This is a genomic window from Natronoarchaeum rubrum (assembly GCF_024494695.1).
The window spans coordinates 55504-165962 of record NZ_JANHDP010000006.1; the positions used below are offsets into that span (position 1 = coordinate 55504).

The 110459-nt window shown below is 68.4% G+C and carries 113 protein-coding genes, 4 tRNA genes, 1 other RNA gene and 1 pseudogene (2 of these 119 only partly in view); 65 read left to right on the forward strand and 54 right to left on the reverse strand.

From position 1 onward, the window contains the following. The 3 genes from NO931_RS15490 to citZ form a co-directional block, all read left to right on the forward strand. Positions 1-1112 carry the 3' portion of an MFS transporter gene (locus NO931_RS15490; protein WP_256393263.1) on the forward strand. Its footprint begins 277 nt before the window's first position, so 1112 of the gene's 1389 nt are visible here — the last part of the coding sequence; its start codon lies beyond the left edge, outside the window; its stop codon occupies positions 1110-1112. Positions 1113-1211: 99 nt separating this feature from the next. After that, complete coding sequence (locus tag NO931_RS15495; protein WP_256393264.1) at positions 1212-1607, forward strand: DUF7536 family protein; 396 nt, start codon at positions 1212-1214, stop codon at positions 1605-1607. Between the two features lie 181 nt (positions 1608-1788). Beyond that, positions 1789-2928, forward strand: coding sequence for a citrate synthase (gene citZ, locus NO931_RS15500; RefSeq protein ID WP_256393265.1), 1140 nt, complete (start codon positions 1789-1791; stop codon positions 2926-2928). 276 nt (positions 2929-3204) lie between these two features. On the opposite strand, the gene NO931_RS15505 is transcribed toward citZ, so the two are convergent. Together NO931_RS15505 and NO931_RS15510 are read right to left on the reverse strand one after the other, a co-directional pair. Continuing rightward, positions 3205-3789 carry a DUF8121 family protein gene (locus NO931_RS15505; protein ID WP_256393266.1) on the reverse strand — a complete coding sequence of 195 codons (585 nt, stop codon included), beginning with the start codon at positions 3787-3789 and terminating at the stop codon, positions 3205-3207. A gap of 280 nt (positions 3790-4069) precedes the next feature. Continuing rightward, entirely contained in the window at positions 4070-5575 is a 1506-nt protein-coding gene (locus NO931_RS15510) for a stage II sporulation protein M (protein ID WP_256393267.1), read from the reverse strand. Between the two features lie 353 nt (positions 5576-5928). Here NO931_RS15510 and ilvA point away from each other — a divergent pair, with 353 nt between their 5' ends. Beyond that, positions 5929-7140 carry a threonine ammonia-lyase gene (ilvA, locus tag NO931_RS15515; RefSeq protein ID WP_256393268.1) on the forward strand — a complete coding sequence of 404 codons (1212 nt, stop codon included), beginning with the start codon at positions 5929-5931 and terminating at the stop codon, positions 7138-7140. Positions 7141-7157: 17 nt separating this feature from the next. Here the strand turns inward: ilvA and NO931_RS15520 are convergent, their stop codons facing one another. Next, complete coding sequence (locus tag NO931_RS15520) at positions 7158-7379, reverse strand: hypothetical protein (protein ID WP_256393269.1); 222 nt, start codon at positions 7377-7379, stop codon at positions 7158-7160. Between the two features lie 45 nt (positions 7380-7424). Beyond that, complete coding sequence (locus NO931_RS15525; protein ID WP_256393270.1) at positions 7425-7766, reverse strand: nucleoside triphosphate pyrophosphohydrolase; 342 nt, start codon at positions 7764-7766, stop codon at positions 7425-7427. A 97-nt stretch (positions 7767-7863) separates the two neighbouring features. Here NO931_RS15525 and NO931_RS15530 point away from each other — a divergent pair, with 97 nt between their 5' ends. The 3 genes from NO931_RS15530 (at position 7864) to NO931_RS15540 (ending at position 8553) form a co-directional block, all read left to right on the forward strand. Further along, positions 7864-8244, forward strand: a complete 381-nt coding sequence (locus tag NO931_RS15530; protein WP_256393271.1) for a Rid family detoxifying hydrolase — start codon at positions 7864-7866, stop codon at positions 8242-8244. Beyond that, positions 8241-8444, forward strand: a complete 204-nt coding sequence (locus NO931_RS15535; RefSeq protein WP_256393272.1) for a DUF7981 family protein — start codon at positions 8241-8243, stop codon at positions 8442-8444. The genes NO931_RS15530 and NO931_RS15535 overlap by 4 nt, the downstream gene beginning before the upstream one ends. 27 nt (positions 8445-8471) lie before the next feature. Beyond that, positions 8472-8553: transfer RNA gene (locus NO931_RS15540), tRNA-Ser, on the forward strand. A gap of 192 nt (positions 8554-8745) precedes the next feature. Here the strand turns inward: NO931_RS15540 and NO931_RS15545 are convergent. Continuing rightward, entirely contained in the window at positions 8746-10641 is a 1896-nt protein-coding gene (locus NO931_RS15545; protein ID WP_256393273.1) for a sensor histidine kinase, read from the reverse strand. A gap of 459 nt (positions 10642-11100) precedes the next feature. Here NO931_RS15545 and thsB point away from each other — a divergent pair, with 459 nt between their 5' ends. Continuing rightward, positions 11101-12756: a thermosome subunit beta gene (thsB, locus tag NO931_RS15550; protein WP_375142075.1), complete on the forward strand. Its 1656-nt coding sequence runs from the start codon at positions 11101-11103 to the stop codon at positions 12754-12756. Between the two features lie 258 nt (positions 12757-13014). Here thsB and NO931_RS15555 read toward each other — a convergent pair whose 3' ends face one another. Next, complete coding sequence (locus NO931_RS15555) at positions 13015-13323, reverse strand: hypothetical protein (protein WP_256393274.1); 309 nt, start codon at positions 13321-13323, stop codon at positions 13015-13017. 202 nt (positions 13324-13525) lie between these two features. Next, a complete protein-coding gene (lrp, locus tag NO931_RS15560; protein WP_256393275.1) occupies positions 13526-13984 on the reverse strand; it encodes an HTH-type transcriptional regulator Lrp in 459 nt (152 codons plus the stop codon). A 127-nt stretch (positions 13985-14111) separates the two neighbouring features. Here lrp and glnA point away from each other — a divergent pair, with 127 nt between their 5' ends. Both glnA and rnpB read left to right on the forward strand, forming a co-directional pair. After that, entirely contained in the window at positions 14112-15467 is a 1356-nt protein-coding gene (glnA, locus tag NO931_RS15565; RefSeq protein ID WP_256393276.1) for a type I glutamate--ammonia ligase, read from the forward strand. A gap of 143 nt (positions 15468-15610) precedes the next feature. Next, an RNA gene (rnpB, locus tag NO931_RS15570) (RNase P RNA component) lies at positions 15611-15965 on the forward strand. A 136-nt stretch (positions 15966-16101) separates the two neighbouring features. On the opposite strand, the gene NO931_RS15575 is transcribed toward rnpB, so the two are convergent. Then, positions 16102-16683, reverse strand: coding sequence for an LURP-one-related/scramblase family protein (locus NO931_RS15575; protein ID WP_256393277.1), 582 nt, complete (start codon positions 16681-16683; stop codon positions 16102-16104). A gap of 124 nt (positions 16684-16807) precedes the next feature. Between NO931_RS15575 and NO931_RS15580 the strand changes: the two genes are divergently transcribed. The 5 genes from NO931_RS15580 to NO931_RS15600 all read left to right on the forward strand — a co-directional run bounded on the left by NO931_RS15580 (position 16808) and on the right by NO931_RS15600 (position 23454). Beyond that, positions 16808-17044, forward strand: coding sequence for a DUF8593 domain-containing protein (locus NO931_RS15580; protein ID WP_256393278.1), 237 nt, complete (start codon positions 16808-16810; stop codon positions 17042-17044). A 122-nt stretch (positions 17045-17166) separates the two neighbouring features. Then, entirely contained in the window at positions 17167-20130 is a 2964-nt protein-coding gene (uvrA, locus tag NO931_RS15585; protein ID WP_256393279.1) for an excinuclease ABC subunit UvrA, read from the forward strand. A gap of 134 nt (positions 20131-20264) precedes the next feature. Then, positions 20265-20963, forward strand: a complete 699-nt coding sequence (locus tag NO931_RS15590) for a hypothetical protein (RefSeq protein WP_256393280.1) — start codon at positions 20265-20267, stop codon at positions 20961-20963. Between the two features lie 133 nt (positions 20964-21096). After that, the gene (locus tag NO931_RS15595; protein WP_256393281.1) at positions 21097-22095 is read left to right on the forward strand and encodes a WD40/YVTN/BNR-like repeat-containing protein; all 999 of its coding nucleotides are present in this window, start codon (positions 21097-21099) and stop codon (positions 22093-22095) included. A 204-nt stretch (positions 22096-22299) separates the two neighbouring features. Next, positions 22300-23454 (forward strand): geranylgeranyl reductase family protein, encoded by a 1155-nt coding sequence (locus NO931_RS15600; RefSeq protein ID WP_256393282.1) that lies wholly within the window; start codon positions 22300-22302, stop codon positions 23452-23454. 17 nt (positions 23455-23471) lie between these two features. Here the strand turns inward: NO931_RS15600 and ygfZ are convergent, their stop codons facing one another. Together ygfZ and NO931_RS15610 are read right to left on the reverse strand one after the other, a co-directional pair. Beyond that, on the reverse strand, positions 23472-24557 hold the full coding sequence (gene ygfZ, locus NO931_RS15605) for a CAF17-like 4Fe-4S cluster assembly/insertion protein YgfZ (protein ID WP_256393283.1): 1086 nt from the start codon (positions 24555-24557) through the stop codon (positions 23472-23474). A gap of 64 nt (positions 24558-24621) precedes the next feature. Then, the gene (locus tag NO931_RS15610; protein WP_256393284.1) at positions 24622-24918 is read right to left on the reverse strand and encodes a DUF6432 family protein; all 297 of its coding nucleotides are present in this window, start codon (positions 24916-24918) and stop codon (positions 24622-24624) included. Between the two features lie 165 nt (positions 24919-25083). On the opposite strand from NO931_RS15610, the gene NO931_RS15615 reads away from it, so the two are divergent. The 3 genes from NO931_RS15615 (at position 25084) to NO931_RS15625 (ending at position 27567) form a co-directional block, all read left to right on the forward strand. Further along, positions 25084-25992 carry a DUF7093 family protein gene (locus tag NO931_RS15615; protein WP_256393285.1) on the forward strand — a complete coding sequence of 303 codons (909 nt, stop codon included), beginning with the start codon at positions 25084-25086 and terminating at the stop codon, positions 25990-25992. 46 nt (positions 25993-26038) lie between these two features. Further along, on the forward strand, positions 26039-26431 hold the full coding sequence (locus NO931_RS15620; RefSeq protein WP_256393286.1) for a DUF5611 family protein: 393 nt from the start codon (positions 26039-26041) through the stop codon (positions 26429-26431). Between the two features lie 131 nt (positions 26432-26562). Further along, complete coding sequence (locus tag NO931_RS15625) at positions 26563-27567, forward strand: AI-2E family transporter (protein WP_256393287.1); 1005 nt, start codon at positions 26563-26565, stop codon at positions 27565-27567. Between the two features lie 20 nt (positions 27568-27587). On the opposite strand, the gene NO931_RS15630 is transcribed toward NO931_RS15625, so the two are convergent. The 3 genes from NO931_RS15630 to NO931_RS15640 form a co-directional block, all read right to left on the reverse strand. Beyond that, positions 27588-27878, reverse strand: coding sequence for a HalOD1 output domain-containing protein (locus NO931_RS15630; RefSeq protein WP_256393288.1), 291 nt, complete (start codon positions 27876-27878; stop codon positions 27588-27590). 128 nt (positions 27879-28006) lie between these two features. Continuing rightward, on the reverse strand, positions 28007-29479 hold the full coding sequence (locus NO931_RS15635; protein WP_256393289.1) for a ribonuclease FAU-1 family protein: 1473 nt from the start codon (positions 29477-29479) through the stop codon (positions 28007-28009). Next, entirely contained in the window at positions 29476-29853 is a 378-nt protein-coding gene (locus tag NO931_RS15640; RefSeq protein ID WP_256393291.1) for a DUF7532 family protein, read from the reverse strand. The genes NO931_RS15635 and NO931_RS15640 overlap by 4 nt, the downstream gene beginning before the upstream one ends. Before the next feature lie 205 nt (positions 29854-30058). Between NO931_RS15640 and NO931_RS15645 the strand changes: the two genes are divergently transcribed. The 3 genes from NO931_RS15645 to argS all read left to right on the forward strand — a co-directional run bounded on the left by NO931_RS15645 (position 30059) and on the right by argS (position 33343). Further along, positions 30059-30739: a MaoC family dehydratase gene (locus NO931_RS15645; RefSeq protein WP_375142072.1), complete on the forward strand. Its 681-nt coding sequence runs from the start codon at positions 30059-30061 to the stop codon at positions 30737-30739. Between the two features lie 126 nt (positions 30740-30865). Continuing rightward, complete coding sequence (locus NO931_RS15650) at positions 30866-31345, forward strand: HTH domain-containing protein (RefSeq protein ID WP_256393292.1); 480 nt, start codon at positions 30866-30868, stop codon at positions 31343-31345. A gap of 243 nt (positions 31346-31588) precedes the next feature. Continuing rightward, the gene (argS, locus tag NO931_RS15655) at positions 31589-33343 is read left to right on the forward strand and encodes an arginine--tRNA ligase (RefSeq protein WP_256393293.1); all 1755 of its coding nucleotides are present in this window, start codon (positions 31589-31591) and stop codon (positions 33341-33343) included. Here argS and NO931_RS15660 read toward each other — a convergent pair whose 3' ends face one another. Together NO931_RS15660 and minD are read right to left on the reverse strand one after the other, a co-directional pair. Then, positions 33344-33547, reverse strand: a complete 204-nt coding sequence (locus tag NO931_RS15660) for a hypothetical protein (RefSeq protein ID WP_256393294.1) — start codon at positions 33545-33547, stop codon at positions 33344-33346. A gap of 538 nt (positions 33548-34085) precedes the next feature. Further along, positions 34086-34967 (reverse strand): annotated as a pseudogene (gene minD / locus NO931_RS20890) (cell division ATPase MinD); the annotation flags it as partial. 250 nt (positions 34968-35217) lie between these two features. Here minD and prf1 point away from each other — a divergent pair. After that, on the forward strand, positions 35218-36471 hold the full coding sequence (gene prf1 / locus NO931_RS15670; protein WP_256393296.1) for a peptide chain release factor aRF-1: 1254 nt from the start codon (positions 35218-35220) through the stop codon (positions 36469-36471). 48 nt (positions 36472-36519) lie between these two features. On the opposite strand, the gene NO931_RS15675 is transcribed toward prf1, so the two are convergent. From NO931_RS15675 to NO931_RS15685, 3 genes are all read right to left on the reverse strand, one after another. Continuing rightward, the gene (locus NO931_RS15675; RefSeq protein WP_256393297.1) at positions 36520-37293 is read right to left on the reverse strand and encodes a hypothetical protein; all 774 of its coding nucleotides are present in this window, start codon (positions 37291-37293) and stop codon (positions 36520-36522) included. A 246-nt stretch (positions 37294-37539) separates the two neighbouring features. Beyond that, positions 37540-37887 (reverse strand): hypothetical protein, encoded by a 348-nt coding sequence (locus tag NO931_RS15680; protein WP_256393298.1) that lies wholly within the window; start codon positions 37885-37887, stop codon positions 37540-37542. Positions 37888-38005: 118 nt separating this feature from the next. Further along, a complete protein-coding gene (locus tag NO931_RS15685; protein ID WP_256393299.1) occupies positions 38006-39274 on the reverse strand; it encodes a PAS domain-containing response regulator in 1269 nt (422 codons plus the stop codon). A gap of 155 nt (positions 39275-39429) precedes the next feature. On the opposite strand from NO931_RS15685, the gene NO931_RS15690 reads away from it, so the two are divergent. The 4 genes from NO931_RS15690 (at position 39430) to NO931_RS15705 (ending at position 44343) form a co-directional block, all read left to right on the forward strand. Then, positions 39430-40536: a tRNA (guanine(26)-N(2))-dimethyltransferase gene (locus NO931_RS15690; protein WP_256393300.1), complete on the forward strand. Its 1107-nt coding sequence runs from the start codon at positions 39430-39432 to the stop codon at positions 40534-40536. Between the two features lie 149 nt (positions 40537-40685). Continuing rightward, on the forward strand, positions 40686-42260 hold the full coding sequence (locus NO931_RS15695; protein ID WP_256393301.1) for a YihY/virulence factor BrkB family protein: 1575 nt from the start codon (positions 40686-40688) through the stop codon (positions 42258-42260). Positions 42261-43185: 925 nt separating this feature from the next. Continuing rightward, a complete protein-coding gene (locus tag NO931_RS15700) occupies positions 43186-43590 on the forward strand; it encodes a CBS domain-containing protein (protein ID WP_256393302.1) in 405 nt (134 codons plus the stop codon). A gap of 99 nt (positions 43591-43689) precedes the next feature. Next, a complete protein-coding gene (locus NO931_RS15705) occupies positions 43690-44343 on the forward strand; it encodes a potassium channel family protein (RefSeq protein WP_256393303.1) in 654 nt (217 codons plus the stop codon). 80 nt (positions 44344-44423) lie between these two features. Here NO931_RS15705 and gfo6 read toward each other — a convergent pair whose 3' ends face one another. From gfo6 to NO931_RS15730, 5 genes are all read right to left on the reverse strand, one after another. Continuing rightward, complete coding sequence (gene gfo6, locus NO931_RS15710) at positions 44424-45524, reverse strand: D-xylose 1-dehydrogenase Gfo6 (protein ID WP_256393304.1); 1101 nt, start codon at positions 45522-45524, stop codon at positions 44424-44426. Between the two features lie 76 nt (positions 45525-45600). Further along, positions 45601-46413, reverse strand: coding sequence for an Nmad3 family putative nucleotide modification protein (locus NO931_RS15715; RefSeq protein WP_256393305.1), 813 nt, complete (start codon positions 46411-46413; stop codon positions 45601-45603). Positions 46414-46491: 78 nt separating this feature from the next. Continuing rightward, positions 46492-46815, reverse strand: coding sequence for a DUF7577 domain-containing protein (locus tag NO931_RS15720; RefSeq protein ID WP_256393306.1), 324 nt, complete (start codon positions 46813-46815; stop codon positions 46492-46494). 109 nt (positions 46816-46924) lie between these two features. Continuing rightward, positions 46925-47851, reverse strand: coding sequence for an acyltransferase (locus NO931_RS15725; RefSeq protein WP_256393307.1), 927 nt, complete (start codon positions 47849-47851; stop codon positions 46925-46927). Between the two features lie 111 nt (positions 47852-47962). Beyond that, positions 47963-48250, reverse strand: coding sequence for a hypothetical protein (locus tag NO931_RS15730; RefSeq protein ID WP_256393308.1), 288 nt, complete (start codon positions 48248-48250; stop codon positions 47963-47965). Positions 48251-48489: 239 nt separating this feature from the next. On the opposite strand from NO931_RS15730, the gene NO931_RS15735 reads away from it, so the two are divergent. Both NO931_RS15735 and NO931_RS15740 read left to right on the forward strand, forming a co-directional pair. Further along, on the forward strand, positions 48490-49509 hold the full coding sequence (locus tag NO931_RS15735; protein ID WP_256393309.1) for an NADP-dependent oxidoreductase: 1020 nt from the start codon (positions 48490-48492) through the stop codon (positions 49507-49509). Between the two features lie 93 nt (positions 49510-49602). Beyond that, complete coding sequence (locus tag NO931_RS15740) at positions 49603-50658, forward strand: aldo/keto reductase (protein ID WP_256393310.1); 1056 nt, start codon at positions 49603-49605, stop codon at positions 50656-50658. Positions 50659-50803: 145 nt separating this feature from the next. Here the strand turns inward: NO931_RS15740 and NO931_RS15745 are convergent, their stop codons facing one another. Continuing rightward, positions 50804-51082, reverse strand: a complete 279-nt coding sequence (locus NO931_RS15745) for a DUF7091 family protein (RefSeq protein ID WP_256393311.1) — start codon at positions 51080-51082, stop codon at positions 50804-50806. A gap of 296 nt (positions 51083-51378) precedes the next feature. Between NO931_RS15745 and NO931_RS15750 the strand changes: the two genes are divergently transcribed. The 3 genes from NO931_RS15750 (at position 51379) to NO931_RS15760 (ending at position 53888) form a co-directional block, all read left to right on the forward strand. After that, positions 51379-52317 carry a replication factor A gene (locus tag NO931_RS15750; RefSeq protein ID WP_256393312.1) on the forward strand — a complete coding sequence of 313 codons (939 nt, stop codon included), beginning with the start codon at positions 51379-51381 and terminating at the stop codon, positions 52315-52317. Position 52318: 1 nt separating this feature from the next. Continuing rightward, on the forward strand, positions 52319-52912 hold the full coding sequence (locus NO931_RS15755) for an RPA family protein (RefSeq protein ID WP_256393313.1): 594 nt from the start codon (positions 52319-52321) through the stop codon (positions 52910-52912). Between the two features lie 559 nt (positions 52913-53471). Next, on the forward strand, positions 53472-53888 hold the full coding sequence (locus NO931_RS15760; RefSeq protein ID WP_256393314.1) for a DUF8146 domain-containing protein: 417 nt from the start codon (positions 53472-53474) through the stop codon (positions 53886-53888). 34 nt (positions 53889-53922) lie between these two features. Here the strand turns inward: NO931_RS15760 and NO931_RS15765 are convergent, their stop codons facing one another. Further along, positions 53923-54378 (reverse strand): DUF5814 domain-containing protein, encoded by a 456-nt coding sequence (locus tag NO931_RS15765; RefSeq protein WP_256393315.1) that lies wholly within the window; start codon positions 54376-54378, stop codon positions 53923-53925. Positions 54379-54560: 182 nt separating this feature from the next. On the opposite strand from NO931_RS15765, the gene NO931_RS15770 reads away from it, so the two are divergent. The 3 genes from NO931_RS15770 (at position 54561) to NO931_RS15780 (ending at position 56624) form a co-directional block, all read left to right on the forward strand. Continuing rightward, positions 54561-54633: transfer RNA gene (locus NO931_RS15770), tRNA-His, on the forward strand. A gap of 279 nt (positions 54634-54912) precedes the next feature. Beyond that, entirely contained in the window at positions 54913-55215 is a 303-nt protein-coding gene (locus NO931_RS15775) for a hypothetical protein (protein ID WP_256393316.1), read from the forward strand. Positions 55216-55481: 266 nt separating this feature from the next. Next, the gene (locus NO931_RS15780; RefSeq protein ID WP_256393317.1) at positions 55482-56624 is read left to right on the forward strand and encodes a PAS domain-containing response regulator; all 1143 of its coding nucleotides are present in this window, start codon (positions 55482-55484) and stop codon (positions 56622-56624) included. Positions 56625-56660: 36 nt separating this feature from the next. Here NO931_RS15780 and NO931_RS15785 read toward each other — a convergent pair whose 3' ends face one another. After that, a complete protein-coding gene (locus NO931_RS15785; RefSeq protein ID WP_256393318.1) occupies positions 56661-57824 on the reverse strand; it encodes a site-2 protease family protein in 1164 nt (387 codons plus the stop codon). A 75-nt stretch (positions 57825-57899) separates the two neighbouring features. Between NO931_RS15785 and NO931_RS15790 the strand changes: the two genes are divergently transcribed. Beyond that, on the forward strand, positions 57900-59108 hold the full coding sequence (locus NO931_RS15790) for an NAD(P)/FAD-dependent oxidoreductase (RefSeq protein ID WP_256393319.1): 1209 nt from the start codon (positions 57900-57902) through the stop codon (positions 59106-59108). A 21-nt stretch (positions 59109-59129) separates the two neighbouring features. Here NO931_RS15790 and NO931_RS15795 read toward each other — a convergent pair whose 3' ends face one another. The 4 genes from NO931_RS15795 to NO931_RS15810 form a co-directional block, all read right to left on the reverse strand. Beyond that, on the reverse strand, positions 59130-59606 hold the full coding sequence (locus NO931_RS15795) for an Hsp20/alpha crystallin family protein (RefSeq protein WP_256393320.1): 477 nt from the start codon (positions 59604-59606) through the stop codon (positions 59130-59132). After that, positions 59603-59761, reverse strand: a complete 159-nt coding sequence (locus NO931_RS15800) for a DUF7559 family protein (protein ID WP_256393321.1) — start codon at positions 59759-59761, stop codon at positions 59603-59605. Before NO931_RS15800 ends, NO931_RS15795 begins: the two co-directional genes overlap by 4 nt. A gap of 73 nt (positions 59762-59834) precedes the next feature. After that, positions 59835-61292, reverse strand: a complete 1458-nt coding sequence (locus NO931_RS15805; protein ID WP_256393322.1) for a D-aminoacyl-tRNA deacylase — start codon at positions 61290-61292, stop codon at positions 59835-59837. Between the two features lie 86 nt (positions 61293-61378). Next, positions 61379-62683, reverse strand: coding sequence for a calcium:cation antiporter family protein (locus NO931_RS15810; RefSeq protein ID WP_256393323.1), 1305 nt, complete (start codon positions 62681-62683; stop codon positions 61379-61381). Between the two features lie 111 nt (positions 62684-62794). On the opposite strand from NO931_RS15810, the gene NO931_RS15815 reads away from it, so the two are divergent. The 7 genes from NO931_RS15815 (at position 62795) to psmB (ending at position 69236) form a co-directional block, all read left to right on the forward strand. Further along, positions 62795-63595 (forward strand): shikimate dehydrogenase, encoded by an 801-nt coding sequence (locus NO931_RS15815; RefSeq protein WP_256393324.1) that lies wholly within the window; start codon positions 62795-62797, stop codon positions 63593-63595. A 128-nt stretch (positions 63596-63723) separates the two neighbouring features. Next, positions 63724-64443 (forward strand): helix-hairpin-helix domain-containing protein, encoded by a 720-nt coding sequence (locus NO931_RS15820; RefSeq protein WP_256393325.1) that lies wholly within the window; start codon positions 63724-63726, stop codon positions 64441-64443. Positions 64444-64482: 39 nt separating this feature from the next. After that, positions 64483-66141: an aminodeoxychorismate synthase, component I gene (pabB, locus tag NO931_RS15825; protein WP_256393326.1), complete on the forward strand. Its 1659-nt coding sequence runs from the start codon at positions 64483-64485 to the stop codon at positions 66139-66141. Next, positions 66141-66791, forward strand: a complete 651-nt coding sequence (locus NO931_RS15830; RefSeq protein WP_375142076.1) for an anthranilate synthase component II — start codon at positions 66141-66143, stop codon at positions 66789-66791. The genes pabB and NO931_RS15830 overlap by 1 nt, the downstream gene beginning before the upstream one ends. Then, the gene (locus NO931_RS15835; protein WP_256393328.1) at positions 66788-67654 is read left to right on the forward strand and encodes an aminotransferase class IV; all 867 of its coding nucleotides are present in this window, start codon (positions 66788-66790) and stop codon (positions 67652-67654) included. Before NO931_RS15830 ends, NO931_RS15835 begins: the two co-directional genes overlap by 4 nt. Positions 67655-67788: 134 nt before the next feature. Then, positions 67789-68544: an archaeal proteasome endopeptidase complex subunit alpha gene (psmA, locus tag NO931_RS15840; RefSeq protein WP_256393329.1), complete on the forward strand. Its 756-nt coding sequence runs from the start codon at positions 67789-67791 to the stop codon at positions 68542-68544. Further along, a complete protein-coding gene (gene psmB, locus NO931_RS15845) occupies positions 68541-69236 on the forward strand; it encodes an archaeal proteasome endopeptidase complex subunit beta (RefSeq protein WP_256393330.1) in 696 nt (231 codons plus the stop codon). Before psmA ends, psmB begins: the two co-directional genes overlap by 4 nt. 30 nt (positions 69237-69266) lie before the next feature. On the opposite strand, the gene NO931_RS15850 is transcribed toward psmB, so the two are convergent. Beyond that, on the reverse strand, positions 69267-69908 hold the full coding sequence (locus NO931_RS15850; RefSeq protein ID WP_256393331.1) for an SdpI family protein: 642 nt from the start codon (positions 69906-69908) through the stop codon (positions 69267-69269). 53 nt (positions 69909-69961) lie between these two features. Between NO931_RS15850 and NO931_RS15855 the strand changes: the two genes are divergently transcribed. Continuing rightward, positions 69962-70378: a Rieske (2Fe-2S) protein gene (locus NO931_RS15855; RefSeq protein ID WP_375142077.1), complete on the forward strand. Its 417-nt coding sequence runs from the start codon at positions 69962-69964 to the stop codon at positions 70376-70378. A 51-nt stretch (positions 70379-70429) separates the two neighbouring features. Here the strand turns inward: NO931_RS15855 and NO931_RS15860 are convergent, their stop codons facing one another. Together NO931_RS15860 and NO931_RS15865 are read right to left on the reverse strand one after the other, a co-directional pair. Next, a complete protein-coding gene (locus NO931_RS15860; RefSeq protein ID WP_256393333.1) occupies positions 70430-70720 on the reverse strand; it encodes a transcriptional regulator in 291 nt (96 codons plus the stop codon). A gap of 69 nt (positions 70721-70789) precedes the next feature. Continuing rightward, positions 70790-71188, reverse strand: coding sequence for a DUF5802 family protein (locus tag NO931_RS15865; RefSeq protein ID WP_256393334.1), 399 nt, complete (start codon positions 71186-71188; stop codon positions 70790-70792). A 235-nt stretch (positions 71189-71423) separates the two neighbouring features. On the opposite strand from NO931_RS15865, the gene NO931_RS15870 reads away from it, so the two are divergent. The 4 genes from NO931_RS15870 (at position 71424) to NO931_RS15885 (ending at position 74520) form a co-directional block, all read left to right on the forward strand. Beyond that, positions 71424-72389 carry a DUF7096 domain-containing protein gene (locus NO931_RS15870; RefSeq protein ID WP_256393335.1) on the forward strand — a complete coding sequence of 322 codons (966 nt, stop codon included), beginning with the start codon at positions 71424-71426 and terminating at the stop codon, positions 72387-72389. Positions 72390-72469: 80 nt separating this feature from the next. Further along, on the forward strand, positions 72470-73126 hold the full coding sequence (locus NO931_RS15875; RefSeq protein WP_256393336.1) for an ArsR family transcriptional regulator: 657 nt from the start codon (positions 72470-72472) through the stop codon (positions 73124-73126). 109 nt (positions 73127-73235) lie between these two features. Beyond that, a complete protein-coding gene (locus tag NO931_RS15880; RefSeq protein ID WP_256393337.1) occupies positions 73236-73877 on the forward strand; it encodes a hypothetical protein in 642 nt (213 codons plus the stop codon). Between the two features lie 100 nt (positions 73878-73977). Beyond that, positions 73978-74520, forward strand: coding sequence for a GrpB family protein (locus NO931_RS15885; RefSeq protein ID WP_256393338.1), 543 nt, complete (start codon positions 73978-73980; stop codon positions 74518-74520). A 12-nt stretch (positions 74521-74532) separates the two neighbouring features. On the opposite strand, the gene NO931_RS15890 is transcribed toward NO931_RS15885, so the two are convergent. Beyond that, the gene (locus NO931_RS15890; RefSeq protein WP_256393339.1) at positions 74533-75099 is read right to left on the reverse strand and encodes a DUF8526 domain-containing protein; all 567 of its coding nucleotides are present in this window, start codon (positions 75097-75099) and stop codon (positions 74533-74535) included. Positions 75100-75229: 130 nt separating this feature from the next. On the opposite strand from NO931_RS15890, the gene gatD reads away from it, so the two are divergent. The 5 genes from gatD to NO931_RS15915 all read left to right on the forward strand — a co-directional run bounded on the left by gatD (position 75230) and on the right by NO931_RS15915 (position 79636). Then, on the forward strand, positions 75230-76471 hold the full coding sequence (gatD, locus tag NO931_RS15895; RefSeq protein WP_256393340.1) for a Glu-tRNA(Gln) amidotransferase subunit GatD: 1242 nt from the start codon (positions 75230-75232) through the stop codon (positions 76469-76471). A gap of 12 nt (positions 76472-76483) precedes the next feature. Further along, the gene (locus NO931_RS15900; protein ID WP_256393341.1) at positions 76484-77431 is read left to right on the forward strand and encodes a GNAT family N-acetyltransferase; all 948 of its coding nucleotides are present in this window, start codon (positions 76484-76486) and stop codon (positions 77429-77431) included. A 164-nt stretch (positions 77432-77595) separates the two neighbouring features. Then, entirely contained in the window at positions 77596-77964 is a 369-nt protein-coding gene (locus tag NO931_RS15905) for a hypothetical protein (protein ID WP_256393342.1), read from the forward strand. A gap of 1 nt (position 77965) precedes the next feature. Further along, a complete protein-coding gene (locus NO931_RS15910) occupies positions 77966-79141 on the forward strand; it encodes an inorganic phosphate transporter (RefSeq protein WP_256393343.1) in 1176 nt (391 codons plus the stop codon). A gap of 75 nt (positions 79142-79216) precedes the next feature. Continuing rightward, positions 79217-79636 carry a universal stress protein gene (locus tag NO931_RS15915; RefSeq protein WP_256393344.1) on the forward strand — a complete coding sequence of 140 codons (420 nt, stop codon included), beginning with the start codon at positions 79217-79219 and terminating at the stop codon, positions 79634-79636. 70 nt (positions 79637-79706) lie between these two features. On the opposite strand, the gene NO931_RS15920 is transcribed toward NO931_RS15915, so the two are convergent. Both NO931_RS15920 and NO931_RS15925 read right to left on the reverse strand, forming a co-directional pair. After that, positions 79707-80864 carry a DUF8167 domain-containing protein gene (locus NO931_RS15920; RefSeq protein ID WP_256393345.1) on the reverse strand — a complete coding sequence of 386 codons (1158 nt, stop codon included), beginning with the start codon at positions 80862-80864 and terminating at the stop codon, positions 79707-79709. 52 nt (positions 80865-80916) lie between these two features. Then, positions 80917-82230 carry a TrkA C-terminal domain-containing protein gene (locus NO931_RS15925; RefSeq protein WP_256393346.1) on the reverse strand — a complete coding sequence of 438 codons (1314 nt, stop codon included), beginning with the start codon at positions 82228-82230 and terminating at the stop codon, positions 80917-80919. Positions 82231-82336: 106 nt separating this feature from the next. On the opposite strand from NO931_RS15925, the gene NO931_RS15930 reads away from it, so the two are divergent. From NO931_RS15930 to NO931_RS15950, 5 genes are all read left to right on the forward strand, one after another. Continuing rightward, positions 82337-83491, forward strand: a complete 1155-nt coding sequence (locus NO931_RS15930; RefSeq protein ID WP_256393347.1) for an NAD-binding protein — start codon at positions 82337-82339, stop codon at positions 83489-83491. Between the two features lie 424 nt (positions 83492-83915). Further along, complete coding sequence (locus NO931_RS15935; protein ID WP_256393348.1) at positions 83916-84197, forward strand: HalOD1 output domain-containing protein; 282 nt, start codon at positions 83916-83918, stop codon at positions 84195-84197. Between the two features lie 76 nt (positions 84198-84273). Beyond that, on the forward strand, positions 84274-85200 hold the full coding sequence (locus tag NO931_RS15940) for a DUF7260 family protein (protein ID WP_256393349.1): 927 nt from the start codon (positions 84274-84276) through the stop codon (positions 85198-85200). A gap of 53 nt (positions 85201-85253) precedes the next feature. Beyond that, a complete protein-coding gene (locus tag NO931_RS15945; protein WP_256393350.1) occupies positions 85254-86411 on the forward strand; it encodes an MFS transporter in 1158 nt (385 codons plus the stop codon). A gap of 139 nt (positions 86412-86550) precedes the next feature. Further along, on the forward strand, positions 86551-86910 hold the full coding sequence (locus NO931_RS15950; protein WP_256393351.1) for a four-helix bundle copper-binding protein: 360 nt from the start codon (positions 86551-86553) through the stop codon (positions 86908-86910). Between the two features lie 26 nt (positions 86911-86936). Here NO931_RS15950 and NO931_RS15955 read toward each other — a convergent pair whose 3' ends face one another. The 4 genes from NO931_RS15955 to NO931_RS15970 form a co-directional block, all read right to left on the reverse strand. Then, a complete protein-coding gene (locus tag NO931_RS15955; RefSeq protein ID WP_256393352.1) occupies positions 86937-87917 on the reverse strand; it encodes a DUF7972 family membrane protein in 981 nt (326 codons plus the stop codon). 93 nt (positions 87918-88010) lie between these two features. Further along, a complete protein-coding gene (locus NO931_RS15960; protein WP_256393353.1) occupies positions 88011-88988 on the reverse strand; it encodes an aldo/keto reductase in 978 nt (325 codons plus the stop codon). 129 nt (positions 88989-89117) lie between these two features. Further along, on the reverse strand, positions 89118-90203 hold the full coding sequence (locus tag NO931_RS15965; protein ID WP_256393354.1) for a Gfo/Idh/MocA family protein: 1086 nt from the start codon (positions 90201-90203) through the stop codon (positions 89118-89120). A 247-nt stretch (positions 90204-90450) separates the two neighbouring features. Continuing rightward, a tRNA-Met gene (locus tag NO931_RS15970) sits at positions 90451-90602 on the reverse strand. A 130-nt stretch (positions 90603-90732) separates the two neighbouring features. Here NO931_RS15970 and NO931_RS15975 point away from each other — a divergent pair. Next, a complete protein-coding gene (locus NO931_RS15975; protein WP_256393355.1) occupies positions 90733-92106 on the forward strand; it encodes a DUF7115 domain-containing protein in 1374 nt (457 codons plus the stop codon). Here the strand turns inward: NO931_RS15975 and NO931_RS15980 are convergent. Further along, positions 92090-92446, reverse strand: a complete 357-nt coding sequence (locus NO931_RS15980; RefSeq protein ID WP_256393356.1) for a DUF5830 family protein — start codon at positions 92444-92446, stop codon at positions 92090-92092. The two genes, NO931_RS15975 and NO931_RS15980, sit on opposite strands and share 17 nt — an antisense overlap. Before the next feature lie 168 nt (positions 92447-92614). Here NO931_RS15980 and NO931_RS15985 point away from each other — a divergent pair, with 168 nt between their 5' ends. Beyond that, positions 92615-93277 (forward strand): TVP38/TMEM64 family protein, encoded by a 663-nt coding sequence (locus NO931_RS15985; protein WP_256393357.1) that lies wholly within the window; start codon positions 92615-92617, stop codon positions 93275-93277. Here NO931_RS15985 and NO931_RS20895 read toward each other — a convergent pair. From NO931_RS20895 to NO931_RS16000, 3 genes are all read right to left on the reverse strand, one after another. After that, positions 93274-93456 (reverse strand): HVO_2523 family zinc finger protein, encoded by a 183-nt coding sequence (locus tag NO931_RS20895; protein WP_375142078.1) that lies wholly within the window; start codon positions 93454-93456, stop codon positions 93274-93276. The two genes, NO931_RS15985 and NO931_RS20895, sit on opposite strands and share 4 nt — an antisense overlap. Then, positions 93453-94370: a hypothetical protein gene (locus tag NO931_RS15995; RefSeq protein ID WP_256393358.1), complete on the reverse strand. Its 918-nt coding sequence runs from the start codon at positions 94368-94370 to the stop codon at positions 93453-93455. Before NO931_RS15995 ends, NO931_RS20895 begins: the two co-directional genes overlap by 4 nt. Positions 94371-94457: 87 nt before the next feature. Continuing rightward, entirely contained in the window at positions 94458-97586 is a 3129-nt protein-coding gene (locus NO931_RS16000; protein WP_256393359.1) for an adenosylcobalamin-dependent ribonucleoside-diphosphate reductase, read from the reverse strand. 448 nt (positions 97587-98034) lie between these two features. Here NO931_RS16000 and NO931_RS16005 point away from each other — a divergent pair, with 448 nt between their 5' ends. Then, entirely contained in the window at positions 98035-98256 is a 222-nt protein-coding gene (locus NO931_RS16005) for a DUF8029 family protein (RefSeq protein ID WP_256393360.1), read from the forward strand. A 183-nt stretch (positions 98257-98439) separates the two neighbouring features. On the opposite strand, the gene trpG is transcribed toward NO931_RS16005, so the two are convergent. The 4 genes from trpG to trpD are packed head-to-tail and all read right to left on the reverse strand — an operon-like array spanning position 98440 to position 102513. After that, on the reverse strand, positions 98440-99120 hold the full coding sequence (trpG, locus tag NO931_RS16010; protein WP_256393361.1) for an anthranilate synthase component II: 681 nt from the start codon (positions 99118-99120) through the stop codon (positions 98440-98442). Beyond that, a complete protein-coding gene (trpE, locus tag NO931_RS16015; protein ID WP_256393362.1) occupies positions 99117-100805 on the reverse strand; it encodes an anthranilate synthase component I in 1689 nt (562 codons plus the stop codon). Before trpE ends, trpG begins: the two co-directional genes overlap by 4 nt. Further along, positions 100802-101518: a phosphoribosylanthranilate isomerase gene (locus NO931_RS16020; RefSeq protein ID WP_256393363.1), complete on the reverse strand. Its 717-nt coding sequence runs from the start codon at positions 101516-101518 to the stop codon at positions 100802-100804. The genes trpE and NO931_RS16020 overlap by 4 nt, the downstream gene beginning before the upstream one ends. Beyond that, the gene (gene trpD, locus NO931_RS16025; RefSeq protein WP_256393364.1) at positions 101515-102513 is read right to left on the reverse strand and encodes an anthranilate phosphoribosyltransferase; all 999 of its coding nucleotides are present in this window, start codon (positions 102511-102513) and stop codon (positions 101515-101517) included. The genes NO931_RS16020 and trpD overlap by 4 nt, the downstream gene beginning before the upstream one ends. Before the next feature lie 164 nt (positions 102514-102677). Here trpD and NO931_RS16030 point away from each other — a divergent pair. After that, positions 102678-102752: transfer RNA gene (locus tag NO931_RS16030), tRNA-Val, on the forward strand. A gap of 253 nt (positions 102753-103005) precedes the next feature. Here the strand turns inward: NO931_RS16030 and NO931_RS16035 are convergent. After that, a complete protein-coding gene (locus NO931_RS16035; RefSeq protein ID WP_256393365.1) occupies positions 103006-103497 on the reverse strand; it encodes an Ig-like domain-containing protein in 492 nt (163 codons plus the stop codon). 300 nt (positions 103498-103797) lie between these two features. On the opposite strand from NO931_RS16035, the gene NO931_RS16040 reads away from it, so the two are divergent. Then, positions 103798-103953, forward strand: coding sequence for a hypothetical protein (locus NO931_RS16040; RefSeq protein ID WP_256393366.1), 156 nt, complete (start codon positions 103798-103800; stop codon positions 103951-103953). Positions 103954-104072: 119 nt separating this feature from the next. Further along, the gene (locus tag NO931_RS16045; RefSeq protein ID WP_256393367.1) at positions 104073-104336 is read left to right on the forward strand and encodes a HalOD1 output domain-containing protein; all 264 of its coding nucleotides are present in this window, start codon (positions 104073-104075) and stop codon (positions 104334-104336) included. Between the two features lie 106 nt (positions 104337-104442). On the opposite strand, the gene NO931_RS16050 is transcribed toward NO931_RS16045, so the two are convergent. The 4 genes from NO931_RS16050 to NO931_RS16065 all read right to left on the reverse strand — a co-directional run bounded on the left by NO931_RS16050 (position 104443) and on the right by NO931_RS16065 (position 106475). Further along, the gene (locus tag NO931_RS16050) at positions 104443-104748 is read right to left on the reverse strand and encodes a lycopene cyclase domain-containing protein (RefSeq protein WP_256393368.1); all 306 of its coding nucleotides are present in this window, start codon (positions 104746-104748) and stop codon (positions 104443-104445) included. A gap of 67 nt (positions 104749-104815) precedes the next feature. After that, positions 104816-105184, reverse strand: a complete 369-nt coding sequence (locus tag NO931_RS16055) for a hypothetical protein (protein ID WP_256393369.1) — start codon at positions 105182-105184, stop codon at positions 104816-104818. After that, a complete protein-coding gene (locus tag NO931_RS16060) occupies positions 105181-105507 on the reverse strand; it encodes a hypothetical protein (RefSeq protein ID WP_256393370.1) in 327 nt (108 codons plus the stop codon). The genes NO931_RS16055 and NO931_RS16060 overlap by 4 nt, the downstream gene beginning before the upstream one ends. Before the next feature lie 92 nt (positions 105508-105599). Next, on the reverse strand, positions 105600-106475 hold the full coding sequence (locus NO931_RS16065) for a homoserine kinase (RefSeq protein WP_256393371.1): 876 nt from the start codon (positions 106473-106475) through the stop codon (positions 105600-105602). Between the two features lie 84 nt (positions 106476-106559). Between NO931_RS16065 and NO931_RS16070 the strand changes: the two genes are divergently transcribed. Together NO931_RS16070 and NO931_RS16075 are read left to right on the forward strand one after the other, a co-directional pair. After that, the gene (locus NO931_RS16070) at positions 106560-108074 is read left to right on the forward strand and encodes an FAD-dependent oxidoreductase (RefSeq protein ID WP_256393372.1); all 1515 of its coding nucleotides are present in this window, start codon (positions 106560-106562) and stop codon (positions 108072-108074) included. 140 nt (positions 108075-108214) lie between these two features. Continuing rightward, a complete protein-coding gene (locus tag NO931_RS16075) occupies positions 108215-110386 on the forward strand; it encodes a PAS domain-containing sensor histidine kinase (RefSeq protein ID WP_256393373.1) in 2172 nt (723 codons plus the stop codon). A 26-nt stretch (positions 110387-110412) separates the two neighbouring features. On the opposite strand, the gene NO931_RS16080 is transcribed toward NO931_RS16075, so the two are convergent. After that, positions 110413-110459: the end of a DUF6149 family protein gene (locus tag NO931_RS16080; RefSeq protein WP_256393374.1), read on the reverse strand. Its footprint extends 547 nt past the window's final position; the window shows 47 of its 594 coding nt (coding positions 548-594); its start codon lies beyond the right edge, outside the window; it ends in the stop codon at positions 110413-110415.

Below are 110459 nucleotides of genomic sequence, written 5' to 3' on the forward strand. Positions count from 1 at the left end.
TCACCGTTTTCGGACTGCTCTCGACGGTCGGCTTCGCGCTGTGGCTCGTCGCGCCCCAACTCGGCGCGATCTCGCTGTTCGGCGCGACGATCCCGGCGTGGATCTGGATCTTCGTCGGGCTCTTTCTCGCGCAGGCCTGGAAGTCGTTCGGGCTGGGCGCGACCTTTGCGGTCGTCAAGCAGGCGACCGCCCCCTCGAAGCTCGCGGCGGGCTTCGCCAGCACCGAGACGTTCCGGCGGACGGCGTTTCTGATCGGTCCGGTGCTGGCCGCGGCGCTGCTCGGCCTCCACCCCGATTTTACCGTGAGCTTCCAGTACGTACTCGGCGTCGCCGTCCTCTTCGGCGTCCTCGGGACGCTCGCACAGCACTTCCTCTACGACGCCGGCGAAGACTCGATCGGCGGGACCTTCGAGGGCGTCGACCGGATCCGCGCGGATCTCCGGGAGATGCCCGACGAGCTGCGGCCGCTGCTGGTCGGGGACACGCTCGTTCGGTTCGCCAACGGAATGGTGTACGCCTTCTTCATCCTCGTGGTGACGCGGTTTCTCGACGTCGGTCTCGCGACGACGCTGTCGACGCCGCTGGGAACGTGGGCGATCGATCTCTCGCCGGCCGCCTTCTTCGGCTACCTGCTGGGCGTCGAGATGGCCGTCGCGCTGCTGGTGATGGTGCCGGCCGCGAAAGTCGCCGAGCGCGTCGGGCTCAAGCCCGTCGTCGCGACCGGCTTTCTGGTGTACGCCGTCTTCCCCGCGATGCTGATCGCCGCACCGGCCAGTCCCGCCGCGCTGATCGCCCTGTTCGCGTTCTCGGGGCTGCGCTTCGCCGGCCTGCCCTCGCACAAGGCGCTGATCGTCGGGCCCGCCGAGCGGGGCGCCGGCGGCCGTGTCACCGGCTCGTACTACCTCCTCCGGAACGTCGTCGTCATTCCGAGCGGGCTGCTCGGCGGCGTTCTCTGGGAGGGACTCCCGAACCCGCTGACCGGAGCGACGCTGTTCGAGGGGAGTCCGACGGTCGCGTTCGGCGTCGCGACCGCGATCGGGCTGGCCGGGACGGCGTACTTCGTGGCGTTCGGCGAGGAGTTCGGCCCATACGCCGACGGGAACGGGACCTGAGAGACGGAACCCCATCCTGTCGCGACGCCGCGGCGACGTCATCCCCTCCGGGAACCCGGTTTCGACGCCACTTTGTGCCGGTGGACCCTACTCGCAGTCGTGCCACGGGACCAGCGCGATGCCGACCGGGAATCAGCGTCGAGCGACGACGCCGCGTTCGGAGCGCCCGCCGAGGAGAGCGCCGACGAATCGGCCGGCTTCGGCGCGACGTCGAGCGAGCGCGTCGAGTACGACGACCCGTCCGGCGGTGACAAGGACCAGCTCGTCGCGTTCGCCCGCGAACTCGGCGTCGAACGCAACGTCAAGTGGGCGGTCGGGCTCGGCGCGGCGTTCGCGGCGCTGCTGTACGTCGTGTTCGTGGTGATCCCGGCCGAGACGACCCAGTCGCCGGTGCTGTACCTGGGACTCGCGTTCGTCGTGTTCTTCGCCACGTCGCTGTCGCTGGCGATGCTCTTCACCGCAGTCTCGGCGTGGCGACGCGCTCGCGAACTGTGAGGGCCGGTCCCGCCCCGGCCAACAGGCCGCAAGCGGACCGGTCACGTATCCGTTCGACCTAGGCATATCGACAGAAATCCCAAGCGTTCGCGCCGTATTCTGGACGCTCGTCCGGGAGTCCGCCGGAAAGCACCGCCCCGAACGGCAATGTTTTTCCCCTACGGTATGAAAGCGTATGCGTATGTCCGACGAGGTCAAGAAAGGGCTCGAGGGCGTCCTCGTCGCGGAGTCAGGACTCAGTCACATCGACGGCGACGTCGGTCGGCTGATCTACCGCGGCTACGCCATCGAAGATCTGGCCCGCGACGCGAGCTACGAAGAGGTGCTGTATCTGCTCTGGCACGGGGAGCTCCCCGACGCCGACGAACTCGACGAGTTCCGCGCGGCGATGGTGAGCGAGCGCTCCGTCGACGACGCCGTACTCCAGACGGTCCGTGACCTCGCCGCCGCCGACGAAGATCCGATGGCGGCGATCCGCACAGCGGTGTCACAGCTCTCGGCGTACGATCCCGAGGGCAGCGGCCACGACGACGAGGATCACGAGGCGATCCTCCGGAAGGGCCGACGCATCACGGCCAAGCTCCCGACAGTCCTGGCCGCGTTCGCCCGCGTCCGGGACGGCGAGGAGCCGATCGAGCCCCGCGACGACCTCGATCACGCGGAGAACTTCCTCTACATGCTCAACGGCGAGGAGCCCGACGACGTCCTCGCCGAGACGTTCGACATGGCGCTCGTGCTCCACGCGGACCACGGGCTCAACGCGTCGACGTTCTCCGCGATGGTCACCGCGAGCACGCTCGCAGACGTCCACAGCGCGGTCACGAGCGCGATCGGCACGCTCAGCGGCGGGCTCCACGGCGGCGCCAACCAGAACGTCATGCGGCTGCTCGAAGAGGTCGACGACGCCGACCAAGATCCCGTCGACTGGGTGAAGCAGGCCCTCGACGAGGGGCGGCGCGTCCCCGGGTTCGGCCACCGCGTCTACGACGTCAAGGACCCCCGCGCGAAGATCCTCGGCTCGAAGTCAGAGGAACTCGGCGAGGCCGCCGGCAACAAGAAGTGGTACGAGATGAGCGTCAAGATCGAGGAGTACATCTCCGAGGAGAAGGGCCTCGCGCCCAACGTCGACTTCTACTCGGCGTCGACGTACTACCAGATGGGCATCCCGATCGACCTCTATACGCCCATCTTCGCGATGAGCCGCGTCGGCGGCTGGGTCGCCCACGTCAGCGAGTACCTCGAGGATAATCGCCTGATCCGCCCGCGGGCCCGCTACGTCGGCCCCGAGGACCAGGAGTTCGTCCCGATCGACGAGCGGTAACCGAATCGCAGCGTCGCTTTTCTTCACTCTCGAGTGGAACGTCCGCACAGTAGGTGTGTGAACTGAATGCTGGCGATCCTGTCAGTTCGAGTAGGAGTCTGGGGTGCCGTACAAGATAGGGTGCGAGTCTTGCACGACGAGGCTGTGTGGAGGGATCCGAAGCAATTGCATACCGTTCGTTCACCCGCGACGTTTCGAATCGGTGGGAGTACGCCCCCGCTGCGGCGGTCACATCGTAGCTAGTGACAGTCCTGCCAGTACCCACGATCGACACCTTTACGCCGACGAGTTGGGCATGTCATCGGGTGGTTCCTCGGCTTCGGTTTTGGTGGTAACCTCGAACTCGAGTCGTCCGTCGAGGACGTGTGTTTGATCGGTTAGCCCCGGTTCGACAAGTTCGAGGGTGCTCTCGACGACGAGTCGGCGGGCGGACTCCGGCCATCGGGTAACCAGGAGTTTGATGTGCACGGTTTCGTCGGCTAGTCCGCCGAACCGGTGGACTTTGACGACCGCGGCCTTGCTGTCCCAGAACACCGACACGGACGGGTGGGATCCGTGGTCGTCCATAAACGGGCCCTGGAGTGCGATCCGAGGCGGGGGCCGCTCACTATCCGGCACCGCAAACCGCTGTGTAAGCGACTGTAGTTCGGTGTCCCAGCCGTGCGAAATCGTCGTGCCGAACTCGCTCGGCGCCGGGGATTCCGGAGGGGCGACGCCCAGTGTGGCGAGGTCGCCCCTGTCCTCACGAAAGACGAGATACTTCATATTCTGGTCGTCGTCGATCTCGACCGTCGGGTCCGTGTGCTCGGTTCGCGATTCGATAAAACTACACCCCGCAGTGATGCTGGAGGCGGCAGTCATGGCGGACGCGAGGAACGCGCGACGGCGCATAGGAATCGATTCTCCTTCAGGGATGTAGATTTTTATGAATTGTGTCTGTATGTTAGATTCGGACGCTCCCCTTCGCGACGTCAGCGCCCGACAGTGTTCTGACTTCGCGCTCTGTCTGTTGCCCGGGTCCCCTCCCAGTTAGTGGATAGATGACAATCCTCTACGGTATATCGTTCGCCTGTGCGTAGCGATGGGGCCTGAACTGCCCTCCTGACGAGCAGGCAACGGCGTCGGTACCTCTGAGCCCCGATCAGATCCCCAGCAGACTCCCGTAGTAGGGGCTGACGAACGCCTCGATCGCCCCGGCGACCAGGAAGACCAGCGCCAGCCCGAGCAGGATCCGGTAGGCGCGAGCGACGGCCGCGGCGAGGTCGGCCCGACCGTTCCGTCCGATCGCCGCGCGGACGCCGACGCCGCCGAGGTGCAGGCCGAGCGCGCCGGCGACGATTAGCCCCGGAATCTCGATGATTCCGTGCGGGGCGACGAACGTCAGCAGCTCGATCGGGTCGACTTCGATCCGGGCGAGCGCACCGAGATAGAGGCCGTTGAACAGCAGCGACGCAAGCGTCGGGACGCCGCCGAGCAAGCCGCCGTACGCCTGTGCGACGCCGACCTGCCAGTTGTTGGCGGCGAGGTTGAGAAACGCGGCCGGCGGGAACCAGCCCCCAAGCCGCGCGGTGATCGACGCGGAGAGGTAGCCGTCCAGTCCGGCAGCGAACCGCCAGCCGGCCAGCCCGCCGAGCGCGAACGTCGCCCCGCTCGCGGCCTGGAGCAGCGGTCGAGCGACGACGAACCGCCGGAGTGCGGCGGCGCCGCGGCGAAACTCGTCGCCCACTCGACCGGGGAGTGTCCCGGTCGCTTTCGGCGACGACGGCATTCGACCGGTCGCGTGCTCGGCGTACAGCGCCGTCTTGACGAACGCGAGCAGCGGGAACACGATCAGCAAGCCGACCAGCGAGCCGACCGACGCGACCCCGGCCGCCGACAGCGCCGTCGAGAGCACGCCGAGAACGATCAGGACGCCGATCGACAGCAGCAGGTAGAGAACGGCATCGACGAGGTTCGCGCGGACGTAGCCGGCGCTGTGCCGGATGCCCGCGAGAGCGCCGACGCCGTCGACGACGACCGCCTGGCGGGCGAACAGAAAGACGAGGCGGACGGCGAGCAGGGCGACCGGAAGTATCGGGACCAGCACCACGGCGAGGAGCACTCCTGCGGAGCCAGCCGTGAGCCCCGCGCCGATCCCGGCGAGCACGACCGCGGCGACCGCGACGATCGAGACGATCTGGAGCACCAGCAGCGCGACGAAGGAGGCTGCGTCGCGAGCGATCCCGTCGACGCCGGCGCGGACCGGATCCCGGCCGCGCAGGACGCCGTACACCGCGTGGACCTGTCCGGCGGCGATCGCGGCGTTGACCAGCAACGTCGCGACGACGATGACCAGCCCTGTGACGGCGAGCACGGCGATCAGCTCCGGCGTCGCGGCTGCTTCGGCGGCGGTCGCGAGCCCCTCCGTCGATTCCGGGTACGACGACGGATCGTCGATCTGTATCGGCCCGACGGCCCGGAGCTCCGCGCGGATCGGCGCGAGATTACCCTGCGAGGAGAGGGTGACGTAGGCCGCCGCGGCGCCGACGAGCCAGACGGTCTGGACGAGTGCGGCCGTCGAGGCGCCGAGCAGGTAGTAGGGGAGAAATCCGGATGGTCGGGAGCGATACCCCTGCGACGCGGCGCTGACGGCGTCGCCGAGTTTCATACGTACAACTTTGCTGGCCGACACTTTAGCGTTGATGTGCACCGGCGTCCGGCGCCGACCGAGGGAATTCACGAGCGCGTCAACTGTCATCATACATCGAACGACGTCCGTCGTTCGGGCGTCTGACGCCGAGTTCACCCCGACGCAGTACTGCGGTTTCACTTCCACTCCGCGTGGACGGGATTTATTACCCTCCGGTCGACTGTTTCAGGTGCACGTCACACGCACCGTGCATCCCCATCCTCCATCCCCCTTCCGTCCGCGAGTTGCGACGCCGACGTGACGACGGGAGCTACCGCCGAAGTCGTGCCCTCGGCAGTAGATAGTTAACGCCCCCGTTCCTACGCGGTCGCATGCTCGAGGCCGACGACGTCGTCGAGGCCCACGACCGGGTCCGCGAGACCTCCCGATGGACGCCGCTGGAGTACTCGCACACGTTTTCGGACATGACCGGCGCAAACGTCCATCTGAAACAGGAGACGTTCCAGCGCACCGGCGCGTTCAAGATCCGGGGCGCGACCAACCGCATCGCGACGCTGCCGCCCGAGGACCGCGACGCGGGGGTCGTGACCGCCAGCGCCGGCAACCACGCGCAGGGCGTCGCGCTGGCGGCGACCCGCGCGGGCGTCGACAGCGTGGTCGTGATGCCGGAAGGCGCACCGATCTCGAAAGTGAAGGCGACGCGGAACTACGGCGCCGAGGTCGAACTCCACGGCGTCGACTACAGCGAGGCCGCCGAGCGCGCCCACGAGATCGAGCGCGAGGACGGTCGGACCTACGTCCACGCGTTCGACGACGAGGCGGTGATGGCGGGCCAGGGGACGATCGGACTGGAGATCGTCGAAGATCTACCCGAGGTCGACACCGTCGTCGTCCCGATCGGCGGCGGCGGCCTCATCTCGGGCATCGCCACGGCGGTCAAGGACTTCGACGACGACGTGCGCGTGATCGGCGTCCAGGCCGAGGGCGCCGCCAGCGCCGCCCAGTCGCTGGAGAAAGGTCAGATCTACGAGCGCGAGTCGGTCGACACGATCGCCGACGGCATCGCGACGCGCCGGGTCGGCGACCGCACGTTCGACGTGATCGAGGAGCGCGTCGACGAGATCGTCACGGTCTCGGACTCGGATATCGCCGTCGCCGTGATCTACCTGCTGGAGCGCTCGAAGACGCTCGTCGAGGGCGCCGGCGCGGTCCCGCTGGCGGCTCTGCTCTCCGAGCGGTTCGACTACGCCGACGACGAGGTGATCGTCCCGGTGCTCTCGGGAGGCAACATCGACCTGAACACGCTCAGCACGGTGATCATGCGCGGCCTCGTCGAGACGGGCCGATACGTCAAGCTGCGAACCGTGCTGAAGGATCGTCCCGGCGCGCTGGAGGATCTGATCGACGTGATCGCGGCCCACAAGGTCAACATCTACGCGATCCAGCACGACCGGACCTCGCGGGACATCGGGATGAACGCCGCCGAGGTCGAACTCGACCTGGAGACGCGAAGCCACGAGCACGTCGCCGAACTCGTCGCGGGCATGCGCGATCGCGGGTACGAGGTCGAACTGCTGGCCTAAACGCTACGACCGCCCGATCATCGACCGAGCGCCGACCGCCGCGCGAGCGGCCCGAACACGTAGGCCAGAAACAGCACTGCAAAGACGGCGAACGCAGCGGCGCCGAGCCAGAATATCGCGCCGCCGAACCGGTCGAGGACGAAGAGGACGTACGGGAGAGTCAGGAGCACAAGGATCGCGTTTAACCGTCGTATGACTCTTGGGTCGCTGCGATAACCGCGGGGATCGGCGTCGCTCATGTGGATGTCCACAACGCGGGGCGACAAATGTTTTTGGCACGACAACTATTTCTCGACGGCGTCGAGAACGATCCGCTCCGCGAAACGTCCGCGCTCGGCCGCCTTCTCGGCCTGCAACTCTCGCAGTTCGTCCTCGACGACGTTTCGGCGCTCGCGGACGGCGTCGACGACCGCCAGCACGTCGGCGAGTTCCTCAAGATCGCCGCTCTCGCGGAACTCGCAGGCCTCCTCGACGAGCTTCTCGCCCAACAACTCGGCGTACTCCTCGTCGTCCGCGACGTGCGTGATCGGCGTCTCGTCGTTCTCGTGGACGATCTCGGGGATGTCGTCGCGGACGAGCTTGTGATACTCTCGGCGGGTCGTCTCACCGTCGTCTGATGGCGCCATTCCGCGCGAACGTCTCGTCGTCGCCAGTAAGCGGTTTCGGTGGGACGCCGCGCCCGCACGTCGAGGTTTTAAGCCCCGCCGCGACCACCTACCGGCCATGAAACGCGTCATCAACACGACCGACGCTCCCCGAGCGGTCGGCGCGTACAGTCAGGCAACGACCAACGGCGACCTCCTGTTCACGGCCGGCCAGATCCCCCTGACACCGGAGGGCGAACTGCTCGACGACGAGCCGATCGCCGTCCAGACGCGCCAGGCACTGGACAACGTGGTCGCCATCTTAGAGGAAGAGGACCTGAGCACCGACGACGTGCTGAAGGTCACCGTCTACCTCGACGACATCGACGACTTCGAGGAGATGAACGAGACGTACAGCAACTACTTCCGGACCGACCCGCCGGCCCGCAGCGCCGTCGAGGTCGGCGCGCTCCCCAAGGGCGTCGGGGTCGAGATCGAAGCCGTCGCCGCCCAGCCGTGAGACCCAGGGTCAAGTCCAGCCTGCTGTGGGGTGCGGTCGGCGCGATGACGTTTCTGGCGCTCCACCAGGCGTACCTGCTTCTCGACGGGGAGTTCACCTCGATCGGCGCCGTCGCCGGCGTGACGTTGCTGGTCGGGATCGTCGCCGGCGTCGCCTCGTATCTGGCCGAGGGCTGGCTGGCGCGGAAAGAAAGGGTTTAAACGATCGACCCTGCTACTGCCGTACGAGCCAGGATGGCCGAACGGCAAGGCGCACGCCTGGAAAGCGTGTTCCCTTTCGGGATTCGGGGTTCAAATCCCCGTCCTGGCGCTTCTTCCGCGAACTAATCGGCGAGCACCGCGTGTGCTCGCCACCGTGAGCGGATGGGTCGGTGACTGACGGGACTTGAATCACGGCAGACGCAGCGCCGAGCAACGTGAGACGGCCGTCTGGCATCGGGGTCGATTCCCAGTCTTGGCGTTACATTTCGTTTTCAAAGCCGTTTCCCCAGCGGACTCGCAGTTACGATTCGCCGTCAGGCCCCGCCACCGCGCAGCCGGTTACCTCGAATCGGGCACCGGAAGACTCGCTTCGCTCGTCGTCCGAGGATCGCGAACCGTCGGTTCGCTCACCGCCGGAAGACTCGCTTTCCGTCACAGCGACCTCCCAGCCGTGGGCGCCGGCGATGGCGTCGACGATCGCCAGCCCGAAGCCGGTGCCGTCGTCGTCGGTGGTGAAGCCGCGCTCGAACACGTCCTCGCGGTGCTCGGCCGGGATTCCCGGCCCGTCGTCGGCGACGTAGAAGCCCGGTCGGTCGTGGAGGGTGCCGACCCGGATATCGGCGTCGCCGTGTTCCACGGCGTTGCGGAACAAGTTCTCCAGCATGCGGCGAAGCCGGTCCTCGCTGGCGACGACGGCGACGTCGTCCTCGACCGTCAGCGTCGCCGCGTCGGCGTCGACGTAGTCCCAGGCCGACCGCGCGACGGCGTCGAGATCGACCGGCGCGAGATCGGCGTCGTCGAGGCGCTGACCCGATCGGGCGAAGGAGAGCGACTCGTCGATGATCGTTCGCATCCGCTCTAAGCTGTCGCCGACCATCTCCGTCTCGCGGGCGTCGGACTTGCGCTGGAGCAGTTCGAGCGCGCTCTCGGCGACCGTCAGGGGGTTCCGCAGGTCGTGGGAGACGGTGCTGGCGAACTGTTCCATGTGCTCGCTCTGGCGTTCGAGCTCCCGACGCTGCTCGCGGCGGGTCGTCTCGTCGCGGAAGACCAGCAGGTTGCCGGTTCGCTCGGCGCGCTGGGACAGCGGCGAGACGTCGAGTAGGAAGTGACGCCGCTCGCCGCCGATCGTCGCGGTGAGTTCGGTCGTCGCAGCGCCGCCCATCCGGCCGTGCGCGCCGGCGCCGTCGGCGGCCGTTTCGGCGGCGTCCGCTCGATCGTCGAGCCCCGTGTCGTCGTCCGGCGTGCCGTCGCCGGTCGCCCCCTCGACATCGGTAGCCGCACCGCCACCGGCCGCATCGTCGCTCGCCGTCGCGTCGCCGTCCGCGAACGGGAGTGCGGCCGCCAGCGCCGTCTCGTCGAACGGGAGCGCCGCGATAACCGGTTCGCCGAGCGGGTCCTCGGCGTCGAGCAGGTCGGCGCCGACGGGGTTGTGGTCGGTGACCAGCCCGTCGCGGTTGACGACCACGACGGCGTCGCGGATCGCCGTCATCACGGTCTCGCTCTCGACGGGGTAGATGTCGAACAGGCGGTGACGGTACAGCGCCCAGGCCGTGACGACGCTGCCGAGGCCGAGCCCCAGGGGCGCGTAGTTGACTCCCGAGTACGGCAGCGCACCCACGGCGGAGCCGACGGTGAGCGCCAGCGCGATCGAGCCGGCGGCGATCAGCACGGCGGGCTGGGTGCGGTGGGCGTCCCGAGCGTCGACGATCACCTGCAACAGCAGGACGATCCCGCCCAGCACCAGCCACGTCGTGACGAACATGTGCGCGACGTACACAGGACCAACCGTCGCGATCGTCGGCCCGGCCTGGGCGACCGGGTCGAGTTCCCAGACGAGTTCGTGGCTGTCGTTCGTCAGCGTCAGCGCCGCGACGACGGTCGCCTCCGCGAACAGCAGCGCCGACACCGGTCGGGCGTGTTCGGCGTAGAGGTTCGTGTACCGGATGGTGAAAAGCAGCCACAGCGCCGGGACGAACGAGATCACCGCCAGCCGGACCTGCTGCCAGAGCAGCCACTGCCCGTCGCCCGACAGCGCCGCCATCGCGTCGACGAACGTCCAGGTGGCGAGGACGAACAGCAACCCGATGAACGTCCGGGCGCCGCGGTGGTCGCGCCGACGCCACACCCACGTCGCCACGCCGATCGAGACGACGCCGGAGAGCGCGTAGAGGGCGGCGTAAAGTTCGGATGATGCCATCGCGTTCCCGGACGTTTACCGGCAGATCGTATCAGTCTTTGGGGCAAATCGGATGGTCTCCGATCCTGAATTCCACGGCTTTTGGCGGGTAACAATCCGTTTTCGCGGTCGTGGAACCCGATACGGACGTCCGCCAGAGACCACCTCGGCGACGGATCGACCGTGATCGGTCTTGGCGATGGCACGTACGCGTGGTCGGGCCTCACCACTCCGTCGAGCAGGGTGCGCGCGCGCCGCGTCTCCGATCGCCAGCACAGCAGATACATAAACGTTGGCTTCATCGCCGCGATAGACGTCCGACATCGACGACGACTCGTTTGCCGACGATCGGACACAACCGCCGCAGGGGACGCGCTCGTGTACGATTCACACTGTGTTCGGCGGTCGCTAATACCGCTAGAGATTCAAAGGATTTATATAGAATCACAATCAATCATTCGACCGACTATGAGCCAGCGAATGCAGCAGGGACAGCCGATGATCGTGATGAGCGAGGACTCCCAGCGCGTCAAGGACCGCGACGCGCAGGACTACAACATCGCCGCCGCGCGCGCGGTAGCGGAGTCCGTCCGCTCCACACTGGGCCCGAAGGGGATGGACAAGATGCTCGTCGACTCGATGGGCGACGTCACCATCACCAACGACGGCGTCACCATCCTCCAGGAGATGGACATCGACAACCCGACGGCCGAGATGATCATCGAGGTCGCCGAAACGCAGGAGGACGAGGCCGGGGACGGCACGACGACCGCCGTCGCCATCGCGGGCGAACTCCTCAAGAACGCCGAGGATCTCCTCGAGCAGGACATCCACCCGACGGCGATCATCAAGGGCTTCCACCTCGCGAGCGAGCAGGCCCGCGCGGAAGTCGACGACATCGCCGAGGACGTCGACGCCGACGACGAGGAGCTGCTCCGCTCGGTCGCCGAGACGTCGATGACCGGCAAGGGCGCCGAGCTCAACAAGGAGCACCTCAGCCAGCTCATCGTCGACGCCGTCCGTCAGGTCACCGTCGAGAACGAGCAGGGCGAGAGCGTCGTCGACCTGGAGTTCCTCAAGATCGAGACCCAGACGGGTCGCTCGGCCGGCGAGTCCGACCTGCTCGAGGGCGCCGTCATCGACAAGGACCCCGTCCACGACAACATGCCCAGCGAGGCGACCGACGCTGACGTCCTCCTGCTGGACTCGGCCGTCGAGGTCGAGGAGACCGACGTCGACACCGAGGTCAACGTCACGGACCCGAGCCAGCTCCAGCAGTTCCTCGACCGCGAGGAGGACCAGCTCAAGGAGAAGGTCCAGCAGATCGTCGACACGGGCGCCGACGTCGTGTTCTGCCAGAAGGGCATCGACGACCTCGCCCAGCACTATCTCGCGAAGGAGGGCATCCTCGCCGTCCGCCGCGCCAAGAAGTCCGACATCGAGTTCCTGAAGGAAGTCGTCGGCGCCAACGTCGTTTCGGACCTTTCGAGCGCCAGTGCCGACGACCTCGGCCACGGCGACGTCACGCGTGACGACGCCGACGAGCTGTTCTACGTCACCGGCGACGACAGCCACGGCGCGACGCTGCTGCTGCGCGGCTCGACCGACCACGTCGTCGACGAGCTCGAACGCGGCGTCAACGACGCGCTCGACGTCGTCGCACAGACCGTCTCGGACGGCCGCGTGGTCGCCGGCGGCGGCGCCATCGAGGTCGAGGTCGCCCGACGCCTGCGCGACTTCGCCGACGGCGTCTCCGGCCGCGAGCAGCTGGCCGTCGAGGCCTACGCCGACTCGCTGGAGCTCGTCCCCCGCGTGCTGGCCGGCAACGCCGGTCTCGACTCGATCGACACGCTGGTCGACCTGCGCGCCGCACACGAGGACGGCCAGCAGCGCGCCGGCCTGAACGTGTTCTCCAGCGAAGTAGAGGACACGCTCGACGCCGGCGTCGTCGAGCCCGCACACGCCAAGGAGCAGGCGCTCTCGTCTGCCACCGAGGCCGCGAACCTCGTGCTCAAGATCGACGACATCATCTCCGCCGGCGAGCTGTCGACCGACAAGGGCGACGACGAGGCCGGCGGCCCCGGCGGTGCCGGCGGCATGGGCGGTATGGGCGGCGGCATGGGCGGCATGATGTAAGCTCGGCTCAGTAAAACCCGAGCCGAGAGAAAGCGGGCGGACGCCGCCCGTGAGCCAAGCGCCGGGCTGCATCGCCTACCATCCCGCCGACAGGATCGCACAGTAGTCGCTCCCGCTGCGAACGACCATTTTTCTGCGTTTCATCGGCACAACGAGCCGCCCCCGCGCTCGAAGTCACCAGTACGTTCGATAACGCAGCTCACGGGTCGCGATGCTCCGAGGCGCTGTGAGCGGTCGATAAAACGGATCGGCGTCGCCTTACTGTACCGTCGCGTTCGCGTCCGGTTCGCCGTCGAAGCTCGTGTACCCCAGTAGCGCACCGACGACGACGACCAATCCGCCGATGATCGTCAGGTAGAGGCCGTACCCCGGCGAGACGAGGCTCGCTCCGAAGCCGCTCGCGTTAGTGAGATTCGAGTACGCGTTGAAGGCGATGACGACGCTGATCCCGCCGATCGCCGCCGATCCGCCTTTCGCGAGCCGATTCCAGTTGACGACCAGCGCGACGACGGCCACGATGACGCCGAGGAAGAGCGTGATGACGCCGTCCCCGTCGAGGCCACTCACGGTATTCCCGAGTGCGTTCGCCCAGGGGAGAACTGACCCGACCGCTGTGAGTGCTCCGCCCGCCAATGCAACTTTCGCACTGCCCGGAAGTGCCCTTATTTCTGGCATGAACTTCTAATCCCTGCACAGATACATTAAATTTTTGAATCTCAGACAACATACAACGGCGTCCGAGAGGAGTATCTTCGGCCGGGCGCTGCGTTTACTCTTCGACGTCGAGCTCGAACTGCTCGTTCTCGCTGGTCGCGTTGAGCACGACGCTGGTGTTGGACTCCTTGATGTCGGGGTCGGTCAGCAGCGTCTTGATCTGGGCGTTCATCCCGTCGGTGTCCTCGAACTTGCCGATCGCGATGATGTCGTAGCCGCCGGTGACCTCGTAAACGCTGGTCATCTGTTTTTGCTGGTCGAGTCGGTCCGTGATGTCGGGCAGGGCGTTCCCCTCGACCTTGAGCTGGATCACCGCGGTGACGTCGAAGTCCAGTTCGTTGTAGTTGATCTTCGGTGTGTACCCCTCGATGACGCCGTCCTCTTCGAGATCGCTGAGGTGGTTCGACACCGTCGTCACCGACACGTCCAGCTCCTCGGCGAGGCTGCGCAGGCTCGCGCGGCCGTCGTCCAACAGCGCATTCACTAGTTTTGCATCGAGATTTTCGTACGTCATTACCCTACCCCACTCACCCCACCCATTAGAATTTTACGAATATCCACTTTCACGGCAGAGGCGGTAGATTTGCGCAGAACGGCAGCCCTTTAGTACCGGGCATCTACGGCTACACTGACAACAGACCATGACAAGTGGAAGCCTGAGTTCCGCGGAGCAGGACGTACTCGACCAGATCGACGAGGAGGACATCGACTTCCTCCGTCTGCAGTTCACCGACATTCTTGGCACGGTGAAAAACGTCTCCGTCCCGGCCCGGCAGGCCGAGAAAGCGTTCACCGAGGGGATCTACTTCGACGGCTCTTCGATCGAAGGGTTCGTCCGCATTCAGGAATCGGACATGCGCCTGGTACCCGACCCCTCGACGTTCGCCGTCCTCCCCTGGCGCGACACCGAGGACGGGCGGGCAGCACGCCTGATCTGCGACGTCATCGACACCAAGACCGGCGAGCCGTTCAGCGGCGACCCGCGCTCGGTGCTCAAGAGCGTCCTCGACGAAGCCGAGGAGATGGGCTACACGGTCAACGCCGGCCCCGAGCCGGAGTTCTTCGTCTTCGACAAGGACGAGGACGGCCGCGCGACGACCGAGACCCACGACGCCGGCGGTTACTTTGATCTGGCGCCCAAGGACCTCGCTTCCGACCTGCGCCGGGAGATCATCTACAACCTCGAGGACATGGACTTCGAGGTCGAGGCTTCCCACCACGAAGTGGCTGAAGGTCAGCACGAGATCGCGTTCAAGTACGACGACGGCCTGAGCACAGCGGACAACATCGCGACGTTCCGGTCGGTCGTCCGCGCGACCGCGGAAGTCAACGACGTCCACGCGACGTTCATGCCCAAGCCGATCGCCCACATCAACGGCTCGGGGATGCACACGCACCTCTCGCTGTTCACGACCGACGGCGAGAACGCGTTCCACGACGCCGACGACGAGTTCAACCTCTCCGAGACCGCCAAGCAGTTCGTCGCCGGCATCCTCGACCACGCGCCCGCGCTGACCGCCGTCTGCGACCCGACGGTCAACAGCTACAAACGCCTGGTACCCGGCTACGAGGCGCCGGTGTACATCGCCTGGTCGGACGTCAACCGCTCGGCGCTGATCCGTAAGCCGGCGGCCCGCGCGCCCGCCGCCAGCCGGATCGAGCTGCGCTCGCCCGACCCGTCGTGTAACCCTTACCTCGCCCTGGCCGTGATGGTCAAGGCGGGTCTGGACGGGATCAAGCGCGAACTCGACTGTCCCGACCCCGTCCGCGAGAACATCTACGAGTTCGACGAGGAGAAACGCGACGAGTACGGCATCGAGACGCTGCCGCCGAACCTCGGCGCCGCCGTCGACGCGCTCGAGGACGACGAGGTCATCCAGGACGCGCTCGGCGAGCACGTCGCCGAGAAGTTCGTCGAGGCCAAGCAGGCCGAGTACGACGAGTACAAGGCCGAGGTCTCCGAGTGGGAGATCGACAGCTACCTCGAGAAGTTCTGAAGCCGGCCGTTCACGAACCACTCTCCGTTTTTGCGCCGATCGCTACACGTCCAGCAGCGGCGTCCATCCACGGGGCCCGCGCGGTAGCCACCGGTCGAGACGCCGCGACACCCTTAAACGACGGAGGGGCGTACCGTCGAATCGGTAGAGAGAGCCCGGCCTCCGCGAGCCCTCGCGGGCGCGCGAGGAAAGTCCCCCCACCGTCCGGGCAGGCGACCGGGCACAAGCCCGGGGCGGGAGACCGTCGGCACTGGAACAGAAACGACACGTCTCGGCCCGACCGATGCGGTGCGCGACCCCGAAGCGAGAAAGCGCGAGCGAGAAAGCAACGGGAAGCTAACCCACCCAGGAATGAGGGTCGAGGATCGGTGGAACGGCGAATCCTCGCCGGTGCAAGTCGGCGCCGCGGCGTGCAAACGCCGAAAGGTAGCCCGGACGCGGGCGTCGACGCTTAGCCGAATGCCGGGAAGAACAGAAGGGGGCTTACTCCTCTCTGCCGTGTTCTAACTCGCCAGCGACGCCGCCGTCGATATCGCGGCGGGAGACGCGGCATCGCGGAGCGGTTCTCCGACGGGCGTCGCGGCGTCGAGACGCCGCGGCGACGACGGCTTCGAGCGCGTCGAGAGCGGCGTCGTCAGTTGCCCTGAATCGCGTCGATGACCATCGCAGCCGCCACGACCGTCTCCTTGGGGACGTCGCTAGCGTCGTCGATCGTGATGTCGTAGGTGTCTTTCAGCGAGAGCTGGCCCGAGATGTTGCCGACGTGGTCCCCGCTCTGGTCGGTGATCTCGTACTTGTGGGGGATCCACTCGCCGAACGGGATGAGGTTCCGCGCGGCGGTGATCATCGCACCGCGCGAGTTGATCTCGGCGATCTTGGCCTCGGTGTCGGCATCACGGATCTTCCAGGTGTCCTGGAAGATGGAGTAGTCGTTGTCGAGGATCGCGATGTCTTCGCCGGTCTGGGCGTCGGTGAGCACGTAGTTACCGGCCACGTCGATGATGCCGCCGGCTTTGACGGTGAAAACGTCGTTGCCGTCGCCGTCGGTGAAGGGGAACTCCTCTTTCATCTTTAACATCTTCTGTTTCCCCCGCAGGACGACGTTGCCGGCGGCGTCGGTGGCCTTGTACTTGTTCCGGATCATCGACTGGACGACCTGATACTCGCTGTCTGTGAGGTCGATCCCGCTGATCGACCCGTCGCCTGCAGTTGCCATGGACGCCATTTCTCCGTGCATCACACTTGAATTTTCGCAGTCGTCGCAGTGACGGCAACACGGCAGAGATCGACGCCGAACCGGGACCCGGAACTAAGCGTCCGTCCGTCGTAGTCGGGCGTGCATGACCGAACTCACGGACGACGCGGTCGGGAAGACGGTCGTCGGCGCGAACGGGAAGGAACTGGGCGTCGTCGCCAGCGTCGAAGGCGGAACGGCCCACGTCGACCCCAACCCGAGCCTCGCCGAACAGGTGATGTCGACGATCGGCTGGGAGGACGCCGACGAGGAGGACTATCGGGTGACCGAGGACATGGTCGATCACGTCGACGAGGAGGTCGTACTGCAGGGGGACCTGTAAGGCGGCGTCAGTGAGTCGACGCCGGCGACTCGACGCCGCAGCACCGCGACCGGACCACTTTCACCGTGCAAGCATCCGCAACCGACAGCCCTTCATTCGCTTAGCCGCTTGCTGCGCTATAGATGAGCAAGGAGTACATCGAGGTCCGAGGTGCCGAGGAGAACAATCTGAAGGACCTCGACGTCGAGATTCCCCGCGAGCAGTTCAACGTCGTGACCGGGCTGTCCGGCTCGGGGAAGTCCTCGCTCGCGTTCGACACGGTGTACGCCGAGGGCCAGCGACGCTACATCGAGAGCCTGTCTGCGTACGCGCGGAACTTCCTGGGCCAGATGGACAAGCCCAAAGTCGAGACCGTCGAGGGACTGAGCCCGGCGATCTCGATCGACCAGAAGAACGCGGCGAACAACCCGCGCTCGACGGTCGGGACCGTCACCGAGCTCCACGACTACCTCCGCCTGCTGTACGCCCGCGTCGGGACGCCCCACTGTCCCGAGTGCGGCCAGGAGGTCGGCGAGCAGAGCGCCCAGAACATGGTCTCGCGCCTGCTCGACCTCCCCGAGGACACGAAAGCCAAGCTCGCAGCGCCCGTCGTCCGCGACCAGAAGGGCGCGTTCGAGGACCTGTTCGACGAGCTGGTCTCGGAGGGGTACTCACGCGTCGAGGTCGACGGCGAGGAACACGACCTCACCATGGATCGACCCGAACTGGACGAGAACTACGACCACACGATCGACGTGATCGTCGATCGCGTGAAGATCTCCAAAGAGGCGCGCTCGCGGATCGCCGACTCCGTCGAGACCGCCCTGGAGGAGGCCGACGGCGTAATGAAGGTAATTCTGCCGAACCCGCCGGAAGACGTCGACGTCGGCGCGACGGCGCGCTCGACGGGCGACCTCGGCGTCGGCGGCGAGAAGGACGAGTCGGCTGACGAGCGACTCGTCGTCGAGTTCTCCGAGGATCTCGCCTGCACGGAGTGTGGCATCGACCTCCCCGAAATCGAGACGCGCTCGTTCTCGTTCAACAGCCCCCACGGCGCCTGCCCGGAGTGTGAAGGGATCGGCGAGACCAAGGAGGTCAGCGAGGATCTGGTCGTGCAGGACCCCTCGAAGCCGCTCAAGCACGTCTTCGAGCCCTGGAGCTACCAGCGATCGTACTACCGGACGCGGCTCGACGCCGTCGCCGAGCACTTCGACGTCTCGCTGTCGACGCCGTTCGAGGACCTCCCCGCAGGGGTGCGCGAGCAGTTCCTCTACGGCACCGACGAGCAGGTGCTGTTCAAGCGCCAGACGAAAAACGGCACCCGTCGGAAGCGAAAGCGGTTCGAGGGCGTCATCCCGAACCTCGATCGCCGATACGTCGAGACCGACAGCGACGGCACGCGCGAGCACATCGAGGACTACATGTCGGTCACCGAGTGCCCGGCCTGCGAGGGCACGCGCCTCAAAGACGCCTCGCGCGCGGTGCTCGTCGCGGACACCGCGATCAGCGAGGTCAACCGGATGAGCATCGGCGACGCGCTGGACCACTTCGAGGGGATGGAGGACGGCATGAGCGCCCGCGATCGGAAGATCGCCGAGGAGATCCTCAAGGAGATCCGCGCCCGGCTCGGGTTCATGTGCGAGGTCGGCCTGGAGTATCTCACGCTCGACCGCGAGGCCTCGACGCTGTCGGGCGGCGAGAGCCAGCGCATTCGACTCGCGACCCAGATCGGCTCCGGTCTCGTCGGCGTGCTGTACGTGCTCGACGAGCCCTCGATCGGGCTCCACCAGCGCGACAACGACCGCCTGCTCAACACGCTCAAGGAACTGCGCGATCTGGGCAACACGCTCCTCGTGGTCGAGCACGACGAGGAGACGATGCGGCAGGCCGACTCGGTGATCGACCTCGGCCCCGGCCCGGGCAAGCGCGGCGGCGAGATCGTCGCGCAGGGCGACGCCGAGGAGATCATGGCCGACGACGAGTCGATCACCGGCGACTACCTCGCGGGCCGCAAGCAGATCCCGGTGCCCGACGAGCGCCGCGATCCTGAGGGGACGATCACGATCGAGGGGGCGCGCCAGCACAACCTCGCCGACCTCGACGTCGACCTGCCGGTCGGCTGCTTCACCGCGATCACCGGCGTCTCGGGCTCGGGAAAGTCCACCCTGATGCACGACGTGCTGTACAAGGGACTGGCCCGGGAGATGAACGACAACACCTCGGTCGACCCCGGCGAGCACGACGCGATCGAGGGGCTCGACGCGACCGAGACGGTGCGCCTGATCGACCAGAGCCCGATCGGCCGGACGCCGCGGTCGAACCCCGCGACGTACACGAGCGTGTTCGACCACATCCGGGAGCTGTTCGCCCAGACCGAACTCTCCAAACAGCGGGGCTACGAGAAGGGCCGGTTCTCGTTCAACGTGAAGGGCGGGCGCTGCGAGGAGTGCGGCGGGCAGGGAACAGTAAAGATCGAGATGAACTTCCTCTCGGACGTTCACGTCCCCTGTGAGGAGTGCGACGGCGCCCGGTACAACGACGAGACGCTCGACGTCGAGTACAAGGGCAAGACGATCGCCGAGGTGCTGGAGATGAGCGTCGAGGAAGCCTACGACTTCTTCGAGCACGACTCCCGCATCGAGCGCCGACTCAAGCTGCTGAAAGACGTCGGCCTCGACTACATGAAGCTCGGCCAGCCCTCGACCACGCTCTCGGGCGGCGAGGCCCAGCGCATCAAGCTCGCCGAGGAGTTGGGGAAAAAACAGACCGGCGAGACGCTGTACCTGCTCGACGAGCCCACTACGGGGCTGCACTCGGCCGACGAGCGCAAGCTGATCGACGTGCTCCAGCGCCTGACCGACAACGGCAACACGGTCGTCGTCGTGGAGCACGAGCTCGACCTCGTCAAAAACGCCGACCGCGTGCTCGATCTCGGGCCCGAGGGCGGCGAGCACGGCGGCCAGATCGTCGCCGAGGGGACGCCCGAAGACGTCGCCCGCATCGACGACTCCCACACCGGCCGGTACCTGCGCGATCTGTTGCCCGACGTGGATCTGGAGGGTCCCCGATCCGACCGGGAGAAAGCCGCGCCGGCGGCCGACGACTGACCTCCGCCACGTTCCAATTACCGATCGTTCCGTTTCTCTGTACCACCGGTCGCGAGTACTAACGAACCGCTGTGACGGATAGTTACTTGCCAGATGGCCAAAAGTACTTGCCGCTCGCTCGCTAAATAGGGGCCATGACTCCGATCGATATCGCGCTCGTCGTCGGCGGGCTGATCCTCGCGTTCGCCGGTGCGGCGCTGTTCAAGTACACCGTCGCGGCCGTCGGGTTGCTGGCCGGCGGTTCGGGCGGCTACCTGCTGGCCAGTACGGTCGCACCCGAGCCGATGACGATGGCAGCGGGCGCACTGGCCGGCGCGCTCGTGGGCGTGTTCCTGCTGTTCTCGGTGATCACGACCGTCGCGATGATCCCCGGGTTCGTGCTGGGATCGTACGTCGGTGCGATGGTTGTCGGGCTCGAGGCCGGCAATCTCGCCGTCGGCACGATCGGCCCGACGCTGCTGGGCGGGATCGCCGGCGCGGCGATCTGCGGGCTCCTATTCAAAAAGGTGCTCCCGATCCTCACGGGGCTGCTGGGCGCGGCGCTGGCGACGCGAGCCTGGACGATCGACGCGTTCACCGAGGCGGCGTCGTCGCTGGATCCCTCGCCCGTGCTGATCGAGCCGGGCGTTCCCTTCGCCGCGGTGTTCGTCGCGGGGACGCTCACCCAGTACGGCCTGCTGAAACTGGGCTGGGCCAAGAAACTCGGGACCCCGTTGAAAGACATCTGGCGTCGCGGCCGCGGCGGGGACCGCGACTCCGGCGTCGAGTCCGAAAGCGACGCTGACCCGCTGTCCGGGCCGGGCGACGGCGACGACGGCGTCGCGGGACAGTAGCGACTTCGATTCGGACACCCCGCGACTAACCGTCGCCGTCGATCGGACGCTGCGGGCCGTTCTTCTATCGCTCGTCGCTCGATCAGCGTCGCACGGGCGGCCACTCATGTGAACGCGGGACGAACGTGACCACATGACAGTGTACGCTGCCATGCGGAACGGCGTGCTCGCGGTAGACGATGGCGACGACCGGTCGACGACCGAGGGCCTCGTCGACTACCGGATCGAGTGCGTCGACGCGGCGGCCGAACACGCCTTCTGCGGGACGTTCGAGTCGGGACTGTACCGGACGATCGACGGCGAGTCCTGGGAGTGCGTCGGCGCTGACTCGCTGCCCGACGCCGTCACCGCGGTGCGGGTCAGTCCGCACGACCCGCGGGAGATCTGGGTCGGGACCGAGCCCAGCCGGCTATTCAAATCGCCCGACGCGGGCAAGACGTGGCGCGAGCTACCGGCGCTGACGTCTCTGCCCTCGTCCGACGAGTGGTCGTTCCCGCCTCGCCCCGCGACGCATCACGTGCGCTGGATCGAACTCGATCCGATCGACCCCGAGCGCATCTACGTCGGAATCGAGGCGGGCGCGCTACTGGTCAGCGAGGACGGCGGCGAGACGTGGACCGACCGGCCGGAGGGCTCCCGACGGGACAACCACTGGCTGGCGACCCACGACGACGCATCCGGCCGCGTCTACTCGGCGGCCGGCGACGGCTACGCCGAGTCGACCGACGGCGGGCTGACGTGGCAACATCCCCAGGAAGGATTAGAGCACCGCTACGTCTGGAGCGTCGCCGTCGATCCCGATGATCCCGATACGGTGCTCGTCGCGGCGGCCAGCGGCGCCAACAGCGCCCACCGCGTCGGCGAGTCCTACGTCTATCGCAAGCGAGGCGAGGACGACGACTGGAGCCGGGTCGGCGACGGGTACGAGAGCGGCGCGGGACTGCCGACCGGACAGGGAACCTACCGGTACGTGTTGTCGTCGGGACGCGGGGCGGGCGAGCTCTGGGCGCTCTCGAACACCGGACTGTTCCACACGGTGAACGCGGGGGATAGCTGGGAGCGCGTCGGCGTGGCGTGGCCCGGTCGGTTCGACGACGCGACGGCGCGCGGGCTGGCCGTCGTCGGGGAGTGATCCCGACGAAACGGGTAGCGAACAGACGGCAGGACGTCGATCCGGGGAAGGGAGTGCCGTACGATCGCGAGCCCCTCCGCGGCAGCGTTCAGAGCACGCCGGAGCGTCGCCGCGGCTTCGGATGTAAACGTACGCCGGAGTTCGGACGTCAGCCTCGAAATCGAGAAGGTATTTACTCGCGGGGGCTGACACACCGGACCGGAGATGCACGATTTCGCCGTCGTCGGCTGCGGACCGCCCGGGGCGCGGTTCGCCCGGCGGGCCGCCGAGGAGGGGTACGACGTGGTCGCCTTCGAGAAGGGGCGAGTGGGCGAGCCGCTGGCCTGCTCCGGTCACGTCAGCACGGACATCTGGGAGTTCACGGGGCCGGACGCGCGCGACGAGCTATTTCAAAATCGCATCCGCGGCGCCCGGTTCCACGTCGCGGGAGCGGCGGAGAACGGGAGCGATGGTCGGAGCAGCAGCGCCGACGAGCGCGCTCGCGAGGGCGGTCCGCAGTTCGACGCCGACGACGGGTATCCGTTCTACAAGGACGAGACGGTCTCGAACGTGATCGACCGCGTCGGGCTGGATCGCCACCTCGCGGACTTGGCGCGCGACGCGGGCGCCGACGTTCGCGAACGCCACACCGTCACGGGCGTCGACGAGCACGAAGACCGCGTCGAACTGACGGTCAAGTCGCCCGAGGGAACTGAGACGGTCGCGGCGAAGATGGTCGCGGGCGCCGACGGACCGCGCTCGCGCGTTCGGGACGAACTCGGGCTCGCGGAACCCGGCGAGTTGCTCCACGGCGTGCTGGGCTTCGATCCCGAACCCGACGGGCAGGACTTCGTCGACGTCCACCTCTCGGCGCCCCGCTTTTTCGCGTGGCGCATCCCGCGGGGCGACGCCGGCGTCGAGTACGGGCTGGCGGCGCCGCCGGGCGACGGCGTCCGCGACCTGTTCGAGGAGCTGCAGTCGGGCTACGGCGTCGAACTCGAAAATCGGTGTTCGGGCGCGATCCCGGTCGGCCCGCCCGAGACCGTCACCTCGCGGCGCGGGTTCCTGCTCGGCGACGCCGCCGCCCAGACGAAACCGTTCACCGGGGGCGGCATCCTCTACGGCATGACCGCGGCCGATCACGCCGTCGAGCAGATCGATCCGGACTGGCCGCCGACGCTCGCCGACTACGAGCGCGCGTGGCGCGACGACCTCTCGCAAGAGATTCGGCTGGGCCACCTGCTGCGCCGGGCGTACTCGCTGCCCGAGCCGGTCCAGCGGCTGGGTCTGGGAGCGCTGTCGGGCGAGATCGGCGTCCACATGGATCGGCCGACGTCGCTGTTCTCCCGCGAGCAGCTGACGGCGTGGCTGACGTCCTGATCGCCCGGAGAATAGAATCAGTACGTCGGCAGTCGGGCAGACTGATCGGTCCCTTCGTAGAACGGCAGGTCGACGACCGTCGCCGCGACCTCCTCACCGTCGACGCGAACCGTCAGGTCGGCGTCGTCGCCGACCCCGTACTCCACGAGCGCGAACGCGATCGGCTCGCCGACCGTCGGGCTGTCGACGGCTCTGGTGACCTCGCCGACGGCGCTGTCGCCGTCGAACACCGCAGCGCCGCCCTCGGGGACGGCCTCGCAAGTCAGTCCGACGAGGCGCTTGCTCGGCCGGCCGCGGTTCTCGACGCGCGAGACGACCTCCTGACCGACGTAGCAGCCCTTCTCGAAATCGAGCGCGTTGCGGACGCCGACGACGTTCGGCACGTTTCCTTCGAGTTCCGTTTCGAACAGCGGCGTCCCCGCCTCCAGGGTGAGCGCATCCCAGGCGTCGTAGCCGACCGGTGCCGCGTTCATCCCCTGCATTTCGAGGATCTCGTACACGTCGTCGGCGGCGTCGGCCGCACAGACGATCTCGTACCCCTCGTCGCCGGTCGGCGCGTCCGTCCGGAGCACGCTGACGCCGACGTCGCCCATCGACCCGCGGACGAACGTGAGCTGTTCCTCGGGCGTGCTCGATCCGTTGAGCACGCTGGCGACCTTCTCGGTGGCCTTCGGGCCGTGGACGCCGAACACCGCGAAGTCGTCGGTCGCCTCGCGGATCTCGACGTCCTGAACGAACACCTTCTCGCTCCACTCCTCCGCCAGCGGGGCGGCGCGCTGAGGCGGCGTGAACAGCAGCAGGCGCTCGCCCGCGTTGTACACGTACATGTCGGTCTCGACGCCGCCCTGCGGGTCCAGAACGAGGGCGTAGGCACCCTCGCCGTCGGCGTCGGGCACGCGATTGGAGACGACGTTGTCGACGTACTCGACGCGGTCGGATCCCTCGACGACGACGACGCCGTAGGCCATCTCGATCAGCCCGACGACGTTCCTGACCGCCCGCTGTTCGCGCTCGGGACGGCCGAAGTTGCGGACGACGCGCCGGCCGCCGCGCTCGCCGAACGCGGCGCCGTGGTCCTCGTGGACCGGGCCGATGACTGTCATTGAGGGGTACTCCGCACCGTATCCGAAAAAGGCTCGCGCTTCGGCTCGACAACGCTTCGGACCGTCAGAACGGCAGTCGCTCGCGCAGTTCCTCGTAGAACGACCGGTCCTCGCCCGCTTCCTCGACGTCGGGGACGACGTGGTCTGCCGGTTTGATCACGGTGCGGTCGCCCTTGTGATCGACGTCGATCAGTTCGTCCTCTTTCAGCGATTCCAGCGCCCCCTCCATATCGTGGATGCTGACGTCCGCGTGCGACCGGAGTTCGAACACCGTCATGCCGTCCTCGGGCCGGTCGACGAGGGCGTCGAGCACCTCGACCTCGGTCGCGTCCCGGTCGCGGTACTCCCGCCGTACTCTCATGTCTGGTACATTCTCCCCCTGTGGTTTTACCTTATCCCAAGATTCTTGACGTGTTCGGCGAGATCGGGGCCTCGGTCGGCGACAGCGCTGAGCGGGGGCGGCCGAGGCGCCGCCGGACGGCGGCCAGCGGCAACTTTTTAGGGCCCGGTTGGGTAGGCGATGGCAATGGGTCTCAGGTGTTCGCTTCTCGGACACAGCTTCGGCGACAGCGAGGTCGAGCGAGAGCGAGAGGAACAGGGCAGCGAGGTGGTCGTGACGATCCGCGAGGAGCAGACGTGTTCGCGATGCGGGAAGACGAAGCTCGTCAGCGAGAACAAGGAAGTGACGTCGCTGGCGGCCCGCGAGAGCGCGTCCGAGCCGGCGAACGCAGCGACGGGCGAGGACGCCGCAGCGAGCGGCGGCCACGCGCCCAGCGCCGCCGACAGCGCCCCTGCGACCGGTGGTGCCGCGGACGACGCCGCCGACGAGTCGTTCGCAGCCGGCGACGGCCGCGACGCGGAGATCATCGACGACGGGCCCGACGAGAGCGTGCCCGAGGCCACCCGCGAAGCGGCGTCGGTCGCGGAGGACGACGGCGAGACCGCGAGCGGCTCCGAAAGCCCGGTCGATCCCGAAGCCGACCCCGAGGACGACGCGGTGATCCTCGACGAGAGCGACGAGGAAGCCCCCGAGCCCGGCGAGCGCGAGCACGGCGAGTGGCCCGACGCCGACGATACCCGTCGAAGCGACGACGCCGAGGGATCGCCTCAGGAGTGGCCCGACGCCGACGGCGAGGACGAGGGGTTCGACGCCGAACCCACCAGCGGCGAACCCGACGATGTCGAGTTCGGCGGCGGACTGACGCCCGAGGAAGCGAGCGGAACGCCGGACGGCGACGGGCAAGTCGTCGGGAGTACGGACACCGGCTTCACGAGCGCGAACAGCGCGCCCTCGCCGGTCGACGCCGACCGCGAGCGCGAGACGACCGAGTACGTCTGCCCGGAGTGTGGCCACACCGCCGCCGGCACCGGAACGTCGCTGCGAGCCGGCGACATCTGCCCGGAGTGTCGCCGCGGCTACATCGCCGAGCGGTGAACGCCAAGCGTAACCGGTAAATCAGCCCCGACCGATTCCACCAATCATGAAGGAGTACAAGATGCGACGCGGCGAGCACCTCGAAGACCGGATCCCGGACATGGAGTCGACCGTCGAAGATTACTTCGGCGAGATCACCGCCACCCAGGAGTTCAAGGGCAACGACCTCCACGTCGTCGAGGACCCGGACAACCCGGTGTTCGAGCGGATCGTCGCCGGCACATCCGAGTACAGCGGCAAGAAGAACAAGCTCGCGGTCCACTTCGAGGAGCGCGACGCCGAGGACGTCATCGCCGAGGGCAACGCCGACGCGGCCGCCGACGCGGTCGACGCCAAGAACGACTTCCTGCTCGAAGCCACCGGCCGGGACGCCAAGGCCCGGCGCGACTCGATGAAGCGCGCCGTCGAGGACGACCCGGACCACGACGTCGACGCCTGATCGCGGCCGCATCCTCTCGCTGAGCTCGCAGTTCGATAGCTGTTGCGCCGGCTGTACGGCCTTGCCTCCGAGAGCAGGAGCCGCTCGCTCGCGCCCCAACGCCTTCCACGCGGGACGTGGACGGGACAGTGATGGACGCACGCACGGCGTTCGCGTGGGCACTGGTGGTCGCGCTCGGAGCGGTCACGTGGCTGCTCGTCGAGCCGTTCCTCTCGTGGCTGCTCCTGACAGGGCTGATCGCGTTCGTTCTGTTCCCGATCCACCGTCGGCTGGAGCCGCGAATCGGGTCGCGCGTCTCCGCGGGGCTGCTCGCCGTCGGCGTCGCGGTGCTGACCGTCGCGGCGCTCGCACTCGGTGCGACTATCGTCGTCCAGCGCGGCGCCGAACTCCTCGAGGGCGTTTCCCGGTCCAATCTCGTCCAACGGGCCGATCAGCTGCTCGCGCAGTACGTCGGCGCGGGCATCTCGGTCGAACCCCTCGCGCGGCGCGGCGCCGACCGCCTGTCGAGCTACGTCGGCGGCAGCGCCTCCTCGATCCTAAGCGCCGGATTGCATGCGTTCCTCGGCTTCCTGCTGCTGACGTTCGTGCTGTACTACCTGCTGAAGGACGGACGGCGGTTCGTCGCGTGGCTCGAACGAGTGGTGCCGCTCGAGTCGGGCGTGCGCGAGGAACTGCTCGGTGCGGCCGACGACATGACCTGGGCCGTTCTGAAAGGCCACGTGCTGGTCGCCGCCATCCAGGGCGCCGTCGCCGGCGTCAGCCTGTTCGTCACCGGCGTTCCGGAGGCCGCCGTTCTCACGGCCGCGATGATGGTGTTAGCGCTGATTCCGGTGATCGGCGTCGCCCCCGTTCTCGGCGGCGCGGTGATCTTCCTCTTTGCGAACGGGCGGACGCTGAGCGCCGCGTTCGTGATCGTCTGGGGGTTTACCACCGTCGCGATCACCGACGACTACCTGCGGGCGTACCTGATCGACCGCCAGACGGAGATGCACTCCGCGGTCATCTTCGTCGGCATCGTCGGCGGCACGTACCTGCTCGGCCCGATCGGGCTGTTCATCGGCCCGATCCTGATCGGGCTGTTCAAGGTGACCGTCGAGGTGCTCGGCGTCCACTACGGGGTGATCCCGCGGGCCTGATTCGCGCTCGGAGCGCGGCGTCACGCGACCGCCACGAACCGCGCCGTGCCGTCCTGCTCGATCGTGATCCGGTAGCCCTCGTAGGTGAACTCGACGACGGCCTGGGCCTCGGGAGACGGCGGATCGGAGAGGATGTGCTCGATCATGCCGTCGATGCAGCCGTACATCGTCGCCAGCTGGTCCGGTTCACAGCCTTCGAGATCGGCGACGACCTCGGCGACCTCGACCGCGGGGTTGTCGCGGTCGGGATCGAGCTGTCTGTGGACGATCTCGTTCTCGTGGCCGTCGGTCGGCTGGTTGGAGTCACTCATCTCGTTCGAACCGTCGAGAGTACCCCTCAAATTAGTCAGGGGGTGCTGACAGGGCACGGATAGGAATCGACGCCGACATCGAAACAAACGACGCGCGAAGCAGAGCGAACGGCGCGGCGTCACCACACCTACAGCGCGTTCTCGACGGCGCCGGCGACGCTCCGAGCCTTCTCGGCGAGTTCCTCGGAGACGTACCCGTCCTCGACTGCCTCGGCGAGCTCGTCGGCGTCGACGCGCTCGACTTCGCCGTCGGGGCGCTTGACGACGTCGACGTACAGGTCGACGTAGCGCGCGACCGACGGGAACAGCTCGACTGGCGTGCAGACGTTGACGTACGTTCCCTTGCGCTCGCCGTCTTCGCCCCGGTACACCGTCGGGTACCACCAGCGACCCTCCTGGAGCTTCGTGACGGCGACGTCGCCCGGCTGGCGCTCGGTGCCGATGGCGTCGTACGTGCCCGACGAGCTGATCTCGCGGCGCAGCGTCAGCGCGCCGTCGGCGTCTCTTTCCGTGACCTCGCCGCGGCCGAGCGTGATGAGCCGGCCGTCGGGCTTGCCGTGCCCCAGCGCGATCCGATCGCCCTCCCGCGGGCCGAACTGGTCGGCGACGGCGCCGAAGGGAAACTCCCCGACGGGGAACTCGCCGGACGTCGCGCAGACCGCCTCGACGAAGTCGACGGCGTCGCTGGCCGAGCGCGCGGCGGCTTTGGTGCGGTGGTGGCCCGGCATCGTCGTCGTCACGTCGCGGCGCCGCCCGTCGAGCGCGAACCGGGTTTCGCGGCCGAACCAGATCCAGGCGGTCGCCCGCGGCGCGACGACCTGCCGCGGGGCGTCCCGGCCCGGCGGGGACGACGAAAGTGCGTCCTCCAGCGACTCGGCCCGGTCGCTCGCCCGCGAGAGCGCGTCGCCCAGCGCGTCCATGTCGGCGTCGGCCGCGTCGCGCTCCCAGCGCACGCCCCAGCCCTCGGGCGCCTCGGCGGGGAGAAGCTCCGTCGTCCGGACGAGTTCGGTCGCGCGCTCGCCGCGAACGTCGGCCCGGGCGCCCTCGGAGCCCCGCACCAGCGAGACGAGTTCGCCGGGCACCTCGACGTCGGTCCCGAGCAGCGGCCGATCGTCGCTCCAGGGCGCCGCCGGCTCGCGGACCTGAACGCGCAGGCTGTCGCCCTCGTCGACGTAGCCGTCGGCGGCGTCGAACGGGAGAAAGCCCTCGGCGTCGACGGCGGCGGCCGGTGCGCCGAGATTCGACGCGGCCGGCGCATCGTCGTCGGCAAGCGTGACGACGGCGCCGCTGCCGAGCGTCTCGGCGACGACGCCGTCGAACACCGCGCCGCGGGGTGCCCGGGCGGTCCAGCGCATCGCGTCCCGCGCGAGTTCGTCGGTCAGCAGGGTGCCCAGTTCCGCGACCGCGTCGGGGGCGCCGCTGACGCCGACGCCCTGCCGGTCGTCGGTGTCCTCGATGCCGGCGTCGGCGGGCGCCGCGGCGAGGTCGGCGTCGAACCGCTCGCGGATCGGCGGGGACGCCTGCACGACCTCGTGATCGGCGTCGAGCAGCAGCCGGGTCAGCGCGGTCGAGTAGATGCCGCGCAGCCGAACCGCCGTCATCGGAGCCGCTCGCGGTCCGGCGCGAACTGCACGCGGTCGTGGATCGTCGGCCCGAGCGTCAGTTCGACGAGATCATCCTCGAGCACGCGACCGTCCTCGACGTAGGCGCCCCACGAGTCGAAGCGGAGCCAGCCCCGCATGTCGTCGGCGTGGGTCGTCAGGTCGAGGTACTCGACGCTGTGTTCGGGGTAGTCGCTGGCGCTGTGGGCCAGCTCCATGTCCGAGTAGAGCGTGTCCGCGGCCTGGAAAAACGCCTCCAGCTCGGCGGCCGTCTCGGCGGTCTCCTCGACGACGAGTTCGGAGGCCCGCTGCAGGTCGTCGGCATCGAGGCCGACCTCGCGCAGCGCGCGCTGTGTCCGCTGGTCGAAGTGCATACCGCGCAGTTCGGCCCCCGGGGTTTTGAGCGTGACGAGCGCGCCGCTGGGCCGAACGCGCGAGGGATCGGAACCAAACCGTTTGGGGACAAACACATGTCTGTTGCTCACGTAAGGCACCTGTGAACGTCCCACAGGTTTCGAGCGCCGGCGGTTCGGGGGTATCGGCTCGCAGAGTGACCCGGTCCGCGGGGAGTGGTGCGGTATGAGCGAGAACGACGCCGACGCGGGGGTCGCCGACCCGATGGCGATCGGTCAGCAGTGGACAGACGCCTCCCGGCACGCGATAAACAGCTACGTCGAGGCGAACAACGCCCTGTTCGCCGCGATGGGAATCGACCGCGAGTCGACGGGAGCCGACTGCGACCGGGCCGACGCCCCGGTCAGCGAAATCGCCTTCGGCGACGCCGGCTGGTCGATGGAGCGCACGACCGACGAGTACGACGAGCTGGGCGTCGGCGACTACGTGCGTTTTTCGAAGCCGCTCGTCGAGCGCGACGTCAACGCCTTCGCGCAGGCCAGCGGCGACACCAACCGACTCCACCTCGAAGACGTGTTCGCCGAGGACACGCGGTTCAAGGGACGGATCGTCCACGGGACGCTCGTCGCGGGGACGATCAGCGCCGCGCTCGCGCGCCTCCCAGGACTCACGATCTACCTCTCGCAGGATCTGGAGTTCAACGCGCCCGTCCGGATCGGCGAGACGGTCACCGCCGAGTGCAAGATCGTCGAGGACCTCGGCGAGCACCGCTACCGACTCTCGACCGCGGTGTACAACACCGCGGAGCGAAGCTCCGCGAGCCCTGACTCGCAAGCTCGTCAGGACGAGGTGGCCGTCATCGACGGCGAGGCGGTCGTGCTGATCGACGAACAGCCCGTGGTGTAGACGGGACGCCACCCCGCCGCAGTGTTCCGATTATCGACAGTCGGCGGCGAGCGCCAGCGGCGCGTCGACCGGGGTCGCTGAAAGGACTTTAGGCGGATTTCTCGTAGCTATAGGTAGAGCCCCACCATGGAGGACGCCGACCGACAGCTCGAACTGGACGTGTACATGCGAGCGTTCACCCCTGACGCCGCCCGGCGCCGACAGGAGGCGATGCTCGAGCGGATGCGCGAGCTCCGCGACCGAGGGCTGGTCGAGGCGGTGTCGGTGACCCGCTGGAGCAACCAGGTGTCCGTTAGTCGGGTGCGCGACCGCGAACAGCCCGTCGGCGTCGAGACGTACCGGGAACTCGACGACGCCACCGACGGCACTGAGCTCTCGATCGAGCCGTTCTTCCGCGAGCGGTCGGGACACGAAGCGGACCGCACCGTTCTCAGCCTCCCGGTGCTGTGCGTCGCCATCCGGCGGGCGGGAGAGATCACCGGCGTCTACCCCTGCTCGGCGCCGGACGGCTCCTACAGCGTCACCGACTGTCTGGACGCGCTGGCCGCCGGCGACGACGTAGAGAACGTCACCGACGAGGTCGTGCTCGACCCCGAGCCCGTGTAGGGCGCCGGACGCCCGAACTCGTGTCGGCCACCGGACGCCCGAACTCGTGTCGGCCACCGGACGCCCGAACTCGTGTCGGCCACCGGACGCCCGTACCGGCGTTGGCGCCGTACCGCGGCGTCCGCCTGCGGTGCATCCCTGGGTTGGCGCGGTCGCCGCGGCGTCCCCGGTATCGCCCCGACGGCCGAGCGACGCCCGCCGCAACTCGTCACGCCTTTATCGGCCGCTCGAATACGACGTGGTATGTTCCTCAGCGTCCGCAAGGAGGTCGAGGCCGCGCTGGCCGACGCGCTGGCCGCGCTCGACCTGCCCGCCGACGACCTCGGCATCGAACAGCCGCCGGACGACGTCGACGCCGTGCTGGCGTCCAGCGTCGCGTTCCGGCTGGCCGGCGAGGTCGGCGCGCCGCCGCCGAAAGTGGCCGCCGACGTCGCCGACGAGATCGACCCCGACGAGTACGAGTACGTCGCCGAAGTCACCACGCAGGGCCCCTACGTCAACTTCCTGCCGAGCGACCGCTACTTCGAGGCCGCCCTGAAGGAGGCGCAGGCCGACGACTTCGGCTCGCTCGAAGATCGCGACGAGTCGCTCGTCCTCGAACACACCAGCGCGAACCCGACCGGGCCGGTCCACGTCGGCCGCGCGCGCAACCCGATCATCGGCGACGCGCTCGGGCGGGTGCTCGACTACGCCGGCTACGACGTCGATCGGCACTACTACGTCAACGACGCCGGGCGCCAGATCGCGGTGTTCACCTGGGCCTACGAGACGTTCGACGAGGCCGACCTGCCCGACCCGGAGCGCGAGAAGGCCGACTACGACATGGTCCGGTACTACCGCAAGGGCAACGAGTTCCTCGACGAGGGGCCCGAAGCCGACGTCGAGACCGCCGAGCAGGAGATCGAGGCGATCATGCAGGGTCTCGAAGAGGGCGACGAGGCGACCTACAAGCGCATCAGCGAGGTCGTCGACGCGGTGTTGGGCGGGATGCGCGAGTCGCTCGAACGCCTCCCCGCCGAGTTCGACGAGTTCGTCAAGGAGACGCGGTTCATGTTCGACGGCTCGGTCGACGATCTCGTCGAGCGGCTCAAGGAGTTCGACGAGGCCGTCTACGAGGAGGACGCCTGGCAGCTCGACCTGAGCGAGCACGGCATCGAGAAGAACTTCGTGTTCCTCCGCTCGGACGGCACCAGCCTCTACGCGACCCGCGATCTGGCCCACCACGAGTGGAAGTTCGACGAGTACGACCGCGCGGTGACGGTGCTCGGCGAGGACCACGGCCTGCAGGCCCGCCAGCTCCGCACCACGCTGGAACTGCTGGGCAACGACACCGACCAGTTAGAGCAGGTGCTGTACTCCTACGTCAACCTCCCCGAGGGGAAGATGTCCACCCGCGCGGGCACCGGCGTCGATCTGGACGACCTGCTCGACGAGGCGATCGACCGCGCCCGCGAGGAGGTCGAGGATCGGCTCGACGACCGGATTCGGGACGACGATCTCGACGAAGACGACGTCGAGCGGATCGCCCGGCAGGTCGGCATCGGCGCGGTGCGCTACGACATCGTCGCCAAGCAGCCCGCCAAGGCGATCACCTTCGAGTGGGATCGCGCGCTCGACTTCGAGGCCCAGTCCGCGCCGTACGTCCAGTACGTCCACGCGCGCTGTTGCGGGATTCTCGACGGCGCCGATGCGGAGCCGTCCCCCGACGTCGACGCCGACCTGCTCTCGACCGAGTACGAGCGCGACCTGCTCCGGACGGTCGCGCGGTTCCCCGCGGTGATCGAGGAGTCCGCCGACGAGCTCCAGCCCCACGTCGTCGCGACCTACACCCGCGAGATCGCCGAGGACTTCAACGCGTTCTACCGCGAGTGTCAGGTGCTCGGCGACGACGTCGATCCCGAAGTCCGAGATGCCCGGCTCGCGCTGGTCGCGGCCGCCCGCCACGCCGTCGGCAACGCGCTCGACGCGCTGGGCGTCGAAGCGCCCCGCTCGATGTAGCTAGTTCGAGTAGATCAGCGAGAGGCCCGCGAGAAAGCAGAGCCACCCCCACAGGTGGGCGGCGACGACGAGCACGCCGATGCGGCCGTTGAGGATGAACCAGAGGCTCGCCGGCGTCAGCAGCGCGCCGGTGAACAGCAGGACGTGCCCGGCGATCCGGCCGAGCAGCGACCGAACTCTGGCTGCGGCGGAGGTATCCGTCATAACGCGTCAGTCGAGAGCCGCAGGCTCAGAAGATGCCGCCGAGGAAGCCGCCGTCGTCCTCGTCGCTATCGTCGTCCTCGGCATCAGCGGCGTCCTCGCTATCGGCGGCATCCTCGTCGTCCCTGTCGTTATCGTCGTCATCGGATTCGGTTTCGGCGTCGTCGGCCGCCGCGGCGTCCGCGTCGTCGCCAGAGAACGGGATGGCGTCGTCGTCGAGGTCGAGGGGGTCCTCGGACTCGGCGTCGGCGTCAGCATCAGCCTCGGCCTCAGCCTCAGCCTCAGCTTCCGCGTCCGGGATCGTGACCGCTCCCTCGACCTCCTCAGCGTCGGCCTCGCGCGTCGTCGACCCGTCGCCGCCGACCGCAACGGCGCCCTCGGGCTCGCTCGCGGCGTCGTCGGCCGCGTCGTCGGCCTCGTCGATCCCGGAGATGGCGTCCTCGACGGACGTCTCGGAGGCCGGTTCCTCGGGATCGGCGGGAGCGGCGTCGGCGTCGACCGCGTCGTCCGCCGACGCGTTCGATTCCTCGTCGGCCGTAGCGTCCGGAGCAGCTTCCGAGACGGCGTCCGCGACGTCGTCGGGTGCGGCATCGCCCTCGTCGACCGCAGTCTCGTCGGCGTCGTCCGATGCCGCGTCGTCGGCCTCGGCTTCGGCGCCGGAGTCGTCCTCCGCGGTCGACGCGGAGCCGGCGGCCGCGGACGCGCTCGCCTGCACGCCGTCGGCCAGCGACGCGGCGAGCTGGCGGTATGCTGTCGCTGCGGGCGACTCGGCCTCGTGAACGACCAGCGGCGTCCCGGCGTAGACGCTGTCCCGGACCGTCGGATCCTCGGGGATCGATCCCAGCAGGTCGACGTCGAGGCGAGCGGCGATCTCCTCGTAGGAGACGTCGCCGTCGGGTCGGCCGCGGGTGACAACCAATCCGGCGACCGAGCCGCCCGAGCGGTCGACCAGGTCGATCGTCTTGCGGACGTCCTGCACCGAGGCGGGTTCGGGCGTCGAGACGAGCAGCACCTCGTCGGCGACGCCCAGCGGGAGCACCGACTCGTGGCTGACGCCGGCGCCGACGTCCAACAGGACGTAGTCGAACTCGCCGCGCAAGCGATCGACCGCGTCGCCGAGACCGGCGGCGTCGGCGTCGGCGAACTCGTCGAGTTCGGTGCCGCTGGGAACGGCGGCGATGCCGTCGGCCACCTCGTAGGTCGCTTCGGGAACCTCGGCGTCGCCGGCGAGCACGTCGTGGAGCGTCGCGCCGTCGGGCGCGAGGCTGACGAAGCCGGCGAGATTGGCCATCCCGAGGTCGGCGTCGACGATTGCGACGCGCTTGCCCGCCCCCGCCAGCGCGGTGCCGAGGTTGACCGTGGTCGTCGTCTTCCCGACCCCGCCTTTGCCGCTCGCGACAGCGTAGACCGTGGTGCCAGACATATTCGTTACCGGACCACAGTCACCCGCGGGTAATAAAACATCGCAGGACGCGCGCGGCGTTTTCGGCGGTGCTGAGCGCGTCGTATCACCGATCCGACCTGATGCCACGGTGTCGCGACGGCGCGACGCAGACGGCCGATCGGCTGCGGAAACCCCCCTCGAAGACGTTCGATCGAACAGCGAGGACCGCACGCGGGCGCGCGCTAACAGGTCAAAGCATACTTACACGCTCCGGGGGCTAGTACACACAATGAGTCAGCAGGACGCCGAACAGTCCGACCGGAAAAAGTACGAGTTCCGGAAGGTCATCGAGGACCTCAAAGAGTACGAGGGCTCGGGGACCCAGCTCGTCACGATCTACGTCCCGCCGGACAAAATGATCAGCGACGTCGTCGCTCACGTCACCCAGGAACACAGCGAAGCGTCGAACATCAAGTCCAAGCAGACCCGCACCGCCGTGCAGGACGCCCTCTCGAGCATCAAAGCCCGCCTGAAGTACTTCGACACGAAACCGCCGGAGAACGGCGTCGTGCTGTTCTCGGGGGCCGTCGACTCGGGCGGCGGCCGGACCGACATGGTCACCGAGGTTCTGGAGAACCCGCCCCAGCCCATCGAGTCGTTCCGGTATCACTGCGACTCCGCGTTCCTGACAGAGCCGTTAGAGCACATGCTGGCCGACAAGGGCCTGTACGGCCTGATCGTGCTCGACCGGCGCGAGGCCAACGTCGGCTGGCTGCGGGGCAAGCGCGTCGAGCCCGTCAAGTCCGCCAGCTCGCTGGTGCCGGGCAAGCAGCGAAAGGGTGGTCAGTCCGCCCAGCGATTCGCCCGCCTGCGCCTCGAAGCGATCGACAACTTCTACCAGGAGGTCGCCGGGATGGCCAACGACCTGTTCGTCGCCGAGCGCCACGAGCTCGACGGCATCCTGGTCGGCGGTCCCTCGCCGACGAAAGACGAGTTCCTCGACGGCGACTACCTCCACCACGAGCTCCAGGACAAGGTGCTGGGCAAGTTCGACGTGTCCTACACCGACGAATCCGGGCTGTACGATCTGGTCGACGCCGGCGAGGAGGCGCTGGCCGACGCCGAGCTCATGGAGGACAAGTCGCTGATGGAGGAGTTCTTCAAGGAGCTCCACGGCGGCGAGGAGGCGACCTACGGCTTCGAACAGACTCGCCAGAACCTCATCATGGGCTCCGTCGAGACGCTGCTGATCAGCGAGGATCTCCGCAAGGACGTCGTCACCTACGAGTGCTCGAACGGACACGAGGAGCGCGAGGTGATCGATCGGCGCAAGAACACGCCGACCCACACCTGCAGCGAGTGCGGCGAGGAGGTCGAAGCCGACGAGGAGGCTCGCGAAGACGCCATCGACCACCTCATCGACATCGCCGAGCAGCGCGGCACCGAGACGACGTTCATCTCGACGGACTTCGAGAAGGGCGATCAGCTCTACGACGCCTTCGGCGGCGTCGCCGGCATCCTGCGGTACTCGACGGGCGTCTAGAGACCGTTCTCGTTCTCGCCACCGAAAAAAGTCGTCGAGGGTCTGAAGCTACGCCGACGAGTTGCCGCTACCGCCGCCACCGCCGGATCCGAGCATCGAGTCGGTCTCGCCGTCGTCGGTTTCGAGCGTGATTTCGTAGTCGCTCACGGCGGCGCAGACGATCCAGCCTTGCCCGCCGTGGTCGAGCGAGACGTCGGTCTCGAAGATCCCCTGGTCGGCGTAAATTTCGCCGAGGTACTCGCCGCCGAGCGTGTACAGCTTCAGCGAGAACTCGCCGACGCCGGTGTGGTCGATCGCGACGGAGTTGACGTCGCTGAAGTCGATGGGGCCGAGGTAGGCCGGCTCGGAGTTCGCGAGCGTGGCCGGCGGCGTGACGAGGTCGCCGTCGCCCACTCTCGGCTGGATCACGCTGACCGACCAGTCCCTGTCGGTCCGAATCTCCATCGTGTACTCGCCCTGGGGAACGTCGATCGGAACGAACGACTTGTAGTTCTGTATGTCGCCCTCCAGCGACCGCCAGACGTTCCCACCGGAGTCGATCACGTCGACCCGCAGCCCCGACATCGGTTCGATGTCCAGTATGGTGAGACCGGGACGAACCGTGAACGGTTCCGTCGTCGCGTTGCCGCTGCCGGAGTACTCGATCGGCTCGGGGTCGCTCGCCCCGAGGCCGCCGTCGCTGTCGTTACCACCGGTCCCGTCGCTTTCGTTGCCCGCGGGTCCGTCGCCCGACTCGTTGTCGTCGGGGTCGTCCGAATCTGACCCGAAGCATCCTGCCAGCGCGGTGACACCGCACGCCGTGACGAACGTTCGACGTCGCATGGTCTGCGCTGGGACGGACCGGGTGAAAGGTATTCAGGGAGTAGTGAGCAGTATATCTGGGCAATCGAAACCGCAACTGACGGTTACTCCGCAACCGAGTCGGTAACTGACGTATACGGATTCGACTCGGACAGTGTCGCCGCCGCGCCCGGCGGTACGCTCAGCCTACCGGCAAATCGGCAGCGATGAACCGCCAGGCCGCGGTGCGGTCGGGGACGCCCCGGCCGATCCCGCTCGTCTAGACGATCATAGAAACTCGCGAACGTCGGAGTAGTACATGTCGTGGTGGTCGGCGGCGTCGATCGGATCGGCGATCGCCGCCGCCAGCGCGTGCCAGCAGAGGTCGGTCGGGTCGTCGGGATCGAGATTGTACAGCGTATCCTCGCAGGTACAGCCCCGGCCCTCGACGACGTACTCGTCGGAGTGACCGACCACGACGGTGAAATCGCGGTACTCCTTGACCCGCCCTTCGGCGACGGCCTCGATGGCCCGCGCGCCGCGATCGCCGTGGATCGCGGTGACGCGCTCGACGACCGCGGGCGTCAGTTCGCCCGCCGCCGCCAGATCGGCGCGCCAGTCGTCGCCGTCGGTCACGGTCGACCCTCCGCTGGCCGCGCTGGCTGCCGCGCGGCGATCGACGGCGGGCCGGGCATCCGGGACACGCCACACAGATTAGAAAGCCCCTCTCAAAACAGGTTCGGTCGCCGGGGGTTCAGACGTCCCCGCCCACGTTCCGATCGTCTCCCTCGCCGGCGCTCCGCTCGACGCCGTGTCCGCCCGCGCCGTCGGCCGCGTCGACGGATTCGCCGCGCTCGCGGCGCAGGTCCCGTTCGAGCTGTCGTCGCCCGCTCACGTCGGCGATGTACCCCTCCAGAACGCCCGGCTCGACGCGGTGGCCGCGCTCGGACACCCATCGCGCGTCGCCGGACTTCGTCAGGATGCGGTACTCCAGGGCGAACGCGTCGCCGTTGGCCAGCGCCTCGCGGGTGACCCAGTTCACCGTCTCGACGTCGTCGGGGTGGATCACCGACTCGCCCCAGGACACGTCGCCCGACTCCAGAGCTTCGGCATCGTAGCCCGTAAGCCGCTCGCAGCCCTCGCTGACGAACTCCATCGGCCACCCCTCCTCGGTCCGCGCCCGGTACGCCATTCCCGGAAGGCTCTCCAGCAGCGACCGGAAGCGGCGCCGTTGTTCCTCCAGTTCCCGCTCGCGCTCGCGGCGCTCGGTGAGATCCCGGACCACGAAGACCGCGCCGCCGCTCCGTTCGTCGTCCGGGTCCCGGCCCGTCACCCCTCGCTCGATGGCCGCCACCGACACCGAGGTGGGAACCGTCGTGCCGTCGGCGCGCTCGATAGTCATCTCGCCGGACCACTCGCCGGTCTCGGACAGCGACGGCAGCACGTCGTCGTTCGCGCGCTCGATCGCCCACTCCGGATGGAACTCCCGCCAGTGCTTGCCGAACAGGTCGTCGGGATCGCGACCGTACAGCCCCGAGTACGCCTCGTTCGCGTACGCCAGCTCGCCGCAGCCGTCGAAGACCGCGATCCCCTCCGAGGCAGCCTCGATCGCCTCGACGCGCTGGCGCAACGTCCACTCGGTGCGGCGCTGGTCGACGAGGTTTCGAATTCGATTCGCCAGCACGGTGTACTGGTCGGCGCCCGTTTCCTTCTGGATGTAGTCGGAAACGCCCGCCGAGATCGCCTCGCTGGCGATCTCCTCGCTGCCCTTGCCGGTGAACAGCACGAACGGGACCGACGGGCGACGCTCGCGAACGGCGTCGAGGAACTCGATGCCGTCCATCTCGGGCATCTGGTAGTCGCTGAGCACGCAGTCGATCGAGCCGTCGAGCAGTTCCAGGGCGCGCTCGGGGTTCGACTCGGTCCGTACCTCGATGTCGCCTTCGCGTTCGAGGAACGTCTTCGTCAGGTCCAGCAACGGCGGCTCGTCGTCGACGTGGAGTACGGTGATTGGCTCGATCATGGCGCTGTCCCGGCGACGGGCCGACGGCGCTGACCCGCATCCTCCGTGGTATCCTCACCCACGGGTCAAAAAACCGACGGTGGATTCCCCGGCGTTTGCTCGACCGGCCGCCGCGCATCGTGGGGCTTTTCGCCCCGCGGTGGCCATAGCGAGGCATGCAGATCCGGGAGGGCGCAGTCGAGATCGAGGTGCCCGAACAGGAGACCGAGGGCATCGACGACGCGGTGTTTTTCAACCCCGTCCAGGAACTCAACCGCGACCTGACCGTCGCGGCGCTCCGGGCCTACCGCGAGCGCGAGGACCGGGCCGAGTCGTACCTCGACGCGATGGCCGCCAGCGGCGCCCGCGGGGTCCGGGCCGCCGTCGACGGCTGGGACGCCACGCTCTGCGATCTCGATCCCGAAGCCGTCGCGCTCTGCGAGCGGAATCTCGAACGCAACGGCGTCGAGGGAGAGGTCGTCGAGCGTAACGTCAACGCCTTGCTCCACGAGTCGGTGTACGACGTCGTCGACATCGACCCGTTCGGGACGCCGATGCCCTTCGCGGACGCCGCGCTGGCGAACGCCCGCGATCTCGTCTGCGTCACCGCGACCGACACGGCGCCGCTGTGTGGCGCGCACTTCGACAGCGGCGTCCGCAAGTACTCCGCGATCCCCCGGAACACCGAGTACCACGCCGAGATGGGCCTGCGCGTGCTCGTCTCCGCGCTCGTCAGGACGGCCGCGCGGTACGACGTCGGCGCGACGCCGATCCTCTCTCACGCCACCAACCACTACGCGCGCACCTACCTCGAACTCGACCACAGCGCGACCGACGCCAACGAAGCGGTCGACGGACTGGGCCACGTCCACCACTGCGAGGACTGCCTGCACCGCGAGCACGAGTCGGGACTGATCGCCCACCCGCCCGAGACGTGCCAGAACTGCGGCGGCAACCGCGTCATGACCGCCGGTCCGATCTGGCTGGGCCAGCTGACCGACAGCGAGTTCGCCGCGGCGACCCGCGAGCAGGTCAGCGAGGACATGGGCACCGCCGAGGATTGCCGAGACCTGCTGGAAACGCTGGGGGCCGAACTCGACGAGCCGACCCACTTCGACCAGCACAAGCTCTGCAAGCAGTGGACGCGATCGGCGGTCGCGATGGACGACTTTCTCGAACAACTGCGAGACGCCGGCTACGAGGCGACGCGCGCCCACTACGGCGGGACGACGTTCAAGACCGACGCCACCGTCGCGGAGATCGAAGCGGCGACGAGCGAGTAAGCGCGACGCCGACGACGTGCAGACGTCTCGCCGACGATCGGCGTCGCGACCCGGCCGCTCGGCGTCGAGACCCGGATGCTCGGCGTCGTCCGGCTGTGTGCCGCCCGCGGAGCCGGGAATATTTGTGCAGCGGCGCCGAACTACCACCCGTGCGACAGCGACTCGACGCCGTTCCGGACGACGTGCGCGCGGTGGCGATGGCCGCCCGGTCAGAGCAGATCACGTTTCTGGCGGCCGCGGTCGCCTACTACGCGTTCGTCTCGCTGATCCCGCTGTCGCTGCTAGGACTGGTGATCGCCTCGGTGATGGGCGGCGCCGTCTTCGAGGGGCAGGTCGTCGCGACCGCCAGCGAGTTTCTCACGCCGGAGGCCCAGGAGCTGTTGACCGAAGCCCTGACCGGCGAGTCCGGCCGCGGCGGCGCGACGATCGTCGGCACCGTCGTGTTGCTCTGGAGCGGGCTGCGGCTGTTCCGCGGGCTCGACAAGGCGTTCTCGCAGGTGTACGGCACCATCGGCTCGAAGACGATCCTCAACGAGCTTCTCAACGCCGTCGCGGTCTCGCTGGCGATCGTCGTCGGCGTCGCGTCGATGACGGTGCTCGGGGCCGCGATCGACCGGCTGCCGGCGGGCGACATCGCGCCTCAGGTCGGGTTCGCACTGCTGATCGGGACGCTGGCGGTCGTGTTTTTCCCGATGTACCTGCTGTTGCCCGACGCCGACATCGAGCCGCGCGAGGCGCTACCGGGGACGCTGTTCGCGTCGCTGGGCTGGGTGGTACTAGGCGCCGGCTTCCAGCTCTACTCGGCCAACGCGGGCAACTTCGCCGCCTACGGCGTGCTCGGCGGGGTGTTGCTGCTCGTGACCTGGCTGTACTTCGGCGCGCTGATCGTGATGCTGGGCGCGGTGGTCAACGCGGTGCTGGCCGATCGGCTCGACGCCGACGACGCCGCGGCGATGGACTACGAACCGGGGTACGATCCGAGCGGGCTGTCACGCGAGGCGAGGGACGCTGGCACCGGTAACGGGCCGAACGCGGGGGGTGCCGACGCGACCCACCCGCGCGGCGCGGACGAAACGAACGCGCACGAAACGAGCGAACGAACGACGACAGACCGGCAAGTACAACGTGATGGCGCTCGACACACCGACACAACCGAAGCGATGACTGGCGAGGACTCACCCGAACGACCGGACGACGCCGACGACGACTCCGAAGGGACGGCGGGCTCGGACAGCTCGACCGGGCCGAACGGCCAGAACACCGGGACGAGCGACCCGGAGACCGACGGCGGCACCGCCGCCGACGAGCCGACCGCCTCCGAGCGCGTCCGGCCGGGGACGGCGCCGGCGAGCGAGGTCGCGCGACTGAACAGCGAGATCGCGGACCTGCGCTCGGAGCTCGACGAGTTCGAGGACGAGGTCGACGACAAGACGGTCGACCGCGACGAGTTCGAGGGCGATCTCAAGCGCTACGTCCGTCGGCGCGTTCGGCGCGGCCACGCGCGAGGCTGGGGGCCGTACCTGGTGTTGCTGTACGGCACCGCGATGACGGTCGCGGCGCTGTACACGCCCTACCTGGGCGGCGGCTGGGCGATCTTCGCGATGATCGTCATCTGGCTGTCGACGCTGGGGCTGTACGTGCTGATGGTGCTGGTCGGCGCTGGCCTGTCGCTACTGGGCGTCCCCGGCCGGCTCCGGAACGCCGTCGGCTCCTGGCGGTCCTGATCCAGGTCGTCCGTTCCTCGTCTCGACGCCCGTCTCCGGCAGGAGTCGCGCGACAAATCTACACTCCGCTCCGGACCTCCTAACGCGGTCTTACCGAACCGTTCAGCGCGGGTACGACCGCACTACGACTGAACGGTTTGCCCACTTTTTACGCGGACTCGTGGAACCGAGTCCTGCTCACCGGCGTATCTACCGCGTCGCGTTCCAGCGACGGCGACACCCGCGAGCACCTATCATGCCACGAGACAGAGACGACGAGCGACCGGACCGACGAGCATCGGCGGACAGACATCGAGAACAGGGGAACCCGAATCGGGAACGACCGTTCGGCCGCGGAGGAAGGGAACAGCAACCGCCAAAGGGCGGGCAGCAGTCGGGAACCGGGCGACGGCAACCGCCGCAGCAGCAACCGACACGTCGCCAACAGCCCCAATCGTCACGACGAGACCAGCCGCAGCGGCGACCGTCGCAGCAGCGAGCGTCACAGCAGGAGCAACAACCGTCACAGCAGGGAGGACAACCATCACAGCAGAGGCAACAACCGCCCCGACAGCAACCGGGCGAACGCCAGCAGCCGTCCCAACGCCAGCGATCCTCACAGCGGGGGCAGCAGCCGCCACAGCGTGGCCAGCAGTCGTCTCCTCGAGCGCCGCCGCGCCAGCCAGAGCAGACGCCGTCGCGACAGGGGAGCCAGCAGTCCCAGCAGGGCGGGCAGCAGCCCAGTCGAAGCCAGCAGCTCGGCAGTTACCAGGAGCAGGCTCGGGTCTCCGGCGACTGGAAACGGGGTGACGCGCCCAGTTCACGCCGACGGACCGGCGGCCGAACCGGAGCCCAGCAGCACCGCGCCCGATCCGGACGCGGCACCCCAGGAATCGATCAGTCCGGGGGCGAGCGGGCGATCCAGCCGCGAACGATAGACGAGATCATGATCGAGGATGTCGTCACGGCGTCGAGGGACACGCCGCTGCACGAGGTCGCCGCGACGATGGCCACCGAGGAGGTCGGCAGCGTCGTCGTGATCGACGACGACGAGTCGCCGGTCGGGATCGTCACCGACCGCACGATCGCGCTGTCGGTCGACGACGAGGGAACGCTCGCGGATCGGGCGGTGTCCAACGTGATGGCCGGCGACGTCGTCACCGTCACCGCCGGGACGAGCGTGTTCGAAGTGACTCAGCGGCTGTCCGAGGCAAGCGTGCGCAGGTTGCCGGTGATCGACGGCGACGGCGCTCTGGAGGGGATCGTCGCGATCGACGACGTCGTCGTGTTGCTCTCACGGGAGCTGGAGAACGTCAGCGACGTGCTCTCGGTGCAGTCGAATCGGCGCTGAGGGACACAGCGAGACCGCTCTCGGGGTCGGTGCCGGACCGACGCCCGGCGGCGAATCGGGGACCAGTCTTTTTGAGGGTCGACCGCGTAGGCATCTCGCATGAAGTTTGTTATCGTGGGGTACGGTCGGGTCGGCATCCGGACGGCCCGCATCCTGCGCGAGGAGGGACACGAGGTCATCGTCGTCGAGAACGACCCGGAGAAGATCGATCGGGGCCGGAGCGACGGGTTTCGGGTCGTCGACGGCGACGGCGCCGAGGACGAGACGTTCGAGGCGATCGAGATGGCGACGATCGACGCCGTCGCCGGCCTCACCGGCGATCTCAACGTCAACTTCGCGGCCTGCATGATCGGCAAGCACCACGGCGCCCGCACCGTGTTGCGGATCGACGAGGACTACCGCCAGGACATCTACCAGAAGTACGCCGACGACGTCGACGAGGTGATCTACCCCGAACGCCTCGGCGCCGCGGGCGCGAAGACGGCACTCTTGGGCGGGGACTTCAACGTCCTCTCGGACCTGACCGAGCAGCTCCAGCTCTCGGTGTTCACGATCGGCGGCGACTCGGCGGCGGTCGGCAGCCGCGTCAGCGACGTGGATCTCCCCGAGAGCGCCCGGATCTACGCCCACGGTCGCGAGCACGAGTCGCTGACGATCCCTCTGCCGGGAACGACGATCGAGTCCGGCGATCAGGTCGCCGTGATCGTCGAGACCGAGAGCGTCAGCGACGTGAAGACGGCGCTGGCCGGCTGAGCGAGGCCGGGTCGGCAGAGCGCCGCCGCGATCGACCGTTCTCTCGTTCGCCGCGATCGAGCGCCGCAGCGCGGTAGTGCCTACAGGTCGTCGAGTTCGACCCGATCGCCCGTCTCGGCGGACTCGTAGACGGCGTCTGCCACCCGGAGATCGGCGAGCCCGTCACGGCCGTCCGGTTCGGGACGGCGATCCGTGAGCACGTGGTTCGCGAAGTACGCGACCTCCTCGACGACGTCGTCGACGGGTGCGCCGGTGTACTCCATGCGCATATCGCCGCACTCGACGACGATCTCCTGTGGGACGTCGCCGTATGGCGAGTCGATCGAGATCGACCCCTCGGTGCCGACGATCTTCAGCTGGCTGTTGGGCTGGCCATTGAACGTCGTCGAACAGGATGCCACGACGCCGTCGGGAAAGGTGAGCTGGAATGCGGCGTGCTCGTCGACGTTCTCGAACGCCGGCTCCCAGGAGTTGGTCGCGCCCTGAACGGCGACGGGGTCCTCGCCCAGCAGGAATCGCGAGGTGTTCAGCGGGTAGACGCCGATATCGAGCAAGGCGCCGCCACCGGCGATCTCGGGGTTCAGTCGCCAGTGATCCGGACCGAAGCTGTCGAGCAGCTTCGTCGAGAAGTTGCTGTGGATCTGGACCGGCCGACCGATACAGCCCTCCGAAACGATTTCGCGGGTGCGACGCGCGGCCGGCTCGAACTGGAGTCGGTAGGCGGTCATCAGCGTCACGCCCGCGTCCTCGCAGGCGTCGACCATCGCGGCGGCGTCGGCGGCGCTCGCGGCCAGAGGCTTCTCGCAGAGGACGTGCTTGCCGTATCGGGCGGCGGACTCGGCGTAGTCCCGATGGAACAGGTTCGGCGTCGCGACGTACACCGCGTCGTAGCTGTCGGTCGCCGCGCCGTCGTGGAACTCCTCGTAGCCGAGTACGGCGTCGATGCCGTACTCGGCTACGATCGGATCGGACTCGTCGAACGAACGGCTGACGAGCACGGTCGTCTCGGTGGCCTCGACCTCCTCGATCGCCGGCAGCGCGCGGTTGCGCGCGAACCCGCCGATCCCGACGACCGCGAATCGGATCGGCCCGCCCTCGGTCGGCTGTTCCCAGTCCCGTCGCGCGAAGTCTGCGAAGTGTCGACCGACGTTGCCCGCGTTCTCCTTGGCTCGTTCCCCCATACCACAAACTGGGGCCGCCGAGACAAAATCCACCGGGGTCAGACGGTCGGCGTCGCCAGTCTGCGCTCCGGACTCGTCAAGAGTTGTCGAAGCACCGCTCGATCACCCGATCCCTGCGGATCGCGAGCAACTCGTCGACGCCGGCCGCGTCGAATCGCATCGGACGACGCCACCACGGCCCCTTTCCGGAGTCGCTGGACAGGTCCGTGACGAGACGGTTAGCCTCGCTGCCGGCGTCCCGCGCGCTCAGCGGGATCGCTCGCTCGTACAGCGCCGACTCGTCCGGATCGCCCGCGAGCAGCACGCGGGCGTCGAACGTCTCGCGGCGAACGTGTGCGTTGGCGTCGAACCACGAGCGGTCGTCGGCCGGCAGCGCGCGGTACTCCTCGCCGGTGAGCGGGTCCCGAGCGAGCCGGAACTGGCCGATCACGTACGCGCCCCACTCCGGCGCGATCCAGTCGGCGGGGGCGTCCACAGTCGTCGCATCGGCGTCCGGGGTCGCCCCGTGGGAACCCGGCGCCGCGCCGCTCGTCGCGGCCGTCGCGGCGGCGTCGCCACCGACGGTCGACAGCGTCGCGTAGAAGAACACGTAGTCGCCGGCCGACAGCTCGGAGAGCGGGCCGGCCTTCACCGCGAAGTCGTCGCCGTAGGTGTAGCGGTCGCAGTGGGTGTACTCCGCGAACGTCGGGTCGAGGTGGACCGGCTCGTCGAGCGCCTCGGCCGGCAGGTCGACGTCCAGGTCGAGGTCGGCGTACGTCGGTACGGGCTCGGCGGTCGGCTCGCGCTCGGGGATCGGCACGTACCGAAACCGGCCGTCGGGGTAGATCGGGCCCCGACGACCGGGCATGTTGGTGTTGGCACCGACGTTGACGGCGACCCCGCGTGGCATACCGGACGGTTCGTCGCCGGAGCTAAAAGGGTACGGACGATCGCACGCGGCGGGAGGCCGGCAGAAGTTTCGGTGCGCTCAGGCGCCGAGCTGCGACACGCAGTTCCGGCAGTACGTGAACGTCGGCTCGCGCTCGTTGCGCGCGCCGCAGTGCGGGCAGACCAGCGCGTCCTCGTCGGTCCGTGGATCGGGATCGGCGCTGGCCTCGACGTCGTCTGGCGATCCGGGCGCCTCTCGAACCCCGGAACTGTTCGGGACGGTGCCGTTGGTGCGTCCGCGATCGCCCGCGCCGGAGACGGTGACCGACTGGCGGTCGCGCCCCCGGCGGAGGTAGTAGTAGATCAGCAACTGGACGACCGCGAGGAACGCCGCGTACAGCAGCACCCACTGCCAGACGTCCATTAGCGTGCAATACGTTCTCACACAACTTGATTGTTCGGTGCGCGAGGCCGGCAACGCGGAGAACGTCGACGTCGTCGGGCGGCCGCCGAAGCGCGGAAAAAGCGGCGTCCTACTCGTCGCGGGAGCGCGGCGGTGCGGGCGGTTCGCGGTCGCGCTGGAACTCGTCGAACAGCTCGAACTCGTCGGGGAGGTCGCGCTCGACCCGACGCTCGTCCTGCCGATTCGCGTTGACGCCATCCGCGTCCAGCGGCGTCGCGACCTCCTCCCATCCCGGCTTGATCTTGACGCTCTTGGCGGGCATCCCGACGGCGACGTGATGGTCGGGCACGTCGCCCTGGACGACCGCTCGGGCGCCGACGACCGCGTTCTCGCCGACCCGACAGCCCGCCCGCACCATCGCGTCGTAGGTGACTCGGGCGTCGTCGCCGACGATCGTGTGGAAGTTCTCGACGGCGGTCTGGTCGACGAGATCGTGATCGTGGCTGTAGAGGTGGGCGCCGTCGGAGATCGACACCCGATCGCCGATCGTCAGCTTCCCGCGGTCGTCGAGGTGGACGTCGTCGTGGATCACGACGTTGTCCCCGATCTCGACGTTGTGACCGTAGGTGACGGAGATCCCCTTGAAAAATCTGCAGTTGTCGCCGCACTCGGCGAACAGGTGATCGCCGAGCATCCGGCGAAATCGGAGCGCGAACTCGACGTTGTCGGCCATCGGCGTCGCGTCGAACTGCCGCCAGAGCCACTGGAGGTGCTTGGACTCGCGGAACTTTTCCTCGTCCTTCTCGGCGTAGTACTCGCTTTCGAGCGTCGAATTGCATGGGTCGTACCCCTGCAGGCGGACGCGCTCGGCGGGCGAGACGTCCCCGCCGGCCTGCCAGCGCTCGTAGGCGTCCCGGTCGCCGTGCAGGTCGACGAGCACGTCCTCGACGACCGAACAGGTGTCCTCGTCCGAGGAGAGTCGCCTGTCGACCTCGTCGAGGAACTCCTCTAACCCGGCTTCGGCGTCTTCCGGGAGGCTGACGTGGCGCTTTGTCATGACGAGTGGTTGCTCGCCCCGAGTAAAATGGGTTTCCGTCGGGGCCGGGCTCGCCGCGAGCGCGGCGGGCGAGGAGAACGGACGGTCGAGCCGTCGAAATCGACCGTGGGATTACCGCTCGGCGAACAGTTCGTCCATCGACGCGTCGATCGGGACCTCCTCGTCGGCGCCCTCGGCCGGCGCGACCCGCCCAGCGTCGACGTTCCGGACGAACCCGTCGAAGCGGTCGGTCGGCGGGACGTTCTCGGCGAGCGGATCGCCGCTTGCGATCGGCTTTTCGGAATCCGGTTCGTCGTCGAGCGCTGCGACCGCCTCGGGATCGACGGCCTCGATCTCCTCGACGCCGACCGCGGGCGCCCCCTCGCCGGTAGTCGACTGATTCTCCTGCTCGCTGGTCATGACACGCCCTTTCAGACCGACCGTAATAAATACACATGATATTTTAGGAGTAATAACCCGGTTCGAGCAGAGAATAAAAGACGAGTTCGCGATGCGGTCGGAGCGGTCGGTCGGGTTCAGATACTCCGGTGGAAACCAGTTCGGTGACGAATCGATCGTCACGACGTATGACCCTGACCCTCGGCGAGGATGCGTCCGTTACCGACGTGACCTTTGAGCCGCCGCACGAACACGGAGTGATGTCGGAAACGAATCGGAAGTTCCTGCTGGCGAAGCGTCCCGACGGACGACCCGACCGAGACACCTTCGAGCTCGTCGAAGAAGACGTCCCGGAGCCGGGCCCCGGCGAGGCGCTGGTCCGGACGCTGTATCTCTCGGTCGACCCCTACATGCGCGGACGGATGGACGCCGGCGAGTCCTACGCGGAGCCGTGGGACGTCGGCGATCCCCTGCAGGCCGGGGTCGTCGGCGAGGTCGTCGACGAGCGCGGGACCGGCTTCGAGGCGGGTGACGTCGTCACCGGCAATCTGGAGTGGGCCGACTACGCGACCGCTCGGGGCGCCGAACTGCAGCCGGTCGACCCCGACCTCGGCCCCGTCTCGACCGCGCTCGGCGTCCTGGGGATGCCCGGTCGGACGGCCTACTTCGGGACACGCGAGGTGGCCGACGTGGCGGCCGGCGATACGTTCGTCGTGACCGGCGCGGCGGGCGCGGTCGGCTCGGTCGCCGGCCAGATCGCGAAGCTCTCGGGCGCCCGCGTGGTCGGCTTTGCCGGCTCCGAGGAGAAGGTCGCGTTCCTCGAAGACGACCTCGGCTTCGATGCGGCGATCAACTACAAGGAGACCGACGACTACGGCGCCGCGCTCGACGACGCCGCGCCGGAGGGCGTCGACGCGTACTTCGACAACGTCGGCGGCGAGATCACCGACGCCGTCTTCACGCGACTGAACGTGGACGCCAGCGTGGCGGTCTGCGGGCAGATCTCGCTGTACAACGCCCAGGAGTTACCGACCGGGCCGAGAAAGCTGCCGACGCTGATCGAGTCGCGAGCGACGGTCGAGGGGTTCCTCGTCGGCGACTTCGCCCCGCGATTCGAGCAGGCGACGCGCGATCTCGCAACCTGGGTCGGCGCCGGCGAAATCGAGTACAGAGAGACGGTCACCGAGGGACTGGAGAACGCGCCCGACGCGTTCCTCGGCCTGTTCGAGGGCGAGAACATCGGCAAACAGCTCGTGAAGGTCGGCGAACGGAGCGAGTAGGCGGTCGGTGACGATCTCGGCGGCCGTCCCCGAAGGGACGCCGACGAGCGGGAATCCGCACGCGCTAAGTGGCCCCGTTCCTAACGCACGGACATGCACTACCGTACGCTGGGCGACACCGACGTCGAAGTGAGCGAGGTCGGATTTGGCGCGTGGGTCGTCGGCACGGACTGGTGGGGCGACCGTTCCGAGGAGCAGGCGATTCGTATGGTCCGCCACGCCGTCGATCAGGGAATCACCTTCTTCGACACCGGCGACGTGTACGGCCACGGCGCCAGCGAGGAGATCATCGGCGAGGCCCTCGCGGATCGGCGCGAGGAGGTCACCATCGGCACGAAGGTGGGCTACGATTTCTACAACAACCCGCAGGCGGGCCACGGCGAACTCCCCAAGGAGATCACGCCCGAGTGGATCGAGACGGCGCTCGACCGCTCGCTCGATCGGCTCGACACCGACTACGTCGACCTGCTGCAGGTCCACAACGCGAACGTCGACGAGGTCGACGCCGACGTGCGGGAGACGCTGGACGAACTCGTCGAGTCCGGCCGCGTCGACTCGATCGGCTGGGCGCTCGGCCCCTCGATCGGCTGGCTCGCCGAGGGCGAGGCCGCCGTCGAGCAGGAGTTCGACGCCGTCCAGACCGTCTTTAATCTGTTCGAGCAGGGGCCGGGCACGCACTTCCTCGACGCGGTCGAGAAACACGACGCGGACACGAGCGTGCTCGCGCGCGTCCCCCACTCCTCGGGACTGCTCAACGAGCAGGTCACGCCCGACACCGAACTCGGCGAGGGCGACCACCGCTCGCACCGGCCCCAGGAGTGGTACGAGACGGGCTGGGACAAGCTCGAAGCGATCCGCTTCCTCGAACGGGACGGCGAGCGGACGATGGCCCAGGCCGCGATCCAGTGGCTGCTGTACGACGACGCCGTCGCCTCGGTCACGCCGACGTTCCGGACGACCGACGACATCGACGCGTGGGCCGCGGCGAGCGACGTGGCGCCGCTCTCGGACGAGGAGTACCAGCGCGTTCAGGAACTGCACGCGGAGAACTTCGGCGTCACGCGCGACGACGGGATGGACAGCTATCGCTCGTCGGTCGGCGGACAGGACGTCGAACGCGCGGGACTCCAGCCCAGCGCGGGCGACTGAGCGCCCGCGTCGCCGGCCGTCGATCCGCGACTGATTTTGATCGCTTGGCAGTCCGTACCGAACCCCTTCGTTTCACTTCGAAATCGCACCACTGCGACACAGTCAGTCGGAAAGGAACTACTTTCGCTCCGGCGTCAGACGCCGGTCACCACGTCTCGACGACGCCCTCCCGGACGTCCTCGGCACAGCCCTCACAGTCGGGGTGGCCCGCGTCGAAGCACTCGGGGCGTCCGTCGGCGTCCAGATCGACCGCGCGGCGTTCGGCGTACCGGCGGCAGACGATCCGGACGTTACCGTCCTCGTCGCGGGGGATCGATCCCGTCGTCCGCCCCTCCTGATAGGCCTGCCGGGCCTCCTCCAGCTGTCGGCCCGCGCCGCGGAGCGTCTTGCTGACGAACCGCCGGACGCGGTCGCGGTCACCCACGGCGACCACCGGCCTCTGTCATACGAAGTGATTGCGGGCGGGCGCACTAAGGTCCATCGCAGGCGGGGATCGGGCCGACCCGCTGGGGTCGTTACGACCGGACGATTACGAGGTGCGTGCGCCCGCCTCACGGCGTCGATGCGGGTCGATTATGGAATCCGACAGGTGCGGCAGAGATGCCCGAGAGCCCCCATACCGCCAGTTTTCACTTCCGATACGGTCGGCACAGGTTTATGTACGAACGGGACCAAGGGGCGAATGTCTCCCACTGAAAACAGAGCGGAGACAGGCAACCCATGAGTGAGCTTCGAGAGCACGCGGAAGACATACACGAACAGTTTTCGGACCATCTGGAGATCGACGTCGACGACGTCGAGGAGCGACTGTCCACGCTGGTCGACGAGTACAGAGTGCCCGTCGACGAAGCGCGCCGCAGCGTCACCAACCACTACCTCGACGAAGCGGGGCTGGAGCGCGACGCGCTCGGCGGCGGCGGTGGCGGCGGCAGCGAGCTGATCGCCGTCGGCGACATCGACGAGGACGAGGCGTGGCACACGGTCGAGGCGAAACTCGTCGACCTGTGGGAGCCGCGCAGCGACTCGATCGCGCAGGTGGGTCTGCTCGGCGACGAGAGCGGGACGATCAAGTTCGTCAAGTGGGCCGAGTCCGACCTCCCGGAACTGGAGGAGGGCGCGGTGTACCGTCTGGGTAACGTCGTCACCGACGAGTACGAGGGCCGGTTCTCGGTCAAGCTCAACAGCACGACGACGATCGAAGAACTCGACGAGGAGATCGAGGTCGGCGACGACGCCGAGGAGGTCGAAGGCGCGCTGGTCGACATCCAGAGCGGCAGCGGCCTCATCAAGCGCTGCCCCGAGGAGGACTGCACCCGCGTCCTCCAGAACGGCCGGTGCAACGAGCACGGCGAAGTCGAAGGCGAGTTCGACCTCCGAATCAAGGGCGTGATCGACGACGGGCTCGACGCTCACGAGGTCATCTTCGACCAGGAAGCGACCGAGAACGTCGCCGACATCACCCTGGAGGAAGCCCAGGAGATGGCGATGGACGCGCTCGACACCGAGGTCGTCGCCGACGAGATCGCCGACGCCCTGCTGGGCAAGTACTACCGCGTCGCGGGACCGGTGTTCGGCCGCTACGTCCTCGCGGACGAGGTCGAGGAGCTCGCCGGGCCGACGGACGTCGAGGACACGCTGATCAAAGCGAGGTCGATCTGATATGAGTGACGCACCCAGCCGAGAAGTCGCGCGGCGAGCGTTCGCCAGCGAGTTCAACGATTCGAGCTACACGTTCAAGGAATCGGACGACGAACGAGCGCCCGTCTACGCGCTGTTGCCGACCGGAGAGCGCGCGAACCGCGTGTTCTTCGTCGGCACGCTCACCGAGAAGGAGGACATCGGCGAGGACAACGAGTACTGGCGCGGCCGGATCGTCGATCCGACGGGGACCTTCTTCGTCTACGCCGGCCAGTACCAGCCCGACGCCGCCGCGATGTTGCGGGATCTGGAACCGCCCGCGTACGTCTCGGTGGTCGGCAAACCCCGCACCTACGAGACCGACGAGGGCGACGTGAACGTCTCCGTGCGACCGGAGTCGATCACCGTCGTCGACGCCGACGTGCGGGACCGCTGGGTCGTCGAGACCGCCCAGCGCACGCTCGACCGGATCGAGAGCTTCGATCCCGAGGCCGACGAGTACGCCGCGATGGCCGAGGAAAACTACGAGATGGCGATCGAGAACTACCGCCGCGAGGTCGTCACCGCGCTGGAGGACCTCGAAGACGAGCAGGAAGCCGCCGCCGATCCGGCCTGATCGGTCGGATCGGGCCGCTTCTTCGTTCGCTGTTTTTTATCGGTTGCTTGTCGGTTTCGAGATCCGACCAGTACAGTTCTCTGAGTGCTCCCGCTCCCAGCAGCATCGGCGAGTCCGACTAACGAACCCACCTCGAAGCCCTCGGCCCGCTCGCGACCGCACCTCGCCCTTTCAATCCACCAAGGCTCCGCTACCGCAACCCTGCCCTTCCCCGTCGGCGCGGCACCGGAAGACGCTGCGCGTCTTCCGAGCTCACGCTCGCTTCGCTCGCGTGAACACGAGGCCGCGCCCGGCCGTGCGGTGTGCGGTGGCGCGCGCTGGCGGGCGCTCCGTCGCCCGTCGACAGTGTGCGAGGGATGAGCGAGCGATAGCGAGCGAATCGGCTGGGGAGGACGAGGCGGCTGTCTGGGAGGGAGGGGACGGGGCTTTCAGCACGTTCGCCATCTTGGCCGGCGGCCGGATTGTCTGCGAATGATCCGCTCTCCGACGAGGCTCCCGTAACACCCGAATCGACGTCTGACAAACCTTCAAGTGAGTCCAGCGAGAGGTCAGCCATAGTATGGGCAACAAGAACAAGACGATCTCGTTCCGCGTCAACGAGGACGACTTCGAGTCGCTGCGGGAGATCGCCGAGGAGCGCGACATCTCGCTGTCGGCGGTGTTCCGCGACTACGTCGACATGCTCGTTGCCCACGACGGTCAGATCGAGGTCGTCCCCGAGCACGACCTCGACAGCGCCGTCGGCGAGAGCGACGACGACGAGTTCCCGCCGAAGGTCACGGTGCCAAAGAGCTTCGTCCGCGAGCACGAGCGCCTCGAACTCGAAGCCGACCACCTGCGCGAACAGTTAGACGAGTACAAGCAGTACGCCACCCACCTGCGCGAGCGCGTCGACGACGACGCCGACGACGTCGTCCACCTCGAAGATCTCGACCGCGAGCGGGACGATCAGGACGAGACGCTTCACCTCGGGTAGCCCGGCCGAACGCGACTCTTCCGCCCCGACTCAGTTAGCCCGACAGCTCTCGCTTCGTGTCGCGCGCCTGTTCTCTGGCTTCGTCGTCGCCCTCGACGGCCGCGAGTTCCTCGACCGCTTCCAGCGTCCGGACGCCGTTGTCGAGGAACGAAAGCACGTCGCCCGGATAGGCATAGAGCATGTAGTCGTCGCTCATCACGTCGACGATGGCGTCGGGACCGAGTCCCTGGGCGCGCAGCTCCAGCAGGTACCGCATGAACTTCCGCTCCGGACAGCCGCAGTAGGGGTTGTTGTCGCAGTCGCAGTCCAGAAAGTCCTCCGCGAAGTCGAGCACTCGATCGCGGGTGGCTTCGTCTAACTTCTCCAGTCCCTCGCCGGTGAACAGCACGTCCATCGTGGCGCCCTTGAACGCACCTTTCGGGATGTGCGTTTCGAGCTGGGAGCTCAGCTGCCGGTGGTTCTTCACGTAGATTTTGTCCGTGATCGCCACAGTTGCCCGTTGCTACTGCCCCGCGAGCCAAAAGCACCGCGGTGTCGGGAGAGACGCCGAAGCGAAGGCGCTACCGGTGGAGTGCGACGCCGTATCGCGCCGCCGTCGTGTGAGAACGCCTGACGGTATCGGCGCGAGGCGTAACGTATTTCAATTCACTCGCTATTAGGTTGGAGTACGTGTCCGGGTTGGGGTAGTGGACTATCCTTCAGCCTTGTGGAGGCTGAGACGCGGGTTCGATTCTCGCACCTGGACTTTCTGACGACGGTTCCACGAACGAGTGAGTGGAACGCTGTGCTACTTCGTAGCGCAGAAAACGGACGTGAGGAGTCGGAAGTCCGTTCGTAAGAGAATCGAATCACGCGAGACGAGCGCTAGCGAGTCTCGCATCGGGTTCGATTCTCGCACCTGGACCTGACAAGCTTCTTAATAGTTTACGTCGGAGGCAGTGCCGTCCCTCTCTGTCGAGAATCCTCGATCAGCCGAACACCTTCGGAGACACGTTGGTCCTCGCGAGTCCGCTACGTACGGTCGATGACCCGCCGGGACGAACTCGAAGCGCTGGCCGACCGCATCGCGGGATTCGACGGCGTCGAGCGGGCCTGGGTCGCCGCGAGCTTCCAGGACACGCTCCTGTTCGTGGAGGTTCCCAGTGGCGCCGCGTTGCCGGACGCCGTCGCCGAGTTGCTCGAAGAGCGGGGATTGACGGGCGCCAACGAGGCGTACGGCATCGACGCCGCCGGCGCTTCCGACGCGGGCAACGTCGGCGCCTACGAGCAGCACCGGTTCGTCGATACGGCCGCTAAAGAGGCGGTCGAACGACCCGGTTCGACGTGAAGCCGAGCGCGCGGTCCCGGTATCGGCGACGTATCAGTTCGTCGACGCACGACCAACAGCGTGAACGGGGTCGGCGGCGTCGACGAGGCGGTCATCGAACAGAACCAGTCATCGGCTACGTACTGGCGTGCGGTCGAGGGAATATTTCTCGTTCGTGGTCATGTAAAATCAGTCTGACGAGGGGTCCCCGGGCGCTGGCATCCGATCGCCGTACGGCTTCGGGGACGCCGGAACCATTATTACTGACAGCTACGAGACAGTGGACAATGACAACTGCCTCCGGGGGGCCCATCCGGGTGCTCATCGTCGACGACAACCCCCGCTTCGGAGAGCTGGCCGAGATGTTTCTCGAGGAGGAGTTCGAGGACATCCGCGTTCGGGCGGTGACCAGCGCCGCCGAGGGCGAGGAAGTGCTCTCCGAGGCGCCGGTCGACTGCGTCGTCAGCGACTACCAGATGCCCGAGCGAGACGGCGTCGAGTTCCTCCGCGCGGTCCGCGAGGACCACCCCGACCTTCCCTTCATCATCATGACGGGCAAGGGCGACGAGACGGTCGCCAGCGAGGCGATCTCGGCGGGCGTCACCGACTACATCCGCAAGGAGGCCGGCAGCGAGCACTACGACCTGCTGGCTCACCGCATCCGGAACGTCGTCGGCCAGCGCAGAGCCGAGCAGGCGAAGAAAGCGCGCAACCGACGGATCCGGCGGGTGTACGAGCGGATCGACGACGGGTTCGTCGCGCTCGACGAGGAGTTGCGACTCACCTACGCCAACAGCCGCGCCGCGGAGCTGCTGGGCCACTCGGAGGACGAACTGATGGGCAAACGAGCGACGGACGTGTTTCCCGGTATCGAGGACACCGAGTTCTACGAGGCGGCCGCCGGCGTGCTGGAGGACCAGGAAGTGCTGAGCGTCGAGGAGTACTACGACTTGCTCGACGCCTGGTTCGAGGTACGGATCTTTCCCGACGTCGACGGGCTGTCGATCTACTTCCGCGATATCAGCGAGCGCAAGCGCCGCCGGCAGGAGCTCGAACGGTCCCGAAAGCGCTACCGAGCGCTGGTCGACACGGCGCCGACGGCGATCGCGGTGATCGACGCCGACGACGGGAGCATCGTCGAACTCAACCAGTCGGCCGAGTCGCTGCTCGGGTACGATTCCGAGGCGCTCTCGGGCGAGTCCCACACCAAGCTCCACCCACCGGAGGACGAGGGGCTCTACGAGACGCTGTTCCACGAGCGCCTCGAATCGGGCGCGGGCATGGTGAGCAAGCACGCGGACGGCTCGCAGGTGAACATCTGTACGGCCGACGGCGAACGTATTCCCGTCGAGATCTCCTCGCAGGTGATCGAGCTGGAAAACGAGCGGCTGGTCCAGAGCGTGATCCGGGACGTGGTAAAGCGCTCCTGACGAGCGCGCGACCGCCGCACGGACGCCGCCGAGAACTCAGTCGGCCAGCGAACCGGACTCGTTCGGGTCGAGCGTACCGGTCGACCGGACGACGTCGAGCGCGGTCATCAGGTCAGTCCGGGAGAGCAGCCCGACGACGTCGTCGCGGGCGTCGACGACCAGCAGCCGGCCCACGTCGTGGTCCTGCAGTCGGTCGAACGCTTCCATCGCGTCGGCGTCGACCGGGATCGTCACCAGCTCGCGGGTCATCACGTCGGCCACGGTGTAGGCCTCGCGTTCGACGGGCTGGACGTCTCGAGCGTCGTCGAGGGTGACCATCCCGACCGGGCGGCCGTCCTCGATCACCGGGTAGCCGGTGTGGCGCTCGCTGAACATCCGCGAGAGCAGTTCCGCGATCGTCGTCTCCGGGGAGACGGTGTGGAGCCTGTCGGCCGGCGTCATCACGTCCCGGACCGTCACGCCCTCGAAGGCGGCCTTCATCTGGACCTGCTGGGATTCCGAGGAAGCGGCGATGTAGACGAAGAAAGCGATCCCGATCATGAGGATGTTGAAGCTGAACAACCCCACCAGCCCGAGCAGCACGGCGAAGAACTTGCCGACCTCGGCGGCGATCGAGGTCGCCCTGGCGTAGGGCCGGGTGCGAGCGAGCAGCGCCCGGAGGATGCGCCCGCCGTCCATCGGAAACGCGGGAAGGAGGTTGAACACCGCCAGCACGACGTTGAGTACCGCGAGGTAGCCCAGTACGAACCGAGCGCCCCCGCCCGCCGGCGGGACGGCGACGAACAGCCCGTAGCAGGCGACGCCGACGAGGACGCTCACGATCGGTCCCGCGATCGCGATGGCGAACTCCTGTCGCCAGTCCTCGGGCATCTCGGTGAAGGATGCGACCCCGCCGAAGATCCACAGCGTGATCGAGTCGATCGGGAAACCGAAGCGACGAGCCACCAGCGAGTGGCCGAGCTCGTGGAGCAACACGCCGACGAACAACCCGAGCGCCGCGATGGTGCCGAGAATCCAGCGGACGGCGCCGTCGACGAAGATCTCGTCGCCGATGTTGGCGCCGAGGATCTCGTTGAGTAACTCGACGATCTGGGCCGACTGCGAACCGATGAGGTAGGCGAACAGCGGCAACACGAGCAGGAACGTCAGATCCAGCTTGATCGGGATGCCGAAGGCCGAGCCGATCCTGAAACTTCGCATACCCGCCCTAGGAGCGCGAGCGCCTTGAACCTCCGCAAGGTGACGCTTTTGTCGCTCCCGACCGATCCTCGCGGCATGGACCTCGATCTCCCGGATTCGCCCTCGACTCCGCCGCCCGATCCCGACCGATCGGTCGCCGTGATCGGCGGCGGCGCGGTCGGCTCGACGGCGGCCCGCGACCTCGCTCGCTGGGGCGCCGACGTGACGCTGTTCGAGCGCGACGCCGTCGGCGCCGGGGCGACCGGCCGGGCGGCGGGCATCGTCTACGACGCCTTCGCCGAGGATCTCGACGCCGTCGTCGCGGCGCGCGCGCTCGATCGGTTCCGCGAACTCTCGGGGACCGGTGAGTTCGAGCTGACCGATCGGCCGTACGTCTGGTTCGCGCGCGAGGGCGACGACCGAAACGCCGAAGCGATCCGCGAGCAGGTGCCGCGGATGCGCGCGAACGGCCGCGAAGTCGACATTCTCTCGGCGGACGAGCTCGCCGAGCGGTGGCCGACGCTGCGCGCGGATGACGTGGCGGTCGCCGCCGTCGCGGAGTCGGCCGGTACGACGACGCCGGCGACGTACGCCGCGGCGACGGCCGAGCTGGCCGAAGCCGACGGCGCGACGATCGAGACGGGGACCGCCGCGCGGATCGAGACCGACCCGGTCGCGGTACGGACCGGCGATGAGGGCGGCGATACTGATGCTCGGCAGTTCGACGCCGTCCTCGTCGCCGCGGGCGCGCGGACGCCGGGACTGCTGGCCGACCCGGGAATCGAACTCGCCTGCGAGGCCTATCGGGTGCAGGCACTGACCGTCGGGGTCGGGACAGAGGACGACGAGCAACGCGACCGAGCGGCCGCGCTCCCCTCGTTCTACGACGCCACGGGCGGGTACTACGCTCGACCGAAGGGAGACGAACTGCTCGCCGGCGATGGCACCGAACCCGTTCCGGCCGATCCCGACGACTGGGACGCCGAAAGCGACGCGTGGTTCCGCGAGGACGTGCTGGAGCACCTATCGGGACGCGTCGGCGGCGTCGAATCGACCGCGAGCGACGCGTGGGCGGGGCTGTGCACGGCGACGCCGGACCGCGATCCGCTGGTCGGCGAACTCGAATCCGGCCTGTTCGTCGCGACCGGGTTCCACGGCCACGGGTTCATGCGCGCGCCGGCGATCGGCGAGCTCGTCGCTCGGCAGCTCTGCGGAGCGGACGGGGTCGCGCCGTTCGACCCGACGCGGTTCGACGGGCGCGAGGAGTTCGAGATCGTCGAAGGGATGGCGCTCGACGGGGACTGAGAGGAGCGCGGTCGGACCCGGTTACGCGTCGGATCCGACGCCGACCGATTCGGAGTCAGTTGCGTCGATCGCTTCCTCGTCGGCGTCGAGTGAGTCGGCGGCGTCGGACGCCGTCGCGTCGGTCTCGACCTTCGGCAGCAACACTTCGAGCGTGCCCGCGTCGGTCAGCGTCGCGGTCGCGGCCTCGGGGTCGATCGTCACGCCGTCGGGGATCTCCGCTTTCCCGTCGAGCGAGAGCCCGCGACCGGGAAAGCGCATCTCGAAGTCCTCGTGGGACTCGCGGAACCGGTCGATCCGGACGTGGACGGCGCCCCGGGAGAATCGCACCTGCACGTCGCTGCCGGTCGCGCCGGCGGCGTCGAACACCGCCAGCAGGGCGTCGTCGCTTTCGAGCAGGTCGACCGGGATCGGCCGGCGCTCCTGAACGCTGCCGGCGACGCGGCCGATCCGGCGGAGCACGCGCCCGCCGACCGATCGCCCGAACTCGCGCAGCGTCATACCTCGATCTCCTCGAGACAGTCCGTCCCGCCGCAGTACGGACAGGAGAAGTCAGCGACGCCCACGTCGTCGGGCATGTCGTACGTGTAGTGCAGTTCGAACATGTCGATCTCGCAGTCCGCGGCCGTACACTCGACTTCCAGGGTCGGCGGCATACCCGATAGTTGGGGCGTCGGCGGAAAACAGTTTTCGGGAGCGGCACGACTCGCGGGGCGCTCGCGGTCGCTCTCAGACCTCGAACTCCGCCTCGCGGACCGACCGCACGTCCTCGGGCGCGACCGTCTCGCCGTCGACCTCGACGGACTGGCCGTTCGAGAGCTTGCCGAACGCCGGGCCCTCGGGGACGCCCGCCGCATCGGCGAGTTCGGGGTCGAACGCCTCAGTCGCGACCCTGAGCTGGCCGTTACGGCGCTCGACGGTGTCGTACTTCTCGGCGAGCACGTCCGCGAGCGCCGAAATCAGCTCGCGGTACGCAGCGGGGTCGTCGGCGTCCGCCGCGGAACTGTCGGCGTCCGCCGCGGAATCGTCGGCGTCGCTGCCGACCGGAAACGCCGCCCTGCCCTCGGTTCGGCTGCCGGACTCGGTCGTCTCGAAGGCGTAGGCGTGTCGTTCGACGGCGTCCCGGACTGCATCGGCGTCGACGCCCTGTGCCTCCGCGAGCAGGTCGTCGGGGAGGTCCACGATCGCCACCTCGTCCTCGGGGACGAGTTCGGCCTCGCGCGCGGGGACGCCGAAGCGAAGTCCCGCCGCGATCGGCGAGAGCTCGTCTTCCAGCGGCGTCACCAGCGAGAGCGGGACGCCGTCGGTCTCGCGGAGCCAGCGCTCGCCGACCGTGCGGTAGCCCAGTTCCTCGATCGTGTCGACGACCGCCTCGTGCTCGCCGTCGGCGTCGTCGACGAGCGCGAGCTCGGCTTCGCTTCGCTCGAACGCGGCGTCGAGCACGTCCCGGTGCTCGGCGGGGTCGCCCATGGCGTTCAGCGCCCAGTCGGCGGCGACGTGACCGACGTGCCAGCCCGTCTCGCGGACGATCCGCTCGAAGCGGGGCGCGTAGTGGCCGCCGCCGACGCCGACGACGTGCCGGCGGATCGGACAGTCGGTCACGGCCGGCGAGTCGCCGTCGCCCGGCCGTCGCTCGGCGTGGGGCGCGACGCCGTCGAGTTCGAGGATCGCTTCGGCGACGGCTCGGGCGCCCTCGGGATCTCGCCACTGGTCCTCGTCGCTACCGAGTTCGACGAACATCGAGGGGACGCCGACCTCGGTCGGGCCGTGGTGGGTGGCCTCGACGCCGACATCGTACGCCGGCGGGGCGCGCTCGTCGAGCGCGTCGACGACCGCCGAGAGCGCGTTCGGGCAGGCCGTCGCGACGGCGTTGTCCGCGCCGCCGAACTTCGCGGGGCCGAAGTTGCCGGTGAAGTGGGCCGTCAGAAGCGGGCCGGTGTCGCCCGCGTGGCGCGAGGCGAACACCAGCAGGTCCGGGTCGTCGAACGGTGCCGCGGCCGTTTCGAGGCCGATGTGGATCTCCTCGAACGTCCGCAGCTCGAAGCCGTCGGTCCGGAACACCGCGCCGCCGCCCTCGGCGTCCAGGTGGGCGTCGTCGATGCGGCGGCGCCAGTCGGCCAGCTCCAGAAGGTGCTCGCAGATGTGCTCCGAGGCCGAATCCGCGCGGCTGACGACGATCCCGATCACGGAGAGTCGTACTCGCGCGCCGCGAAAAAGGGTATCGACAGCGGCCGGTCGCTGTTGGGACCGACGACCGGATCCGAGGGGGTCGCTCAGTCAGACTCGGAAACCCGATCGGCGCCGACGGCGTTAGCCTTCGCGAGGCGGCCGACGCGGCGAACGTGTTCGGTCTGCGTCGCGAACATGATGCCGCCGACGACTAGGTAGAGGGCGGTGTAGGCTAACAGCAGGTCGACCGTCGTGAACGGGACGGTGAGTCTGTCGATCATCAGGAACTCGATGGCGACCTGCGAGACGAACAACACGAGCAGGGAGACTGCCTCGCGCATCGTGATCCGGAAGGTGATCAGGATCGCCAGCGCGAAGAAGCTCTGGGCGGCGGTGAGCCAGATCTCCGCGGACTGCTTGAAGCTGAACTCGAGGACGCCGTAGGCCCCCTGCGAGATACTGAACACGACGCCGAGAGTCCCGATCAGCAGCGTCCACTGGTTGAGCTTCGAGGAGATCAGCGCGTTGAAGGCCGCGGTGGTGCGGGCCTTGTTCACCAGGTAGGCGGTAACTATCAGCTCGGGGCTCTCGCTGGCCAGCGGGGCGACCCACTGGATCATGAAGAACTCGGGGATGCCGTACTGGATGCCGATGTTTTCCAGCCCGTGGGCGAACGGCTCGACCGCGGTGAAGATCAGGAACCCGGAGTACCCGAAGAGGGCGAACACCGCGGGGATCCGGACGCGGGCCGGCGTCGCCTGGAGGTAGGCGGGAACGCCGACGTGAACCTCCTGCCCGTGGGGGTCGCCCCGGATGATGATCCCGATGTAGGCGACGTAGATGCCGACGAGGACGAGCATGTCGAGGATGTCGATGCCGCCGCTCAGCGGGACGAAGAAGGCCCACACCGTCGCCATCGAGAGGAAAGCGATCTCCGTCGCGATGGACCGATCGAGCACGACCGCGTCGGCGAGAAACCCCTCCCTGCGCTCGATGGCAGTATCACCGCTCGTCGCGGCGCGGTAGATCGAGAACAGCGCGATTCCCGACCACCCCAGGCCGATGAGGATGCGGTTCGCGCCGGTCATGTTCGCGACCGCCAGATCCGCGGCGCCGGCCTCTCCTTGCCCGGCTTGCCACGCGTAGAACGCGTCGACGGCGTACTCCGGCGCGACGGCGAGTACGGCCAGCACGGCGATCGCGAACGCCCGCGGGACGTCCTTCTCGGCGGTTTCGGCACCCCACGCCAGCAGGAACGAGGCGCCGAGCACCGACAGTCCGCTCACGGCGACGGTCGGGACCGACCCGAGCGCTTCCGGCGAACTGAGGAAAGATATCGCCACCCACGGCGACGACAACAGCACGACCGCGGCGACCGCGACCAGCGGATGTCGGAGCCGACTGCTCATTGTACGGTTCGACGAAAGCGTCGGTGGTAGGTCTTGCGCCGTTTCGCTGCACGGCTCGTTCCGTCGGCCGGGACCGCACCAGTTATTTCCTGCCGGTCGCCACGTGCCGGTATGGACGTGTACGCCCTGATCGGCAACCCGGTCGGGCACTCGCTGTCGCCGCCGATGCACGAAGCCGGCTACGAGGCCCTCGGGATCGACGCCCGCTACGTCACCTTCGAGCCGGCGCCGGAGAACGTCGGCGCCGCGATCGAGGGCGCGCAGGCGCTCGGCGTCGCCGGGCTCAACGTGACGATCCCCTTCAAGCAGGACGTGCTGGATCACGTCGACGCCGACGAACTGGCGAGCCGGATCGGCGCGGTCAACACGGTCGATTTCTCGGGCGAGCGGCCGACCGGCCACAACACGGACGCAGAGGGCGTCCGACGCGCGTTCGATCGGTACGACGTCGATCTGGAAGGTGCGACCGCGGTCGTCGTCGGCGCGGGCGGCGCCGGACGAGCCGCCGCGTTCGCGCTGTCCGACGCCGGCGCCGACGTGCGGATCGCCAACCGGACCGAGGCGCACGCCCACGACCTCGCCGCGGACGTGCCGGGCGCGAGCGGCCACGGGCTGGAGGGTCTCGACGACCTGCTCGCCGACGCGACGGTGCTGGTCAACGCGACCAGCGTCGGAATGGAGGAGTCGGCCACACCGGTGCCCGCCGACGCACTCCACGGCGATCTGGCGGTGCTCGACGCCGTCTACCGGCCCCTGGAAACCACGCTGCTGTCCGACGCCGCGGACGCCGGCGCGACGACGATCGACGGCGCGTGGATGCTGCTGTACCAGGGCGTCGCGGCGTTCGAGCGCTGGACCGGCGAGGACGCCCCGGTCGACGCGATGAACGCCGCGCTTCGGGACGAACTGTAGCGACGATGCTGTGCGAGGCGCGGTAGCGGCAAGTCCTGCGAGAGTCGGCCCGCTCGTCGGCGCAGCCAGCCGGGATCCCCACCCCGAGGCGAACGGCTTTAAGTGGAACGACTGGTAACTACTGCACAATGTCACTGTTGAATACGTTGAAGTCGCTTCTCGGACTCGGCGGCGGCGGGACGGACGAATCACAGGGAGATGTCGGCGTCACCGTCGAGCGCGAGACGGGCGACACCGAGCCGGCGACCGAGACCGAGAGCGCGGTCAAGGGCGCCGACGTCGAGTCGAGCGACCGGAGCGCCGACGCGGACGAGGACGACCGCGAGCCGAGCGCCGAAACCGCCGACGAGGCCATCGAGGAGGCCGAACCCGAGCGCAGCGCGTCGGACGAGATCGTCGAGATGGACGAGGACTCGGCCGACGAGGACGCCGACGCGGCCGACGACTCCGAACCCGCCGGCGAGTCCGAATCGGACGCCGATGCCGAAGCGGACGACGCTGAGGCGGACGACACCGAGCCTGCGGACGACGCTGAGGCGGACGAGGAAGACGCCGAAGCGGGGGAGGACGGCGAGGCGGAGGAAGACGCCGACGACGAGGCGGAGACCGAAGCAGAGGAGGACGCCGAAGCAGAGGCGGAAACCGACTCCGACGAAGCGACCGACGAGCCCGAGGGCGACCTCGAAGACATCAAGGGCGTCGGACCGGCCTACGCCGATCGCCTGCGCGGCGTCGGCGTCGAGTCGATCACCGACCTCGCGGACGCCGACGCCGAGGAGATCGCCGCGGAGACGGACCTCTCGGCGACCCGCGTCGAGAACTGGATCGAGCAGGCGAAGGTCCGCTAGATCGCAACACCGTTATTTCCCGGCTGCTTTCTCCCGGTAATGAGTTCCCCGACGGTCGCGACCGACGCGGACGCGTTCCGCGCGGTCGCCGCGGACGCGCCGGTCGGCGCGCGCGTGCCGGTGGAGGTCCGCGTGACGGTTGCCGATCCGTTCGACGCCTACCGCCGCGCGCGCGACGGGACCGGCGGCGCGTTTCTGGAAACGACCGGCGGTCAGTCCGGCTGGGGCTATTTCGGCGTCGACCCGGTCGAGCGGCTAACGGTCGGTCCCGACGCCGTCGTTCGTCGGTCGCCCGAGCACGCGGGCGACGACGCGATCGCAGGGCTCGGCGGCCGATCTTCGCCGTCGCTGGCCGCGCTCCAGGGGCTTCTCGACGGCGAGGCGCTCGTCCGGGGCGACTGCGACGTTCCCTACCCCTGCGGCGCGATCGGCTGGCTCTCCTACGACGTCGTTCGCGAGATCGAAACGCTGCCCGAGAGCGCGATCGACGACCGCAACCTCCCGCAGCTACAGGTCGGCGTCTACGACCGGCTGGCAACGTGGGAGGCATCACGCGGGGACGGCGACGATCCCGGCGGGGGCGAGACGACGCTCCGGATCACCGCCTGCCCTCGGATCGAGGGCGCCGACGCCGCGGCGACCGACGCGGCCTACGAGCGAGGGCGCGAGCGCGCGCTCGACCTCACCCGGAAGATCGAGGAAGGCACCCCCGAGGTCGGCGCTCCGGCGGTCGAGCGCGGGAGCGCGACTTTCGAGAGCGACTGCGGGCGCGCGGCGTTCGCAGAGCGCGTCCGGCGCGTCAAGGAGTACGTTCGCGAGGGCGACACGTTCCAGGCGAACGTCTCCCAGCGCCTGACCGCGCCCGCGGCGGTCCACCCCGTCGCGGCGTACGACGCCGTGCGCGAGGTCAACCCCGCGCCGTACTCCGGGCTGCTGGAGTTCCGCGGCGTCGATCTGGTGAGCGCGAGCCCCGAACTCCTCCTGGAGCGGGCGGGCGATCGAATCGAGACGGAACCGATCGCAGGTACCCGCCCGCGAGGGGGCACTTCCGAAGAGGACGAGGCGCTGGAAGCCGAACTGCTCGGCGACGAGAAGGAGCGCGCCGAGCACGCGATGCTCGTCGATCTGGAGCGCAACGATCTCGGAAAGGTCGCGGCGTACGGCAGCGTCGACGTGCCCGAGTACCGCCGGATCGACCGCTACTCGGAGGTGATGCACCTGGTCTCGCGGGTCACCGGCGAGTTGCGCCCCGGCGCGGAACTGGCAGACGCCGTCGCCGCGGTGTTCCCCGGCGGGACGATCACCGGCGCACCAAAGCCGAAAACCATGGCGATCATCGACGAGGTCGAAGCGACCCGCAGAGGGCCCTACACCGGGTCGATGGCGATCTTCGGCTTCGACGACCGGGCGACTCTCAATATCGTCATCCGGACGCTCGTCCGACACGGCGAGCAGTTCCACCTGCGCGTCGGCGCCGGGATCGTCCACGACTCGGTTCCCGAACGGGAGTACGAGGAGACGCTGGACAAGGCCCGCGCGCTGATCCGGGCGGTCGACGAGGCGCTCGACGACCGGACGAGTCTGGGCGTCGAGGCGGAGAGCGGAGTGGAGGACGACGCCGTGTCGGCCTCGGACGCCGCGGACGCTCCGGCGTCCGGCGACGGGACGTCCGACGACCCTGGAGGTGAGCCGCGGTGATCCTCGTCATCGACAACTACGACAGCTTCGCGTACAACCTCGTCCAGTTCGTCGCCGAAGCCGAGATGCGGGCCGCCGAACGCCGGGGCGAGGAACCGGTCGAGCCGGTCGTCCGCCGGAACGACGCGATCGACGTCGCGGGCATCCGCGAACTGGACCCCGACGGGATCGTCGTCTCGCCGGGTCCCGGAACGCCCGCCGACGCCGGCGTCTCGATCCCGATCTTCGAGGAGACCGAGTATCCCGCTCTCGGCGTCTGTCTGGGCCACCAGGCGCTGTGTGCGGCCCACGGCGCACCCGTAATCCACGCGCCGGAAGTCGTCCACGGGAAGCCCTCGACGGTGCGCCACGACGGCGAGGGGATCTTCGCGGGGCTGCCGGACGCGTTCGAGGTCGGCCGGTACCACTCGCTGGCGGTCGAGCGCGAGGACCTGCCCGATCCGCTCGTCGAGACCGCCCGGACCGACGACGAGCAGGCGATTCTGATGGCGGTCCGGCACCGCGAACTGCCCCACGTCGGCGTCCAGTTCCACCCCGAAAGCATCCTGACCGGGCCGGTCGACCGCGACGCCGAGGGCGCCGAACTCACGCTCGAACTGGGGAAGCGACTGATAGCCAACTTCTGCGAGTACGCACGAACCCACTCATGAAATACCACGTCGACGGCGAACTGGTGCCTGCCGACGAAGCGACGGTGAGCGTCGAGGATCGCGGGTTCCAGTACGGCGACGCCGCCTTCGAGACGATGCGAGCGTACGGCGGATCGATCTTCGAGTGGCAGGCCCACGCCGAGCGGCTGGCCGGCTCCTGCGAGACGCTCGGGATCGACCACGGGCTCGACGACGCCGAGTTGCGGGAGCGCGTCGACGATACGCTCGCGGCAAACGACCTCGACGACGCCTACGTGAAGCTCTCGATCTCGCGGGGCGTCCAGGAGGGGAAGCTGACGCCGCGACCCGACGCCGATCCGACGGTCGTCGTGATCGTGAAGGAACTGCCCCGCGGCGGCGTCGAGGGCGCCGACGTCTGGGACGAGCCGGCAACCGTGCAGACGACGAAGACGCGCCGCGTCCCCGACAACGCGATCCCGGCCGACGCCAAGACGCATAACTACCTCAACGGGATCCTCGCACGGCGCGAACTCGTCGCCGACGCCGACGAGGCGCTGCTGCGCGACGCCGACGGAAACGTCGCCGAGGGCGCGGCGAGCAACGTCTTCCTCGTCGGCGAGGACGGCGTCCACACGCCGAGCCTCGACGGACCGGTGCTGCCGGGAATCACCCGCGAGGTCGTGATCGAGCTGGCCGACGAGGCCGATATTCCCGTCTACACCGGCAGCTACGCGCCCGACGACCTCAGAAACGCCGAGGAGGCGTTTCTGACGAACACGACCTGGGAACTCCGGCCGATCGAGTCGGTCGACGGCATCGAGATCGGCGGCGGCCCGGTGACGACGCTGCTCTCGCGGCTGTTCGACGAGCGGGTCGAGCGGCGTCACTACGACGACGGCTGAACGCCTTGAACGAGGGCGGCCGGACGGCGAAAACTGACGTATGAGGCCTTCGGAACGGGACAAACCTGCCGCCGCCCTCGTCGGGTTTCGCAGAAGGCCTTTAAACGTGAGACCCTTACCCGTGGTGAAGACTGATGCAGGGACAACACAATCAGCAGGCCTACGACCGGGGGATCACCATCTTCTCCCCGGACGGACGGCTCTACCAGGTAGAGTACGCCCGCGAGGCGGTCAAGCGCGGCACGGCGACCATCGGCGTCCGGACGCCCGACGGCGTCGCGCTGGTGGCCGACCGGAGCGTTCGCTCGCGACTGATCGAGCCCGAGAGCGTCGAGAAGCTCCACGAGATCGACGACCACGTCGGCGTCGCCAGCGCCGGCCACGTCGCCGACGCTCGCAAGCTCGTCGACTTCGCGCGCCGACGCGCCCAGACCGAGCAGCTCCGGTACGGCCAGTCGATCGGCGTCGAGACGCTCGCCAAGTCGATCACCGACAACATTCAGGAACACACCCAGACCGGCGGCGCGCGCCCCTTCGGCGTCTCGCTGCTGATCGCGGGCACCGAGGACGGCGAGCCCCACCTCTACGAGGCCGACCCCTCCGGGGTCGCCACCGAGTGGAAGGCAGTCGCCGTGGGCGGCGACCGCGACGTGATCCAGGGCCACCTCGAAGAGGAGTACACCGAGGCGCTGGGCGTCGACGAGGGCGTCGGCCTCGCGCTCGAAGCGCTGGCCGAAGCGTCCGACGAGGCGCTCGATCCCGCCAGCGTCGACGTTGCGGTGATCGAGGCCGAAACCGACGAGTACCGCCCGTACGACGTCGAGGAAGTGCGCACGATCGTCGACGATCTCGAAGTCGAGACGGTCGACGAGGAGGAGGACGAAGAATGAACGACAACTTCGAGAACGCCGGCGCGGAGAACCCCTTCGAGCCCGAGGTCGGCTCGTTCCAGGACGTGCAGAGCGACCAAGAGGGCGAAGTGACCAAGACCGGGACGACGACGGTCGGCCTGACGACGGCCGACGGCGTCGTGATCGCGACGGACATGCGCGCCAGCCTCGGCGGGCGGTTCGTCTCGAACAAGGACGTCCAGAAGGTCGAGCAGATCCACCCGACGGCCGCGCTCACGCTCGTGGGCTCGGTCGGCGGCGCCCAGTCGTTCATCGAGACGCTGCGCGCCGAGGCGAGTCTCTACGAGACGCGCCGCGGCGAGCCGATGAGCATCGAGGCGCTCGCGACGCTCGCGGGTAACTTCGGCCGCGGCGGCCCGTTCCGCGCCATCCACCCGATCCTGGGCGGCGTCGACGAGGACGGCAGCCACGTCTACAGCATCGACCCGGCCGGCGGCGTCGTCGCCGACGACTACACCGTCACCGGCAGCGGGATGCAGGTCGCCTACGGTACCCTCGAACAGTACTACGAGGAAGGCCTCTCGAACGAGGAGGCCAAGAAAATCGCCGCGCGAGCGGTCCAGAGCGCGGTCGAGCGCGACACCGGCAGCGGCAACGGCGTGTTCCTCGCCGAGATCACCGACGAGGGCGTCGAGATCCAGGGCCACAAGGACTTCGACGACGTGCTGTAAGCCGGCGCTTCGGCTTTGCAGCGTGCTTTTTCAGTTCGGCAGCTTGCTGTACGTCCAGTAGGAGTACGCGGTCGTCGCGAGGGCGGCCAGCAGGATCGGCCCGACGATGAACGCGATCGCGTACTCGCCGGCGACGACGCCGCCCAGCGACAGCACCGCGGCGCCCTTGAACAGCGTGGCGCCTCTCTCGTGCGTTCGTTCCCAGACACGCTCGTCCGAGAGCGTCCAGGGATTGCGGATGCCGACGAACCAGTTAGGCTCCGCGCGGCCGAGCAGGACGCCGACGCCGTAGTACAGCGCCGCCGTCGCCGGGACGAGCGCGCGCGTCATCGAGACGTCGACGCCGAGATTCGTCGCCAGAACGATCCCGTGGACGTACGCCAGGAAGGCCAGCGCGGCGACGACGAACCAGTCGTAGGTCGGCCGGAACGACTCGTAGTTCTCCCCGAGCGGGTCGAACCGCGGCACCGACCACAGCAGCGCGGCGAGTGCGGCCATCAGCGCCGGGAGGCCGAAGGCGCCCGCGCGGCGGTCGGTCCAGCCGTCGGCGTCGCCGGCGGGGCCCCAGTGGATCGCCATCTCCGCGGGCAGGTCGCCGTAGACGGCCGCGCTGGCCAGCGCGGCGGCGCCGACCAGCGCGGCCGTCACCGCGAGACGCCGCTTCGCGTTCATGTCGGGATGATTTTCGAGCCAACTATATGAACCCTCGCGCAAAGCAGGGGACGATGCCACCGGGAGCCGAGATCGCGGCCGCCGAGGAGATCCCCGACGAGTCGACGCTGATCTTCACCGTGCGGGACGCCGACGGCGACGAGCGGGAGGCGATTCTGGTCGAACTGGACGGCAAAATCGCGGGCTGGCTGAACGCCTGCCAGCACATGACCCACATCAGGATCGACAAGGGATCGGGCGCCGCGATGCGCAACGGCGAACTCGTCTGTGAGAACCACGGCGCGTACTTCGAGGCCGACTCCGGGTACTGCTCCTTCGGCCCCTGCGAGGGCGCCTATCTGGAAGAAGTCGGCGTGACCGTCGACGGCGGGACGGCGTACCTGACGGACGACGACTACGAGTTCGTCCGCGTCGGACCGGTCGAGGACGACCCCGCGGATCTCTCCTCGTCGTCGAACGTCAAAATCTGAGGCCGGGTCGCGCGCCGGTACGCGACCCACCGGCCGGCGCCGAACCTCGTCTTATTCGATCGTGAACTCCGGTTCGTCGATCCCCTCGTGCTTGCACTCGGGACACCGCGAGGGGAGGTTCGCGGGCTCGTCGTAGTCGTCGAAGCCACACTCGCGGCAGGTCGGCGGTGCGACCAGCAGCCGCTCGTCGGTCGGCTCCAGCGACATCGCCAGATGCTGGACGTGTTCGAGCGCCGCGTGGGTAGTGACGTCGAGTTCCGCCGCGAGCGCGCTCGGCGTCGCGACGCCCTCGCGGAGGTGGTCGGCGATGCGCCGGCGGGTCGTCTCCTCTGCCTCGCGCATACCGGGCGTACCCGCCCGGGGCTCAAAACCGTATCGGGGACGAGAGACTCGACCGCGTCGGCCGGGCGATCAGTAGCCCGCCGTGGGGTCCCACTCGTTTCCGGCGTCCGCGGCGTCGCCGGGCGCCGGCTCGCCGCCGGTCAATCGGAGAAGTTGGCGCGCGCGGTCGGCTTTCGCGAGCAGCACCTCCTTGAGCGCCGGCGGGTTCCTGATCCGGACGTCCTCCAGCACTGTCGCGGGCACCGCGAGCGTGTCGCGCGGGACGTCCGGTTCGCCGTGGACCGGGATATGACGCTCGTCCAGTTTCATCACCAGCGGCGCGTCGAGGCGCTCGACGCCCTCTCCGGACGCGTACAGCTGCTCGTTGACCCGTTCGTGCTGATCGCGCTGCATCACCGCGCGATCGCCGTCGAACGGCTCGACGTACAGCCGGCCGAAGTAGTAGCCGCTGGAGAACTCCTCGAACATGATACGTGTTAACACGTGTATCGATCGGAAATAAGCCTTCCGGCGAGCACTTTTGTACGAGCGCATTCAGGCAGTTCTCCAAAGCGGTTCGAGCGCCGCGAGTCCACGGAATCAAGATGGCGCCTTCAAAGATAGTTTTAAACGCTACGCGCCATTCTCGTGGCTGTATTCGTGCCGCTAAACGATGCGAACGAAAGTCCGCTTTTTTAATCGATGCGGTAGTTAGCATCGTTTGATGAGTAGTTTCCGCGCTGGGATCCTCGCCGCGGTCGTCGTCCTCGGGACGCTGCTGGCCGTCCCGTTCGCGGGAGCGCTCGCGGTGACCGATTCCGCAACAGTCGACGCGCAGGACGACGGAACGAACGCCACTGACGGGAACGTCACCGGTGGGAACGCTACCGACGGCAACGGAACCGGCGAACCGTCGGTCGGCGTCCAGATATCGTCGTTCATGCAAACCAGCACCACGAACGCGACGAGCGAAGTCGAGAGCGGGATGTTCGAGGCCGAGTACAAGCGGGCGAACAACCGGACCGCCGTGGTCGAGAAGCGTGCGAACCGAATCGAGCGGCAGATCGCACAGCTGCGCGACCGGAAGCAGGATCTCGCCGAGCGCGAGGGCGAACTGAACGAGGTCGCTTACACCGCGCAGATGAGCCGAATTGTCAGCGAGATCGGATCGCTCGAGCGACAGATCAACGGGACGGCGGCGAAAGCGGACGACGTCGGGATCGACGCCGAGCAGTTCGATCGCATGCGGGCCAACGTCTCCGAGCTTCGCGGACCGAAGGTGCAGGCGGCCACGGACGCGATTCCGGGCCGCGGGCCGCCGACCGACCGCGGTCCCGGTGAACGCGGTCCGTCCGACGACCGCGGTGACGGCCCACCGGAAGATGTCGGGAATAGTGACGGTGTGCCCGATAACGGGCCGCCGGACGTTGGTGAGTCCGACAACGCCAGCGACACCGACCAAGAGGACCGCGCCGGTTCGGGGGCGAACAGGGGTGACACGCCGGGAAATGATCGCGGCCCGTCGGACGACGGCGGGCCCGGCGATCGTAGCGCCGATGGCAAATCGCCCGACGACAACGACGAATCGCCCGACGACGACGATAAATCGTCCGGCAACGACGACGAACCGTCCGACAACGGACCGGGCCGTGATGGCGTCGGACGCCCTGACGTGACACTCGTCCAGTAACTGTCGACCCCGTCGCCTTCGTGCGAACGTCCGCTGCGAGCAGATACCCTTTTCAGCGCGGGAACCTAACTGATCGACAGATGGACTCCGCAGCCTTGCTGGATCTTCTGGGCAACGAAAACCGCCGGCGCATCCTCCGATTGCTGGCGCGGAAGCCCTGCTACGTCACGGAGATCAGCGAGTATCTCGGGGTCAGTCCCAAGGCGGTGATCGACCACCTCCGAAAGCTGGAGGAGGCCGGCATCGTCGAGAGCCACACCGACGACCAGCGCCGGAAGTACTTCCACATCTCCCGGAACCTCCGCCTGGAAGTCAACGTCTCGCCCTACGAATTCGGCACCAAGAGCGCCTACCCCGCCAGCCGCGGGTTCGACATCACGACGTGGCGCTATCTGACGATCGACGTGCAACTGGACGACGCCGACGAGGGCACGCGCGAACTGGCCTCGGAGCTCAAGGAGCTCGAACAGCTCGAAAACGAGCTCTCGATGGCCCAGAGGTGGGTCCAGGGCCGGATCACCGAAGTGCTCGACGAACTGACCGACGAGGCGGACGCCGACGCCGACAGCCGACTGTACGCCGACGTGCTGCTGGCGCTGGCGGACGAGCCGAAGGTCGCCGACGCCATCGCCGAGGACGTCGAGGCGCCCCCGGGGATGGTCGAACAGGTTCTCGCGGATCTCTCGGAAAACGGTCTCGTCGAGCGCGTCGACGACGGCTGGACGCTCGTGGACTGAGTCAATCGCTGGAAGCCACTACCGACCTCGGCGACAGAATCTAGTGCGATGAGCGGATTATTCCGGTCCCCCACACAAGATTTTTACCAAGATGAGAAGTATCCCGGCTATGGATCGTCGGACCGTCCTGGCAGCCACCGGGACGCTCACCGCTGGAGTGCCGACGCTCGCATCAGGACAGTCGTCGGACTCCGAGTCACCCGACTGCAGCACGATCAAGCCAGACACTGATCCCGGTGATCCTGACCCAGCATACAGCGACGAGTCGGGAGTCCCGACAGCATGGTGGGAACACGCTCATCGGGCGGAGCAGGTTCGGAGAACACTGGAAAGAGAGTACACTGGAACGGATTGGTTCAGGGGAAGCGAACTTTTCAAGGGGGAGAGACTGATCTGTGGCCTCAGCAATCGGATCATCGTGATCAACGTCAGTGACGATAAGATGGCGCAGCAGTATCTCGACGACGAACGGGACGGCATCGAAGTCCGCACCACAGAGGAGCCACCTACCGAGGTACACTCCTCGCGAGAGATGTACAACAGCGACGAGTTCCGAGAAATGTCCACTGACGTCGACAATTCGCGAGGAAGCGATGGCGGAAACGAACGGGACAGCGGCTCCGACGGCACTGATTCCGCCAGAAGTGGCGACAGCCCGATGCCGGAACCGGGCATCCTCGGTGCGCTCGCCGGGCTTGTCGGCGGCGGTTGGCTCTTAGACCGTCGAGACGACGAAGAAAGAGGGACGTAGCCCCGAGAGCCGGTGTCGTCGAGACGCCGATGAGCAAGCGGCGTTGAACGACGAGGGGCGTCCGGGACGGGATATATCGACCGTTGGATTCATCTCACCGGTGATCCAACGAAGTCTGCTGCTCGGACTCGAACGCGGCACGGTCAAACTCGTCGAACATCGCAAAGAGTGGCAGCAACTCGCCGACGAGGAGCGATCGCGCCTCGAAGACGCCCTCGACGCCAGCGTCGACGAGATCGAACACGTCGGGAGCACGGCGATCGAGGGGCTACCGGCGAAGCCCGTCCTCAATCTGCTGGCGGTCGCCGACGATCCCGCTCCGAAAGCCGAGTACGTCGCTCGACTGAAACCGGAAGGCTACGAACTCCGAGAAAACGATGCCGTTCCGGACCGGCTGTTCTTCGCCAAGGGACCCACCGAGGAGCGAACGCACTACCTCTCGATCGCCGAGCGCGGCAGCGTCTGCCACCGCGAGCAGATCGCGTTCCGGGACTACCTGCGATCGAATCCGGACGCCGCCGCGGAGTACGCGCGGCTCAAGCGGAAGTTAGCGACGGCCCACCCCGACGACCGGGCGTCCTACACGGAGCGAAAATCGGCGTTCGTCACGCACATTCTCGACCGGTCCGAGAACGACCGGTAAACTTCGGCGTCCTCAGATATCTTTCGACAGCCCGTCGCGCAGATCGCGGCCGAAGTAGACGCCGAGCAGGCCGACGATCAGGCCCACCGCGCCGCCGACCGCGGCGATCGTCGCGACCGACTGGAGACCCAGCCCGAACGCGATGAACCCGGGAACCGCGCTGACGGCGCCCAGCACCGCACCGGCGGCGCCCGTCTCGCCGTACCGGCGCTTCGAGCTGACCAGTCCGACGAGGAACGCGCCGGCAAAGGCGCCCAGCACGCCGCCGAGGCCGGAAACGATCGGGACGACCGACCGGCCGACGCCCGACAGCACCGCCAGCCCGACAAGGATGCCGAGAAACACCTTGGGGGAGAAGTAGCCCGCGAGGCGCGACTCGTCGTCGGCGTCCGCCGTGGATCCCGACTCGGCGTCCGATCCCCCGAGCAGGTCGTCGTCGAACCCGCTATCGAACCCACCGCCGTCGGACCGGTGGTCCGACGAGGATCGCGATCCTGCGGATCGCTCACCGCCGCCGTCCCGGCGCACGCCGTCGTCCGACGACGCCTCCGTGGTGAGTTGGTCCGTGCGCTCGCTCATACCCGAGTGTTCGGCGTCCGGTCTCATGGGTGTTTCGCTGCGCCAACAAATCCGAGCGACTGTGCGGGCCGCCACGCGAGCGAACCGACGAAGGAGTGCGTTCAAGTCCCGCGGGGCAGAACGACCGTACATGAACGCAGGCGATCGCGTGCGGGTCGAGCGCGCGGGACAGACCTACGAGGGCGTGTTGCTCCCCTCGACGACGCCGGAGCACCTCGTCGTCAAGCTACAGGGCGGGTACAACGTCGGCATCGACCGATCGGACGCCGACGTGGACGTACTCGAATCGGACGTCTACGACGTCGAGGACGGCGACGCCGAGGCCGAATCGACCGTCGAGTTCGACGAGGAGCTCCCGACGATCTCGCTGATCTCGACCGGCGGGACGATCGCGTCGACCGTGGACTACCGCACCGGCGCCGTCACGGCGCAGTTCGACGCCGAAGACGTGCTGCGCGCGGTGCCCGACCTCGCGGGGCTGGCGAACTACCGCGGGCGCGTCGTCGCCAACATCCTGTCGGAGAACATGACGCCCGACGTCTGGCAGGAACTGGCGGGCGTCGTCGCCGAGGAGATCGAGCGGGGCGCCGACGGCGTCGTCGTGATGCACGGCACCGACACGATGCAGTTCACCGCGAGCGCGCTCGCCTTCATGCTCGACACGCCCGTGCCGATCGTGTTCACGGGCAGCCAGCGCTCGGCGGACCGACCTTCCAGCGACAACGTGATGAACGCGGTCTGTGCGGTCGAGGCCGCCAAATCGGACTGCGCGGAGGTGCTGGTCTGCATGCACGAGAACGAGTCCGACGAAGACTGCGCGCTCCACCGCGGTACCCGCGTCCGGAAGAACCACACCTCGCGCCGGGACGCCTTCGAGACGGTCGGCCGCGAACCGCTCGGGCGCGTCGACTACGACGAGCGCGCGGTGACGTTCCGCCGCGAGCACGCCGAGCGGGGCGCGACGGATCTGGCCGTCGCGGACGATCTGAACCCCGACGTCGGGCTGGTGAAGTTCACGCCCGGCACCGACGAGGCCGTGCTCGATCTCGCCGCCGAGAAGGACGGCATCGTGATCGAGGGCACAGGATTGGGTCACGTCCACTCCGACTGGATCGACCGGATCGACGAGATCACCGACGCGGGCACGCCGGTCGTGATGACCAGCCAGTGTCTCGACGGGCGGGTCTGCGATCGCGTCTACGACACCGGCCGCGACCTGCTCGACGCCGGCGTGATCGAGGGCGAGGACCTGCTGCCCGGCACCGCGAAGGTGAAGCTGATGTGGGCGCTGGCGAACGCCGAGGACGTGTCCGCGGCGATGCGGGAGCCGATCGCCGGCGAGATCACCGACAGATCCGTTCCGTGGGAGTGAGAACGAAGTAGCATGACCGACGCCGACCTGACGGTGCGCGCGGCGACCGACGACGACTACGAGGACGTGGTCGCGTTCACCAGAAACACCTGGCCCGAGCGCGAGACGGGCGACTATCTCGCCGACGTGTTTCACGACTGGATCGCAAAGGAGTCAGCGAAGACGGCGGTCGCCGTCGACGAGGACGCCGTCGCGGGCATCCTCCAGTGTACATTTCTCTCGGACCGCGAGGCGTGGCTCCAGGGGATGCGCGTCGATCCCGACCACCGCGGCCGGGGCGTCGGCAGCCTGCTCGTCGAGCACCTGTTCGACTGGGCGCGATCGGAGGGCGCGACGGTCGCCCGCAACATGGTGTTTTCCTGGAACCAGGCCGGCCTCGGCCAGTCGCGCGCGACCGGATTCGAGCCGACGACCGAGTTCCGGTGGCTCGAACCCGATCCGGATCCGGCCGCGGAGGGCCCGCTCGACGCGACGACCGATCCGGACGCCGCGTGGCAGTACTGGCAGCAAAGCGCGGCCCGCGACCACCTCCGAGGACTCGCGCTCGCGCCCGAGGAGAGCTGGGCCGTCCGCGAGCTGACTCGCGAGGACTTCCGCGACGCCGCCGACGAGACGGCCGCGTTCGGCGTCACCGACGGTGACGGCGCCCGCGCGGCGACGTTCCGCGTCCGAGACTACGAGCGCGAGGTCGAGGACGGCGAGAGCGGCGCCAGCGACGACGCGGCGGACGCCGCGACGACCGAGCACGTCGCCGAGTACGGCGTCGGCGCGTGGGCGGACGTCCCCGCGCTCGAAACGCTTGTCGCCGCGATCAAGCGTGACGCGGCCGCCATCGGCGCCGACAGAACCAGAGTGTTGATCCCCGAGACGGTCCGGCACGTCAGCGACGGCGCCGCCGTCCGGGCGGGCATCTCCGATCACCCGGACTTCGTGCTCTCGGCGGATCTGACGGGCCGATAGCGGCCAACCGCCGACCCGCCCGTCCAAAAGGATTTCACTCGGACCGGCGAAGATGAGAACATGAACGCAGCCACTCATTATCGGGCATGCGACGGGCACCGCGTCGCGGGGCCGCCGGACCGGCGGGGCACGGCGGCGCAGGATCTCACCGCACCCCGCCGCGGATGAACCCGCGCCGCGTCGACGCCGCTATCGACCTGTCCTACGGGGTGTTGATCTTCGTCGCGGTCGTGCTGATCGCCGTCGTCGGCGCGAGGGTCGGCGTGGCGTTCGGGTTCGGGGTGCTGGTGTCGTACGCGCTCCACGTCGTCTGGAAGATGTCGCGGTTCGACCCCGAGTGGATGAGCCAGGAGGTCGAGCAGACGGTCGAAAAAACCGTCGAAGAGACGGTCGGAGAGGAAATCGGAACCGTTCAGGAACAGGTCGAGTCCGTCGAGGAGCGCGTCGAACGTCGGCCCCGCGAGGACGAGATCGAAGAACTGCTCGAGGAGTCCGGCGACCGCGAGGCAGGGACCGGGCGGGACGGAAGATAACGTGGTCTCGATACTGCTGGCGGTCGGGATCGTCGTGTCGCTGTTCGTCGGGTACAACATCGGCGGCGCGACGACCGGCCCGGCGTTCGGGCCCGCCGTCGGCGCCGACGCGATTTCGAAGACGACCGCCGCCGCGCTGATGACGCTGTTTTTCTTCGTCGGCGCGTGGACGATCGGACGCCGAGTCGTCGCGACGCTCGGTGGCGACCTCGTCGCAGCGTCGGTGTTCACGCTCACGACCAGCATCGGAGTGCTGTTTTTCATCGGGTTCGCGCTGTTTATCGGGAACCTGTTCGGCGTGCCCGCGTCGACGTCGATGACCGCCGTCGGTTCGATCGCGGGACTCGGGCTCGCGGCGGGCGAACTCGACTGGGGCGTGATGGGCGAGATCGCGATCTGGTGGATCGTCGCGCCGTTTATCGGGTTCTGGGTGTCGCTGGTGATCGGCCGCTACTTCTACGCGCGGCTCAACCGGATCGTCAGGATGGAGCGCAGCGAGGGGCCGCTCGTGCGGCTCGATCGGTCAGGGACGCTCCCGCGTCCTGTCGTGAGCAAGACCACGAGCAGGCGGGAGCTGTGGGGCGTGATCACGGTCATCGTGATCGGCTGCCTGATGGCGTTTAGCTCGGGCACCTCGAACATCGCGAACGCGATCGCGCCGCTGGTCGGGAGCGACGCCGTCGACATGAATCCCGCCATCGTCGGCGGCTGTCTCGCCGTCGGCGTCGGGACGTTCACCATCGCGCGCCGGACCTTAGAGACGATGGGCAACGACCTCACCGAGCTGCCCCTGACCGCGGCGATCGTCGTCGCGGTCGTCAGCGCCTCGCTGGTGATCTTCCTGTCGGCGATCGGCATCCCCGCGAGCTTCGTCGTGATCGCGACGATGTCGATCATCGGCCTGGGCTGGGGCCGGGCGACCCGCCCGCTCACGGTGTCCGAGGCGGTCCAGGGCGAGGAGTCGCCCAGAGTGTCGGTCGGCGCGCTGACCGTCGACGAGGAGGGCGAGACGCCGCCGTCGATCGGCGAGGAGGACCCCGAGGACATCCCGCGCGCCTCGGACCTGTTCGACCCCGCGACGACGGCGCGAGTCGTCCTGATGCAGAACGTCGTCCCCGCGATCGCGACGGCCGGCGCGTACCTCACGTTCCGGTTCGTACCGATCTTCGGGCTCTGATGCCGGGGCTGCGATCTCGCCGACCGACGGCATCCGAACTACACGTTTATGCCCTCACGAGTGCTACCAGATAGCATGATCGAACGCGTCCTCGTCGCGACCGACGGGTCGGAGATGGCCGAGCGCGCCCTGGAGTACGCGCTCGAAGTGCATCCCGACGCCGAGATCACCGTCCTGTACGTCGCCGGCGAGCCGTCGCCGATGATGGGCCGGGCGCTGGAGATGGCCCTCGAGGACGACATCGAGGAGGTCGCCCGGGAGCAGGCTGAGCCGATCTTCGAGTCGGCCCGCGAGCTCGCCGCCGAGCGCGGCGTCGACATCGACACTACCGTCGACGTCGGCAGTCCCGCGAAGTCGATCGTCGACCGCGCGGAGAACTTCGACGCCGTGGTCCTCGGCAGTCACGGGGGCGACCTCCGGTCACGGCTGTTGATGGGGAACGTCGCCGAGCGAGTGGTCCGCGGGTCGCCGGTGCCGGTGACGGTCGTCCGGTGACAGTCGTCCGGAGACAACTGAGGAGGACCATCCGGGGACGAGGGGGCGATCGAAGGAAGGGAGCGGCCGCTCAGTCGGCCCGCTCGACGGCACCGTCGTCGGTCGGTTGGGCGCCGATGCGGCGGAGCTGCTCGGGCCGGCCGAGCGCGTAGACCCGATCGCCGGGCCGGAGCGCCCGGCCGGGGCGGGGCGTCCCTTCGAGACCGTCGGGACCGTCGACGGCGACGACCGTCGCGGACACGTCGCCGACCAGCGTTCCGTCGAGGTCGCCGCCCTCGGCGACCGTGACGACGCCGGCGATCTCGTCGGCCTCGCGGATGCCGGCCAGCAGTTCCCGGTCGGCCTGGGGTTCGCGGGGCAGGGTCACGAGGCGGTACCGGCGGTCCGAATCCAGCGCGTCGGCGTCGCGCTCGTCGACGACCAGCGTCACTACGTCGCCGACCGCGGCGCGCAGTTCGGCGGTGGCGACGCGCTCGGCGTCGGCACCCGAGGTCCAGACCTCGACGGCGTCGCCCGGGCTGGCGCTGAAGGCCGGATCGGCCCGGACGGCGACGCCGACGGTTCCCGGCGGGAGCGTCCGCCCGAGGCCGGCCTGGCGTCGCCCGAGCGCGAGGTGGTCGACGGCGCCGTCCGCGGCGACCTCGACGTCGACGTAGCCGACGCCGTAGTCGTCCTCGAGGCGCGCGACGATGCGCTCGCGAAGCTCACCGACGGTCAGCCCCTTGGGGAAGAGCAGCGTCGTGCCGCCGATGTCGTCCTTGCGCTCGTCGTCGACCGGGTCGTACCCTTCGACGTCGTCGATCTCGTCGGGCAGCGTGACCCGAATCGCACGGCCGCGACTGCGGACGAGCCGGGAGACGTCGCCGTCGAGCGAGCCCGAGACGCCCGCCGAGAGCGTCGCCGACTCGGTGGCGACCCGGTCGCCGGCGCGCCGGCCCAGATCGGCCGCGATCCCGCCGACGACGAACGCGCCGACGGTGTACAGCGCGGTCGTCGGCTCGACCAGGGCGTCGCTGCCGCCGATGGCGCCGATCAGCGTCGCCGTGGTGTTGAGCCACAGCGCGACGCTGCTCAGCCCCAACAGCACCGCCGGCCCCTCGGGGATCGGCGTTCGGCCGTACCAGCGGTAGGCCACCGCGGCCGCGAAGGCGACGCCGCCCGACAGCGTCGCCAACCCGGCGATCCGCACGGCGGCGGCGAGCCCGGCCTCGACGGCGGGCGCTACCACGGCGGGACCTCCCCGCGTGACCGGGCGCCGCGGACAGACGCTCGCGAGCGGCTCACGACATCACCTCGCGGAACCGCGCGACGGCTTCGGCTGGCCCGGCGACGAACAGCTCGTCCTCGGCGGCGAGCACGGCGCCGGCGTCCTCGCGAGGCGACGCCGAGCCAGGGCTCGGAGAGCGTTGCTCTCCGGCGTCGAGCGAGAACGTCCAGCGGTCGCCACCCTCGTCGATCGACGAGCGGCGAACGCCCAGCACTGTGACGCCGTGTTCCTCCCGGAGCGCTCGGGGATCGACGACCGCGTCCGCGAGCGGGCCGCCGGCGCGAACGGTGATCGACTCGACGAACTTCCCGGTGCGCCGCAGCACCGACAGCAGCTCGAACTCGGCGGGCGCGTCGTGGGGGCGGACGACGACCTGCCCCCTGTCGGCCCGCAGCAGCCGCTCGGCGTCGCTCGCCGGAACGGCGACGGTGATCCGCCCCTCGCCGCCGGTCGTCGTCGGCGCCGCCGGTCGGGCCGCCGCCGGTTCCTCGCCGCCGTCGGTGACGGGCTCGTTCTCGGGCGCAACGGCGGCCGACTCGTCGGGCGTCGAGCGGGCGCTGAGAACGGTTCCCTCGATGGGATCGCGGTCGCCGTCCGCGTGATCGCCGGTTCCGCCGACGTTCACGACGACGCGCTCGCCGCGGGTGACGCCCGTCGGGACGAGCGCGGCGATCGAGACGGCCCGGCGACCCGGCGGGACGCGCCGCGAGAGGCCGCCGGAAGGCGGCGCGGCGTCGATCGTCGCTCTGCCGCGGGCGTCGATGGCGACGTCGGCGGCCGCCAGATCGTACTCGGTGCGCAGGCGACGAGCGAGCCGGGATTCCAGTTCGGCCAGCGGCAGATCGGCGGGGAACCGCCAGCTCCCGCCGAGCAGTTCCTCGCGCAGATCGGCCGGCAGCGGCGGGTAGCCGTCGATGTCGCCGATCTCGCCGGCCGGCCGGATCGTCACCTGTCCGATGCCGCCGACGAAGTCGACGACGTCGGTCGAGAGCGTCTGTTTGCGGAGCTTGGCGATCGAGAATCGCCGCGGGAAGGAGGCGCCCAGCTTGTCGCCCTGGCTGTGGGCGTACAGCGACAGCATCATCACGACCAGCGCGGCGACGAGTAGCCGCGGCGACTGCGAGATCGCGGGGTCGACCAGCCCGAGCAGGCCGCCGTTGATCCCCGCAACCGCCACCGCGAGCACGACCACCGCCAGGGCCGGGACCGAGACGCCGGTGACGTAGCGAAACAGAAAGCCGAGCGAGCCCGAGATCAGCGCCGGGACGATGCCCGTCAGCAGGCCGACGTACAGCCCGAACAGCAGTTCGACCGGAAGCGATGCCATTGGGGAGCGAGTGGGAGCGCTCCCCTAAACCAGTACCGGAGCGACGGGCGGCCTCGAACGCTCGGGACCGACGGCCGTTTATATTCGGGTATCCACAGAAGCTGATATGGTACGCGGACGACGACTGGTGGGAGTCCGCGCTGCGGTGACGCTGACGACGCTGGTGGCCGTGCTGTCGGTGATCACCGGCATCGCCAACATCGGCGTCACGACGGTCGGTCCGCTCGACCCGTACGTCCCGGAGTACGCCCAGCGGCTCGCCGGGTTCACGGGGACGCTGACGGGCTTTCTGATGCTGGCGGCGGTGTCGGGGCTCCGGCGAGGGCTGCGGGCGGCGTGGTACGTGGTGCTGGTGTTGCTCCCTATCACAGCCGCACAGGGCGTCCTGCAGGCCAGTCAGGTGTCGTTCCCGCTGGTCGTGCTGTCGCTGTTGGCGATCCCGCTCGTCGCAGCCAACTACCGGCGATTTTCCAACCCCATCGGGCTGACGACGACCCAGATGGCGGCGGCGATCGCGCTCACCGGCGTCCAGGCGTACGGCACCGTCGGCGCGTACATTCTGCGCGAGGAGTTCAACGGCGTCAACACGATGCTCGACGCCTTTTATTTCACCATCGTCACGGCGACGACGGTGGGGTACGGCGACGTCGCCCCGACCAGCCAGGAGGCGCGGCTGTTCGGGATGAGCGTCGTCGTGTTCGGTGCGGCCAGCTTCGCGGTCGCGCTCGGGTCCCTGCTCGGGCCGGCGATCGAAGCGCGCCTCAGCCACGCACTCGGGAAAATGACAGACTCACAGCTCGAACTCCTGGAGGACCACGTCCTCGTACTGGGGTACGGCGAACTGACCGAACCGATCCTCACGGAACTGCACGACGCCGGCCACGACTTCGTGGTCGTCACCGACGATCAGACCCACGCCGCCGAGCTCTCGGATCGGGGCTACAACGTGTTCACCGGCGATCCGAGCGACGAGGAGCCGATGCACCGCGTCCGGATCGAGGACGCCCGCGCCGTGCTCGTCGCGACCGAGGACGACGCCGAGGACGCGCTGACGATCCTGACCGCGCGAGAACTCCGGCCGGACGTGCGGATCGTCGCTGCGGCGACCGATCGCGAGAACATCCCGAAACTCCGCCGAGCGGGCGCCGACGACGTGATCAGCCCGGCCAGCATCGGCGGCCGGCTGCTCGTGAAGTCGGCGTTCGAGGAGACCGAGGAGCGCGACACCGACGAGGTGCTGGACGAACTCGCCGGCGAGTGAGCACGACCCTGCCGATCCGGACGTCACCGAGAAGCGCGGCGGAGATCCGCGATCGGCGTTCGTGGTGCCACGTATCGAGTGCGAACGTCAGCCACGATCGAGCGAGAGCCCGCGTAGAGACACGGCACGGGAGTTGTGTTAACGAACGTTAAAGTGTTGGGTGTTGACAACCGTCAACCAAGAGTTAGAGACCTTGATACGACCGAAATCAACAACCCATCTCAGCCGTCCCGAAGCCGCCGGTGCAGCACCGCACGATACCACCCTGTAACAACCACGACTGAGTTTGATCACTACTATACGGACTAATCCGTAACCGGGTGATAGAGTGTAGTCGCCGGCCGTTCGGGGGCACTGGTGCCGGCACGGGGTGCGCACGAGAAACGCACCTACGAACCGCCGACGAACGCGGGAATCTCTAGCTATGACGGGGACGACACACAACGGACGAGACGCACAGCGAACGATCGAACGGGAGTGGGACGACGCGATGCCGCCTTCGACGGCGCTGGTACGAGCGGTCGCGGATGCCCGGGGAGTCGAGGCGACGGAGCTGCCGCCGCTGTACGACGTCGTCGACGCCGACGCGCTGGACTCGCTGGTTCGCGAGCAAGAGGTGACGATGACCATCGAGTACCAGGGGTTCTTGGCGACGATCCGCGGCGACGGACGGCTGGAACTCGTCGACCAGGAAGACGAGTCGTAGCTTCGAACCGCGAGGATAGCGTCGAGAGGCCATCGGCACAACGATTATGAACGCCGCCATCGTGCTATAATTTGGCATGGGCTCTGCACTGGCGACCAGCGGCGGCGTGTACCGGCTCGGCGAGCCGGAGTTTCAGGAGGGATGCTCGACGGCGGCGTGTGGGGCTGCCGGTCTGCTCTCCTCGCAGGCGGTACTCGCGGCGACGGTGACGGTGACGTTTCTCGCAGTGATTGCGCTCACGTTTCTGCACTCGGCTCGCGAGGAGTGCGACGAGGAACAGTCCCGGGTGGCGGCCGAGCTGTCGGCGCTCGAACGGTTCGAGCGACGTGTCGGGGGGTTGTCCGCGGGGAGCGGCCAGTCCGGTCCGGGCGGCGCGGGCGGGGCGACGTTAGTTCGCGCCGACGCCGCCGACGCGCCGCCGAAGCTACGGGCTGTCAGGCGGGCCTACGAGGAGACCGTGATGGCAGTCCCGCACTACGAGGAGGACTACGGCGAACCGCTCGAGACGCACATGCGCGCGGAGTTCGGCGACGAAGTCGCCGCGGCGGTGACCGGTGGCTCGGCGCTGACGCCGCCGGTCAAACAGGCGCTACTCCAGCGCGCCGCGGCGTCCCGCGAGGAGCGGACGTCGTTCCTGCGGACGCTATCGACCGAGGGCGACTCGCTGGCGGCGGCGACCGACGACCTGGCGGCGATCGATCGCCGGGTCGATCGGATCGAGAACCAGCGCCGCCTCCAGCAGTCGTTTCCCGAATTGACCGAGACCTGGGAGGAGCTCGGCGAACTCGAAGACGAGTGCCGGGAGACGCTCGAACGGCGACAGGAGCAGGTCCAGCGCGGGGGTAGCGGGGCCGACTGGCGGGACGACGGACACAGCCTCTGTGCGTACCTCTACGGACCGCTCCCGGTCGACTACCCGGCGCTCGCGGACGGCGCGCTGCTGCTCGATCGCATCCGAACGACCAGACGCCGCGTCGCCGACGCGCTGACGCGTCGGGTCTAAGCGGTTCCGGCTCCGAAACCACCTTCCTATCGGGGCGTCGAGACACGTAGCGGATGGACTCGCGCCGAGCCTGGACGGTCACGATCTTCCTGTTCGTCGTCGGCGACGCCGTCGCCACGCAGACGCGGGGGCCGCTGCTCCGCAGTTTTCAGTCGTCCTTTGGCGTCTCGGAAGCGCTGCTCGGACTCGTCGCGCCGGCGGGGACGCTTGGCTTCGTCGTCGCGATCCTGGGCGTCGGCTTCGTCACCGGGCGCGTCGATCTTCGCCGGACGCTGCTTTTCGGCACGCTGGCGACGGCCCTCGCGCTGTTTGCGATGAGCGTCGCACCGATCTACGCGCTGTTTCTCGTCGCGCTGATCGGACAGGGCGCCGCCGCGGGGGCGTTTCGCGGTGGGGACCGGCCGATCCTGAGTCACCTCTACCCGGCGCGGCGCGGCCGGGTGTTCAGCCTCTACGCGCTGGCGTGGGCGGTCGGCGCGGTCGCCGGCCCGCTGGTGGTCACGGGCGTGCTCGCGGTCGCGGACTGGCGCGTGACGTACGCGCTGCTGGCGCTGTGGTTCCTGCCGCTGGTCGCCGCGCTCTGGCGGCTCGACCTGCCCACGAGTTCGAGCAACGAGCGGACGCTCTCGCTCGCCGAGCTCAGGCGCCTGCTCGGGCGCCCGGCGATTCTGGGGTCGACGACCGCGATGACGTTGATCGGCGGAATCGAGGGGATCGTGTTCACCTGGCTCCCGTACTACGCCTCGACGCTCGTCGCCCGCGATCTCGCGAGCGCCCTGCTGTCGGTGTACCTGCTGGCGTACGTCCCCGGGCGCGCGCTGAACACCTGGATGATCGACCGCGTCCGGTATCTGCCGCTGGCGCTGGCGCTCGCCGGGCTGTCGGTGCCCGCGCTGGTCGTCGCGTTCGGCGGCGTCTCCGGCGTCGGGCTGTTCGCGGTGGTGTTCGTCGCCGGCCTCTTTCTCTCGGGGCTGTTCCCGACCGTCCTATCCTACGGCGTCGACGCCGAACCGGAGTACAGCGGCCCGATCAACGCGCTGACGACCGGCGGGACGTACCTGGGGATCGCGCTGGCGCCGCCCGTCGTCGGCTGGCTCGCCGAGCGCGCCGGCATAGCGACGGCGATGTATCTCACGGTGGCGCTGACGGTCGCCCTGCTCGCGGTGACGGCGGCGACGTGGGCCGTCGCCGGGCATCCCGAGGGGGCGTGACACCACCGCGCCGACGGTCGGAAGCGATCTGCTAGATCGAGCGCGCGCTCAGTCGGACGGCGTCGGAATCGTACCGCCTTGATTTTCATTTTCGATAACGAAAATCCACTAAAGAGGTGTCGTGGTACTCTAGAACGCGATGTCACTGGCAGACACCTCATCCGAGATCGACCACCTCGACGACACGGCGCGGGACTGCATCGAGAACTGCTTCGAGGCCGCCGAAACCTGCGAGTGGTGCGCCGACGAGTGTCTCGACGAGGACATGGACATGTCCAACTGCATCCGGCTGTGCCGGGACGTCGCCGATCTCGCGACCATGCACGCGCGGTTCATGGCCCGCGAGTCCGGCTACACCGAGCAGCTTACGCGAGCCACCGCTGACGCCGCCGAAGAGTGCGCCGACGAGTGCGAGCAACACGACCATCACCACTGTCAGGTCTGCGCCGACGTGCTGCGCGAGTGCGCCGAGAGCTGCCGGTCGATGATCGGCACCTGACGGCCGAGCCGTCGTTTCGCTATTTTTCAGGGACGGTAGTCGACGTCCGGCGAGAACGGAGCGATCGTCGCGGTCTGCTGGGCGACCCAGGCGAGTCTGAGGACGAACGCGAACAGGATCGCGAGCGGCGCGAACCCCAGCGTCACCGTCACGACGACGACCACCGCGTACAGCTCCGAAGGGACCGACCCGACGTGGCCGGCGTTGTACGCGAGCAGGGAGAGCGCGCCCGAGACGATCGCGGGGACGCCGACGTACAGCAGCACCCGGGAGAGGTAGGCGAGCTCCTTCTGGACGTAGATCGTCTTGAAGTAGTCCCGCGCAACGTCGATCTGGAACAGCGCGTCCTCGATCCGGTCCAGCGCCTCGCGCTGCTCGTCGGACAGGGACTCGCCGGCGTTCGCCCGCATCTCCGCGATCTCGTTGAGTTGCTCGGCGTGGTTCGTCGAGACGGTGGCGCCCACGACGCCGAAGATCGAGACGTCGTCGCCTTCGAGCGCGCCGTTGACGGTGCGTACGTCGCGCCGCAACGAGTCGAGGACGCTCTCAAGCCGGCGCCTCGTCTCGCCGTCGAGTTCGTCCGTCGTCCCGGCGAGCCCGTCGACCGTCTCGCCGACGCTCTCGTGGAGGTGTCGGATGAACGCCGAGGGCGCCTTCGGCGTCACGTTCGTGCCCGTGGTCGCCTCGACTTCGGATCGGTACTGCAGCGTCGCGTCGATCCGCTGGCTGAGCGTCCCCGGCGCGCCGAGTTCCCGCGAGAGGACGAGCTGGTTGATCGAGAGCACGACCGTCAGCAGCGTCAGGTTCCCGGTGATCATCGAGCTGTACACGAAGTTGATCGGGCTCCGCGGGCGGACGGCCGCGTAGCCGAACGCCCACAGGACCGCGAGCGTCGCGAGGGTCACGCACGCCACGACGCCGGCGGCGATCGCGAGGCGGTTCCCCTCCAGAAGCAACCAGCGCGCCGCGTTCGGACTCCCGTTCGACGCCGATCCGGAGTCGCTCACGGGCGATCGTACGACGGCCGGCGGGAAAACGAGACGTGACGGCGCCGCACCGACCGCGCCGCTCACCGGACGTATCGCGCACCGACCGCGCCGCTACTCGTGGCCCGACACCCGCACCGGCTCGTAGGGCTCTTCGAGGTAGGCCATATCACTACTCGACAGCGAAATCTCCAGGGCCTCGACGGCGTCTTCGAGGTGTTCGACGCTGGTCGTTCCGACGATCGGGGCGTCGACCCACTCCTTGTGGAGCAGCCACGCCAGCGCGATCTGGGCCATCGTGACGCCCTTCTCGGCGGCGAGCTCGGCGACGCGCTCGTTGATCTCCGGGCCGCCGCCCTCCCGGTAGGGATGCTCGTAGAGGTACTCCTCGGTCTCGCCGCGGGTCGTCGCGTCGATCTGCTCGTGGGGGCGCGTGAGATACCCGCGGGCGAGCGGGCTCCAGGGAATCACGCCGACGCCCTCGTCCTCACAGAGGGGCAGCATCTCGCGTTCCTCCTCGCGGTAGACCAGATTGTAGTGGTTCTGCATCGTGACGAACCGCTCCAGACCGCTGCGCTCGCTCTCGTGGAGGGCGTCCGCGAGCTGGCGAGCCCACATCGAACTGGCGCCGACGTACCGCGTGTCGCCCCGGCGGACGGCGTCGTCGAGCGCCCGCAGCGTCTCCGCGATCGGCGTGTCGTCGTCCCAGCGGTGGATCTGGTAGAGGTCGACGGTGTCCATCCCGAGCCGATCGAGACTGTTCTGCAGCTCCTGTTCGATCGCCTTCCGCGAGAGGCCGCCCGAGTTGGGGTCGTCCTCGTCCATCTGGAAGTACCCCTTCGTCGCGACGACCTGCGAGTCCCGGTCGTAGTCGGCCAGCACGTCGCCGAGCACGCGCTCGGACTCGCCCGCCGAGTACATGTTCGCCGTGTCGAAGAAGTTGATCCCGAGGTCGATCGCTCGCTCGATGATCTCGCGGCTCTCGGACTCGTCGAGGACCCACTCGCGCCAGTCGCTCGACCCGAAGCTCATACAGCCCAGACAGATGCGACTGACCTCCATGCCGGTCGATCCCAGCGTGGTGTACTCCATAGCGGACGTTGGACGACCGGGATCAAAAACGTCCGTCTGGCGGAACCGCCGAGTCGAGTTTCGGCGTCCGCACGAACCGACGCCGCGTCGGCGCCGATGCCAACGAGTTTCGGCGTCGATCCGACGCCGCTACTCGTCGGCGACCGAGACGCAGGCGCCCGACTCCGCGGACCGGTAGATGGCGTCGATCACGCGCTGGACCGTCAGGGCCTCCTCGACCGTGTTGAGCGCCGGCGGCTCCCCGCTGGCCGACGCGTCGAGGAACTGCTTGGCCGACCCCTCCCAGCCGGGGTGATCGAGCGATCCGCCCGACATCGTCGACTCGACGAGGTGGTCGGTGCCCTGCTTTCCGGCGCCGAACACCGTCAGGTCGTCGCCGCCCAGATCGAGGCGCGCGCCCGCCTCGGTCCCGCGGGCGACGACCTCCTGGGACTCGGGCTCGTTTGCGGCCCAAGAGACCTCCAGCGATATCGTCCTATCGCCGGCGCAGCGGATCATCGCGGTTGCGGAGTCCTCGACGTCGAAGACTGCCTCCTCGGTCGCGTCGTACCACTCGTCGGGATCGACGTAGTCGTCGCGGTCGCCGAACTGCGAGCGGGTGACCGCGAACACTTCCTCGACCTCAGGGTACTCCAGCAGGTACAGCGCGTAGTCGATCGCGTGGACGCCGATGTCGACCACGGCGCCGCCGCCCGACAGCGACTCGTCGGTGAACCACGAGCCGACGCCGGGGATGCCGCGGCTGCGGACGTAGTTCGCACGCACGTGGCTCATGTCGCCGAAGCGCCCCTCCGCCTGATACTCCTTGAACATCTCGGTGGCGGGGGAGAACCGGTTGTGAAAGTTCACCGCACAGAACCCCTCGGAGTCGGCGGCGGCCGCGGCGATCCGCTCGGCGCTTTCCAGAGTGTGGGCCAGCGGCTTCTCGCAGAGCACGTCGTAGCCGTACTCCAGCGCCCCGACGGCGGCCGGTTCGTGAAACTTGTTCGGCGTCGCCACCGCGACCGCGTCGAGGTCCTCGGCGGCGTACATCTCGTCGAACGCCTCGTAGGTCGCCGCGTCGTACGTTCGGGCGAACTCCTCGCGCGTCTCGGGGACGAGGTCGGCGCCGGCGACGACCTCGTGGCCCAGTTCCTCGGCGTTCGTAGCGTGCGTCTGTCCCATGAATCCTAGCCCGACGACGCCGAGCCGGACCGGAGAATCGTGCTCAGTCATCGGCGTCAACTCTGGGATTGATACTGAAATACCTAGGTGTACTCACAAGCCGGGTCGCTGCCCGTCAGGGGTCATCGCGACGTGTGAAACAGTGTACAAGGAGGGCTCCGGACCACGGAAATCCCGACGGGAGTTCCTGCCTCGCGCTCGCTGGCGCTCGCACAGATCCTACGGGTTCGTCGCCGTTTCACGCTACGATTTTCACAGACTCGTCGCTCGACGGAGCAAGCGACAGCGTGAAAATCTATGCCCGGGGAGGGCTCCGAACCCTCGATCTCCGCATGTCCCAGGTTCGAGGCTCGGCAGTCCTCGTACGGACATGAGAGGCTTCCAAGGCGAGCCGCACCGAAGCTCAGAACCCTATGAGTGCGGCGCTATGTCCAGCTAAGCCACCCGGGCTCGACTCGGAGTTGTCCGGTGATTACCTTTAAGCTTCTCATCTCCGGCGGTCTCGCGTGTGAGTGGCTCACGAGGGCGCCCCGGCGAGAACGGCCCGCGGTTTTAAGCTATGGGGCAGAAAGAATGGTGCATGAGCGTACCCGGAGCAGTCGAATCGGCCCTCGACGGCGAGGACGTCGCGGCGGAGGTCCCCCTCGGCGGCGAGGACGTGCTGTACATCACGCCGACGCGGACGCTGATCTACCGCGGCGAGGGACTGCTGAGCGACGAAACGGTCGAGGAGTACCCCCACGACGCCGAGCGTCTGACCGTCAAGGAGGGGCGCCGAAAGACGCGGTTCAGTCTGGAGTACCCGCTCGACGACACCAAGGAGTTCACGCTGCCCTCGAACAGCGCCGAACGCGCGCTTCACCCGGTGCTGGCGGGGATCATGAACGCCGGCGGCGTCACCGATCCCGGCGAGACGGTCGTCAAGACCTACCGGTTCAGCGAGCTGACGCTGATTATCACCAGCGAGCGCCTCGTCAAGCACATCGGCGAAGTCGTCTGGGACGAGGACTACGAGGAGTTCCACTACGCCGACGTCACCGGGCTCACCTTCGAGGAGGGCAGCGTCGCGACCCAGATCGTTCTAGAGGTCGACGGACGCCAGCAGCGGATCAAGGCACCCAAGGAACACGCCCGCGAGGTCCGCGAGCGGTTGACCCAGGCGCTGTGTAACTACTACGACGTGAACTCGATGGAGGAACTGCTCGCCGCCGTCGCGCCCGACGAGGACGGCACAGACGCCGGCGACGACGCGCCGGAAGTCGCCTTCGGCGAGGGCGTGGATCCGCTCGACGCGAACCCGCCCGCGCCGGACGACGAGGATCTGGTGGACGATCTCGGCGACGACACCGCGAACGCAGGTTCGGCACCGACCGGCTCGACGCCGGACAGCGACTCGACGCCGACCGCCGATTCAGCGCCGGAGACGAGCGACGCGAGCGCATCGGCGGCGACCCGGTCCGAAGCAGTTGCGAGCGACGCCGGAGGACGCGATGCGACCTCCGAAACCTCGCTCACGAACGGTCACGAGGACGCCGACCAGCAGCCGGCCGCCAAAGAGCGGTCCGCCGGCACCGAACAGCGGTCCGCCGGCGCCGCGGACGGCCGAGCGAACGACCCGGCGCGAGACGCCCCGAGCCAGTCGACCGGCGCCGAGCAACGGCAGGGTGCGACGACCGAGACCGCGACGGAGCAGGCACAATCCGGACGCGCAGCCGAGGCGGCGGACCCCGAGCAGGCCGGCGCGGGCGAGACCGAGCGCGCGTCGGAGCCGGCGTTCGACTTCGAGGAGGCGGGCTTCGAGCCGGTCGAGTCGGACGGCGAGGTTGACGAGAGCGACGACTTGGCGGCCGAAGTCGCCGAACTCCGGGCCGTCGTCGAGCAGCAAAACGAGCGGCTGGACGAGCAGCGCCGTGCCATCGAGCGGCTGATCGAGGAGCTCAGTCGCGGCCGGTGACCTTCCGGATGCACGAGGAGCCGAAGGGGCCGAGGTCGCCGGAGTCGAACCGGATGAAGTGACCGGTCGAGAGCCCGGCGCCGCAGCGCCGACACTCGAAGTCTCCCTCCTTCTGGACGACCTGGCTCTCGAAGCTGACGTACGTGCGGCCCTGCGGTCGGACGATGCCGTCCTCGCGCTCGATGATGCCGCGCTTCTCGGCGGTGTCGAGAATCTCGCGGGTCGTCGACGGATGGGTCGTCACCGTCTCGATGCGGTCGACCGCGTCGGCGACGCTGAGCTCCTCGTGTTCGAGCGCGCGGAGCAGTTCGAGTCCGACCTCGACGGGGTCGCCGTCCATGTCTTCTGGCAGTCACTGCACGGCCGAGCGGATTAAGCGTTGCGCGGCAGCGGCGATGCCGCGACGCCGCGGCGACGTCGGCGTCCCGATGCACCGACCGACGCGAGGTCGCGCTGACGATCCGCTCCACCAAAAGAGGTTCAAGGAGCGCCCGTCATCTGAGGAGTGATGGAATCGGGAACGCGGCGATCGCTGGCGGGCGTCGGCCTGCTCGCGGTCGTCGCCGCCGTCGCACTGACGCTCTCGCCCGACACTGCTATCGGCGCGATCGATACCGCCGCCGACGATCCGGCGATGTTTCTCGCCGTCGTCGCCGCGCTGTATTTCGTCCGGCCGCTCGCGCTGTGGCCGCCGACCCTCGTCGCGATCGTCGTCGGCTACGGCCTCGGAATCGCGGCGGGCGTTCCCGTCGCGCTCGCGGGCGCCGCCCTCACCTCGATGCCGACCTACGCCGCCGCGCGCTGGGTCGGCGCGGGCAACGACTGCGCCCCGATCGAGCGCCTGGCGAGCGTCGGCGGGGGGTATTTCGGATCCGCGGGTGACCTCCGGGGCGTCGTCGCGGCGCGGCTGGCGCCGATCCCGGCCGACGCCGTCAGTTGCGCCGCCGGGCTGTCGGCGGTGCCGCCGCGCGCGTTCGCGCTGGGCGTGCTCGTCGGCGAGTTGCCCTGGACCGTGGCGGCCGTCGTCGTCGGGAACTCGCTGTCGACGATCACCGCGCGGGGGCTGGGCGGTGTCGGGCTGCCGCTGGCCGTCGCGACGACGGCCGCCGCGGTGCTCTTGCTCGCGGGGCCGGCGTACGAGCGGTTCGGGAACCGGAGCACGGGAGCTTAGTTCCAGAAGGTGTCGCTGCAGTCCATGATCACGCCGTGCTGCGGGCAGACGTACTTGCAGTGGCGCTTGTACAGCGGCTCCTCGCACATCGGACAGGGTCGGCCGCCGTCCGCGTCATCGTCGGTCACAGCGGACCCACGTGCGGAATCGATTTGAGTCTTGCCAGAGTCGGCGCTCAGTCCCGACTCGGAAGCCGCGTCACCCGGCCGGGCGTCGTGTGGAACTCCCAGACGCGCCGGTCGTCGTGGGCGGGCAACACCCGATCGACCTGCCGGAGCCCGCGCTTGATACAGCCCCACCAGGAGTCGGCCGTCTCGTAGCCCGCCGGGTGTTCGTCGTACAGCGCGTCGACGAAGTGCGAGCGCCGGGCCGTCTCGCGCTCGCGAAGCAATGCCAGCGCGGCGCCGACCGCGATTCGGCGTCGCGCGACGAGCGCGTCGTCGTGTCCAGGGACCTCCAAAGTGTCGAGGTCGGTGATCTCCTCGCCGGGGCGGTCCGCGTCGGTCCCCGCCAGCGCGGCGTCCGAGCGGTAGGTCAGCCCGCTCTCGGGGCTGCCCTGTAGCTGATCGCCGGTCTGTAGCACCGCCTCGCGGGCGAACGCGTCGAGGCGCTGCCCCTCGACGCCCGCCAAGTCGGTGGCCAGCTCGTTTACCGTGTCGTCGGAGATGCGGGCCTCGCCCGGCGCGAGGTTGTGGTCGACGGTCCCGCCGTCCGCGGGCTCGCGGTCGGTCGCCGCATCGTCGACGGCGTCTCCCCCGACGTCGCGAGCGGTTGCGTCGGCGTCCGACCGCGGTCCGGAGGAATCGGCCCACGCGTCGGCGTCGAGCGTGGCGTTCTCCGTCTCGGCGTCGTCGGGCGTCGGATCGTCTGCTGAGGACTCGACGTCGGCCTCGTCGAGTTTCGCCTCCAGCTCTTCGACCCGCTCGGCGTACGCCGAGAGCGCCCGCTCGCGGTCCGAACCGGCGTCGATGTTCGTCCGGTGATCGAGGATCCAGCGCAGGTACGCCTCCCGCGAGTCGAAGCCCAGCAGATCGCGCTCGGTGTCGAGTTTGCGGACCAGCGACTCGGGGACGTCGAGACGGAGCGACGGCATCTACTTGGGATAGAGCGACCGGCCTAAAAAGCGCACTGGCGCGTCAGACGGCCGTCTGACGCCGGCTATCGCGTCGATTCGTCGCCGTTAGCACTCCGACCAGCCGCAAGACTCGCAGGTCTTGCAGCCTTCGGAGTAGTACAGCGAGAGCGATCCGCAGTCGGGACACTCGGGGCTCTCGCCGGCGTCGATCAGGTCCTGAGAGGCCGACTTGTCGGCGTCGGCCTCCTGCCCGGCGTCGGCGGCGACGCCGCCGTCGGGTTCTGGCTCGGCGGGATCGACCCCGCTAACCTCGTCTTCGAGCTCGGTGAGGTTCTGCTGCTGGGGGTAGGCCTTCTCGATCTCGCCGTCGAGATATCGGCGCATCGCGGTGCCGACGGCGTCCGGGATCGACTGGATCTGCTCGCCCTTGTCCCAGGCGACCTTCGGCGACCGGATCCCCTGGAGTTCGTCGGCGATCTCGTCGGGGTCGACCCCCGAGCGCAGCGCCGTCGAGATGGTCTTGGCCAGCGCCTCGGTAAAGGAGGCCGTGAAGCCGCCGGAGTTGCCGATGTTGGCGAACAGCTCGAACGGCCGGCCGTCCTCGTCCTCGTTGATGTTGACGTAGAGCTTGCCGTAGCCCGTGTCGATGCGCTGGGTGACGCCGTGGAGCACGTCAGGGCGCGGGCGCTTTTTGGCGTACTGCTCGGCGAGGTCGGCGTCGCCGTCGGCGATGTCGACCAGCTCCTCGACCTGCCGGTCGAGGGCGGCCTGGACGTCCTCGTTGTCGAGGAAGCCCTCGATGCCGCCGAACACGTCCTGAATCTGCTCGATGAGGGCCTCGGCGGCCTCGGACTCGTCGGCGAAGTCGGCGTTCTTCGCGCGCGTCGTCAGCACCTGCTTGCTGCGGGTGCCGTCGCGGTAGTAGGTGACGCCCTTGCCGCCGTGCTCGTAGATGTACTCGAACACGTCCTTGGCGTCGTCGACGGTCGAGTCGTTGGGCGCGTTGACCGTCTTCGAGATCGCCGAGTCGACGCCCTCCTGGCAGGCGACCTGCACGCCGGCGTGTTCCTTGGCCGAGAGCGAGCCGGTGGTGACGAACAGCTCGCCGATGGCGTCGGGCACCGTCGTCAGCCCGTCGATGCCGTCGAAGGCGTTGTTGGCCATCTGCTCCTGGGCCTCCTCTTTCACCGCTTCGACATCGAGGTCGTTCTCCTCCAGCACGCGGAGGAAGTAGTCGTCGAACTCGACGAGCATCTCGTCGCCCTGCACGTCGTCGCTGACGTTCTTGTAGTAGGCGACGTTGTAGATCGGCTCACACCCACCAGTAGTGTTGCCGACCATCGAGGTCGTGCCGGTCGGCGCGATCGTCGTCGTGTTGTGGTTCCGGATGGCGAAGCCGTCCTCCCAGTCGTCGGCGTCGAGGCCGGTCTGGCGCTCGAACCACTCGCGGTACTCGGTGGGGTTCGCGTACTTGGACTTGTCCCACTCGTCGAAGGAGCCTCGTTCCTCGGCGAGTTCGTGAGAGGCCGACTTCGAGCCGTGGTTGATGTGGCGCATGACCTGACGGGCGATCTCGTTGCCCTCGTCGCTACCGTACTCGACGCCGAGCTGGATGTACAGCTGTGCCAGCCCCATGACGCCGAGGCCGATCTTGCGCATCTCCCGGACCTTCTGCTCGATTTTCTCGACCGGGAAATCGGACATCGTGACGACGTTCTCGAGGAACCGGGTGCCCATCTCGATGCGGCGGTCGAACTCCTCGAAGTCGACGGCCTCCGCGAGGAACGCGTCGACGGCGGCCTCGATGCTGTCGTACTCGTCGGCGTGCTCGTCGGACCAGACGCGCCAGTCGGGCGCCTGCTGGTCAGCGAGCGTCGAGAGGTTGATGTGTCCGAGGTTGCAGGCCTCGTACTCCTCGAGGGGCTGCTCGCCGCAGGGGTTCGTCGCGAGGATGCGGTGGTCGGGGTGTTCCTCGACGTCGAAGGAGTGTTCCTTGTTGACGCGCTCGAGGTAGATCACGCCGGGCTCGCCGTTCTCGTGGGCGCCCTCGACGATGTCGTCCCAGAGTTCCTCGGCGGGGATCGACAGCTCCTCGCCGACCTCGACGTGGTCGCCGAGGCCGAACATGTCGTACAGCTCCTTGGTCTCCTCGGTGGCGATGTGGGGCTCGCCGGTGCGCGGGTTGGTGAACGTGAACTCCTCGCCGGCCTTCAGCGCCTCCATGAAGTCGTCGGTGACGCCGACGGAGATGTTGAAGTTCGAGAGGTGGCCCTCGACGGCGTTCCGGAGGTGCTTGGGGACCTTCCCCTCGTCGTCGATCAGTTCGCGCGCTTCGTCCAGAGCTTCCTGGAAGGAGTTGTGCGTGAAGTCGTCGGGGTCGTTCAGGCGCAGCGTCTCGGCCAGCGAGACGTCCTTGTTCTTCGCGTGGATGAACTGGATGACGTCCGGGTGCGAGACGCGCATGACGCCCATCTGGGCGCCGCGGCGCGCGCCGCCCTGGGCGATCGTCTCGCACATCTGGTCGTACGTGCGCATGAACGTGATCGGGCCCGACGCGATGCCGCCGGTCGAGCCGACGGCGTCGCCGTAGGGGCGCAGGCGCCAGAAGGCGTAGCCCATGCCGCCGCCGGACTGGAACACCTGGGCGGCCTCCTTGGCGGTCTGGTGGATGTCGTCGATGTCGTCCTCGGGGGAGTCGACGAAACACGCCGAGAGCTGCTGGAGCTCGTCGCCGGCGTTCATCAGGGTCGGCGAGTTCGGCATGAAGTCGAGATTCTCCATCATGCCCTGGAACTCCTCGGAGACGTCCTCGACGTGCTCGCGGATCTCGTCGGGGAGCTCGGGGACGACGGTGTCGTAGGCGAACTTGTTGACGTTGTAGATAGAGAGCGTCGTCTCGACGTCGTCCTCGGCGGTCGTGCCCTTGCCGAACACCTCAGCTGCGAGCTCGTCGCGGCGCGGGTGGTCGGGCTTGAGCTGGTCCGGCGTGACCGTGATCTCGGTGTCTTGCTTGCGCGACTCGAAGACGGCCTCGGCGAGCGCGATGTTCTTCCCGACGCGATCGAACAGATCTTCCTGGGACTCGATCAGCTCGCCGTCGGCGTCCTTGCGCAGGTAGCGCGCCGGCAGGATGTTGTGGTACGCGTTGCCGGTCAGGCGCTCTTCGAGCGTGTCGCCGTCGGTGCGTTTGATCGGGAGCGTCAGTTCGTCGGCCGAGAGCTCCGCGTCGCTCATGCGGCGCTCACCTCGGGCGCGGGGCGATAGCCTCGTGCGATTTTGTGGGTTGTGTGCGTCATGGTTCGGGGTGGTTGTTGACGGGCACTGCCTACTGGATGGAACCTCATAAAACGACCTGAATCGTCCACGTTTGCATTACCGCAACTGAAGTTGTACGGACGTGTCACTGGTCGCGTGTGGGTACGTTCGGCACGCCCCTGACTCTGGGGGTGCGGCCCTACCGGTGCCCATGGGACCCGGCGTAATAAGCTTAGGCAGTCCGCAGTGAAAGTGAAATGATCCTCCGCATACCGGTCGGCTTGCGGACATCAGCTGCCAGGATTCCGGGTCGAGCGCTCGTCGGCCACGAAGTCGCGAGAGCGCCGCTCGTCCGTACTTCAGCGCGGGTCGACCGTCGCTTGGGATCGGGGGAACAGTTTTAACGGCTCGACGACATCTCCGGCGTATGACCACTCCTGCCAGCTTCCCGGCGACGGTCGGCGTGACGATCGCGCAGACGCTCCCGTCGGACCCCGCCACGCAACTGCTCGCCGTGATCGCCGTCGCGGCGGTCGTCGTGTTCGCGGCGCGGCTACTCCTGAATCTCGCCTGGAAGCTCCTGATGATCGCCGGCGTCGTCGCCGCCGTGCTGGTCGCGGCGAGCATGGCCGGCGTCGGCGTGCTCTGAAGCGGCGTCGGCGTCCGGACGATCCGCCGCAGGTTTATCAGGCATCGAGCGGCCATCCGAGGTATCTCCTGACAAATCGTCGCGACGCAGGTCGAGGCCGATGTGTGGCACACCGCGTCGCGGAGGACCGCGCCGCCTGTTCATCCTTCGTTCCGTCGAACAACAGCGGGATAGCAGCGGCGCTCAGACGTCCGCGAGGAAGTTCTCGATGACGTCGTGGCCGATCGACGTGAGCACGCTCTCCGGGTGGAACTGGACGCACTCGATCGGGTACTCGCGGTGACGGATCCCCATCACGAGCTCTTCCTCGCCGTGCTCCGCGGTGGCAGTCACCTCGAAGCAGTCGGGCACCTCCGTCGCGACCAGCGAGTGGTAGCGCCCGCCCCGGAACCCCTGGTCGAGTCCGGCGAACACGCCCTCGCCGTCGTGCTCGATGGCGGATGCCTTCCCGTGGATCGGATCGGGCGCGCGTCCGACCGTCCCGCCGTACTCGTAGACGGCGGCTTCGAGGCCGAGACAGACGCCGAGCGTCGGCACGTCGGGGCTGAGTTCACGCAGCACGTCCATCGTGACGCCGACGTCGCGCTCGTTCTCGGGGTGGCCCGGGCCGGGGCTGATCACCACGGCGTCCGGATCGATCTCGCGGACTTCCTCGATGCTTGCGGTGTTGCGAACGACCTCGGTCTCGGCGTGCTCGCTGACGTACTCGACGAGATTGTAGGTAAAGGAGTCGAAGTTGTCGACGAACAGCACCCGGCGATCGTCGGACGCCGACGCCGCCGCGTCGCCGCGCCCGTCGGCCGGCTCCTGCTCGGCGGTCGACTCCCGCTCGTCGATCGTCGTCCTGCTGTCGGCGTCGCTCATCGGCCCACCTCCGGTTCGGCCTCCGCGTCGGCGTCCGGCGCCGCCCCGTCTTCGGCGTCCGGCGCCGCCCCGGCATCGCCGTCCGGGTCGCGTTCGATCCGGTCGAGAGCGGTCAGCACGCCGTCCATCTTCTGTTCGGTCTCCTCGTACTCGGCGGTCGGATCGCTGTCGGCGACCAGACCGGCGCCGGCCTGGACGGTGATCCGGTCCTCCTCGGCGCCGTGTTCGATCGTCGCCGTCCGGATGACGATCGCCAGTTCGGCGTCGCCGGTCCACGAGAAGTAACCGACTCCGCCGCCGTAGAGCCCCCGCGGGGAGAGTTCGAGATCGTCGATGATCTCCATGGCGCGGATCTTCGGCGCGCCCGAGAGCGTGCCCGCGGGGAACGATGCGCGCGTCGCCTCGAAGGCGTCCGAGTCGGGCGAAAGCCGGCCGGTGACGGTGCTCTCGATGTGCTGGACGTGCGAGTACTTGAGCACGTTCATGAACTCGTCGACGCGGACCGACCCGGACTCGCTGACCCGGCGCACGTCGTTGCGCGCCAGATCGACGAGCATCGTGTGCTCGGCACGCTCCTTGCCGTCCGCGAGCATCTCGCCCGCGAGCCGGCGATCCTCGACCGGGCTGGGCCCACGCGGGCAGGTGCCCGCGATGGGGTTTGCGGTCACCACGTCGTCCTCGACGGAGACGAGCGTCTCGGGGCTGGCGCCGACCACCGTCAGGTCGTCGTACCCCAGCAGGTACATGTACGGCGAGGGGTTGACCGACCGCAGCGCGCGGTAGAAGCCGAGCGGGTCGACGTCGCCGTACAGTTCGCGCTTGCGGGAGACGACGGCCTGATAGACATCGCCGTCGAGCACGTGCTCCTTCGCGGCGCGGACGGCGTCCTCGTACTCGTCCTGCGGACCGGCGATCTCGCGGTCGCGCACGAACGGGCCGCACTCGGGCGCATCGGCGTCGCCGAGCAGGTCCGCGACCCGCTCGGCCTCGGCGACGAGATCGTCGTAGATCGCGTCGACGTCGTCCTCGGTGCGCACGACCGGCGTGAACACCAGCGAGAGCGTCTCTGCGACCTCGTCGAACACGAGCGTCTTCGTGTTGAGCACGAACTGCGCGTCGGGAAATCGCGAGTCGGGACGCTCGACGCCGACTTCGTCGAGCCAGAGGTCGTACACCGCGTCGTACGCGAGGAAGCCGACGAGGCCGCCGTCGAGCTGGCGTCGGTCGCCGTTCTCGAACCCGGCGAGGTCCGCGTCGGGAAGTGCGGAGCGCAGCGTTTCGGTTGCGTCGCCACCGTTGGGGTCGATCAGGTCGTCGTACCGATCGTCGCCGAGCACCTCGACGTCGGTCTCGTCGGGATCGACGGTCACGACCGCGGCGGGATCGTAGCCCACGAACGAGTATCGCGCGTGACGGTCGGCCGACGCCGAGGTTGGGCGAAACGCGCCGTCGGGATCGCTGGAGGCCGTCTTCTCGGCGCTTTCGAGCAGAAACGCGTACTCCGCGGGCGGCAGGTCGGTCGTCCGACCGGTCAGCGCGGCGTACGCCGATAGGGGCGTGGCGTTGACGTCGAGTTCGACCGACGTGCGGACGACCGCCGCGTCGGTACCCTCGTCGCCGCTGATCGCCGCGTCGGCGACGTGCTGGCGGAACGTCTCGCGACCGGGCGTCAGTTCGGGCGTCATCGCGCGACCACCTCCACGGGCGCGGTCGCGTTGGCGACGAACCGGCGAACGGCGTCGGGATCCTTGCGGCCGTCGGCGTCGTCAGGGAGGTTCGCGCGCTCGGTCCCACTTGCCACGTCGACACCGAAGGGATCGACGATTTCGACCGCCTCGGCGACGTTCTCGGGCGTCAGTCCTCCGGCGAGGAGTACGGGAGACTCGACGTCGGCGATCGCGGCGCGCGTTCGCTCCCAGTCGTGTGGCTCGCCGGTGCCGCCGCCGCCCTCCGCGTCGACGGAGTCGACCAGCAAGGCGTCGACGACGCCGTCGTACGCCGCGCAGCGCTCGGGCTCGTCGGCGTCGACGGCCTTGATCACGGGAACCGAGACGCCGTCGACGACCGCCGCCGCTTCGTCGGGCGAGAGGTCGCCGTGGAGCTGGACGGCGTCGGGCTCGATGGTTTCGGCGAGTTCGAGAGCCGCTTCGGGCGTCTCCGGCATCGTCACGAGGACGCCGGTGACCAGCGGCGGGACGGCGTCGAGCAGGTCGCGCGCCCGGTCGGCGTCGACTTCGCGGGGCGTGTCGACGGGAACGTCCGCAATCACGCCCACCGCGTCGGCGCCGGCGTCGACCGCCGCCGCGACGTCGGTCTCGTGGATCGATCCGCAGATCTTCACGCGCGTGGCGCGACCGACGGGGCCGGGAGCGGCGGAACCGGCAGCGTCGTCGCTCATACGCCCCCGCGAAGGTCTTCGAGCTTCTCGGCCGCGGCGCCCGAGTCGATCGCGTGCCGGGCGGCCTCGACGCCGGCTTCCAGCGACGCCGCTTCGCCCGCGATATAGATCGCCGCGCCGGCGTTCGCCAGGATGATGTCTCGTTTCGCCCCCTCGATCTCGCCCTCGACGATGCCGCGCATGTCCGCGGCGTTCTCGGCGGGCGTGCCGCCCGAGACGGCCTCGATGTCGTGCACGTCCAGTCCGAGGTCGGCGGGCGTCAGCACGTACTCCTCGATCTCGCCGTCCTGCACCTCGGCGACGATCGTCTGATCGTGGACCGCGATCTCGTCCATGCCCGAGCCGTGGACGACCAGCGCGCTCTCGACGCCCATGTGCGCGAGCGCCTCCGCGAGCACGGGAACGAGATCGGGATCGTACACCCCGACAATCTGGGCGTCGGCGCCCGCGGGGTTGGTCAGCGGGCCGAGCACGTTGAAGATCGTCCGCATGCCCAGTTCCTTGCGCGGGCCGATCACGGCCTTCATCGCGGGGTGGAACACTGGCGCGAGCATGAACCCGATCCCGTCGTCCTCGATGGCTTGCTCGACCGCAGGCGGTTTGGCCTCGACGTCGACGCCGACCTCTTCGAGCACGTCCGCGCTGCCCGAGTTCGAGGACACCGAGTAGTTGCCGTGCTTGGCGACCGGGACGCCGGCGCCGCTGGCGACGATCGCGCTCGTCGTCGAGACGTTGATCGTGTTGTAGTCGTCGCCGCCGGTGCCGCAGGTGTCGACCAGCGGGCGACGGTCGGGTTCGATCGTCCGCGCGGCGTCGCGCATTCCCTCGGCGAAGCCGGCGATCTCGGTCTCGGTCTCGCCCTTCGCTCGCAGCCCCGACAGCAGGGCCCCGATCTGGGCCTCGGTCGCATCCTCGAACACGGCGCTGGCGGCCGCGCGCGCTTCGTCCTGTGTCAGATCCTCGCCCTCGGTCACGCGTTCGATATAATCCTTCATGAGTGATCTCCGATGAACGGTTTCGTCTTGTAGTGTACAAATTCGTACAATGTATTAAAGCTGTTGCACGCCAGCGTGCGGAGAACCCCCGCACGGCGTCGGAATCCGAAACCTTCAATTGTATCCCCCGGATACCTGTGAGTGCAGCAAGGAAGCGCCAGACCGGGTTTGTGGTCTAGTCTGGTTATGACACCTCCTTGACATGGAGGAGGCCGGCAGTTCAAATCTGCCCAAACCCACTTTTCCGAACGCTAACCGACGAGCGAAGCGAGTCGTCAGCGCTCGGTAAATGCGGTCGTAGATTTGAACTAGAGAACGCCGAGCGTCAGCGAGGTGTTCGCGTGGTTCAAATCTCCCAATCCACTTCGATTCTCGCGTCAACTACTCTCGAACAGCACCCATCGTAGCGTATCGGGCGTCTACGACTGCATTTCCGAACCGCGCGACGGCATCGCACCGATAAAATAGCGGGGACGGGGCGGACAGCGATCGCTACGCGTCGACGTCGCGTTCTTCGACGGTGTACTCGCCGTTCTCGGAGATGTGAACGTACACGTCCTCGGCGTCGGCGTCAACCTCCCACTGGAAGGAGCGCGAGACGTCTCCCGCCTTCGTCGCCTCGACGGTGTAGGTCCCGGTTTCCGACACGACGTCTTCGAGGCGCTGGGAGGTGTCGGTCGCTACCGTGACCTCGTCCTCGAAGACGGCCTCGTCGGCGTCGTCGGTCACGGTGACCGCGACGGTGTACGTGTTCTCGTAGTTGTTCTCGATCACGACGTCCAGCGGCTCGTCGAGCTGCTGGCCCATCTCGCCGTCGGACGAGTTGCCGTCTCCCCCGTCGTCTCCCCCATCGCCGTCGCTGACGTTCCCGTCGGACTCCTCGTCCGGATCGTCGGAGTCGTCGGTGTCGTCGCTGCCGGTACAGCCGGCGACGGCGAGTGCAGTTCCGCTCGCTACCGTAGACAGGTATGTGCGTCGTCGCACAGTTGGATGTCCGCGAGATGGGTTAAATACGTTGCAGGCGACCGGGGCGTATCGGTAGCTACGATTGCGCGAGACGCAACCAGACGAGGCCAGAGCGCAAGCCCGTCTTACGCCTGCGGGCGGTCGAGTCGGTCGCCGAAACGATCACCAAATCGTCGACCGTATCGGTCGGTACCGATGCGTCGGAGCCGCTCGGAGCGCGCGCGAGCGACGCGCTCGGCTTGCAGACGCAGGCAGCGGGCAACTACGCGTAGTCGAGGGGGATAGATTAATATAGTATGCGTATCCACCCGGTGTACGATGACCATGGACGACGAGACGAGTTCCTGGCTCCACGGGTTCGCCTCCGGCGTCGCCGCGTGCTCGGTCGGCGCGTACCTGCTCGCACGACGCGCGCAGCAAGATCGCCAGCCGGCGCTGATCGACGAGGACGGTACCGTCATCCCGCTGGAGTGAGCCGGCCGCCGAACGACCCCGACACATAGTTATTTTCTGACGCGTGTCTGACGCCACGTAGCCGATCGCTGAAACGTGTCTGACAAATATATTTAGTAACGTATCCTGACGCCTCAGGTATGGCGACGAAAGCTCGGGGGAACGTTGCCGTCGAACGCGCGATCGATGGTTCCTCCGTCAGCACCGCTGTGATCGAAGCGCTCGCGGACGTCGAGTCCGTCGAACCGACCGAACTGGACGTGACGCTGTACGAGGTGATCGATCTCGACGCGCTCGAACGGCTCTGTGAGGGGACGGGCGACGACCTCGTGCTGGAGTTCACAGTAGACGACTACCGCGTTCGGGTGCGGGGGACGAACGCGGTGATCGTCGAGCCGCGCTGAGTCGGACTGGACGCCACGGCGTCGAACCGCGCTGGATCAGACCGGACGCCACGGCGTCGAGCTGCACTGAGTCGAGCCGACCGTCACGCCGCCGAATCGCGGCGGCTCAGGACCGCACGTCGTGGAGCGTCTCGTGGATAGCGACGACGAGCGAGGGGACCACGACCATGAACAGGTGTTCCTCGACCGGGATACCGAGCAGCTCCCGGCCGGTCCGGAGTTTGATGTCGAACACGCCGATCTCCAGCGTGTACCAGTCCCAGACGTACGCGATCGGGTACAGCGCGACGACGGTCGCGGCCGCGCGGCGGAGCGCGCCGGCCCGCGCGAGCAGCCCCAGCGCGACGGTTCCCCAGACGACCTCGGTCAGGAGGTACGTGTACCGGCCGAAGACGGAGATATCGGGTCGCACGACCGACACTACGTCCGACCGGGCCTTGAATCTCCTGCGGGATGCGTCGATCCGGACGCGTCGGCGGTCAGCGCTCGTCGTCCCCGCCGAACCACTCCCGCGGCGGCGCCAGGACGCCCGTCACGACCAGCACCAGCAGACAGAGGTACGTCCCGAGCGCGCCGAGGGCGAAACTCGCGATGGGGCGGACGCCGAGGCGTCCCGCCGCCGCGGCGCCGGCGAAGGCCGCGACGAGGGCGAGCGCCCGGACGAGCGGGCGCTCCCAGACCTCGCGAACGCGCTCGTGATACCGTCCGGCGAGTATCTCGAACGAGAGCGTCCCGAGGGCGCCGAGGATTGCGGGGAGCGGCGCGGGCGCGACGCCCTGTCGAGCGAGCGCGACGCCGAACGCCAGCAGCGCGAGGGCCGCGAGCGAGGCGTCGCCCCTGACTGTCATCCGGATTCCTCGAAGACGCCGTCGATCAGCAGGCCGAGTCCCAGCAGCCAGCAGGCCGCCAGCAACCCCAGCGCACCCGCGTAGAAGGCGAGTTCGACGCCCGAGAGCGTCGGCGGCGGAGCGCCAGCGATCTCGGAAAACCGCGCCGCTGTCGCCGGCACCGAACCGGCGGCGAGCACGGGCGCCGACCCGAGCAGTACCAGCAGCGACGGGACGCCGAGGAGGAACCCGGCGCGGACACAGAGGCGTCCGAACAGCTGGGTCGGCGTCGCGCCGCTCGCGGCGCGCAGGCTGGCGAGCGAGTCCGGCTGGCGCCCGGCCATAGCGTGCCACTAGATGGCACTCGAGAGCATAAGTTCGGGGGCTGGCTGCTCTGCGCGGAGAATCGGGCCCGGGCGAAGCGTCGAAAACCGCGTCAGTGAATCGTCGCGCCGTCGCCGATCCGGGTCTGGTAGGCGCGGCTCTCGACGCCGACGTCGTCGAACGCGTCGAGCATGGCGCCGGCGATCGCGCGGCGATCGGACGCGTAGCAGGCTGCGATCACGCCCGGCCCGGCCCCGCTGACGGTGACGCCCGTCGCGCCGGCTTCCAGCGCCGCCTCGCGAACCTGATCGTACCCGTTGATCAGTTCCGCGCGGGCGGGCGTGACGATCCGGTCTTCCATGCCGCGGCCGACCATCTCGGGGTCGTCGCGGTGCATCCCGACAGTGAGCGTCGCGGCCCGGCCGACGGTGTCGACCACGTCCTCGACGGGCGCGGTGTCGGGGACGACGCGTCGAGCGTCGCGCGTCGAGACGACGATGTCGGGCAGGCAGACCACCAGCGGGAGCGAGGCGTCGACGCGCGTGACGCCGTCCTCCGCCGCGATCGTGAACCCGCCCAGCAACGCGGGCGCGACGTTGTCCTCGTGGGCCTCGCCGGAGACCAGCGCCTCGCCTTCGGCGGCGATCGGCACCAGTTCCGACCGGGAGAGGCCCCGATCGTACAGTTCGTTGAGCGCGAGCGCGGCGCCCGCGGCGCTGGCGGCCGAGGAACCCAGCCCCGACGCCGGGCGGACGCCCTTGTCGATCTTGATGCGGGCGGGCGCGTCGAGCGCCTTCGCGACGGCGCCGGCGGTGTTCTTCTCGGGGTCCTCGGGGATGAACTCGCTGCCGGCGCCGGACATCTCGATCGTGGTCTCCTCGGCGCGTTCGACCCGGACCACGTCGGCGGGTCGTTCGAGTGCGGCCCCGAACACGTCGAACCCGCTGCCGAGGTTCGCGCTCGTCGCGGGCGCCCGCACTGTAAGCATACCCGAGACGTAGCCGGACCGCGGCTAAAAACCCACGGATCCGCGATGGAAAAACTGATTCCGGCGCGAGCGCAACCCCGGTGCATGATCGGGGTCGTCGGCGGCAGTGTCGCCGGACTCGTCGCCGCGCGCGAACTCCGCCAGCGGGGCCGAGAGGTCCGCGTGTTCGAACCGAGCCGCGAGCTCGGCGGGCTCGCTGCGACGGTCCAGACCGACGGAGAACAGGTCGAGCGCGTCCCGACGACGCTCTCGCCGGGCGACGACGCCGTCGCCGACCTCGCCGCGGACCTGGGCCTCGCGGACAGGATGACGACCCGCGAGATTCGGGCCGGACAGTACGTCGACGGGATCGCTCATCCCCGGACCGGGTTCTCCGAAACGCTCGCCTTTCCCCGGCTGAGCTTGCAGGACAAGCTGTTCGAGAGCCTGCTGGCCCGCGGCGTCTCGCTCGGTCCGCTCGGACCGCCCGAGGGAGCGCTTGACGAGCCCGGTACGTACGACGAGATCACGGCCGTCGACTTTGTCGACGAGCACGCGACGGCGTCGGTCCGCGAGCAGGTCGTCGAGCCGCGCCTGCGGGCCGCGTTCGGCGAGCGCGCCGCGGACGTCAGCGCGGCGTGGCTGCTCGGGGACCTCGCGCGCCGGCGCGCCGGCCGGACGTGGCGGACCGACAGCAGGATCTACCCGGAGGGCGGCGTCGGGACGCTGGTCGACGCGCTGATCGCGGGCGTCGGCCGGGAGAACGTCTCGCTGGGCGCCCGCGTCGTCAACGTCGAGACGGCAACCGAGGGCGACGCCGCGGCGGCCGCGGCGTCCGACGGCCGGTCGGCCGATATCCGCAAACCACCGGCCGAAACCGACGAGACGGGGTTCGTCTGGAACGACGCCGAAACGGACGGCGGCGCCGACCTCGGCGACGGCGCCGAGGCGTGCGCAACCTCTGACGCCGAGGCGGAGACCGAACGGGACGCCGACGCGACCGGGCGCGTCGACCGACTCCTCGTCGAGCGGGAGGGCGACCGCAGCGCGGTCGACGTCGACGCGGTCGTGTTCGCGACGCCGCCGCGCGGGCTTGAGCGAGCGACCGACTACGAGTGGGCTGGCGAGACGCGAGGGCTGCTTTCGGTGCTGTTTGGTCTCCCGGAGTCGCTGCTCGATACGTACGAACTCACGGTCGCCGACGACGCCCCGTTCGGACGCCTCGTCGAGCGCACCAACATAGTCGATCCGGCCGAGTACGGCGGCGATCACCTGCTGTACGCTCTGGCGCCGGTCGCGAACCAACTGGACGAGCGCTGGCAACTGGGCGACGACGCGCTGGCCCGCCGCTGGGCCGACGCACTGGAGGGGCTGTTCCCGGCGTTCGACCGCGAGTCGGTGCGCTGGTCGACGGTGACGCGAGTGCGCGACGCAGCCCCCGTCTACCGGACGGGCTACCGCGAGCGACGGATCCCCCACGTCCTAACCGACGCCGTCGCCGAGGGCTGTTTCTACGCCGGCAACGCGAGCGATGCACAGTACCCGAACCGGACGATCGACGGGGCGGTGCGGGCCGGACGCCGCTGCGCAGATCTAGTCGCGCAAGCCGGCGAAAATTGAGACGAAGAGTTCCGAACACTGATTCGGGGTCGGCGTCCGGCGCAGGCGCCCGATCGCCGCGGCGACGCCCGGCCGAAAGGATCATCCGTCGCTGTTACGAAGGGGCTCTGATAGGACCGTCCCCGGAGAGATCGCCTCCAATGACAGACGACACACCGTTCTCCGACTCAGCACGCGGCATAGAGCGGTTCGTCGATAATCTTCCGGGGATCGCCTACCGCTGCCGACCCGATCCGCCCAGGGAGATGGAGTTCGTCGGCGGGCGGGTCCGGTCCACGACCGGCTACTCTGCGACCGCGTTCGAGTCGGACGAGCTCGCGTACGGCGATATCGTCCTCGACGACGACCGCGAGGCGCTGGAACGGGAGATCCGGTCCGGCGTCGAGTCGCGATCCCAGTTCTCGGCGACCTACCGGATCCGGACGCGCGGGGGCGACGTCAGGCACGTCTTCGAGCGCGGCGCGCCGGTCGCCGAGGGAGACGAAGTCGTCGCGCTGGAGGGGATCATCGTCGACGTCACCGAGCGTAAGGAGACCGAGCGGCGGCTGCGGCGACAGAACGAGCTGTTCACCAACACCCAGCAGTTGGCGGACGTCGGCGGCTGGGAACTCGACGTGGCCGACGAGGAACTCCGGTGGACGGAGCAGGTGAAACGGATCCACGGCGTCGAGCTGGAGTCGACGCCGTCGCTCGAAGCGGCCGTCGAGTTCTACCATCCCGACGACAGAGCGGAGATCCGAACCGCCGTCGAGCGCGCCATCGAGGACGGCGTGCCGTTCGACCGAACGCTCAGGATACTGACCGACGAGGGCGAACGGCGCTGGGTCCGCGCGAGAGGGACGCCGGAAACGCGAGACGGCGAGGTTGTCCACGTCAGCGGCGCGGTACAGGACGTCACCGCCCCGAAGCGGCGCGAGCGGGCGCTCCGCGAGGAGCGGATCCTCACCCGAAGCATCTTCGAGGCGCTGCCGGATCTGCTGTACGCGTTCGACGAGGACGGCGAGTTCATGCGCTGGAACGAGGAGGTCTCGACCGTCACCGGGTACACCGACGAGGAGATCGCGACGATGCGGGCTCCGGAGTTCGTCGCCGCGGAGGATCGCCCGCGCGTCAGGGACCACATCGACACCGTGATCCAGAGCGGCGAGACCACCACCCTTGAGGCACAACTCCGAACGAAGGAGGGCGACTTGATTCCCTACGAGTTCAGGGCGGCACAACTGCTCGGCGAGGACGGGACGAGCCTCGGGCTGGTCGGCATCGGGCGCGATATCTCGGGGCAGAAACAACGCGATCGGCGCTTCGAGGCCGTGTTCAACAACACCTACCAGTTCACCGGGCTGCTCGAACCGGACGGGACGGTACTGGAGGTCAACGAGGCAGCGCTGTCGTTCGGCAACTACGACCGCACGGAGGTCGTCGGGCAGAAGATCTGGACGGCGTTTCCCTTCGGCGACGACGAGACGCGCACGACCGTCCGGCGAGGTGTCGAGCGCGCCCGCGACGGCGAGTTCTTCCGCGACGAGATCCACGTCCGGCGGGACAGAACCGACACCGCAGTCGACTTCTCGGTGCGACCGATCACCGACGAGAGCGGGGGCGTCACGCTGCTCGTCGCCGAAGGACGGGACATTTCGAAGCTCAAGCGTCGAGAAGAGCTCCTGCGGCTCCTCCACCGGCTGTTGCGTCACAACCTTCGGAACGATCTGAACGTCATCAAAGGCTACACCGGTACGCTCCGCGAGGAGCTCTCCGATCCGACGTTGGCCGAGTACGCCGAACGGATCGAAACGGCTGCCGGAGACCTCCTTCACAAGAGCGAGACGGCCAAAGAGCTGCTGGACATCTCGTTACAGCAGAGCGACGGAACCGAACCGGTCGATCTCGGCGACCGACTCGAAGCGATCGGGGCGAGTCTCGCGGAGCGCAATCCCGACGCGGATGTCGCGGTGACCGTCGATGGGCCGGCCGTCGTGGAGGGCGATTCGCGGCTCGACGCGCTGTTCGCCCAGTTGCTCGAAAACGCGATCGAACACTCCGACCGGGACGTGCCGCGGGTCCAGGTGACGGTGCGGGAACGCGAGGGGAACGTGCGCGTCGAAATTGCGGATAACGGACCTGGGATCCCGTCGGAAGAGTGGTCGGTTGCCGTCGAGGAGGGCGAAACCGACAGCACGCAACTGCGCCACGGGAGCGGCGTCGGCCTCCTGCTGGCCACCTGGGTCGTCGACGACTACGGCGGTCGACTGGAGTACGACGACGAGGGCGACGACGACGGCGCGATCGTCGCGGTGGAACTGCCCTGCAGGTAGTCAGGGAGAGCGACCGGCGCGCCCCGTCATTCGGCGTCCGCGTCGCCATCGTCGACGCCGACGGCCCTGTTCA

Bases quoted from the DNA above. Each gene is read 5' to 3' on its own strand.
- trpD (WP_256393364.1), bottom strand. From the start codon at position 102,513: ATGAAGGATTATATCGAACGCGTGACCGAGGGCGAGGATCTGACACAG.
- NO931_RS15780 (WP_256393317.1), top strand. From the start codon at position 55,482: ATGACAACTGCCTCCGGGGGGCCCATCCGGGTGCTCATCGTCGACGAC.
- NO931_RS16055 (WP_256393369.1), bottom strand. From the start codon at position 105,184: ATGACAGTCAGGGGCGACGCCTCGCTCGCGGCCCTCGCGCTGCTGGCG.
- NO931_RS15935 (WP_256393348.1), top strand. From the start codon at position 83,916: ATGACGGGGACGACACACAACGGACGAGACGCACAGCGAACGATCGAA.
- NO931_RS15860 (WP_256393333.1), bottom strand. From the start codon at position 70,720: ATGCGCGAGGCAGAGGAGACGACCCGCCGGCGCATCGCCGACCACCTC.
- NO931_RS15590 (WP_256393280.1), top strand. From the start codon at position 20,265: ATGACTCCGATCGATATCGCGCTCGTCGTCGGCGGGCTGATCCTCGCG.
- glnA (WP_256393276.1), top strand. From the start codon at position 14,112: ATGACAAGTGGAAGCCTGAGTTCCGCGGAGCAGGACGTACTCGACCAG.
- NO931_RS15735 (WP_256393309.1), top strand. From the start codon at position 48,490: ATGTCGGAAACGAATCGGAAGTTCCTGCTGGCGAAGCGTCCCGACGGA.
- NO931_RS15730 (WP_256393308.1), bottom strand. From the start codon at position 48,250: ATGACCAGCGAGCAGGAGAATCAGTCGACTACCGGCGAGGGGGCGCCC.
- NO931_RS15975 (WP_256393355.1), top strand. From the start codon at position 90,733: ATGAGCGTACCCGGAGCAGTCGAATCGGCCCTCGACGGCGAGGACGTC.
- NO931_RS15720 (WP_256393306.1), bottom strand. From the start codon at position 46,815: ATGGACGTCTGGCAGTGGGTGCTGCTGTACGCGGCGTTCCTCGCGGTC.
- NO931_RS15575 (WP_256393277.1), bottom strand. From the start codon at position 16,683: ATGGCAACTGCAGGCGACGGGTCGATCAGCGGGATCGACCTCACAGAC.
- NO931_RS15945 (WP_256393350.1), top strand. From the start codon at position 85,254: ATGGACTCGCGCCGAGCCTGGACGGTCACGATCTTCCTGTTCGTCGTC.
- NO931_RS15640 (WP_256393291.1), bottom strand. From the start codon at position 29,853: ATGCACTTCGACCAGCGGACACAGCGCGCGCTGCGCGAGGTCGGCCTC.
- NO931_RS15510 (WP_256393267.1), bottom strand. From the start codon at position 5,575: ATGAAACTCGGCGACGCCGTCAGCGCCGCGTCGCAGGGGTATCGCTCC.
- NO931_RS15900 (WP_256393341.1), top strand. From the start codon at position 76,484: ATGACCGACGCCGACCTGACGGTGCGCGCGGCGACCGACGACGACTAC.
- NO931_RS15705 (WP_256393303.1), top strand. From the start codon at position 43,690: ATGAAGTTTGTTATCGTGGGGTACGGTCGGGTCGGCATCCGGACGGCC.
- NO931_RS15940 (WP_256393349.1), top strand. From the start codon at position 84,274: ATGGGCTCTGCACTGGCGACCAGCGGCGGCGTGTACCGGCTCGGCGAG.
- NO931_RS15995 (WP_256393358.1), bottom strand. From the start codon at position 94,370: ATGCCGTCGCTCCGTCTCGACGTCCCCGAGTCGCTGGTCCGCAAACTC.
- NO931_RS15615 (WP_256393285.1), top strand. From the start codon at position 25,084: ATGGGTCTCAGGTGTTCGCTTCTCGGACACAGCTTCGGCGACAGCGAG.
- NO931_RS16040 (WP_256393366.1), top strand. From the start codon at position 103,798: ATGACCATGGACGACGAGACGAGTTCCTGGCTCCACGGGTTCGCCTCC.
- NO931_RS15875 (WP_256393336.1), top strand. From the start codon at position 72,470: ATGGACTCCGCAGCCTTGCTGGATCTTCTGGGCAACGAAAACCGCCGG.
- NO931_RS15600 (WP_256393282.1), top strand. From the start codon at position 22,300: ATGCACGATTTCGCCGTCGTCGGCTGCGGACCGCCCGGGGCGCGGTTC.
- NO931_RS15690 (WP_256393300.1), top strand. From the start codon at position 39,430: ATGCAGATCCGGGAGGGCGCAGTCGAGATCGAGGTGCCCGAACAGGAG.
- NO931_RS15880 (WP_256393337.1), top strand. From the start codon at position 73,236: ATGGATCGTCGGACCGTCCTGGCAGCCACCGGGACGCTCACCGCTGGA.
- NO931_RS15545 (WP_256393273.1), bottom strand. From the start codon at position 10,641: ATGGCATCATCCGAACTTTACGCCGCCCTCTACGCGCTCTCCGGCGTC.
- NO931_RS16075 (WP_256393373.1), top strand. From the start codon at position 108,215: ATGACAGACGACACACCGTTCTCCGACTCAGCACGCGGCATAGAGCGG.
- NO931_RS15700 (WP_256393302.1), top strand. From the start codon at position 43,186: ATGATCGAGGATGTCGTCACGGCGTCGAGGGACACGCCGCTGCACGAG.
- NO931_RS15950 (WP_256393351.1), top strand. From the start codon at position 86,551: ATGTCACTGGCAGACACCTCATCCGAGATCGACCACCTCGACGACACG.
- NO931_RS15775 (WP_256393316.1), top strand. From the start codon at position 54,913: ATGACCCGCCGGGACGAACTCGAAGCGCTGGCCGACCGCATCGCGGGA.
- NO931_RS15925 (WP_256393346.1), bottom strand. From the start codon at position 82,230: ATGGCATCGCTTCCGGTCGAACTGCTGTTCGGGCTGTACGTCGGCCTG.
- NO931_RS15675 (WP_256393297.1), bottom strand. From the start codon at position 37,293: ATGCGACGTCGAACGTTCGTCACGGCGTGCGGTGTCACCGCGCTGGCA.
- NO931_RS15625 (WP_256393287.1), top strand. From the start codon at position 26,563: ATGGACGCACGCACGGCGTTCGCGTGGGCACTGGTGGTCGCGCTCGGA.
- psmB (WP_256393330.1), top strand. From the start codon at position 68,541: ATGAACGACAACTTCGAGAACGCCGGCGCGGAGAACCCCTTCGAGCCC.
- NO931_RS15645 (WP_375142072.1), top strand. From the start codon at position 30,059: ATGAGCGAGAACGACGCCGACGCGGGGGTCGCCGACCCGATGGCGATC.
- gfo6 (WP_256393304.1), bottom strand. From the start codon at position 45,524: ATGGGGGAACGAGCCAAGGAGAACGCGGGCAACGTCGGTCGACACTTC.
- trpG (WP_256393361.1), bottom strand. From the start codon at position 99,120: ATGAGCGACGCCGACAGCAGGACGACGATCGACGAGCGGGAGTCGACC.
- NO931_RS16000 (WP_256393359.1), bottom strand. From the start codon at position 97,586: ATGAGCGACGCGGAGCTCTCGGCCGACGAACTGACGCTCCCGATCAAA.
- NO931_RS15835 (WP_256393328.1), top strand. From the start codon at position 66,788: ATGAAATACCACGTCGACGGCGAACTGGTGCCTGCCGACGAAGCGACG.
- NO931_RS16060 (WP_256393370.1), bottom strand. From the start codon at position 105,507: ATGGCCGGGCGCCAGCCGGACTCGCTCGCCAGCCTGCGCGCCGCGAGC.
- NO931_RS15750 (WP_256393312.1), top strand. From the start codon at position 51,379: ATGAGTGAGCTTCGAGAGCACGCGGAAGACATACACGAACAGTTTTCG.
- NO931_RS15960 (WP_256393353.1), bottom strand. From the start codon at position 88,988: ATGGAGTACACCACGCTGGGATCGACCGGCATGGAGGTCAGTCGCATC.
- NO931_RS15650 (WP_256393292.1), top strand. From the start codon at position 30,866: ATGGAGGACGCCGACCGACAGCTCGAACTGGACGTGTACATGCGAGCG.
- ilvA (WP_256393268.1), top strand. From the start codon at position 5,929: ATGCTCGAGGCCGACGACGTCGTCGAGGCCCACGACCGGGTCCGCGAG.
- NO931_RS15630 (WP_256393288.1), bottom strand. From the start codon at position 27,878: ATGAGTGACTCCAACCAGCCGACCGACGGCCACGAGAACGAGATCGTC.
- NO931_RS15530 (WP_256393271.1), top strand. From the start codon at position 7,864: ATGAAACGCGTCATCAACACGACCGACGCTCCCCGAGCGGTCGGCGCG.
- NO931_RS15980 (WP_256393356.1), bottom strand. From the start codon at position 92,446: ATGGACGGCGACCCCGTCGAGGTCGGACTCGAACTGCTCCGCGCGCTC.
- NO931_RS16045 (WP_256393367.1), top strand. From the start codon at position 104,073: ATGGCGACGAAAGCTCGGGGGAACGTTGCCGTCGAACGCGCGATCGAT.
- thsB (WP_375142075.1), top strand. From the start codon at position 11,101: ATGCAGCAGGGACAGCCGATGATCGTGATGAGCGAGGACTCCCAGCGC.
- prf1 (WP_256393296.1), top strand. From the start codon at position 35,218: ATGAGTCAGCAGGACGCCGAACAGTCCGACCGGAAAAAGTACGAGTTC.
- NO931_RS15985 (WP_256393357.1), top strand. From the start codon at position 92,615: ATGGAATCGGGAACGCGGCGATCGCTGGCGGGCGTCGGCCTGCTCGCG.
- NO931_RS15795 (WP_256393320.1), bottom strand. From the start codon at position 59,606: ATGACGCTGCGCGAGTTCGGGCGATCGGTCGGCGGGCGCGTGCTCCGC.
- NO931_RS15930 (WP_256393347.1), top strand. From the start codon at position 82,337: ATGGTACGCGGACGACGACTGGTGGGAGTCCGCGCTGCGGTGACGCTG.
- NO931_RS15610 (WP_256393284.1), bottom strand. From the start codon at position 24,918: ATGAGAGTACGGCGGGAGTACCGCGACCGGGACGCGACCGAGGTCGAG.
- NO931_RS16020 (WP_256393363.1), bottom strand. From the start codon at position 101,518: ATGAGCGACGACGCTGCCGGTTCCGCCGCTCCCGGCCCCGTCGGTCGC.
- NO931_RS15620 (WP_256393286.1), top strand. From the start codon at position 26,039: ATGAAGGAGTACAAGATGCGACGCGGCGAGCACCTCGAAGACCGGATC.
- NO931_RS15790 (WP_256393319.1), top strand. From the start codon at position 57,900: ATGGACCTCGATCTCCCGGATTCGCCCTCGACTCCGCCGCCCGATCCC.
- NO931_RS15850 (WP_256393331.1), bottom strand. From the start codon at position 69,908: ATGAACGCGAAGCGGCGTCTCGCGGTGACGGCCGCGCTGGTCGGCGCC.
- NO931_RS15580 (WP_256393278.1), top strand. From the start codon at position 16,808: ATGACCGAACTCACGGACGACGCGGTCGGGAAGACGGTCGTCGGCGCG.
- NO931_RS15915 (WP_256393344.1), top strand. From the start codon at position 79,217: ATGATCGAACGCGTCCTCGTCGCGACCGACGGGTCGGAGATGGCCGAG.
- NO931_RS15635 (WP_256393289.1), bottom strand. From the start codon at position 29,479: ATGACGGCGGTTCGGCTGCGCGGCATCTACTCGACCGCGCTGACCCGG.
- ygfZ (WP_256393283.1), bottom strand. From the start codon at position 24,557: ATGACAGTCATCGGCCCGGTCCACGAGGACCACGGCGCCGCGTTCGGC.
- NO931_RS15865 (WP_256393334.1), bottom strand. From the start codon at position 71,188: ATGTTCGAGGAGTTCTCCAGCGGCTACTACTTCGGCCGGCTGTACGTC.
- NO931_RS15870 (WP_256393335.1), top strand. From the start codon at position 71,424: ATGAGTAGTTTCCGCGCTGGGATCCTCGCCGCGGTCGTCGTCCTCGGG.
- NO931_RS15685 (WP_256393299.1), bottom strand. From the start codon at position 39,274: ATGATCGAGCCAATCACCGTACTCCACGTCGACGACGAGCCGCCGTTG.
- pabB (WP_256393326.1), top strand. From the start codon at position 64,483: ATGAGTTCCCCGACGGTCGCGACCGACGCGGACGCGTTCCGCGCGGTC.
- NO931_RS15855 (WP_375142077.1), top strand. From the start codon at position 69,962: ATGCCACCGGGAGCCGAGATCGCGGCCGCCGAGGAGATCCCCGACGAG.
- NO931_RS15725 (WP_256393307.1), bottom strand. From the start codon at position 47,851: ATGACAAAGCGCCACGTCAGCCTCCCGGAAGACGCCGAAGCCGGGTTA.
- NO931_RS15810 (WP_256393323.1), bottom strand. From the start codon at position 62,683: ATGAGCAGTCGGCTCCGACATCCGCTGGTCGCGGTCGCCGCGGTCGTG.
- citZ (WP_256393265.1), top strand. From the start codon at position 1,789: ATGTCCGACGAGGTCAAGAAAGGGCTCGAGGGCGTCCTCGTCGCGGAG.
- NO931_RS16065 (WP_256393371.1), bottom strand. From the start codon at position 106,475: ATGCTTACAGTGCGGGCGCCCGCGACGAGCGCGAACCTCGGCAGCGGG.
- psmA (WP_256393329.1), top strand. From the start codon at position 67,789: ATGCAGGGACAACACAATCAGCAGGCCTACGACCGGGGGATCACCATC.
- NO931_RS15595 (WP_256393281.1), top strand. From the start codon at position 21,097: ATGACAGTGTACGCTGCCATGCGGAACGGCGTGCTCGCGGTAGACGAT.
- NO931_RS15965 (WP_256393354.1), bottom strand. From the start codon at position 90,203: ATGACTGAGCACGATTCTCCGGTCCGGCTCGGCGTCGTCGGGCTAGGA.
- NO931_RS15815 (WP_256393324.1), top strand. From the start codon at position 62,795: ATGGACGTGTACGCCCTGATCGGCAACCCGGTCGGGCACTCGCTGTCG.
- NO931_RS15785 (WP_256393318.1), bottom strand. From the start codon at position 57,824: ATGCGAAGTTTCAGGATCGGCTCGGCCTTCGGCATCCCGATCAAGCTG.
- NO931_RS15890 (WP_256393339.1), bottom strand. From the start codon at position 75,099: ATGAGCGAGCGCACGGACCAACTCACCACGGAGGCGTCGTCGGACGAC.
- NO931_RS15715 (WP_256393305.1), bottom strand. From the start codon at position 46,413: ATGCCACGCGGGGTCGCCGTCAACGTCGGTGCCAACACCAACATGCCC.
- argS (WP_256393293.1), top strand. From the start codon at position 31,589: ATGTTCCTCAGCGTCCGCAAGGAGGTCGAGGCCGCGCTGGCCGACGCG.
- trpE (WP_256393362.1), bottom strand. From the start codon at position 100,805: ATGACGCCCGAACTGACGCCCGGTCGCGAGACGTTCCGCCAGCACGTC.
- NO931_RS15505 (WP_256393266.1), bottom strand. From the start codon at position 3,789: ATGACTGCCGCCTCCAGCATCACTGCGGGGTGTAGTTTTATCGAATCG.
- lrp (WP_256393275.1), bottom strand. From the start codon at position 13,984: ATGACGTACGAAAATCTCGATGCAAAACTAGTGAATGCGCTGTTGGAC.
- NO931_RS15905 (WP_256393342.1), top strand. From the start codon at position 77,596: ATGAACCCGCGCCGCGTCGACGCCGCTATCGACCTGTCCTACGGGGTG.
- NO931_RS15740 (WP_256393310.1), top strand. From the start codon at position 49,603: ATGCACTACCGTACGCTGGGCGACACCGACGTCGAAGTGAGCGAGGTC.
- NO931_RS15800 (WP_256393321.1), bottom strand. From the start codon at position 59,761: ATGCCGCCGACCCTGGAAGTCGAGTGTACGGCCGCGGACTGCGAGATC.
- NO931_RS15520 (WP_256393269.1), bottom strand. From the start codon at position 7,379: ATGAGCGACGCCGATCCCCGCGGTTATCGCAGCGACCCAAGAGTCATA.
- NO931_RS15760 (WP_256393314.1), top strand. From the start codon at position 53,472: ATGGGCAACAAGAACAAGACGATCTCGTTCCGCGTCAACGAGGACGAC.
- NO931_RS15525 (WP_256393270.1), bottom strand. From the start codon at position 7,766: ATGGCGCCATCAGACGACGGTGAGACGACCCGCCGAGAGTATCACAAG.
- NO931_RS15820 (WP_256393325.1), top strand. From the start codon at position 63,724: ATGTCACTGTTGAATACGTTGAAGTCGCTTCTCGGACTCGGCGGCGGC.
- uvrA (WP_256393279.1), top strand. From the start codon at position 17,167: ATGAGCAAGGAGTACATCGAGGTCCGAGGTGCCGAGGAGAACAATCTG.
- NO931_RS15660 (WP_256393294.1), bottom strand. From the start codon at position 33,547: ATGACGGATACCTCCGCCGCAGCCAGAGTTCGGTCGCTGCTCGGCCGG.
- gatD (WP_256393340.1), top strand. From the start codon at position 75,230: ATGAACGCAGGCGATCGCGTGCGGGTCGAGCGCGCGGGACAGACCTAC.
- NO931_RS16005 (WP_256393360.1), top strand. From the start codon at position 98,035: ATGACCACTCCTGCCAGCTTCCCGGCGACGGTCGGCGTGACGATCGCG.
- NO931_RS15755 (WP_256393313.1), top strand. From the start codon at position 52,319: ATGAGTGACGCACCCAGCCGAGAAGTCGCGCGGCGAGCGTTCGCCAGC.
- NO931_RS16070 (WP_256393372.1), top strand. From the start codon at position 106,560: ATGATCGGGGTCGTCGGCGGCAGTGTCGCCGGACTCGTCGCCGCGCGC.